The sequence below is a fragment of the Arthrobacter sp. SW1 genome (assembly GCF_001766675.1).
Classification (GTDB): domain Bacteria; phylum Actinomycetota; class Actinomycetes; order Actinomycetales; family Micrococcaceae; genus Arthrobacter.
Window position 1 is genome coordinate 1 of record NZ_MJLT01000056.1, and the last position, 111,761, is coordinate 111,761.

Sequence of the window (111,761 nt, forward strand, 5' to 3'; positions counted from 1 at the left end):
TGTTGCGCTGCTGCTCGATTTCGTTGGAACCGGCCTGCAGCTTGCTGCCGAGGGTCTTGAGCTGCTGTACATCTGCGCCCCAAATAGCCATGGTGTTTCTCCTTGATCATTCACGGACCCGAACTGTTCGGCATCCCGGCGGTCTCCGGTTCGTTCCGGAAGATCCATTACCTAGAAACTATCCCGGCCCGGGAAAGAGTGTCGATGGGGACGCCTCCCCATACAGGAGTCCCCATGCGGTGCAGCCGTCGGTGCCGGGGAGCCTTGAACAGCCCTCCGCGGCGGAGCATCCTTGAACCGGACAGGGCGACCTTGAACGGCGCAGAGGAGAAAAACCATGAGCCACGAACCGCACACTGAAGGAACCGCAGGGGTCCTCGCGGCCCTTGCGTACATCGACAATGTCGGCTTCCACGGCATCGCCACCAACCTCACCGGGCCGGCCCCGAAAATCGACAGGAACTGGGCCGCCCTGATCGGCAACGCACGCATCGCCGTCGCCGCCACACGATGGCCCGAACAGCTGAATCCGCAGGTCGAAGCGTTCCTCGCCGCGGCGGCGAAGCTGATTACTGCCCTTGAGCTGCGGGATACCGAGGCCAGCAAGGGACCCGCCGGCGAACTCCACATCAGCTACCACGCCCTCAGTGACGCAGGCTGGCAGCACCTTGCCGGGTCCGCGGGCATGGAGCCAGGAAACGCCGAAGGGCACGGACACCACCATTAGGATGTCCGTGCCCTTCCGCTCCTACTTCCCGAAGCTGCGCAGCCTCAGCGAATTCGCCACCACCAGTACCGAGCTGGCAGCCATCGCCGCGCCCGCGATCATCGGATTCAGCAGGCCCAGGGCCGCCACCGGAATGCCGATCGCGTTATAGAAGAACGCCCAGAACAGGTTCGTCTTGATCGTGGACAGGGTCTTCCTCGACAGTTCAATCGCCTGCACCAGCTGCCCCAGCTCGCTGCCCATGACCGTCAGGTCCGAGGCCTCGATCGCCACATCCGTGCCCGAACCCATCGCGATGCCCAGGTCCGCCTGCGCCAGCGCCGCCGCGTCATTCACGCCGTCGCCGGCCATGGCTACAGTCGCCCCGCGGGCCTGCAACTGCCGGACCGCGTCCACCTTGCCTTCCGGCAGGACCCCGGCGAACACATCCTCCGGGGCGATCCCGACGGCGTCCGCCACCTGGGCGGCCACCGCGGCGTTGTCGCCGGTCAGCAGCATGGGCCGGATGCCCATCTCCTTGAGCCGCGCGATCGCCGCCGCGGAGCCCTCCTTGATCGTGTCCCGGAGGGTGACGATCCCGGCCGTCGTGCCGTCCACGGCCACCCAGATCGCGGTGGCGCCGCCGGCTTCCGCCTCTGCCAGTGCCTTGCGCTGCGCCTCGTCCGGCCGGATGCCGTTCTCTTCCAGCCAGCCGGAACGGCCGACGACGACGGCGCGTTCGGCGCCGTCCAGCGTCACCGTTCCGCGGACTCCGCCGCCCGCCGCCGAACTGAACGCCGTCACTGCCGGGAGGCCGCCGCCGTCGGGCAGTGCGTCCTTGGCGGCAGCGGCAATCGCGTGCGCGATCGGGTGCTCGGACGCGGCCTCCACCGCGCCCGCCAGGGTGAGGACGTCAGCCTCGCGGTGACCGTTCAGGGCGACAGCGCCGTCCACGGCGAGCTTGCCGCTGGTCACCGTGCCGGTCTTGTCCAGCAGGATGGTGTCCACGGTGCGGGTGTCTTCCAGGACCTGCGGGCCCTTGATGAGGATGCCCAGCTGCGCACCGCGGCCGGTACCCGTCAGCAGGCCCACCGGCGTGGCGAGCCCCAGGGCGCACGGGCACGCGATCACCAGGACCGCGACGGCGGCCGTGAAGGACGCGTTGAGGTCGCCGGTGACGAGGAACCACACCAGGAAGGTGAGCACCGCGATCACCAGCACCACCGGCACGAACACCGCGCTGATGCGGTCCGCGAGCCGGGCGATGGGCGCCTTGCCCGTCTGTGCCTGGCTGACCAGCCGCCCCATCTGGGCCAGCGTGGTCTCCGAACCCACTCGGGTGGCGCGCACCAGCAGCCGGCCCGAGGTGTTGATGGTGGCACCCGTGACCTGGCTGTCCGGGCCGACCTCCACCGGGACGGATTCGCCGGTCAGCAGTGAAGCGTCGACGGCGGACGCGCCCTCGGTGACAACGCCGTCCGTGGCGATCTTTTCGCCCGGGCGGACCACGAAAATGTCGCCCACACGGAGCTGCTCGGCCGGGATCTTGTGCTCAACACCGTCCCGCAGGATGGTGGCGTCCTTCGCGCCAAGGCTCAGCAGGGCCTTGAGGGCATCGCCGGCCTTGGCCTTCGCATTCGCCTCCAAGTAGCGGCCGAGCAGCAGGAACGTGGTGACCACCGCGGCCACCTCGAAGTACAGGCCACCGCCCATGCCTTCCATGGATTCCATGCCCGGGTGCTCCGTCATCAGCGGATTGCTGAACAGCTGCCACGCCGAGTACAGGTAGGCCGCCAGCACGCCGATCGACACCAGCGTGTCCATGGTGGAGGCGAAGTGCCTCGCGTTGATCGCGGCGGCCCTGTGGAACGGCCAGGCCGCCCAGCTCACCACCGGCAACGCCAGAACCGCCGCCACCCAGCCCCAGTGCGCGAACTGGAGCGCCGGGATCATCGAAATCGTGAACACAGGGACCGTGAGGACCGCGGCGACGATCAGGCGCGGGCGGAGCTGTTTCGCTGCGGGGCCGTGACGCATGTGGTCTGCGTGCTCACCGTGCTCGACGGCGGTGTGGTCGCCTGTCGCGACGGCACCGCCGCTGTGGTCATATTCCGTTGCGCCGTGGTCGCCGTGATGCTCGTGGTGTCCGCCGCCGTCGTGCTCGTTTTGCGTGGTTTGGTCCTTGAGCCGGGCCTTGTAGCCCGTGGCGTTGACTGTGTCTACGATCTGCTGGTCCGTGATGCCTGCCGGGACCGTGACGCTGGCGGATTCGAGGGGCAGGTTCACGGAGGCTTCGACGCCGTCCAGCTTGCCGAGTTTACGTTCAACCCGGGCTACGCATGACGCGCAGGTCATGCCCTCGATATCCAGTTCGATGACGCGGGTACCTTGCTTTTCAAATAAGTCCTGGTTCCCCACAGTTCCCCCTACGCGTCGTTGGCCACGACCAGGTAGCCGGCTTCGGCCACGGCTTCGCCGATCTCCGCGGGGGAGAGCTCCTGGGTGGACGTAATGGTCACGGTTGAGATGCCGCCGGCGTTCAGGTCCACCGAAACGGACTTCACGCCGTCGAGCGCTTCAAGTTCTTCACTCACAGAAGAGACACAGTGGCCGCAGGTCATGCCGGAAACGCTGACGTTGGTTTGGATGGTGGCGGTGTTCTGTGCCATGACGTGCTCCTTGGTGGTGAGTTGAATGGTGTGGTGAGAGTTGGCGGTGTTACCGCAGCAGGCGCCCGATGGCATCCGTGGCCTCCTTGACCTTGGCGTTGATGGCTTCCGCACGGGCTTCGGGATCCGGTTCCGAAGCGGCGCCCACCACGCAATGCGTGATGTGCTCCTCCAGCAGGCCAAGGCTGACGGCGTGCAACGCCTTATTCACAGCCGCAACCTGCGTGAGGATGTCGATGCAGTATTTGTCCTCGTCAACCATGCGGGCAATGCCGCGGACCTGTCCTTCGATCCGCTTCAGCCTGCGCAGGTAAGCATCCTTGTTCGAGGCGTAGCCGTGCTGGGCGTGCGGCTGATCTTCGGACGGATCCGAAGCAGGGGCAACGCCGGCCGGGGTGGTGGTGGGATCTACCGTGCTCATGCGAACAATGTATACCCCCTGGGGGTAATACACAAGTACCCCCAGGGGGTATAAACCCGGCTAGGATGGCGCTCGGCCGAACAAGCCCACGGAAAGGACCATCATGCAGGAAGCGGCACACGGCAGCGAGACGCCGGAAAACTTCGCGAACGACGGCAGCGCCGCGGCCTACTTCAAGGCCAAACTCCGCTTCGAGATCGACGTCATGGCGGTGGCCGAAGCCCCGGCCGGCAGCCTGGTGGTGGTGGACACCCGGCGCCGGGCATCCTGGGACCACGGGCACATTCCGGGCGCGGTGCATCTGCCCACCGCGCAGATCCCGGAGCGGGCACCCGGGCTGATTCCGGCGGGCAGCCACGTGGTGGTCTACGGCTGGGGCCCGGGCTGCAACGGCGGAACCTTCGCCGCGCTCGCCTTCGCGGAGCTTGGCTACCGGGTGCAGGAGATGATCGGCGGGATTGAGTACTGGGCGCGGAACGGACTGCCCGTCGAAACCGCCGACGGCGTCACCGTCCGCGAGTTCGACAGCCTCGTCACTGCGCACCAGCCCCAGTAGAGGGCAGCGCCCGCACGCAACGCACCCAAGCGGTCCGCACCAAAGGCGCGGACCGCCGTCGGGCCTCAGCTGCCCGGAAGCCTCAGCTGCCCCACATGGCCGGGTACAGCGGCGTCACCGTCAGGCTCTCGAGCCGGGCCGTTCCTCCTTCCGAGAAGAGCGCGATGCTGTTGGCGCCGGCCGCGGGGAACACCTGGTCCGTGATGGTGGCCAGGCCGTCCTGGGCGAAGAGCTCCACGGAGGCCCGGTCCACGTACAGCCGTAACCGGAGGCGGCCGTCGACCAGTTCCACGCGGGCGTCTTCCACGGAACTGAAGGCCGGGTGGAAGGTTTCGTTGCCGGAGTTGCTCCTGTCGATGGAAAGCCGCTGCGTGGCCGTGGCGTAGCCGATCCGGGTTGATTCGCTGGCGTTTCCGAGCACCTTCAAACCAAAGGAGGACGCCGTTCCAGGGGAGAACTCGGCGTCGATCTGCAACGTGTCCCCGGTGACGGGAAGGGTGGTGGTTCCCGCTTGGATGTCCTGGGCGGGAGCCGTGTACGCGGCCGCAGTGTTCTTCAGCGCGTCCGCCTGGGACACCACCTGCTGCCTCAGCCGCGGGCCGGCCGGCGTCTGGGTGAGGACCACTTCGCGCGGCAACGCCATGGTTCCGCGCCAGGTGGTGGTGGGCGTGTCCTGGCCGTAGTCCCAGTTGTTCATCCAGCCCAGCATGATGCGTTTCCCGCCCGGGGCATTGTTGAAGGACACCGTTGCGTAGTAGTCGCGGCCCCAGTCCAGCCAGTCGTGCGGCTCCAGGCGGGAGGTATCGGACAGCACGAACTCGTCCGCCAGGATGTGCCCCCAGCCGCCGCGGTTGTTGTCCACGATCCTGATGCTTGCCTGGCTGCCCTTGTAGGCGCTGACGTCCCAGGCGGTCCAGGCGAGGTGTTCGGTGTTGGCACCCGTGGCCGTCCGGACGGTCTGGCCGTTGACCACCAGGTTTACGGTGGTTTCGCTGCTGCGGACTTTCGCCGGCTCGGAACCGAGGACCATGTTGTCCAGGGTCAGGTGTCCCCACGGGCCCGTCGCGTTGTCCACGATCCGGATCCGGGCGATTTGCCCGTACCAAGGGGAAACGTCCCAGTTCTGCCAGTTCAGGTCTCCGGAAGTCCGGCCTGTGGCCGTGCGGACGGGCACACCGCCCACCAGCAGTTCCACCTGGAGCTGCCCGTCGTACCGCTCGCCGCCGCCCAGGAGGAAGCCGATGTTCGTGTTGGTCAGGTAGAACTCGGGGGAGGTGATGGTGCCGGTGTTGTTGTCCTGGTACGGGCCGCCTTCGAAGGTGTTGATCCGCTTCCCGATGGCGAATTCACCGCCCGACGCCGACGGGTTCCGTGCCGCCTGGAAGTCGCCGCTGAGCTGCCAGCCGGCGTCGCTGAGCGTTCCGGGGTAGTCGAAGCCGTCGAAGAGGAGGTACCCGGGAGGCGGCTGGTTGCCCGATTGCTGTCCGGGCCCCTGCGGATGCCTGCCGCCGCCCACCAGGAAGTTGAGGTAGTCCTTGTCCACGGTGAAGGGCGCCGACTCCATGGTGCCCACCGGGTTGTCGCCGCCGTGGAAGCTGTTCACCAACCCGGCCCCGACGGCGCCCATCACCTGCTGTTGCCCCGGCAGGCTCCCGGCGGCCGGAGCGTTTCCCCACGGGCCGGCGCTGTTGGACGGATCGTTCCGGACGTTCCATCCGCTGTAGTTTCCGCCGTTGAAGCCCGCGAGGACGTTCCCGGCCGGAAGCTGGTCAGCCGGATCGATGTTGTCGGCGGTAAACGTCGTCCCGTTGAAATCGCCCACGAAGTACTGGCCGCCGCTGCCGCCGCCCACCGCGCCCGGATTGATGTTCACGGCCAGGACCCACTTGATGTTGTTGGGATTGCCGTCCACGGCCAGGGGGAACAGGTCCGGGCATTCCCATTGCCCGCCGAAGGCATTCGCCGGCCCGAAGTCATCCAGGTAGATCCAGTCCTTCAGGTTGCTGCTCTTGTAGAAGAGGACGCGGTGCTCATCGGCCTCGACGGCGGCCATCACCCAGTAATCCGGCCCGGAAGGGTTGTCGTACCAGAAGACCTTGGGGTCCCGGAAGCCGGAGGTGTTCCTGTTGAGGACAGGATTGTTGGCGTACTTGGTCCAGCTCTGGCCATCGTCCAGGCTGTAAGCCAGCGATTGCGCCTGCTTGCCGGCGAGCGTGGGGTGCGCTCCTGTGTAGTTGCTCGTGTACACGGCGACCAGTGGCGGGCTCTGCAGGGTCCCGAATCCGCTGCTGTTCTGGGTGTCCACCACCACGGAGCCGGAGAAAATCTCCTCGATCACCTGGCCGGAACCGTTGAAGCCGCGGGAAATGGCGAGCGGCTGTTCCTGCCAGTGGATGAGGTCCGTGGAGGAAGCATGGCCCCAGCTCATGTCTCCCCAGCGGGTGCCGTTCGGGTTGTACTGGTAATACATGTGGTACTTGCCGTTGTGGTAGACCAGCCCGTTGGGGTCGTTCATCCAGTTCTTTTCCGGCGTGTAGTGCAGGTAAGGGCGGTATTGCTGCGTCGCCGGGGCGGGATCGGTGGCGAGGGCAGCGTTCGGGATGATGGCAAAGGAAGCGGCGGTGAGTGCCGCCACCGTCCCGAGCGAAAGCAATGCTTTGGTGCGTCTTGTCATCGTTGACAGACCTTTCAGGAGTGCTTGCCTTGCGAAGTGCAGTGAACGACGACGGCGGACATCACCTTAAGGCGGCGTCCGCCGTCGTCGTTGGTGTTGGGCCAGCCGGCCCGGCAGATCCTGCGGCGCGGCCCCTAAGGCGTCGCGCGGAAGGAGTAGCTGCTCTGGTACGGCTCGAACTGGGCCTGGGTAGCGCTGTCCAGGACCTTGGTTCCGGTGGTTGCCGAATCGAGCACCACGGCCTTGACGGCGACGGCCGACACCGTGTTGTTGGCCGCGATGTAGTTGTTGTTCCCGGAGGCCACCAGGATGATCGTGGGCGTGGCGCCGGAGGGCCGCACCGAGGCGGCGGGGACGTCGTAGCTGAAGTGGTTGCCCGTCACCGTGTTGCTGCCGCCCTCGATATGCACCAGCCCGAAGAGGTCGTCCAGGCCGTTGTTGTACGGCTTGAGCGGATCGAAGGGCTCCATCTGGCGGAGGAAGTGGTTGGCGCCCACCAGGTTCTCGGTGCAGGCGCCCTCGAAATGCACCATGCCGGGGTAGAACGCGTGGAAGCGGTTGGCCGTGATGGATGAGCGGGTGCAGCCCTTGAAATGGACGCTGCTCTTGCCGCGGGGGAAGACGTTGTTCCCCGAGACCAGGAGCCCCCAGTGGTTCTCGGCGAAGATCGAGAAGCCCACGTATCCGGCGCCGATCAGGTTGTCCGTCACTTTGCTGGCCTGGCCGGAGCCGATCAGTTTCACGCAGGTGCCGTTCTCCGCCAGGAAGTTTCCGCTGACGCTGAGGGCGTCGGCGTCCCTGACTACCACGCCGTGCTCCAGGTACACCATGCCCATGCCCTCCACGCGGCAGGCGTCGTTGGCGGAGTCGAAGAGGATGCCGGTCTTGCCGTTCACGTAGGAGTTCTGGTTGCTGCCGAAGGAGACGCCGTCCAGGCAGAAGTTCTCGAACACCACGCCGCTCAGCCGCGGATCGCCGGTGCGGAAGACCCGGAATGCTTCGCCGTTGCCGTCGGTGTTTTCCACCCGGACGCGGCTGCCGCCGGGGTTGATCTCATGCCAGCCTGAGGTGTTGCCCGCGTTGTAGCGGATGCTCAACGAGGTGAAGCCGTGGCCCGAGCCGCGGATCGTCAGGTAGCTGACGTCCACGTTCACGCGGGTCTTGAGGGAGTAGTCTCCCGGCGGAATGTAGATCACGGCGCCGGGCTTGGACGCCTGGTTGCTCTGCTGGGCCTTGATGTCGGCAATGATGCTGTTGATGATCAGCCCGATGTCGTTGTACGGCGTGGCCGAGGGGTTTCCCGGGACGGACCAGGTGGTGACGTCGTAGACAGTGGTCAAAGCGTGTTCTCCTCACATCGTTGGGGGTGAAAGCTGTGGCTTGGGGTCGCGGTAGGCCGCGGGGTCGCCGGAAGCGTGCCGGGTCGCCGCAACGTTCCGGCGACCCGGCAGTGTTCCGGCGAATTCGGTGCTCTGGGTGCTGGGTGTGCGGGCGCTGCCTGGCTAGAGGACGCCGATCAGGTGCCGGTGTCCTGTGCCCGACTGTCCCGTGCCCGACGGCGCCTGGCCGCTTGCCAGGGCGGCCGGCTGTTCCGGCGGGGCTGCGTGCGCCGGGCTGCTGAATGCCGTGACCGCGACGGCGGTGCCCGCTGCTGCGGCCGTGGCCACGAGGGCCCGCAGCACGTTCCGGCGGCTGACGTCCGGGATGGGCTTCATCTGTTCTCCTTTGAACTCCTGGTATTCGGATGGGTGTGGTGCGGCGTGCCGTTCGGACGGGGGAGCGCCTCGGACGTTGCCCGGCCTTGGTGGTGCTGCCGGATCCCGTGGCCGCTGAATCGATGGTTCCCGCCGAAATCGATGGTGCGCATCATCGAGCCCGAGGGGAACCATCGATTCGGGTGAGGGTCGGGGCCGCGGAACCCCGGCCGGAACCAGCCACGAACCAGCCACGGAACCCGCCACGAAACCGGGCCTCGAAGCATCACGGATCCGTGCCTCAAAGCTGGCCCGGACCCGCTCCGCCAAAATCTGCCAAAACGGTTTTTCGCCGCGCGATGACATTACGGCCGCGCAAACCTTTGCGTCAAGGGTCGAAAACCTTTGCGTCGGCCTCGCAAACATTTTCGAGGTGACCCTTGACACATCGATTTGGCATCCCTACGGTTGTGCCAAGTCGTTTTGGCAAAACGATTCTTCACCCCGATCAATCTCGCCAGTTCCGTTCGAGAGAAAGTGAGTCGACAGCGATGTCCACTCGTAAGACCATCAAGAGCTTCGCCGCAATCGGCGGCATCTGCACCGCCGTCGCGCTTGTGGCAACCGGATGCGGCGCTGGGGGCCCGTCGTCCACGGGTAGCGCCGCCAGCAGCACCGTCAACGTCCTTGTTGAAGCCGGCGGCCACGCCGAACTCAGCGGCGTCGCCGAGCAGTGCAAGAAGGACGCGGGAGTCACCGTGAACTTCGTCGAACTGCCCTACGACGGCATGTTCAACCGCCTTTCCAGCGAGTTCTCCTCCGGCAACGTCTCCTTCGACGTCGCCGCCCTGGACTCGGTCTGGCTTCCCAGCTTCAAGGACGCCGTCCAGCCCATCGATGAACTCTTCACCGACGAGGCCAAGAAGGACATCTTCCCGGCCCTGGTCAAGGAAGCCAGCGTGGACGGCCACTTCATCGGCATGCCGGCCTGGACGAACGCGGAGATCATCCTCTACCGCAAGGACCTCTTCGAGGACGCCAAGAACAAGGCCGATTTCAAGGCCAAGTACGGCTACGAGCTGGCCGCACCCACCACCTGGAAGCAGTACCAGGACATCTCCGCCTTCTTCACCAAGGACGGCATGTACGGCACGGACGTGAAGGGCGCCGTCGAGACCGAATGGCTGGCGCACGTGCTGCAGGCCGGTTCGCCCATGGTCCTGGACGCCGACGGCAAGGTGGTGGTGGACAACGCCGCCCACAAGGAAGCCCTGGACTTCTACGTGAGCCTCGGCAAGTCGGCGCCGTCCGGTGCCGCACAGGTCGACTGGGCCGCCGCGCAGAACCTCTTCAACCAGGGCAAGACGGCGATGACCCGCTTCTGGGCGCACGCCTACCGCCAGATTCCCAAGGACTCCCCGGTGGCCGGCAAGGTGGGCGCCGCGGCGATGATCGGCGGCAGCGCCGGCGTCGCGGGCGTTCCGGGCCCGTGGTACCTGTCCGTACCGAAGGCCACCAAGAACACCGAGGCGGCCAAGAAGTTCGTCAAGTGCGCCTACGACCACAACAGCATGGGCATCGAATCGAACCTCGGCCTGGCCGCCCGCATCTCCGCCTTCGAGAAGTACCAGGACAAGCCGGGCTACGAGAGCTTCAAGCCGCTGATCGAAACCCTCAACGGCAAGGCCACCGCCACCCGCCCCGCAACGGCCAAGTGGCAGCAGATCGTGGACACCGTGCTGGTGCCGACGCTGCAGAAGGCCGTGGCCGGCGGTGACACCGCCGCCCTCCTCGCCGACGCCAAGAAGCAGATCGAGGACCTCCTCAAGTAAGACTCCGCGGCCGGCACCTGCCAAGGCAGGCCCGCCTGGCGGCATCCGCCGCCGAACGGCACCGGTACAGGTGCCGGCCGTGGCTCCAACCAGCGGAAGAGAAAACCGTGCGTATCTCCGATCGCCGCTTCGCATTGTTCCTGATGACCCCAGCGGCGCTGTTCCTGGCAATATTTGTGGCCTACCCCTTGTTCCGCCTGGTGGCGGACAGCTTCTTCAAGATCTCGCCGATCGCCGGCGGCCCGCGCGACTTCGTCGGCTTCGAGAACTACCTCCGGGCCTTCGCGTCCGAGGCCTTCATGGGCGCCGGCTGGCGGACCCTGGCCTACACGGCCGTGGTGGTCACCCTCGAATTCGCCCTGGGCCTCGGCATGGCCTTGCTGTTCACCGCGCTGGGCCGCAGCTCCCAGATCTGGCGGACCGTGTTCATGTACCCGCTCATGATCGCCCCGATCGTGGCCGGCCTGCTGTGGAAGTTCCTGATGATCGACAACTTCGGCCTCATCGGGACCGTCCTGCACCAGCTGGGCATCCTGTCCAACCCCAACCAGATCGGCTGGCTCTCGGACCCGGACATCGTGCTGTTCTCGGTGGCCATCCCGGACATCTGGCTGACCACCTCCTTCATGTGCCTGGTGCTCTTTGCCGGCCTGCAGAACATCCCCGGTGACCTGATCGAGGCGGCGCGGCTGGACGGCGCCACGGCCCCCACGCTGCTGTTCCGGATCATCCTGCCGCTCCTGCGGCCGGTGATCGCCGTGGCCCTGGTGGTGCGCGGCATCGACGCGGCCCGGGCCTTCGACACCATCCTCATCCAGACCAACGGCGGGCCGCAGTCCGCCTCCGAAACCATGAGCCTGCTGATCTACCGCACCATGATCCGCTTCGGCGATCCCGGCCTGGCAAGCGCCATGGGCACCATCTACCTGCTGGCGATGCTCGGCGTCGCGTTCTTCGCGGTGGCCACCATCTGGCGGCCCGGAAAGGACAACTGATGAGCATCGCCGAACGCACCAGGCCCGACGCCGGGAAGGCGGCCGCAGTGACCACCGCACCTTTTGTTCCACCCGCCCCAGCCGCCCGCCGTCGTCGGGGCGTCAACCGGGAAGGCCTGGAGGCCGGCAAGCGCAGTACCCGGACGCTGCTCTGGATCCTGCTCGCCGCCGCGATGGTCCTCTACGGCTTCCCGTTCCTCTACCTGCTGTTCACGTCCTTCAAGACGCCGATCGACACCATCGCGGTGCCGCCCACCATCCTGCCCAAGGAATGGACGCTGGAGAACTACGCCAACGCCCTGGGCCGCAGCGGCGTGCTGGCTTCCTTCATCAACAGCGCCCAGACCGCCGTCATCAGCACCGTGCTCTCCTTGGTGCTGGCGGTCCCGGCGGCGTACGGCATCACCCGGTACAAGACGCCCAGCGGACGCGTTTTCATCATGGCCGCGCTGGTGACCCGCATGGTGCCGCCGGTGGCCATCGGCATTCCGCTGGCCACCATGATGTCCTCGGTGGGCTTGGCGGATACGCCGATCGCCCTCTCGATCGCGCACACCACCATCTCCCTGCCGCTCTCCATCTGGCTCATGTCCAGCTTCTTCGAAGCGGTGCCCAGGGACCTGGAGGAAGCCGCCACGGTGGACGGCTGCTCCCGGCTCGGCGCGCTGTGGCGGGTGGTGATCCCGGTGGTGTCCGGCGGCATCGCGGTGACCGCCATCTTCGCCTTCCTGGCCTCCTGGAACGAGTTCCTGTTCGCGCTCCTGATGACCGCCATCCGCTCGCAGACCACCCCCGTGGTGATCGCGAACTTCCAGACCCAGTTCGGCCTGGACTGGGGATCCATGACGGCGCTCGCCGCGGTCTACTCGATCCCGGTCATCCTGCTCACGCTCCTGCTGCAGCGCAAGATCGTGGCCGGCATGACGCTCGGCGCCGTGAAGGGCTGAGCCGGCGCATGAGCTACAAGAACATCGGCATCAAGGATGTGGCCGCGGCCGCCGGCGTCTCCGTGACCACCGTCTCGCACGTCCTGAACGAGGTGGCCTACGCCCGGATCAGCCCCGAAACGCGGGACAAGGTGCGGGCCGCGGCGGAGCAACTGGGCTACGGCCCCAACCGCCTGGCCCAGGCCCTCCGGACGCGCAGGACCGGCATGCTGGGGCTGGTGAGCGAGGACATCGCCACCACGCCTCACGCGGGCCGGATCATCCTCGGTGCCGATGAGGCCGCGAAAGCCCGCGGCTACAGCCTGATGATCATCAACACCTCCGGTTCGGCCAGCCTCGAATCCCGGCAGGCCGACGTCGAGGCCCTCCTGGAACGCCGGGTGGACGGCATCCTGTACGCCACCATGTACCACCGCACCGTGGAACTGCCGGCCAACCTCGCCAGCGTCCCGTCCGTACTGGTGGACTCGGTGGCGACCGGAGGGAACATCACCGCGGTGATCCCGGACGAGGAGGGCGGGGCGCGTGCCGCCGTCGGCGCCCTCCTCGAAGCAGGCCATACCAAGGTGGGCTTCCTCAACAACACCGACGACGTCCCGGCCACCCGGCTGCGGCTGGCGGCCTTCCGGGCCGTGCTCAACGAAGCAGGGCTCGACGGCGGCGCGGCACCTGTGGAGGCCGAGGTTTCCGAGGTGCATGGCGGCTATGCCGCGGCCCGCCGGATCCTGTCCGGCCCGGACCGGCCCACCGCGTTGTTCTGCTACAACGACCGCATGGCGATGGGAGCCTACCGCGCCGCCGCGGAACTGGGACTGCGGATTCCGGACGATCTTTCGGTGGTGGGCTTCGATGACCAGGAACTGATCGCCGCCAACCTCCAGCCGGGCCTCACCACCGTGGCCCTGGCCCACTACGACATGGGTGCCTGGGCCACCGAGCACCTGATTGACGCCGTCGAGGGGAAGACCGACCTTTCCCTCATGGCACTCCACCCGACCATCCTGGGCTGCCCCCTGGTGCGCCGCGAGTCCATCGCGGCTCCGCGCCTGCAGGCAGCCATCCACTCCTGAAAAGGAACGCCAAGACATGTCCAGCTGCCTTGATGCCACCCGCCCGGAAACCGCGCCGGAGGAAACAAGCGGCGACGGAACTCCCGGGTTCCGGCCCGCCATCCACTACACGGCGCGGGACACCTGGCTGAACGATCCTAACGGCCTGGTCTTCCACGGGGGCCTGTACCACCTCTTCTACCAGAACAACCCGCACGGGAACGTCTGGGGCAACATGTCTTGGGGCCACGCCACCTCCCGCGATCTGCTGCACTGGACCGAACACCTGGTGGCCATTCCCTGCGACGCGACGGAGGATGTGTTCTCCGGCAGCGTGGTGGTGGACCACGGCAACACCTCCGGCTTCGGCACGGCGGAGGCTCCGGCCCTGGTGGCCGTGTACACGAGCTTCTTCAAGGCGGGCACGCATGCTGACACGCAGGCCCAGTCCCTCGCCTACAGCACGGACGCCGGCATGACGTGGCACAAGTACGAAGGGAACCCGGTCCTCACCCGGCATTCGGCGAACTTCCGCGACCCCAAGGTGTTCCGCTACCAGGGCGAACAGGGGGATTACTGGGTAATGGCCGCCGTCGAAGCGCAGGAGCAGAAGGTGCTCTTCTACCGCTCGGAGGACCTGAAATCCTGGGAGTTCCTCAGCGACTTCGGCCCCGCCAACGCTGACGCCGGCGAGTGGGAATGCCCCGACCTTTTCCCGCTGCCGGTGGACGGCGACCCGGACACCATCCACTGGGTGCTGATCGTGAACGTCAACCCGGGCGCGGTGGCCGGCGGTTCCGGGGGACAGTACTTCGTGGGAGAGTTCGACGGCGTCCGTTTCGTTCCGGACGCCGGTTCCCTCGCGGCACCCGGGGGAGTGTCCGCCGTCGCCGATCCCGAAGAAGCAGCCGCCGCCCTGCGGGACTGCCTCTGGCTGGACTGGGGGCGGGACTGCTACGCCTCCGTCTCCTTCAGCGAGGTCCCGGACGGCCGGCGCATCATCGTCGGCTGGATGAACAACTGGGACTACGCCAACCAGCTGCCCACCGCACCGTGGCGCTCCTCGATGACGCTCGCGCGCGAACTGGGCCTGACGACGGCCGGCGGTTCCGTGCGGCTGGTCCAGCGGCCGGTTCTGGGCGAGCTTTCAGGGGACGCTTTTGAACGCCGCGATGTCGAACTGCGGGATTCGAACATCCGCTTGCCGGACGCCGTTCCCGGCAGCGCCCACGTCATCGAGGCGGAAATCCTCCCCGGCGACGCCGGGCGCATCGCGTTCCGGCTCCTCGGAAGCAGCGACGGCGGCGAGGGAACCATCCTCAGTTACGAACCCGCTGGCGGCCTCCTCACCCTCGACCGCCGGCACTCCGGAAACACTGCGTTCAACCCGAAGTTCGCCTCGGCCGAATCAGCCCCGCTCGTCCTGGAGGACGGCGTGCTTAAGCTGCAGATCGTCGTCGACCAGTGCTCGGTGGAGGTTTTCGCCCAAGGCGGCGCGGTGGTCATCAGCGATCTTGTCTTCCCTTCCGGCGGCAGCCAGGAGTTCCTGCTGTCCGTGGAGGGCGGCACGGCAACCATCCGGAAACTCACCGTCTCAACCCTCGCCTGAACGGCACACAAAGGAAGAACCATGTCCAGCAGCAATTACTACGACGTCACCGACTGGCCCATCGGCAACCCCTCCGAGGATGTCGGCGAGGTCATCAACAGCATCATCGCCGACATCAAGAAGCGCCAGGGCGAGGCGGACGTGAACGACGGCGGCAAGCCGGGTGCCGTGATCTACCTGCCGCCGGAGGACTACCGCCTGCGCACCCAGGTGGTGATCGACGTCAGTTTCCTCCGGATCCAGGGTTCGGGGCACGGCTTCACCTCGTCGAGCATCCGCTTCAATGTCCCGCAGGATGAATGGCCCGGGCTTCATGAGTTGTGGCCTGGCGGGAGCCGCATCCTCGTGGACCTGCCGGGCGGCTCAGCGGAGGCGGCCGGTGCCGCGTTCTACGTGGAACGGATGGGCAGCCCGCGGATCAGCTCCGTGGAATTCGCCAATTTCTGCATCGACGGCCTGCATTTCACCGATGACGGCTCGGGACTGCCCGCGGAGAACAGCTACGTCAACGGCAAGACCGGCATCTACGTGGCGAACGCCAACGACTCCTTCCGCGTGACCGGCATGGGCTTCATCTACCTCGAGAACGCCCTGACCATCTACCACGCGGACGCGCTGTCCATCCACGACAACTTCATCGCCGAATGCGGCAGCTGCATCGAACTGCGCGGCTGGGGGCAGGCCTCCAAGGTCACCGACAACCTGATCGGGGCAGGCTTCAAGGGCCACTCCATCTACGCCGAAAACCACGGCGGACTGCTCATCACCGCCAACAACGTGTTCCCCCGCGGTGCCAGCAGCGTGCACCTCAGCGGCGTCACTCGCTCCAGCGTCACCAACAACCGCCTGCACTCCTTCTACCCGGGCATGGTGGTCCTGGCGGACAACAGCTCCGAGAACCTCGTGGCCACCAACCACTTCCTGCGCGACCACGAACCGTGGACACCGTTCCTGGGAGTCGACAACGGCGTGGACGACCCCAGCGGACTGCTCCGGATCAGCGGCAACCACAACACCGTCGTCGGGAACCATTTCTCGGAGGTGGTCGATGCGGAAAGCATCCGCCCGGCGGGCGCGACGCCGGTGATCATCCGGCTGCTCGAAGGGAGCGGGAACTTCGTCTCCAACAACCACGTGGTGGCTTTGGATGTCCGCGCCGCCTCGAGCGATTCCTGCTTCTCCGCCCAGGTGGACGCGCTGCTGACCACGGCGGCGTCGGACGGGCTGGCGGTCACGGCGGTCCTGGTGGATCCCGCGTCCGCCCGGAACACGGTCCTGGATTCCGGGACCGAGGCCCAGGTCATCGCGGACAGGACGGTCAACGCCCTGCGGTACACGCCCGGCATCGGCGCCTAGGCCGCACGCTCCCATCGCGGCATAAACTGCTAGTCACGGCCGGGGCCCGCGCCCCGGCCGGACAGCAGCCATGACGACGTGGGAGAGATGTTGAACAACAAGACAGTGGGCATCAGGGACGTTGCCGCCGCAGCCGGAGTGTCCGTCACCACTGTCTCCCACGTCCTCAACGATGTCTCCTACGCCCGCATCAGCGCCGAAACCCGGGACAAGGTGCGGGAGACGGCGGCCCGGCTGGGCTACGGACCCAACCGCCTGGCCCGCGCCCTGCGGACCCAGCGCTCCGGCATGATCGGCTTCATCAGCGAAGAAATCGCCACCACCCCGCACGCCGGCCGGCTCATCCTCGGCTCAGAGGTGACGGCCAAGGCACGCGGCTACAACATCATGATCATCAACTCCACCAGCACCGGTTCGCCGGAGTCGCGGGAGAACGACGTCGCCGCCCTCCTGGAACGCCAGGTGGACGGCATCCTCTACGCCACCATGTACCACCGCCGCTTCACCATCCCCCGGAACCTCAGCGGGATTCCCGCGGTGCTGGTGGACTCGGAGGACATCGGAGGCTCGATTGCCTCGGTGGTCCCGGACGAGGAAGGCGGCGCCCGCACCGCCGTGCAGGTACTGATCGACGCCGGGCACACCAGGATCGGCATGATCAACAACACCGACGACGTCCCCGCCACCCACGCGCGGCTGCGCGCCTTCGAGGAAACCCTCACCGACGCCGGGCTGACGTTCCACCCCGAACTGGTCCAGTCCGAACACTCCGAAGTGCCCGGCGGCTACACGGCGGCCATGCGCCTGCTGGCCGGCCCGCACCGGCCCACCGGCGTGTTCTGCTACAACGACCGCATGGCCATGGGCCTGTACCGCGCCGCCAACCAGCTCGGCATCAGGATCCCGCAGGATCTGTCCGTGGTGGGCTTCGACAACCAGGAACTCATCGCCGAGAACCTGTACCCGGCCCTGACCACCGTGGCGCTGCCGCACTACGAGATGGGTGCCTGGGCCACCCAGCACCTGATTGACGCGATCGAAGGCAAGATCGAGTTGGCGGAGTCCGCCGGGCAGCCCACCGTGGTGGACTGCCCGCTTGTGGCCCGGGATTCCGTGGCCGCCCCGGCAGGTTAGCGGCCCCGGCGGCTTAGGGGCCGCGGCGGCTTAGCGGATCCGGTGTTCCGTTGAGGAGCGGTACTCCACCGAGGGTTCCATGCGTACGACGGCGGGTTCGGCACCTTTGTCCGCGATCCTGCGGGCGAGCAGCTCGCCGGCTTTGACGCCGATCCCGAACGCGGGCTGGCGGATGGTGGTGAGGCTCGGCTCGAAAAGGTCCGGATGCTCAAAGCCGTCGAAGACAGCCACGGCAAGGTCTTCAGGGATCCGCAGCCCCAGCTCCTTGACGGTCCGCAGGGTAGCTGCCGCGATTACCGTGCTGCACGCGATCAGGGCGGTGGGGCGCTCCGCCTGCTTGCCGCCGTCGAGCGCTTCACGGATCCCGGCAACGAGCGTTGCGGTGTCCTCCGCGGCGACCACCACCTGGTGCTCGGGGACCAGGCCGGCCGCCGGGGCGGTGCGTAGGAACGCGTCGCGGCGCTCGCCGAGGGTGGCCACGCGGGTGTCACCGGCAACGAGCATGATCCGTTCGTGGCCGCGTTCCACCAGGTGGTGCACGATTTCTGTGATGGGGCCTTCGTTCTCGACGCCCACCTGGTCGAAAGGCAACTCCGCGAGCCGGTCCAGGAGGACCAAGGGCGTGCCCTTGCCGCCGAAGTCCGTCAGCAGTCCAGGGTCCGAGCCTGCTACCCGGGCCAGGATGAGCCCATCCACGCGGCGTTCCAGCAGTGCCTGGACCGCCCGCGCCTCGCGTTCCGGGTCCTCGGTGGAGTTGGCCAGGAGCAAGGTCCAGCCTTGCTCGGCCGCGGCCTGTTCAACACCGCGGACCATTTCCGCGAACGCGGGCTCACCGCTGTCCGAGACGATGAGCCCGATGCTGTCCGTCTTCGAACGCCGCAGGGACCGGGCCAGCGCGTCCTGCCGGTAGCCGGTTTCCTTGATGGCATCCAGCACGCGCTGCCGCGTGTCCTCGTTGACCGGGCGGGTTCCGTTGAGCACATGCGACACCGTGGAAATCGAGACGCCCGCCAGTTCGGCCACTTTCACCATCGTCGTCATCGTTGGCCGCCCCTGTTGGAAGTCTTGGTGCTGCGCGAAGCTGCGCATCCGGAAAGTTTACCGAGCATCTCCGCGCGCCCCTCCGGCCCTGAATCGATGGTTCCCTTCGCAATCGATGGTGCGCATCATCGTTTGCGGAGGGAACCATCGATTCCAGTGGTCCGTGCCGCCCGGAAGCTACAGGACCGGAGCCCAGGCCCCCGTGCCCGCGCTGACCGCGTCCTCGGCACCGGCGTCGAAGCGGTCCAGGCGGAAGGACTTCAGCACGGGAGACGGCGTTCCGCTGATGATCTCCTCGGCCAGCAGCTCGCCGAGGATCAGGCCCAGGGTGGCGCCCGAGTGGGTGAACAGCATGTGGAGCCCGGAGATCGCGGGGACGGGACCGACCACCGGTTCGCCGTCGCCCGGAATCGGCTTCAGCCCGGCGCCCACCCGCTGCGCGGTCAGCACCGGGTTCCCGGCGAGGACCTTCGAGGCCTCGCTGAGCAGGCCTTCCACCGATTCCTGCGGCACGGTGAACGAGCCGTCGGCCTCGGTGACCACGGTCTGTTCGGCCCAGTCGGCGTCGAGCACCAGCCGGCCGTCCGGCAAGGGCCGGACAGCGACGCGCGGAGTGTTCAGTACGGTCCGTACGTCAAGGTCCACGGGGTCGGTGAACAGTACGAAGGCTGCGGGCGTGGCATCGGGGACCGTGACGCCGAGCGCCGCGAGCTGCGCCGGAACGTGGCCGCCGGTGGCGAGTACAACCTCGTCGGCGGCGAGGCGTGTTCCGTCGCCAAGGATGACGCCGACGGCGGTGCCTGCCTGTACATCGACCCGCACCTCCCCGGCGTCCTGGATCACCCGGGCACCGTGGGCTTCCGCTTCGGCGGCGAGCACCGGCACGAAGTCGGGCATGTTCACCCAGCCCTCGCCCGCGTTGTAGATGGCACCTTCCTCCGCAACGGCGTCGGGGTTCACGTCAGGAGCCACCCGGGCGACGTCGGCGCGTTCCACCCAGGCGGAGTCATACCCGCCGGCGCGCTCGAACGCGTAGGTTTCGCGGAAGCTTTCGCCGGGGCCGGCCCACTTCATGGCTCCGTCGAAGCGGATGTAGCTGCGGCTTTCGGGGTGGCGGTTGCTCCAGGTGCGGTAGCGGTCGATCGCGAGCATGCGCAGGTAGTGGTAGTCGGCGGACCGGGCGCCGGAGGAGTTCAGCCAGGCGATCGAACGGCCGGAGGCGCCGTCGGCGAGGCTGCCGGCGGTCACGAGCGTCACTTGCGCGCCGCCTTTGGCGAGGTGCGCGGCGGTGGAGGTGCCAAGGATGCCGCCGCCGATCACCGCGACGTGCTTCCTGGGGGAGGTGGAGGACATGGTTCTCCCTTTCTTCGTCAAATCTTCGTCAGTGGAATGGTGGGCGCTACGCGCCGGAGGCCGAGCCTGATGGCTGCCGGGAAGACGCGTGGAGGCCTTCGATGATCCGCAGGACCTCGAGGGATTCGCGCGGGTCGACGGGGAGTGGGCCGGTTCCGCGGATCGCCCGGGCAAGGCCCGCATAGAAGGCGGGGTAGGCGCCGTGCTCGGCCGGAACCGCGGTGTCGCGGCCGCCGGCGCCGAGGACGCCCCACGCCTCTTCCGTTTCGACGCCGTAGGCCGGGTCTGTCGGCAGGATTCCGTCAGCGAGTTGCGGCTCCTGGATGTCCAGGCCCCACTTGGTGTAACCCGCGGCGGATCCGAGCACGTGGAAGCGCGGCCCCGTCCGGGCGGCGACGCCGTTCATCCAGAGCCGGGAGCGGACGCCGGACTCGTGCAGGAGCGACACGAAGGCCTCGCTTTCGCCGCCGTCCGGATTGGGTCCGTGATTGGCCGTTTCGCCGTAGCTTTCGGCGACCGGGCCGAACAACTGGATGGCCTGGTCGATCAGGTGCGCGCCGAGGTCATGCAGCAGGCCGCCGCCTTCGGCAGGGGTGGCGGCGTCGCGCCAGTTGCCGAAGCCTTCCGGGCGCCACCATTCGAAGCGCGACTCAAAGGTGCGGATGTCACCGAGCGCGCCGTCCGCGATCAGCTTGCGGAGGGTGAGGAAGTCGGCGTCCCACCGCCGGTTCTGGAACACGGTGAGCTGCACGCCGGCGTCGGCAGCCAGGCGCAGGAGCTCCTCGCCTTCGGCGGAAGCCGGTACGAACGGCTTGTCCACCACCACATGCAGACCGCGGGCGATCGCCGCGGAGGCGAGGTCAAAATGGCCCGACGGCGGCGTGCCCAGCACCACGAGGTCAAGGTCACCTGCCGCGCCGAACAGGGCGTCCGCCGTCGGGAAGATCTTCGCGGCAGGGTACAGGCGCGCGGCTTCCGCAGCCCGCTCCGGATCCGCCGTGACGATCGCGTCCAGCGAGAAGTCCGGGTCCGCCGCGATCAGCGGGGCGTGGAAGACCTTGCCGGATACCCCGAAGCCGACGACGGCGGTCCGGAGGGGCGCGGACGACGTCGCCATCGCAAGACCGGTCATCACAAAACCTCCGAGAGGAAGCGCTGCAGGCGCTCGCTCCTGGGGTTGTCGAAAAGGTCCGCGGGGGTGCCGGCCTCGACCACTTCGCCTTCATCCATGAAGACCACCTGGTCCGCCACCTTGCGGGCGAAGCCCATCTCGTGGGTGACCACCACCATGGTCATGCCGCGCTTGCCGAGGCCCGCCATGAGGTTCAGGACGCCCTTGACGAGCTCCGGGTCCAGGGCGCTGGTGGCTTCGTCGAAGAGCATGACTTCGGGTTCCATGGCCAGCGCGCGGGCGATCGCGACGCGCTGCTGCTGGCCGCCGGAGAGGTCGCGGGGCCGGTGGTCCGCGCGTTCGGCGAGACCCACTTCGGCCAGGCGGCGCTGGGCGCGTTCCCGGGCTTCGGCCTTGGACATGCCCTTGACGCTCCAGAGTGCCAAGGCCACGTTTTCCAGTGCGGTGTGGTCCGGGAAGAGGTTGAAGTGCTGGAACACCATGCCGATGCGGCGGCGCAGGATGTCCGGCTTCACCTGCAGTGCGCTTTCACCGGCGAGCAGTACGTCCCCGCTCTTGGGTTCGTGGAGGCGGTTGATGCCGCGCAGCAGCGTGGACTTGCCGGAGCCCGAGGGCCCGATGATGCAGGTGGTGGTGCCGGGAGCCACGGTGAGGCTGACATTGCGGAGCACCTCGATGTCTCCGTACGCCATGGTGAGGTTCTTCAGCTCCAGGGAGGAGCCGTGGAAGGTCTCGACTACCGGGCTGCTGGTGCCGGGGCTGTTGTTGGTGCTGCTTGCGAGGCTCATGTGTTGCTCCCGGAGATGAGCGGCGAGGCCGCGTCGAGTTCCTTGACTTCCTTCAGTCCGCTGGTGGGAGCGGACGGACGACGGCGGCCGGTGCGGAACTTATTGTCGAAGTAGTTGACGAGGTGGGTGAGGGGGACGGTGATCACCAGGTAGAAGATGCCGGCGAGGACCAGCGGGGAAAGGTTGCCCGAGAGGACCGCGGCATCCTGGCCCACGCGGAAGAGCTCGCGCTCGCTGACCAGCAGGCCGAGGAAGTACACCAGCGAGGAGTCCTTCACGATCGCGATGAACTGGTTCACAAGCGCGGGCAGCACCCGGCGGATGCCTTGCGGGACAACCACCAGTGCCATGGACTTGGCATAGCCCATGCCGAGTGCGCGGCAGGCTTCGCCCTGGCCCTTGTCCACGCTCTGGATGCCGGCGCGGAAGATCTCGCCGATGTAGGCGCTGGAGATCAAGCTGAGGGCGATGATTCCCAGCGGGTACGGGGACGGCCCGAAAATCGACTGGCTGAAACGGGCGAAGCCCTGGCCGATCAGGAGGATGGTGAGGATAGCGGGCAGGCCGCGGAAAAGGTCCGTGTAGATGCGGGCCGGGATGCGCAGCCACCGGGACTGCGAGATGCCCATGACGGCCACCACCATGCCGAGAACGAGGCCGATGGCGGTGGCGGCGATCGAGATGATCAAGGTGTTGAGGAGCCCCACTCCGAGGAGCTGGGGGAGGACCTCGGCCATTGCGCCGAAGTCGAAGAAGGTTCGGGTGAGGGTATTGAGCCAGTCCATGGTTGCTCTCAGACGTCGTTAGCTTGGGGTGACCGGGCGGGCCGTGGTTGCCGGCCCGCCCGGGCATTCGGCAGCGCCTACTTGCTCGGCGCGGGGGTGGCTGTCTGCTCAGCCTTGGGCAGGTACTGTGCGGGCATCGGGGACCCGGGGAACCACTTCTGGTACAGCTTCTTCCAGGTGCCGTCCTCCATGGCTTCGGCCAGGCCCTTGTCCAGTGCGGCCTTGAGGGCGGTCTTGCCCTTGGCGATCGCGAAGCCCGCGGGTGCGTCGAAGGACGGGATGTCCGCGGCGCTGACCAGGCCGTGCTGCTGGACGTAGGACTTGGCGGCCTCGTAGTCCAGGAAGTGGGCGTCCACGGAGCCGTTGTTCACGGCGGCGATGGCGGTGTTGTTGTCCGGGAAGCGGACAAGGTTGGTGGAGGTGAAGTTCTTCACCGCGTAGGCCTCCTGCAGGGTGCCCTGGACGACGCCGAGCCGCTTGCCGGAAAGGCCGTTGGCGTCCTTGATGCCGGAGTCCTTGGTGGTGATCACGGTGAGGTAGCCCGCCAGGTAGCCGTTGGAGAAGTCCACGGTTTCCTTGCGCTTGTCCGTGATGCCGATGGCGGCCACGCCCACATCGAACTGGCCGTTGGCCACGGCTGCGAGCAGGCCGGAGAAGTCCTGGCCGGTGAAGACCACGTTGTCCACGCCGGCGCGCTTGGCCACGTCCTTGAAGAGTTCGACGTCGAAGCCCGTGAAGTTACCGGACGCGTCGGCGAAGGTGTAGGGCTTGGAGTCGCCGAGGCTGGCGACCCGGATGGTTCCGGGCTGGATGAGTCCGTAGGGGTTGTCCGCCGTCGAGCTTGCGGCGGGGGTGGAGCCGCCGCAGCCGGTGAGGGCCAGGAGGGCTGCGGCGGCTGCCACAACGATCACTCCCGGGCGGAACTTCAGTCGTTTGATCACAGCGTTTTCCAATCATGGGAACGGAGGCGTTGGAAGCCTTTGGGGTGGAGATTCCTTGTTGAGTCCGGTCTCACCCGCTAGGATTGAGACCGGACTCACAGCGGGGTTGATTAGAAATGTAACCTAAGCCACAGTGGCCGTCAAGGCCCTTCCGGAAGGCCAATATGAGCAGCAACAGTCCGCGGCGGCGGGACGTCACAGTCGCCGACGTCGCGAAAGCAGCGCAGGTTTCCAAGGCCCAGGCTGCACGTGCCCTGGGCAATTACGGTGCGGTGAGCGACGACGTCCGGGAGCGCGTCCTCGCCGCGGCGGAGGAACTTTCCTACCGACCCAACGAGCTGGCGCGCAGCATGAACACGGGCAAGTCGCACACCATCGGCGTGGTGGTGGGCGATATCGAAAACCCGCACTTCGGCCTCGCCACCCGCGGCATCACGGACATCGCCAAGAAGGCGGGATTCAACGTCATCCTCATCAACACGGACGAAGACCTGGCTGCCGAGGTCGATGCCGTGCAGGTCCTCCTGGACAAGCGCGTGGACGGCTTCATCGTGGCCCCGGCGTCGTCCCTCAACACCGGGCACCTCCAGCGGATCCAGGAGGCCCGGCGTCCGCTGGTGCTCCTGGACCGCGCGGCGGAAGGCCTGGACGCGCAGGCCTTGGCCGTGGACATGACGGACATGGCTTACGAATCCACCAGGTATCTCCTGGGCGCCGGCCACCGCAGGATCGCGTTCATCTCCACCATCAAAACCGATGGGCCGTACGTTGACGGCATGGTGCTGGACTCCTCCCAGATCACCGAGCGCCTGGAAGGCATGGGCAGGGCGCTGCGCGAAGAAGGCCTGGAGCTTTCCGGCGAGCTGGTGAGGCTGAACGCCGGAGACGCCGCCTCCATCCGGAACATCACGCGCGAGGTTCTCCTCATGCCGGACCCGGCCACCGCCGTCGTCGCGTCCGACAGCCTCATCGCACTCAGCGTGATCGAGGCAATCCAGGAACTCGGGCTGTCCATTCCGGATGACGTCTCGTTCCTGATGTACGACGACTTCGCCTGGACCAGGTTGACCACGCCGCCCCTGACCGTCATCGCACAACCCGTGTACGACATGGGTGCCGCCGCGGCCAACGCCCTGATCCGGCAGATCGAAGGGCGCAAGCCCGCCCCCGCGCCTGAGCTGGCTGCCAGCCTCATCAAGCGTGGTTCGGTCGGTGCGCCGCGGGCAGTGGCTGCGGCGGTTCCGGAGGGCTGAAGCGGTGCTGCGAAACCTGTACCTTGTCACCCACCCGGAGGCGACACACCATGTCGAGAATCTTGTAGGTGGCTGGTATGACTCTTCATTGACCGCTCGTGGCATGGATGATGCCCGACGACTTGCCGCGGAACTGGGCAAACGGGTTTCCGGGTCCAGCTGCCTGCTGGTCTCGTCCGATCTTCGGCGTGCGAAGCAAACGGCCGAACCGATTGCCCGAACCCTGGGCGTGGACGTCGTGTTCGACGGGGATCTCCGGGAGCAATGCTATGGGGAGGCCGAAGGTACCCGGCCCGGTTCAACTCCTTTCAAACCTCCACCCCAAAACGGCGACCGGATGCGGCATCGCGATGGTGTGGAGGGATCGGAATCCCGTTTGGAATTTGGCGGGCGGGCGTACGCGGCCCTCGACCGGATCATTGACCGCGGCTATTCGGAGGCGATCGTGGTCAGCCATGGGGGTACGGTGAACTACCTCATTGCAGCCTGGATCGGACTCCCGCTTGAAAGCGCCGGCTACGTAAAGTTCAAGGTTTCCCCGGGCGGCGTTACCCACCTGCGGGAGGATGACTTCTTCCATGACCGTCAGCTCGTGAGCTTGAACGACATCGACCACCTTCGCTGAGGCCTCCAAATCGATGGTTCCCTTCGCAGTCGATGGTGCGCATCATCGTTTTCGAAGGGAACCATCGATTCCAGCGGCCCCGACCGCCCGGAAGCTACGACGCCGGCCCTGCCGCCCGCCGTCGTCCGCTCGGCTTCCTGCCGTTGGGCGCAGTGCTTTGGCTTGAGCTGGTCCAGCGCAGCGGGACTTCCACCCGCCGGTGCAGCGGGCTGGGTGTGCCGCCGCGGAGCATGTCCAGCAGGGTTTCCATGGCGGTTTCGCCGAGGAGGTCGCCGTCCACCTGCAGGGCGGTGATGTCGAGCTCGGAGAGCGGGCCGATTGCGAGGTCGTCCGCGCTGGCGATGGTGAGCCCGCCCGGGACGGGCACGCCCTGGCGCTGCAGTTCGAAGATCAGTCCCAGCGAGATGGCGCTCGCATAGACGACGACGGCGGTGGCGCCGGAGCCTGAAAGCTGCCGGGCCACTTCCACGCCGGAAGTGAAGAGCGGCGGGAGCGGGCCGATGACGTCCACGTGGCAGTCCTCGCCGGCGGCGGTCCGGACGGCGGCCAGGCGGCGCTGGTCCATCCATGACCCGGCCGGTCCGCTCACGTAGGCGATCCTGCGGTGGCCTTCGGCGACCAGCCGGGACACGAGCTCGAGCAGGGTGGTGGGGGTGTCCGCGATGACGGAGGGGATGCCTTCCACCTGCCGGTCCACGGTGACCACGGGTTTCCGTCCGGACAAGGTGGCCAGGAAATCGGACGGTGCGCGCGGGGACGCGAGGACGAATCCGTCCACCTGTTCGGCAAGGCGCAGCAGGCGTTCCTGTTCGGCGTCGCTTTCGGCGCCGAGCACGTTCACCGTGGCGTGCAGGTCGCCCAACTCCGCGGCGCGCTGTGCGCCTTGGATGATCGGGGTGAAGAAGCTGTTCTCCAGGGTCGGCACCACCAAGGCCACGAGCCCGGTGGACCCCTTCGCCAAGGCGCGGGCGGCGCGGTTTGCGGAAAAGCCCAGCTCGGTGGCGGCCGCGACAACCCGTTCCCGGGTCTCGGGGGCCAGCAACTGGGGCTGGTTCATTGCGCGGGAGGCCGTGGCCTTGGAGACACCCGCCAGCGCGGCTACATCTGCCAGCGTCACCATTCGGTCATACCTTCCGCTTTGGACTTCTTCATGTGTACCCTACTTTAGGGGATGAAACCGGTTGTACAACCGCGTTCATAAATTGCCGCATCGCCTCTCGAAACGGAGAACCTCCGGGTGCTGTCAAAGAAATCTTCGCTCCTGCTCCTTGGGCCGGGGCTGCTCTTCATCGTGCTCGGCTTTTGCCTGCCGGCCGTGATGCTCTTGCTGGCTCCGCCCGGCATCGGCCCCGCCGAGGTCTTCGCTCGGCTGGGCAGGATGCTCCAGGATCCGTACGACCTCACGATCATCGGACGCACCCTGGGCCTGGGCTTGCTGGTCACGGCGCTGTGCCTGGTGATCGGCTTCCCGATCGCCCTCCTGCTGGCCCGCTCCACTTCGCGCTGGTCCGGGCTGCTGCTGGCGCTCGCCATCTTCCCGCTGCTGCTCAGCAACGTGGTGCGCACCTACGGCTGGCTCGTGCTGCTCGGCCAGAACGGCGTGATCGGCCAGGTCATCTCCGCCATCGGCCTGCCGGCCCCGCAGCTCCTCTACACGGAGACGGCGATTGTGCTGGGCCTGCTCCAGCTGTTCCTGCCGCTGGCGATCGTGTCCTGCTATTCCGCTGTGGCCCAGGTTGATGCAGGGCTCGACGACGCCGCCCGCGGCCTGGGTGCCTCACGCACCCGGGTGCTGTGGACGGTCACCCTGCCGCTCTCCATTCCGGGCGTGATCGTGGCCGCCACGCTGGTGTTCGCCGGCGCCACCACGGCCTACACCACGCCGTACCTCCTGGGCGGCAGCAACCAGCGCATGCTCGCCACCCAGCTGTTCAACTACTCCACGGTGAGCATCGACTGGGCGGCCGCGTCCGCCGTCGCGCTCATCATGACCGTGCTGGTGTTCGCGGTCTCGGGAGTGTCCACCGCCCTCGGTTCCCGGAAGGGGAAGACCTCGTGAGCATCCGCCTGGCCATCCCGAAGCCGACCATGCAGAAAACCGGCGGACGCCCCGTGCTCGGCACGCTCGCCGTCATCGGCTATGTGGTGATGATCGTCCCCATCCTGTTCGTGGTTGCGGCAGCCTTTTCCGGCGGCGACAGCCTGCAGTTTCCGCCCGAGAACTTCTCGCTGAAGTGGTTCGGTGCCGCGGTCTCCTACAAGCCGTTCATGTCCGCGCTCGCATCCAGCGCGCAACTGGCGGTGCTGGCCACCCTGCTGGCCCTGGTGATCGGCGTGCCGGCGGCCCTGGCCCTGCAGCGGAGCAACTTCGCGGGCAAGGGCTGGGTGCAGGGGCTGTTCCTTTCGCCGCTTATCGTCCCGGAACTGGTGGTGGGCCTGGCCCTCTACCAGCAGCTGATCGCCGGCCTGGGCACCTCCACCTTCACCGCGCTGCTGGTGGGCCACACCGCCCTGCTGATTCCCTACGCCGTGCGCGTCACCGGGGCAGCGCTGTCCCTGGCCGATCCCTTCGTCGAAGAAGCGGCCCGTGGTCTCGGAGCAGGCCCGTTCAAGGTCTTCACCTCGGTCACCCTTCCCCTGCTGCGCCCGGGCATCGTCTCGGCAGCGCTCCTGAGCTTCGTGACCTCGTTCAACAACGTGCCGCTGTCCCTGCTGCTGCAGGGCCGCAACTTCAGCACGCTGCCCGTTTCGATGCTCGACTACGTCCAGAAATCCTACGACCCGATGATCGCCGCCATGTCCACGCTGATCCTGGCTGCCACCATCGTCTTCGCATTCATCGCTGAGCGCGCCGTCGGCTTCGCCACAATCTTCGGAGGCATCAACAAATGACCATTGCAGCGCAGTTGCGCGACGTCAGCCAGGTCTTCGGCGACTTCACCGCCGTCGACGGCATCAACCTCGACATCGAAAGCAGCAAGCTCACCACCCTGCTCGGCCCCAGCGGCTGCGGCAAGACCACCACGCTGCGGATGCTCGCCGGGTACGCCCAGCCGACGTCGGGCTCCATCCTCATCAACGGCAAGGACGCCACCCGGCTTCCCCCGGAGAAGCGGAACCTCGGCATGGTGTTCCAGAGTTACGCCTTGTTCCCGCACATGACCGTGGCGGACAACGTGGGCTACGGCCTGAAGTTGCGGAAGGTTCCCGCCCCGGAACGCCGCAAGCGCGTAGCCGAAGCCTTGGACATGGTTGGCCTGGGGCATCTGGCGGACCGCCGTCCGAAGGCGCTCTCCGGCGGCCAGCAGCAGCGCGTCGCCCTGGCCCGCGCCATCGCCATCCGCCCGGACATCCTGCTGCTGGACGAGCCGCTGTCCAACCTCGACGCGCGGCTGCGCCTCCAGATGCGCGCCGAAATCCGACGCATCCAGCAGGAGACCGGCCTGACGGTTGTCCTGGTCACCCACGACCAGGAAGAGGCCCTGGAAATGAGCGACGTCATGGTGCTGATGCGCAGCGGACACATCATGCAGCAGGGCACCCCACAGGACGTCTTCGAACGCCCCGCCAACCGTTTCGTGGCCGAGTTCATGGGTTACGAAAACTTCTTCGCCACCTCCGAACACCCGCAGGCCACGGTCCGTCCCGAGAATCTTCAACTCCTGGAACGCGGCGCCACCCTCAACAGCGGGGCCCACAACCTCCCGGCGGTCATCACCCAGATCGCCTACCGGGGCGTGGATGTGATGGTCCGGGCCACCGCCACGGACGCCTCCGGCACCGCCGTCGACCTCCTCGCCGCCGTCCGCGCGGACTCCGGCCTGGCGTCCGGCATCCGGCTTGAACCCGGCAGCGAAATCACCGCGGCCATCCGGCCGGCAGACCTCGTTCCGCTCGCAAACTAACGCATTCACCCAACCCGAAAAGGCAATCATGAACACCAAGCGATCCACGCGCTGGGCCACCGGCGCCGCGCTCCTCACCTCCGCACTCGCCCTCACCGCCTGCGGTGGCGGCGAAGCCCAGGGCGGCGACGACAAGACCCTGGTGCTGAGCACCTTCGCCTTCGGCGTCGATGACTTCAAGAAGTCGGTGGTCGATCCCTTCACCGCCGCCACCGGCATCCAGGTGGAGATCGAAACCGGCTCCAACGCCGACCGCCTGTCCAAGCTGGAGCTCAACAAGAACTCCGGCATCGATGTCATGCTGATCTCGGACTACTACGCCGCCGCGGGCCAGGCGAAGGACCTCTTTGCGAAGGCCGATCCGGCCAAGATCCCGAATATGGCCAAGGTTGCCCCGTTCGCCGTGGATGACAAGCTCAACGGCCCGGCCTACACCTTCCAGCTCAACGGCATGATGTACCGCACGGACGTCATGGACGCCGCCAAGGCCGCCAAGTGGGACACCCTGTCCGAGCCCACCAACGCCAACAAGATCGCCCTCCCGGACCTCGCCGCCACCTCCGGCCAGCTGACCCTGTCCGGTTTCGCTGCCACCTACGGTTCGGGCCCGCTCGACGTCGACAAGGGCCTGGAGAAGATGGGCGCCCTGGCGCCGTCGGTGCTGAAGTTCTACACCGCCTCCACCGAGGTGACCAACCTGATCCAGCAGAAGGAGATCGTGGCCGCGCCCGCCCTGGACGGCTTCGCCCGCAACCTGGTTGCTTCCGGCGCTCCGGTCGCCTGGACCCCCACGGCCACCGGCAAGTACATGACCACCAACCGCGCCATGATCGTCAAGGGAACTGAGCACCAGGCCGCCGCCGAGAAGTTCATCGACTACCTGCTCTCCGCCGAAGCCCAGACCGCTTCCGCCGAGGCCCTGGGCGACAAGCCGGTGAACCCCGCCGCGAAGGTCCCGGCTATCCTCACCAAGGTTTCCGGCCCGGCCGCCAAGGACCCGGTTGCCGCCGGCTTCACCACCCTGGACCTGGAACCCGTCGTGCAGAACCGCTCGGTCTGGGTTGAGCGCTACGCCCGGGAAGTCACCTCCAAGTGACCCTTCCCGTCATCATCAGCTGCGACCCCGGCATCGACGACGCCGTGGCGCTTGCGCTCACGTTCGGCTCCCCGGAGCTGGAGGTGCTGGCGGTCGCAGCGACGGCGGGGAACGTCTCCCTGGAGCAGGCGACGGCGAACGCCGCCGCGCTGCTCGACCTGCTGGGCGTCCCGGCAGACTTCCCGGTGCACGCCGGGGCTGCCGGGCCCCTGGCGGGCGGCGAACGCGTCCCGGACGAGCCCGTCCACGGAGCCGGGGGACTGGGCGGTGTGAAGCTGCCGGTTTCCGTGCGTCCCATCGAAAGCGACGCCGTCGCGCACATGGCCGAACTCATCCTGGCCCGCCCCGGAGAGGTGACACTCCTCGCGCTCGGCCCGCTGACCGACGTCGCGCATTTGTTCGAACGGTTCCCGGACACGATCGCCGCGCTCGGCCGGCTGGTGGTGATGGGCGGCGCCGTGTTCGTGCAGGGCAACGTCACGCTGAGTGCCGAGTTCAACTTCTACGCCGACCCGGAGGCCGCCGCCCTGGTGCTCGAGCGTGGCCGGCGGATCCGGCTGGTGCCGCTGGACGTGACCCGCAAGGCCGTCGTCGACCGTCCGACGGCGGAACGGCTCGCCGCCCTGCCGTCCCCGGCGGGGGAGTTCGGCGCCATGCTGCTGGACATGTGCAACACCATGGTGGCCCGCGGCCGCCCGGACGGCGCGGTGATGCACGATCCGCTGGCCGCCGCCGTCGTGCTGGACGAATCGCTGCTGAGCTGGGAAGCCGTCACCGCCACCGTGGAACTGGACGGCACCCTGACGCGCGGCGCCGTCGTCGCCGATGCCCGCGGTGTGTCCGGGCGCGAACCCAACATCCGTTACGGCCGCGACATCGCCGCGGCCGGCTTCCTGACCACACTGACCGAACGACTCACGGGCCTGGGCGCGTAACGCTGCCCGTCCCGGAGGGGAAACACCACCATGATCGACAGCGCTGCCTACGGCGCCTACCTGGACCGCATGCCCAAGACGGACCTCCACGTCCACCTGACGGGGACCATCCGGGCCACCACTTTCGCCGAACTTGCCGCACGCGAAGGCCTGCAGCTCCCGCAGGAGCCGCTGGAAATCTTCGCCAACATCAACTCGCGGCCGCCGGATCCGGCGCTCTACGTCAACACCCGCGTGCCCGTTCCGCAGGGCCCGTCTGCCGATGAGCCGGAGGTCTCCTACTCGCTCTTCCAGGCGTCGGAGTGGGCCCTGCAGTGCCTGCGCTCCGCCGACGACGTCACGCGGATTGTCTACGAGGCATTCGAGGACGCGCACGCCAGCGCTACCCGCCACCTCGAGCTGTTCTTCGACGAACTGCCGCCGAGCCTGGAGCACCTTGGCTACAACGGCTATGTCGAGGCGATGGCCGCGGGCATCCGCCGGGCTGAAACCGATTTCGGCATGTCCGGCCTCCTGATCGCCGGCATCGACCGCAGCAAGTCCGGCGGGCATGCCCTCGCGCTGGTACAGAACCTCATCGACAACCCGCACCCGGACGTCGTCGGGATCGGCCTCGACAACCTGGAGACCTCCGGCCCGCCGGAGCGCTTCGAAGCCGCCTACCAGCTGGCCGGCCGGCACGGACTGAAGCGCACCGCGCATTCCTCCGAGCACGCGCCGCTCGCCTCGAACACGATCACCTGCCTGGACGTGCTCGGCTGCGACCGCATCGACCACGGCTACTTCGTGTTGGAAGACGACGACGTCGTAGCCCGGGTCCGCGAGGAACAGGTCGCCTTCACCGGCATCTTCACTACCTCGCGGCGCTCCTGGCGCCCGTGGCGCCGGGCCTCGATCAAGGCCATGGCCGATGCCGGGCTGAAGATAGTGATTGCCTCGGACGACCCGGGGATGTTCCCGACGACGCTCGCTGCCGAATACCGGATTGCCGCCTATGAACTCGGTTTCAGTCCTGCGAAGATGCGTGAAATCGCACTCAACGGTGTGGACGCCTGCTGGTTGTCCGAGCCGGCTAAAGCCGAATTGCGTGAACGATTTGTTTCAGAATTGGACGCCCTCGAAGCGGAGCTTTTCGAAGCCGCCCAGTAGTTGTTTCTTGCCCGCGGCGCCGTGCGCGGCAAGGCCCGGAGGATATTCGTGTTCTCCGGGCCTTTTTGCGTTAACCCGTTTAATGACCTGCGGTTTCTTTCGATTTCTAGGCTTTCAATCAATTGACAAGATTTGTCAATATCGTGTTGAGTTGGTGGAGATAGCGTTACGAGGGCCATCGGAGTGGCCGCGGTTGTCGAGCTGGGGGGTGGGGAAATGTCGGCTTCGGATTCGAAGAACGGCCGTCGTGCTGCCCGCCTTGCCCGCTACGCAGCCGCTGTAGGGGGCCTCGGCGCAGCCTGGCTCCTCCTTTCCGCCGGCAGCGCTTCCGCAGCTGAAACGCAAACTCTTTCGTCCGGGCAGGCAGCGGCATCGACCCAACAATCGGGAGTGTCGCTCCTCGGCGAAACCACCGGCGCGCTGACCACCCTGGTTGACCAGGTGGCCCAGCCGGTTCCGCAGTTGGTGCAATCGGCAAGCAAGCTCGTGACCACCACGGTGCGTTCGGTTCCCGTCACCGTCCAGACTGTCCAAACCACCACGTCAACGCTCGTTTCCGGAACTACGTCCGCCGCCGGAAACCTGGTGCGTTCGGTTCCCGATCTCACCTCCCCAGTGCTCTCGCCGGTGCTTGAGCCCGTTGAACCGCTGGTGACCGGAACGACGTCGACCCTTGGCAACACCGTTGAATCCGTTGGCGGCGCCGTGGACACCGCTGTCTCCCAGCTCCCGGTCGCGGACCTGAACAAGCCCGTTACAGCCATCACCACGCCGGTTGCCGATGCCGTGGACAGCACGGTTGATACCGCTGTCGACGCCGTAGACACCACTGTGGACACGGTCGATAACACCGTGGATACAACGGTTCCCGGCATCGTGGACTCCGTCTCCGGCGTTGTTGATCCGGTCATTATTGATCCGGTCGTCGATCCCGCTGTCGATACGCCTTCGCTCGTGGCACCGGCCCCGGACACGGCGCCTGCTGCCGGATCCGTCGCCTCGCGGCCCGCGGGCGTTGCCCATGCCGCGGCACCGCACCGCGCACTCCCTGCTACCCAGCTTCCCGGCCTGGGCGCCGGATATTCGCAGTTCGCTCCCGCCGGCGCTTTGGGCGCCGCGGACGAGATGCGTGCTGCCAACGGCACCGGGGCCTCCCGGGCTGCTCTTCCCGCACCGGGCCAGGACCCTGGCCAGGACATGCGGGGAGCCATGACTTCATCGCTCGTCTTCCGCGGCGGTAACGACGCCCCTGTGGGTATCGCCACCGCAGCAACCGCTCCCGACGGCGGCTCCGCCGTCGCGCTCCAAGCCCCCCTTCAGAGCCTGATCCTGCCGGCCGCGCCGGCTTTCGATCCGGGCTCGACTCCTGACTAACGAGGGATCGCGTCTGCGCTAGGGCAGGCCATCCAGTTCAACGCGATTCGCGTTCCCTCGATTAGTCAGGAGTTTCATTGTGAACAGGTATGTTCGCCGGGCGGTGCTCGGTACCCTCGTTGCCGGTGGCCTTTACGGCATCGGACAGTCCGCGGCAATGGCTGACACTGCAGCCAACACTCCCGCGGCCCAGCCTGAGGAATCGCTCCTTGGGTCCACCCTTTCCATCCTGGACAGCGCTACCAAGACTGTCACCCAGATCACGGCGCCGCCCGTAACGGCTCCGGTTGCGGTTCCCGTGGCCAAGACGGCTCCGGTGGCGGCCACGGCCCCGGTGGCCGAAACAGCCGCATCGGTCAAGGCCACGACGGCAGCGGCCCCGGCGGCGAAGCCGGCCGCTCCGCTGACCAAGCCCGTGGCCCCGGCTGCAGCACCGGTTACCGGTGCCGCGCCGACGCTTGCCCATCCTGTGGCCGCGGACCAGCCGCGGACCATCTCGGCACCGGCCGTACAGGCCGAAGCTCCCGTCGCAGCACCCGCACCCGGCAGGGGCCGCCACCGCGCCGACACCGGAGCCGCTTCCGCCAGCACGGTAACCACCCCGGCCGGCACCGCCACGGCGACTGTCAACGGAGGCAACACATCGTCCAATCCGGGCACCTGCGATTGCACTCCGGATCCATGCAGCGGGCACGGTGGCGACCAGGGCTTGGTCAACCTCAGCCTCAACGTTCCGGATCTCGGCGATTCGGTGCCGGCGCTGCCGCTTCCGGGAAGCCCGACGCCGGTCCCGGGACTTCCGGTTCCTGTTCCGGGCCTGCCCGGTGACGGAGCCCCGGGAACTCCTCAAGTGCCGGGTACTCCTCAAGTGCCGGGCACCGGCCAGCTGCCGGGCTTGCCGGACACCAACGGCCTGCCGATCGATCCGTCCCATCTGGTGAAGGATGTCGTAGCGCCGCTTACGGATTCGGTCCTGGGCGGGGCGCTTTCGGGTGTTCCCGGGCTGCCATCCCTGCCGGGCCTGCCTGGAGATCCGGGCCGTCCGGGCATCCCCGGCGGTGAGTTCCCGGGCGGCCCCGGTGCTCCAAGCGTTCCTGGTCTCCCGCATGTTCCGGGCATCCCGCCGCTGCCGGGTGTGCCGGGTGTTCCCGGTGGTGAGGTCCCGGGTGTTCCTGGGGTTCCGAGCGTTCCTGGTCTGCCGCATGTTCCGGGTATCCCGCCGCTGCCGGGTGTGCCGGGTGTTCCCGGTGGTGAGGTCCCGGGTGTTCCTGGGGTTCCGAGCGTTCCTGGTCTGCCGCATGTTCCGGGTATCCCGCCGCTGCCGGGTGTGCCGGGTCTGCCGGGTGTTCCGGGCGGTACGCCTGGTGGTGATCCGGGTGTTGTGGTTCCGGTTCCTGGCCTGGGTACGGTTCGTGCTGGTCTGACGCCTGAGGGCGTGAGCGTTGGGAAGGATCTGAATGTTGCCGGTGTGAAGGACGTTTGGGATCTGACGGCGGGTCCGGGTGGTGTTTCGACTACTGACCGGATCGGTACGGACGACCTTTTCGTTGACATCAAGGCAGACGTGCCGACCGACGGCAGCGTTCCTTCGGGGTCCTTGACCCTCCCGGGAGTAGGCTCTGTCGAGCTCCCCGGCCTGCCAGGTGGTAACCCCGGCACTCCGGGTACCCCTGGTGCCCCTGGTGCCCCTGGTACTCCGGGCAATCCCGGTGGTGAGCTTCCGGGCCTTCCGTCTCTGCCTGGGCTTCCAGGGGTAGGCGAGTTGCCGGGTCTGCCTTCGCTGCCTGGCCTTCCCGGTACTCCGGGCAACCCCGGTGGTGGCCTTCCTGGTCTCCCGTCTCTGCCTGGCCTGCCAGGTGTAGGTGAGCTGCCTGGCCTGCCGAGTGTTCCGGGTCTACCTGGTGGTAACCCCGGCACTCCGGGTACCCCTGGTGCCCCTGGTACTCCGGGCAATCCCGGTGGTGAGCTTCCGGGCCTTCCGTCTCTGCCCGGGCTTCCAGGGGTAGGCGAGTTGTCGGGTCTGCCTTCGCTGCCTGGCCTTCCCGGTACTCCGGGCAATCCCGGTGGTGGGCTTCCTGGTCTCCCGTCGCTGCCCGTCCTGCCGGGTGTAGGTGAGCTCCCTGATGTTCCAGGCCTGCCGAATGTTCCGGGTTTGCCGAGTCTGCCCTCTCTTCCGGGTGCGCCTGGTGGTGAGCCGGGTGCTGTGGTTCCGGTTCCTGGTGTGGGTACGGTTCGTGCTGGCCTGACGCCTGAGGGTGTGAGTGTCGGCAAGGATCTGAATGTTGCCGGTGTGAAGGACGTTTGGGATCTGACGGCGGGCCCGGGTGGTGTTTCGACCACTGATCGCATCGGGACCGACGCACTTTTTGTTGATGTTGACGCTGCTGTTCCGACAGACGGTCGTTCCTCTCACCTGTACGTGACGTTGCCGGGTGTTCCCGGGGGCGCACTGCCGGGTGTTCCGGGTCTGCCTGGTGGCAACCCTGGCACCCCGGGTGTTCCATCTTTGCCGGGTGTTCCCGGTGTGGGTGGTTTGGTGGATCCCGTTGTGGGTCTTCCGGCTGGTTTGCTGGATTCCCTCGGTGGGGTTGTTCCTAGTGTTCCGGGCCTGCCGGGTGGCACGCCCGGTGCCCCTGGTCTCCCGTCTCTGCCTGGCCTGCCGGGTGTTCCGGGTCTGCCCGGTGGCACCCCTGGCACTCCGGGTGTTCCGTCTTTGCCGGGTGTTCCTGGTGTGGGTGGTTTGGTGGATCCGGTTGTGGGTCTTCCGGCTGGTTTGCTGGATTCCCTGGGTGGTGTGGTTCCGGGCCTTCCTGGCCTGTCTGGCGGTAATCCCGGCACTCCGGGTACCCCTGGTGTTCCGTCTTTGCCTGGGCTTCCGGGTGTAGGTGAGTTGCCGGGTCTGCCGTCGCTGCCTGGCCTGCCGGGTGTTCCGGGCCTGCCTGGGGGCAACCCTGGTACTCCTGATACTCCTGGCACTCCGGGTGTTCCGTCTTTGCCGGGTGTTCCTGGTGTGGGTGGTTTGGTGGATCCGGTTGTGGGTCTTCCGGCTGGTTTGCTGGATTCCCTGGGTGGTGTGGTTCCGGGCCTTCCTGGCCTGTCTGGCGGTAATCCCGGCACTCCGGGTACCCCTGGTGTTCCGTCTTTGCCTGGGCTTCCGGGTGTAGGTGAGTTGCCGGGTCTGCCGTCGCTGCCTGGCCAGCCGAGCGTTCCGGGCCTGCCTGGTGGCAACCCTGGCACCCCTGGAACTCCGGGTGTTCCGTCTTTGCCAGGTGTTCCTGGTGTGGGTGGCTTGGTGGATCCGGTTGTGGGTCTTCCGGCTGGTTTGCTGGATTCCTTGGGTGGTGTGGTTCCGGGTGTCCCGGGCCTGCCGGGTGGCACGCCCGGTGCCCCTGGTCTCCCGTCGCTGCCTGGCCTGCCGAGTGTTCCGGGTCTGCCTGGTGGCAACCCTGGCACCCCTGGCACTCCGGGTGTTCCGTCTTTGCCGGGTGTTCCTGGTGTGGGTGGTTTGGTGGATCCGGTTGTGGGTCTTCCGACTGGTTTGCTGGATTCCCTGGGTGGTGTGGTTCCGGGTGTTCCTGGCCTGCCTGGCGGTAATCCCGGTACTCCGGGTACCCCTGGTGTTCCGTCCTTGCCTGGGCTTCCGGGTGTAGGTGAGCTGCCGGGTCTGCCAAACGTTCCGGGTTTGCCGGGCCTGCCGGGTGGCAACCCTGGCACTCCGGGTGCGCCCGGTGGCGATCCGGGCGTTGTGGTTCCGGTTCCTGGCCTGGGTACGGTTCGTGCTGGTCTGACGCCTGAGGGTGTGAGTGTTGGCAAGGATCTGAATGTTGCCGGTGTGAAGGACGTTTGGGATCTGACGGCGGGTCCGGGTGGTGTTTCGACTACTGACCGGATCGGTACGGACGATCTTTTCGTTGACGTCAAGGCAGATGCTCCGACCGACGGCAGCGTTCCTTCGGGATCGTTGAGCCTTCCGGGCGCGGGCACGGTAGAACTGCCGGTCCTCCCTGGCTTCCCAGGTCTCCCGGCAGATCCGTCCACCGGAGCAGTGGACGGGATTGTCGACACCGTGGCCGGCCTGCCGTCTGGGATCCTGACCGGTGACGGCACCGAGCCCGACGCCGGAGCCCTCGGTGCTGCTGCACCGGTCCTCCTTCCGGTTCTCGAGCTGGTGCCCGATACCGCAAGGAGCATCGCAGACGATCCCACTAACCTGAGTGGCCTCCTCGCCGCCCCGGTCACCGCCCTTGGAACTGCCGTCAACGCGGCGTCGTCCGCTGTCCCTGGCGCAACCGCCCCCGGAGCCACTGTCCCTGGCGGCAGCACTCCTGGCGCGACTGTTCCCGGTGGAACCGCACCCGGTGCAACCACACCCGGCACCACCGTTCCGGGTGGTTCCGGAACGGGCGGCGCCCCCGGCACCGCTCCGGGATCGACTGGCCCCGTCCCCGGCTCGACCGGCACCGTTCCTGGTTCGGGCAGCCTGCCCGGAGCTGGGGGTTCGACCGGCTCCGTTTCCGGAGGGGTCGACGCCGGTCATTGGGCTAACGTCTCCGGCCTCGGACTGCACGGCGTACTTCCGGGCGGTGTTCCCGCCGTCGGAAGCTCCGGCAACACCGGCTGGGGCATGGCCGGCTGGGACGCTTCCAACGGCGTCGGCGGCGCCTTGCCGAATACCGGCAACGAGCTGTTCGGACCGGCCGCGGCCGGCGCAGCGATGCTGCTGGGCGGCGTTCCGCTCCTCGCCTTCGGCAGCCGCCGCAAGGCCTGATGACCTGCCCGGCCCGGTGCACATCACCGGGCCGGGCAGTCACCGGCCCTTCCAATCCTGGACGGCCCGTGAGGCATCGCCATGACCGATTCCGTGGAGAGGAGTCCGCGTCACCGCATTCGCAAGCAAGGCATTGATTCGCAGCGCATGACCAACGCCCGGCCGGAAAGCATTTCCGGGAAGCGCTACTGGCCCGGGCGCCACCGCCACTGCAGCATCCGCAAGGGACAGAGGCACGGATGGCGGTACAGAAACAAAAAACGCGGCGCTACCGGCGCCGCACGGAGTAAAGGTAGAGAACAGTGTCGTCAGCGACCAAACGCCAATATTCTTCCGAAGTAAAGCTGGCAGCAGTCCAGGCCTATCTGGACGGAACCGCCAAGACCCAGGTGCTTGAGCATTTCGGTGTCCGCAGCGTGGTTTCGCTGGAGGAGTGGATCAGGATTTTCCGCAAGCAAGGCGCCGAAGGTCTCCGCACCAAGCGGCGCGGCCGGCCGCGCAAGGTCCAGGACGTCGCGTCCGCACAGCGCATGCCGGGCCTGGCCCACTAGGAAACTCCGACGGCGGCAACGGCCCCGGGCGCCCAGCCCGGGTGCCGTCGTCGCAACGCACCGCCGCCGCAGTTGTTGGCTCCGGCCGCTACTTCGCGGGGCTCACCAATTGGATGAGGTTCCCGCAGGTGTCGTCGAAGACTGCGGTGATCACCGGACCGTACGGGACCGGCGGCTGTGTGAAGGTGACGCCCTGGCCTTCGAGCTCCTTGTGGGCGGACTCCACGTCCTCCACGGCGAACGAGGCAGCAGGGATGCCGTCCGCGACGAGCGCTTTCTTGTACGCCTGTGCCGCCGGGTGCTGGTCCGGTTCAAGCAGGAGCTGGACGCCGTCCGGCTCGCCTGCGCCCACCACGGTCAGCCAGCGGTAGTCACCGGCGGGGACGTCCTCCTTGGGAACAAATCCCAACTTTTCCGTGTAGAACTCGAGGGCCTTGGCTTGGTCGTCGACAAAGACGCTGGTCACATGGATCCTGGCCTGCATTGCGCATCTCCTTGCGGGTTCATTTCTTGCTGGGTTCGCTTCGATTCCGGCTGGTGGTGCCGATCCTACCGGGCGGGTACGACAGGAACTTAGGGGTCCGCGAGCACCCGTTCCAGCATGGCGACGCCTGAATCCCTGAACGCAAAGTCGCCGATGCCGTGTGCCCACACTATGGTCCCGATGGCCTGGTTGAGGTTCTCCAGCCGCCAGATGGTGTCCTCCGCCGGGCCGATGCGCCGCCCATAGCCCTCGTAAAACGCATCCTCCAAGGCAGCGCTGCCAAGGAACTGCTGGTGGGACAGCCGGACAAGGTCGTGCACCCAGGGCCTGGCATCCGCCCGCCCGAAGTCGATGACCTTGATGCGGCCCCCATCCTGCAGCCAGTTCCGCGGCTGGTAGTCGCCGTGTGTGGTCACCAGCTGGACAGGAACGGCGGGGAGCGCGGCGAGTTCCGCACCCGCCCGGGCGAGCATCCCGGCGTCGAGCAGGCCGCGGCCCTTCTTCAGCAACAGCTCCGTGGTGTAGCGGAGCTTCTTCGCGTATTCCGTGGACTCTGCCAGCGGGCGGTGGAGCGCGGCCAGGAGCGCCCCGGCCTGGCGGTACATTTCGGGGGCGTGCTCCGCGGGCGTCCCTTCGACCAGCTTGCCTGGAAGGAACTCCGTGACCAGGATTCCGGCGTCGGGCGAAGCATGCCGCAGCACGGGAAAGCTGCCCTGCGGCCCGGGCATGCCATGGGCGTGGGCCGCGATTTCGCGCCGGATGTGGTGGCTGGTGGCGCTGGCCTTCACGGCGAACTGCCCGGCCGCCGTTGAAACATGCAGAACGGTGGTGTCCTGCAGCGGCCAGGAGTAGTCCGCAATAACGGAATACGGCCCGAGCCATTCTTCCAGCAGTGCGCACTGTTTTTCCGTCATCCCCTGCGGCATGGTCCCAAGCATGCCAGAGGCACCGGGCGGCCGCCCGGTGCAGGGGATAAACGCCCGACGCCGGCCACCCACCAAAGGCGGGGACCGGCGTCGGGCGTTAAAGGCGGTGGAGCGCGAAGTTACGCGGTGACTGCCAGGGCGTCGATCTCGACGAGCATGACCTCGTGCGGCAGGTCGACGAAGACCGTGGTGCGGCTGGGGAGCTGGCCGCTGGGGACGTTCTCGTTGATGAATTCGCCGTAGACCTCGTTCATGGCGGCGAAGTCGTCGCGGGTGGTGAGGTAGACGCGGAACATGATGACGTCCTCAACCGAGGAGCCGCCGGCCTCCAGGATGGCCTTGACGTTCTCCAGGGTGCGGCGGGTCTGGGCGCGGACGTCGCCGTCGCCGATGTACTGGTTGGTGGCCGGATCCATGGGGCCCTGGCCGGACACCTGGAACATGCCGCCCTTCTTCACGCCCTGGGAGAAGGTGTGGGCGGGGGCGGGGGCGTTGTCGGTGCGGACGATCGTCTTGGCGCTCATACTGCGTTCCTTTCGGTTGGGGTCCAGCCGAGATCTTGTGAAATGGCTGCTGTGGTTGACTTGAGATCGGGGAGCAGGCCCATCAGGCCTTCGTAATCGAGCATCACGATCGGCACGGAGCATGAGGCCGCGGCCACCACGGCGCCGCTCGCGTCCCGGATGGGCGCGGCGATGCAGTGCACAAAGGCTTCGTGCTCGGCGTTGTCGTGTGCCCAGCCCTGTTTCCGGACCACGTCCAGTTCGGCCAGCAGGGCTTCGGGGGAGGTGAGGGTGTTTTCGGTGACCTTCACGTAGTCCAGCCCGGCGGCGATCTTTTCCTGCCGGGCGCGCGGCATGTCCGCGAGCAGGATCTTCGCGACGGCGGCCGAGTGCAGCGACGCCGTCAGGCCGATCCGCGAGTACATCCGCACGGGGTGGTGGGATTCGAACTTGTCGATGTAGACCACGGAGCCGCCTTCGAATGCGGCCAGGTGCACGGTGTGCCCGGTGCGGGCGTTGAAGTCGGCAAGGTGCGGCCGGGCGACCTCCCGGATGTCCCGCTGCTCCAGTGCCAGGGAGGACAGCTCGAACAGCTTGGAACCGAGGCGGAACCGCTGATCGTCATCCCGGAATACCAAACGCTTCTCTTCGAGGGCGTGGAGCAGGCGCATCACGGTGGTCTTGTGGACGGCGGCGCTCTTGGACAGTTCGTCCAGGGTGGCGGGCTTCGCCGCGAGTTCGTCCAGCAGGTCGATGGCCCGCATCAGGCTCTGGCTCATGGTGTGGTGCTCTTTTCGGGCAGCTCGAAATGACCGGTGGAAACCCGGATTCCAGCCCATTGTTCATCACTGCAGTCCAGGATCGCGGCGAGCTCGGCGGCCTCGGGCAGCGGGCCCCGGTCCCCGTGCACGGTGAGGGTGCAGGCCGCGGCGGCGTGTCCGCGGCGGAGGCTGGCCTTCTGGCTCAGCCCGAACAGCACGCCGCTGAGGTACCCGGCGGCGAAGGAATCGCCCGCGCCCACCGGTTCCACGACCTCTACGGACAGTGCGGGAACTTCGTCCCGGCTGCCGTCCCGGTGCAGGGCGATGGCGCTGATCGCCTCGTTCTTGATGACGACGACGGCGGGGTCCGGCATGAGCGCGCGGAGCTCGCTTTCGTCCGTGGTGCCGAAGGCGTGTTCGGCTTCATCCTTGCCCACCAGCACGATGTCCGCGAGGTTGGCCAGCTTCCGAAGCACGGATTTGTCCTGCCCTTCCCAGAGGGCGGCGCGCCAGTTGACGTCGAAGGTGATGAGCCGGCCGCTGCGAGGGGCCTTGAGCAGGACTTCCAGCAGCGCGCGGCAGTCGGCAGAGAGCGCGGCGGTGATGCCGCTGAGGTGGACGAGCCCGGCCTTGCCGATCAGCTCCGCGACGGCCGGGTTCGCGAGGGTGGCCGGAGCCATGGCGGAGGCGGCGGAACCCTGCCGGTAGTACAAAACCGAGCTGCCGGCGTCGGGATCGGAGTCCTGCGCGGGGATCTTGACGTACAGGCCGGTGGGACGGCTGGAATCCACTTCGACGCCGGTGACGCCCACGCCGTGGTCCTTGAGGTCCTCGATGATCCGGGTGCCGAAGCCGTCGTGGCCCACGCGGCCAACCCAGTGCGCTTCCAGCCCCATGGCGGCCAGGCCCATGGCGACGTTGGATTCGGCCCCGCCGATGCTGCAGTGCAGTTCTTCGGCGCGGTGCAGGGGGACCCCGTTCATGGGGGTCAGCATGGCCATGGTCTCGCCGATGCAAACAGCTGAAGGCATAAACGCTCCCCTTCTTCAGGTATACCGAGGCCTTGACGCCCAATCCTGGACCATGTTAGACATATCACCAACAGCTTTGCAACCAGCGTTGCAAAATACGCAACGCAGTCCTTGGTGCGCCGGACAACGACCGTCCGGCCCCGTGAAGGGAAAACATGTCCATCTCCGAAGCCGGATCAACAGCCCCAGCAATCGCCGCCGACGCCGTCGAGCGGCTTTCTTCGGTTCCGCTGAGCTGGCGGCACAAGGCCGTGCCCGCTGCCGCGAACGGAATCACCGCCGGCGACTTCATCCAGGCCCGCCACACGCTCGCCGACCTGCAGACGCCGCTGCTCACCCTCGACGGCCGCGCCCTGGAGAACAACGCCGACCGCCTGGCAGCCTGGTGCGCCGAAAAGGGCGTGAAGCTTGCCCCGCACGGCAAAACCACCATGGCCCCGCAGCTCTGGGCCGAGCAGCTGGAACGCGGTGCCTGGGGCATCACCCTGGCCAACTACGCCCAGCTGCGGGTGGCGCACCAGTTCGGTGTGCGCCGGCTGCAGCTGGCCAACAGCCTCACCGATCCGCGCGCCATCGAATGGGTGGCCTCCGTGGTGGGGGCCGAGCAGACCATCCTGTCCTGGGTGGATTCCGTGGACACCGTGGACCTGATCGGCCGCACCCTGGAAGGCGCCGGCGGCAGCACCGTGCTGGACGTCCTCGTGGAGCTTGGTGCCCATGGCGGCCGCACGGGCGCGCGCGGCCTGGACGCCGCGCTCGAGGTGGCCCGTGCCGCTGCGGCATCCCCGCATCTGCGCCTGGTGGGCGTCAGCGGCTACGAAGGCTCGCTCGCCCACACCGCCGACGCCGATGCCCTCGCCGCCGTGCGCGGCTACCTCGGCCAGATGCTCGAACTTCACCGCACGCTGCTCGCTGAGGGGCTGTACGGCTCGGACGAGTTGATCGTCACCGCAGGCGGCAGCGCCTACTTCGACGACGTCGTCGACGTCCTCTCGCCGGCCATCGGCAGCGACGGCGGCACGACCGTGGAGCTGCTCATCCGCAGCGGCGCGTACATCATCCACGACGACGGCTTCTACCGTGTCATCTCGCCGTTCTCCCGCGACGGCGGGCAACCCTTCCGCTCCGCGATGCACGGCTGGGCCCGCGTGGTATCCCAGCCGGAGCCCGGCCTGGCGTTGCTCGACGCCGGCAAGCGCGACCTTCCCGTCGACGAAGGCCTGCCCGTGCCGCAGCTGATCGGCCCGGCGCTCGGCGGAGCCATGGGCCCGCTGGCCGGTGCGGAGATCACCGCGGTCAACGACCAGCACTCCTTCCTGCGCTTCGACCCCGCCACCACCACGGTCCGCACCGGCGACGTGGTGCGGCTGGGCCTTTCCCACCCGTGCACGGCCTTCGACAAATGGACCTTGATCCCGGTGCTGGCTGACACGGATGGTGACCAGACCGTCGTCGACCTCATCCACACCTTTTTCTAGGAGCAGCCGGATGAAGACACTCATCAGCAACGCCGTCCTGATCGACGGCACCGGCGACGCCCGGCGGAACGCCGACGTCCTGGTGGACGGCACCGTGATCGCAAAGATCGCCGACGCCGGCAGCCTCACCGCCGAGTCAGCGGACCGCGTCATCGACGCCACGGGCCTGGTCCTCAGCCCCGGATTCATCGACATGCACGCCCATTCGGACCTGCAGCTCCTGGTCACCCCGGACCACTACGCCAAGCTCAGCCAGGGCGTCACCACCGAACTCCTCGGCCAGGACGGCCTGTCCTACGCGCCCGTGGACGACGCCACGCTGGCCGGCGTGCGCCAGAAGATCGCCGGCTGGAACGACAACCCGGACGATTTCGACTGGAACTGGCGCACCGTGGGCGAGTACCTCGACCGCCTCGATACCGAGAATGACGGCGGCCGGATCGCCACGAACGCCGCCTACCTCGTGCCGCAGGGCACCGTGCGGGCGCTCGTCATGGGCTTCGGCGAAGACGAAGCCACGCCGGAGCAGCTGGAGCAGATGCGCGAGGTGGTCCGGACCGCGATGGCGGAGGGCGCCGTCGGGATGTCCTCCGGCCTGACCTATACGCCCGGCATGTACGCCACCACCGAGGAACTTGGCGCGCTGTGCAGCGCGGTGGGCGAGCTGGACGGCTTCTACGCCCCGCACCACCGCTCCTACGGCAAGGGTGCACTGGAGGCCTACGCCGAAATGATCGGCCTCAGCCGGGACACCGGATGCGCCCTGCACCTGTCCCACGCCACCATGAACTTCGCCGAAAACAAGGGCCGCGCGGGCGAACTGCTGGCCCTGATCGACGAGGCCCTGGACGCCGGCGTGGACATCACCCTGGACACCTACCCGTACCTGCCCGGCGCCACCACGCTCTCGGCCATCCTGCCCAGCTGGGCCTCGGCCGGCGGCACGGACGCCACCCTGGAACGGCTCCGCGACCCCGGAACCAAGGCGAAGATCCGCGAAAACGTGGAGATCTACGGATCCGACGGCTGCCACGGCGTGGTGGCCGAATGGGACACCCTGGAAATCAGCGGGGTGCAGAACCAGGCGCTGGCCGGCTACGTGGGCCGGACCATCGAACAGATCGCGCAGGACGAAGGCCGCGAGCCGTTCGAGGTGTTCACGCAGATCCTGCTGGATGACCGCTGCGGCACCGGCATCCTGCAGCACGTGGGCCACGAGGAAAACGTCCGCGCCATCATGGTGCACCGCACGCACACCGGCGGCAGCGACGGCCTGCTGGTCGGCGGCAAGCCGCACCCGCGCGCGTGGGGCACCTTCCCGCGCTACCTTGGCCACTACAGCCGCGAACTGGGGCTGATGAGCCTGGAAGAAACCGTCCACCACCTCAGCGGCCGGCCCGCCGCGCGGCTCAAGCTGGACCGCCGCGGCCTGGTCCGCGAAGGCTACGCCGCGGACCTGGTCCTGTTCGACCCGGAGACCGTCCGCGACACCGCCACCTTTGAAAACCCCCGCCAGGCAGCCGCCGGCATCGAGTACGTGTTCGTCAACGGCACGGCAGCGATCGACGGCGGGAAGCCCACCGGCGCCCGTGCCGGCCGTGCCCTGCGCCGCCACGCCGACGGCCTCACCAGAACAGGAACAAGCGCATGACTCCCGAAGAATTCGTCCGGCAGCTCGAGACCGACCGCACCCTCGCCGTCGTCCGCGCCTCCGGCATCCCCGACGCCGCCGGGCTCTGCCACGCGCTCGCCTCGGGCGGCATCCGCAGCGTGGAACTGACCTTCACGACGCCGGACGCCCTCACCCACGTGCGCCGCGCCGCGGACACCGCCGCGGAGCACGGCGCCGCGATCGGCATCGGCACCGTCCTCACCGCGGACCAGGCCAAGGCCGCGATCGACGCCGGCGCCCAGTTCCTGGTCACTCCGGGCCTGCGTCCGGAGGTCGCCGAGGTGGCGGTGCGCGCTGGAATTCCGTTCAGCCTGGGCGCCATGACCCCCACAGAGGTGGCCCAGGCCCTGGACCTCGGCTCCGCCGCGGTGAAGATCTTCCCGGCACGCCAGCTGGGACCGGTGTACCTGAAGGACCTCCAGGGCCCGTACCCGGGCATCAAGCTCCTGCCCTCCGGCGGCATCGACGCCTCCAATGCCAAGGGCTACCTCGACGCCGGAGCCGCCGCGGTCTGCTGCGGCACCAGCGTCGTGCCCCCCGCCGCAGTCGCCGCCGGTGACTGGGCAGACATCTCAGCACGGGCCGCCGCCTTCACCGGCGCCCTCACGTAAACCCACCGGAAAGGAACATTCAATGACTGAATTCCTGGACTGGCTGCGGCACGACACCGCGGGCCTGCTACTCCTCGCGGGCGCGGGCATCGCGCTCCTGCTTTTCCTGATCATCAAGGTCAAGGTCGAACCGTTCATCGCCCTTGTCGCCACCAGCGTCCTCGTCGCCCTGGTGGGCGGCGTGACCATCGAAGCGCTGGTGGGTTCACCGGTCAAGAGCGGCGACGCCCTCATTGAAAAGGGCTTCGCCGGCATCCTCGGCCACATCACCCTCATCATCGGCCTCGGCACCGTGCTCGGCGCCATCCTGGAGCGCTCCGGCGGCGCGGAGGTGCTGCTCGGCAAGCTGGTGAAGATCTTCGGCGAAAAGGGCACCCCGCTCGCCATGGGCATCACCGGCTTCGTGCTGGGCATCCCGGTCTTTTTCGACATCGGCATCTTCGTGCTGGCCCCGCTGGTCTACGTCGCGGCGGTCCGCGGCGGCAAGTCCCTGGCCCTGTACGCGCTGCCGCTGCTGGCAGGCCTCTCCGTCACCCACGCCTTCCTGCCCCCGCACCCGGGCCCTGTGGCTGCTGCCGGCCTGTTCCACGTTGAACTCGGCTGGATCATCCTCATGGGCCTCGCCTGCGGCATCCCGGCCTGGTTCGCCTCCGGTATCCTCTGGGGCACCTGGATCGGCAAGCGCGTCAACATCCCCGTCCCCGAAGACCGCGTGATCGCCGAGGCCGAGGAAGCCAAGGGCCACGAACCCTCCATCGGCCTGGTGGCCATGGCCATCGGCCTGCCCATGGTGCTGATCCTCGGCGCCACCTTCGGCAACGTCTTCCTGCCCGCCGGAACCCTCCGCGACGTGCTGATCTTCTTCGGCAACCCGGCCATCGCGCTGACGGTCGCCGTCGCGCTGTCCATGTGGCTGCTCGGCATCCGCCGCGGCATGACCGCCCAGGACCTCTCCGAACTCAGCTCCGCATCCCTGAAGCCCGTGGGCATGATCCTCCTGGTGGTCGGCGCCGGCGCCTTCTTCGGCGCAGTGCTGTCCGCCACCGGCGTGGGCAAGGCCGTGGCCGAAACCCTCTCCGCCGCGGGCCTGCCCGTCATCCTGGCCGCCTACGTGATCGCCTGCGGCATGCGCATCGCCCAGGGTTCGGCCACGGTGGCGATCGTGACCACCGGCGGCATCCTTGCCCCCGAGCTGACCTCCGGCGACTACTCCCAGCCCGAGCTCGCGCTGATCGCCATCGCCATCTCCTCCGGCTCGATCATCGCCAGCCACGTCAACGACGGCGGTTTCTGGATCATCTCCAAGTACTTCAACATGTCCGTCAAGGACACGCTGAAGACGTGGACGGTCCTGGAAACCGTGCTGTCCGTGGTCGGCTTCGGCATGGCCGTGCTGCTGTACCAGTTCGTCTAGCTTTACCGGACACCCCGACGGCGGGTGGCCACCCGGGCGCGATTGCTCCCGGGGCGGCCACCCGCCGTCGTTGTTTAACGGGTTCAGCGGGCGGGGCCGCGGGCGGGGCTGGGGCGTTCCCGGGCCGTCGCGGCGTTCCCTCCCGCTTGCATCTGGATCCTGGGGCTGCGCCCTGCCAACTTCCGCGGATTTCCGGCATCCTGCCGGGCTTGGTTTGGAAGCAAGCGGGAAGGAGCGTCGATTCAACACTGCCGAACCGCGAACACCCGGGGCCAGGGACGCGGCTTAAAACAAAGAGCTCCGGAGTGCGTTATTGGGGGATACGCACTCCGGAGCGGTCTTTGGAGCAGTTGCCTTGCGGTTCCTGCTGACAATTAGCTTACGTGCCGATTTCCGGTATCGCCAGCACCTCGAATAACTACTTTCGCTTTAGTTTCAAGCGGTATGTTTTGGCCCGTTTTTCCTTATATTTCAGGGTTTTTAGGCCTACGCGGAATCCTCGTCGTCTTCGTCCATCTCGTCGCCGGCGCGGTGGGCATGCCGGGCCTGGACGGCCTTGGTCAAGGGCACGATCATGACGGGCCGGCCCTGGTGGTGGCTCAGCCAGGAGGCCACCGATCCGTTCAGTGCCTCCGAGATCCTGTGCCCGATTCCCGGCTCCGGGCTGCCCACGATGATCATGGCCGCATCGATTTCAGCGGCCAGCCGGCCGAGGGCGCGGGCGGGGTCGCCTGCCAGCAGGCGCAGGGTCCATTCCAAGCCGCTGCCTTCGGCGAGCTCGGTGATGCGGGATTTCAGTCCCTGCCGCACGGCGGCGATGTCGGCGTCGTCCTTTTCCGGGTGCAGGGACAAGCGGTGGGTATCCCGGGACGGGTCCCACTCCACCAGGTAGCTGGCCTCGTCCACATACGCGCAGACCAGGGGCGTGTTGAGCCGTTCGGCGAAGTTGCGGGCCGTTCGGAACACCTCGGGATGCTGCTCCGGCAGGATGCCGAGAAGCAACGGGGACCGTCCACTGAAGCCTTCAGACATATTCACATTGTCGCGCTCCGCCTTGCCGATGAACAGGCGTCGGGGCCGGCGGCAGTTAAGGGTGCAGGTAAACGCAAGGGCCCCGCCGGGGGAACCGGCAGGGCCCTTGGTGAAGCCAGGAACGCTTAGGCGTTGCTGTACATGGCGGCCATCGAGACCATGATGATCGTGACGATGATGCCGGCCAGGATGCCCACGTAGCCGATCACGAGGCCGGCAATGGCCAGGCCGCGGCCGCCTTCACCGGTGTTCTTGATCTGGTTCAGGGCGATGTGGCCCAGGATGACGCCGAGGAGGCTGATGAAGAACGAGGAAATCAGCGAGGCGATGGCCAGTGTGTTGGTCTTGGGTGCGGGTGCGGCGTAGTTGGCTGCGTAGTTTGCAGGCTGCTGGTAGTCAGGAGTGCTCATTGTGGTGTGTGATCCCTTCGATCCGGACGTGTGGTCCCCCCGGCCCGCACTATGCGGACGGCAGCAACAAACTATCAATTCACCGGACAAACCGTCACCTCCCAGCCGGAAGGACCTACGGTTCCAGCCCGCGTTTCCACGTCATGGTGACGTTGAAGTTGGACTTGGCGCTCGCTGCGGCAATGAATGCGCCGGCCTCGGCATGCATGTCGATTCCGAACTCGACGCAGACCTCGTCCGGCCGGTGCTCGATGCTCAGGAGCTCGTTGATCACGCCCTGGACGGCCGGGCGGACGTTGCTTAGCGCGCGCTCGAAGCTCTGCTGGGCCCGCGCGAAGACGCCGGTGTGGTCGGCAGCGTGGCCGCCGCCCCGGGTCACGGGAACGGAACCGGCGGAAACTTCGACGACGACCGTGCCGCCGTCGTCGGTGGTGTACTCAATCAACTGGCCCACGCCTGTTCCTTTCCTGCCAAGGGCGCGATACCCATGCCGCAAGCAAGCCGGCCAGCGTCACGGGGAGGAAGTATGCAAGCTGGAACGCGAGCGGCTGCGAACGGATCCATGCCAGCGCCACAGCGAACAGGGCCAGGCCGAGGATCACGCCGGCAGCCCTGCGCGGTGCCGGCTCCCGGAGGCACAGGATTCCCACCGCAGCGGCCGCCAGGCATTGCATCACTGTCAGGAACGTGGCCGTGCCCACCGCCATACGCTCCAGTCCGCCCCATCCCAGCACGAACGACGCCAGCGCCGCCACGATCACCGCCAGGCGGCCTGCGATCTTCCGCGTGGGGAAACCGGCCACAGCCATCGTGCACAGGGCCGCCGGAATCAGCAGGCCCAGCGCCACCGCAAGCGGGATCGCGTCGGAATCCATCTTGTAGACGTACCAGTAGTAATCCGTCACGGCTAACGCGCCGACGATCCCCGCCAGCGCGAGCAGGAGCCCGCCCCCGAAGCCCACCCACGCGGGCCATTGGGGCGCTTCCTTGCGTTCCGCTGCTGCAGGGGCTGCCGGCGGGGGAGCAGCCGCGCGCTCGTCTTTCCCGGGGTCCCGGGCGGTATCGCGCGGTTCCTCGGCGGCCCGGCGCCCTGCTTCTTGCCGCTCCTCCGCCTTGCGCGTCTCCTCCGCCCGCTTCAGCTCGGCGCGTGCCGCCGTCGCGAGTCCTTCCGGATCCGCCGCGCCGGGATCCACCGCGGCGAGCTCGACGGCGACATCCAGGACGGCCTGCCAGTTTCCGCCGTGCGCGTGGTAGCGGAGCTCGCTCTGCAGCTCTGCCACGCGGAGGCGGCGCTCGCAGTCGCGGCGCCTGGCGGAGGCATCCGGATAGTCGGGCTCGTCCTCGAGTTGTGCGTATCCTTCCGCCGCGGCGGCCCAGTCCTCGGCGTCTTCCGCTTCGCGGGCTTCCCAGTAGCGCTCGCTGAGCCCGTGCCGGTGCAGGGCAGCGGTGCGCAGCGCTTCGGCATCCCGGTAGCCGGGCTGGAGGGTCAGAAGATCCTCGAAAAGTTCGGCCGCCTGCTCGAAGTGCCGGGTGCGGAGCTCGGCGCTGGCCTGGACGTAGAGGGCACGCAACTGTGCCTGGCGCGTCCGCTCGTCCTGCGCCCGCGGCTCCTGTTTGGGCGTTGTGCCTGCCGGCGGGGTGCGGGGTGGCTGGGTGGCGGGCGGAAGGATACCGGGCGGCTCGGCACCTGCGGCGGGTGGCTTGGGAACCCCCGCGAGCCTGAACAGCCTGGTGGATCCGCCCCTGACGTACAGGGCGGGGGTCACCCATTCGAGTGTGCCGTCCGGGCTGGCCATGACCGAGATCCGGCCCACCCGGGCTGCTTCGTCGACCGCCCTGCCGTTGGCGATGGCCGCGTAGAAGCCGTGGGCGAAGGCAATCGCCGCCGAATCGCTGATGGCAAACTGCATCGCCGCCACGGCGTTGATCCCGCTCCGCACCAGGGACGCGGCGGTCCCCGCGAAAAGATCGGACTGGCTCATCTCGCCCGAAGAACACGAGTTGAGCACCACCAGGCGGGGGCGGGGCGCCGCAATGCTCAACAGGGCCATGAAGCGGACCGCGCGCACCATCGCGGAGCGCCCGTCCGGGCCTTCCAGGGCGATCCGGCCCTCGTCGCTGCGGTAGTCGTAGTCCCCGTGGCCGATGAAATGCACAATGTGCCACGGCCCGGCCAGCAGCGCGGACTGCACTGAATCCCAGGTACCGTCGGCAGCCCAGGCAAGTTCAACGCGCCCTTCGGAAACCGGGCCGGCCAGGGCCTGCGACAGGTTCCGCTTCTCCGTCTCCACGTCGAGGGCGGGGAGGTCGCGCGGGGCGGCCACGATGCCGAGGATCCGCAGCGGAGGAGTGATCTCCAGTGGATTGACGTGGTAGTCCGGAGCGGGAATGTGGCGCAGCAGCGGTTCCGTCTGGCAAAGGTAGCTTTCAGTCTCCGGGTCGAACAGCGTTTCCCAAGGCAAGGCAGCGAGTTCCGGGGCGGCCAGCCGGAGGACAACCCTCAGCTGTTGGCTGGAGTGTTGGGCCGCGCCCAGGCTCGCCCGGTACGTCCCGTAGACCTCCCGGGTGAACAGGGCCTGGAAGAGTTCCTGCCCGGCGGCCCGCACCGGGAGCTCCATGACGGGAGTAGTGCGGCGCGCTGCCACGCTGGAGGCCAGGATGGTCGCTTCCAGCTCGGAGCGCCGGGTGAGGATGGAGTCGACGTCGAGCGTGAACGAGCCCGACGCGTGGCCGCCGGCGGGAGCCTGCACCACGTGCACTGTGTATTCGCCCAAGGTTGAGCCGGACCCGATTTCCAGCTCGATGTCACAGTCCACCCCGCGTCCCCTTAACCGCGGACCATGTCCCGCCCATGATCTCTAGCTAAAGCGTGGCCCTGCACGGCTCCCCGCGCAAGTGGCCCGGACCGTATATTGAACAGCACCCGTGGCGCGCCTAGCGTTAAGTGCACAGAAAGGGGTGGTCCGCATGGAAATCTTCATGTGGTGGCTGGATCTGGACCTTGAAAGCAAAGAATGGCTGCGGGAAAACCTGCGGGCCACGGAGCTGCCCCTGGGCGTCCTCCAAGGAATCGCGGAAGCCGGCGGCCCGCATCCGGACAGCCTCAGTGGCGGACTGAGCCAGGCCGACTGGGACTTCATCGAAACCCAATCGGAGTTTGTGGACTGACCCTGGCGGATAACGGACCGTAGCCGGCAAAAACCCGTTGCCACCCGCTGCGCCTGGTGGTTGCATGGGGACCATGGCTAACGCAGAGAGTTACATCTTGGCGATCGGGACCAAAAAAGGCTTGTGGCTTGCGCACAGCGAGGACCGCAAGGAATGGTCCCTCACCGGCCCGCATTTCCTCATGAGCGAGATCCCCAGCATCGGGATCGATACCCGCGGGGAATCTCCGCGCATCATGGTTGGCGTGCGGTCCGAACATTGGGGGCCCACCGTGGCGCACTCCGATGACCTTGGCGCCTCGTGGACCGAACCGGAACACGGGGCCATTTCCTTTCCCGAAGATGCCGGGGCTGCATTGGAGCGGGTCTGGCAGATCTATCCCGACGCCGACTCCCGGCCCGGCGTCGTCTGGGCCGGCTGCGAGCCGATTTCCGTCTGGAAATCCACCGACGGCGGCGAGCATTTCGAGCTGAACCGCGGCCTCTGGGACCACCCGCACCGCAGCGAGTGGGGCGCCGGCTACGGCGGCGCGGCGGCGCACTCGATCGTGGTGGATCCCAGCGGCGAGAAGGTGCACATCGCCATGAGCACCGGCGGCGTATACAGATCGCTCGACGGCGGCGCCTCCTGGGAGGCCCGCAACAAGGGGATCTCGGCGTACTTCATGCCGGATCCCAATCCCGAGTTCGGCCAGTGCGTGCACAAGATCGCGGCGGATGCCGCCGTCGACGGCCGCCTGTACGCGCAGAACCACCACGGCGTCTACCGCACGGACGACGGCGGCGAGAACTGGGAGTCGATCGCGGAGGGCCTGCCCGCGGACTTCGGTTTCGTGATGCTCACCCATCCGCGCCGCTCCGGCACCGCCTGGGTGATTCCGTTGAAGGCCGACGGCGAACGCATCCCGCCGGATGCCCGGCTCGCCGTGCACCGGACTGACGACGCCGGGGCCAGTTGGAAGCGACTGGAAACCGGCCTGCCGGAGCGGGAGTACAACGCGGTGCTGCGTGATGCGGCGTCCGTGGATACCGCCGAACCTGTGGGCGTGTATTTCGGGACCAGGGGCGGCGCGGTCTACGCGAGTGCGGATGAGGGGGAGAGTTTCAGCGAGGTGGTGTCGCACCTGCCGGATGTGCTGTGCGTTCGGGCTGCCGTGGTGCGTGGCGCCGCCGCTCCCGTCCCGGCCGACGCCGCGGCTGCGCCGGCCGGGGGCTAGGGGCGGACTTGGCTGAGATCACCGTGGTGCTGCCGGGAGTCCTGCAGCCTCTCGCCGGCGGGCAGTCCGTACTGACTGCGCCCGCCGGCGGGGCCGTGACCGTTGATGCGTTGCTTGACGCTGTGACCGGGGATTACCCGGTACTTGCCCGGCGGATCCGGGACGAGACCGGAGCCCTGCGCCGCTACGTGAATATTTACGTCAACGGTGAAGAGGTCCGGCGCCTGAGGGGCTTGGAAACCGAAGTGGCGGCGGGCCAGGAAGTGGTGATCATCCAGTCCGTGGCCGGCGGTTGAGGGATTGCTGGGGCGGGCCGGTCAGGCCACTCGCCACAGCGTGCATTCGTCCGTATTGATGGCCTTGCGCAGGCCGCTCAGCTGGTCCATGATCCACACGACGCCGATGCCCGGCGCTGTTTCCTGGACGCTGCCCCTGCGGATGACCACGTCATCGTACGCGGGGCCCACGGAGAGGCGGGCTTCGATCTGGTCGCCGCGGTGCAGCTGGTCGATGGCTCGGATTCGGGTGGTTCGGGCTGGTACTTCCTTCAACATGGTGGCCTCCTTGGCTGGAGTCGCCGGCGTTTGCCGGCAAGACCAGTGTGGCGGGCGAATGTTGCAGGGTGGTTTCGCGGCCGTTAGCGTCCCGTAAGTTCCAAAAGTCCTTAAGCGCGAACTGGCAGCAGATGCCCTCTGAATCGAATCTAAGGGGCATCTGCTGCCAGTTCGCGCTGGTTTTGGAAGGTGGCGACGGCGGGTGGTGCGGGTGCTAGCGCAGGCCGAGCTCCGCCGTCGGGGTCTTGAAGGATTCACGCGCGGTGAGCGCGGAAACTGCGGCGATCAGGCAGATGGCGCCGGTGAAGATGCTGATCTGCACCCAGCCGCCGGCCTTGGTGCCGCCGATGGCGGTGACGATCGCCGGGGCGAAGCCGGCCATCAGGAAGCCGAGCTGCGTGCCGATGGCCAAGCCGGAGAAGCGCACGCGGGTGCTGAACATCTCGCCGTAGAAGGACGGCCACACGGCGTTCGCGGCGGCGTACCCGCAGGAGAAGTAGGCGATGGACACCAGGAACATGAGCGGCACCATGCCCGATTCGAGCGTCAGCAGGAACACCGGGGTCATGACGGCGCTGGCCGCGGCTCCGTAGATGAAGACGGGCTTGCGGCCGATCCGGTCGGCGAGGTTTCCGAACAGGGGCTGCGTTCCGAGGGCCACGATGTTCGCCACCACTACGAGCCAGAGGGTGACAGTGCCGTCAACATGCGCCACATCCTTGGCGTACTTGATGGCGAGGGTGCCGAAGACGGTGCTGACCGCGGCGATGAAGGCGCAGCAGACAACGCGCAGCACGTCGCGCCAGTGCAGGCGCAGGAGGTCGGCCACGGGGAGCTTGGCGATCTGGTGGTTCTTCTTGGCTTCGGCGAAGGCGGGCGGTTCGTGCAGGGTGCGGCGGATGAAGAACGCCACCAGGACGACGACGGCGCTCAGCCAGAACGGGATGCGCCAGCCGATGCCGTACTTGATCTCGTCCGGAAGGGCGACGACGGGAATGAAGACGAGCGCTGCGAGGACCTGGCCGCCCTGGGTTCCGGTGAGGGTCCAGGATGTGAAGAAGGAACGGCGGTTGTCCGGGGCGTGTTCGAGCGTCATGGAGGACGCGCCGGCCTGCTCGCCCGCGGCGGAAAGGCCCTGGCAGAGGCGGGCCAGGACCAGCAGCGCCGGTGCCCACCAACCGATGGTCTTGAAGTCCGGCAGGCAGCCGATCACGAAGGTGGCCGCGCCCATGAGGACCAAGGTGAACATCAGCACCCGCTGCCGGCCGATCCGGTCGCCGAAGTGGCCCAGGATCACCGCGCCGACGGGCCGGGCCACGTAGGCGAAGCCGAAGGTGGCGAAGGACATGATGGCCGCGTTCGCATCCGCGCTGGGGAAGAAGACGTGCGGGAAGATCAGCGCCGCGGCCGATCCGAAGATGAAGAAGTCGTAGTACTCGACGGCGCTGCCGAGGAAGCTGGCGAGGGCCGCCTTCTTGGGGGTCCCCGGGGAAGCGGATGTTCCCGGCGCCGTAGACGGGATGGTGTGGCTCATGGTGTTCCTTCGCTGTGACGACGGTGTCGCATCGGGATTCCCCCAAGCTCTCACGATGTGGGAGCTACTTGTGCAATATAGAAATGATGGCTGTGAGCGCGATCACCTGTCAAGAAAGTTACTCACGATCTAGATATAGCTCTCACGATGTGGCAATCTTTCCTCATGAGCGTCAAAGAAGACTCGAAAACGGACATGATCGGCAAAGCCCTGGGCCTCCTGGTGCTCCTGGGCAACGAGCCCCGCGGGGCAAGCGCCTCCGAGCTGTCGCGGCAGGCCGATCTGCCATTCAGTACTACGTACCGCCTTCTTGGCTCGCTGACGCGGGACGGTTTTGTGGATTACGAGCCGGACGGCCGCCGCTACCACCTGGGCCTGCGGGTGTTCCAGCTGGGCCAGCGCGTCTCCAATCACCACGGCTTTGCCGGAACCGCCCGCCCCATCCTGCAGAAGGTCACGGATGCCACGGGCGAGGCCACCATCCTGTCCGTGCGGGACGGCCACCACCACCTCACCGTGAACAAGGTTGACGGTCCGCAGATGTTCCGGGTGACCAGCGATCCCGGCCACCTCGGCATGTTGCACACGACGGCGGTGGGCAAGGCTTTGGTGGCGTTCGCGGCCGACGACGAACGCGGGCAGTTGCTCGAAGAGCTGGAGCTCGAGCCACTCACGGAGCATTCGATCACCGACCGCGAAGCGTTCCGGGCCGAGATTGAGAAGATCCGCCGCCAGGGCTTCGCGCTGATGGATGAGGAAAACGAGGTGGGCATGCGCGCCATCGCGGCGCCCGTCCTTAACGGTCAGGGGGTCGCCTTCGCTTCGCTCGCGACGGCGGCTCCGGTCTTCCGGATGAGCGTGGAGCAGATGCAGGCCGTGGTGCCGCTGCTGAAGGACGCCGCCGCGGAACTTTCGGCCCGCCTGCCCCAGCGGTGATGCGCGAACTGGCAGCAGATGCCCATAAAACGCGATTCAAAGGTCATCTGCTGCCAGTTCGCGCTTATCGAGGAAAGGTAAAAGTTCGCGATAAGAACACTAGTGCAATATATGAACACTGGGTGTAAGCTGGTTCATACCGCAAGGCGCCTGGCCTCCTTGAAGCCGCCGCCGGAGTTGTCAAAGGAGCAATGCGCATGAGTACTCGAGCCGAGTCCTACCTGCTGGGCCTGATCGGTGAAGGCGTCGTGCCATCCCTGTCGCCGGCCATGCATGAACGGGAGGCGGACCGCCAGGGCCTGCGCTGCCTGTACCGCCCCATCGACCTGCTCGAACTCGCCCTGCCGGCCACCGCCGTCGGCGATCTCCTCACCGCCGCCCACCGTATGGGCTTCAACGGCCTCAACATCACGCACCCCTGCAAGCAGCTGGTGCTGCCGTACCTGGACGAGGTCTCCGAGGATGCCCGCCGCCTGGGTGCCGTGAACACGGTGCTGATCGAGGGCGGTCGCTTCATCGGGCACAACACTGATTTCTCCGGCTTCGCCTCCGCGCTCGCGGAGGGCCTGCCGGGCGCTTCGCTGGAGCGCGTGGTGCAGCTGGGCGCCGGCGGCGCCGGGTCCGCCGTCGCGTACGCGCTGCTGTCCGCGGGCGTCCGCGCCCTGGACCTCGTGGACATGGACCCCGCCCGCGCGGCCGAACGCGCCGCCGAACTGTCCGGCTTCTTCCCGGATGCCACCGTCACGGCGCGCTCGACGGCGGAGCTGCCGCAGCTGATGCCGCTGGCCGACGGCCTGGTGCACTGCACCCCGGTGGGCATGGCCGCGCATCCAGGGACCCCGTTGGACATGTCCCTCGTGGAGGCGCGGCACTGGGTGGCGGACATCGTCTACCGGCCGATCGAAACGCAGTTGGTGCGCGAGGCCCGGGACAAGGGCTGCCGCGTGCTCGACGGCGGACGCATGGCCGTGGGCCAGGCCGCCGACGCTTTCCGCATCTTCACCGGCCGCGACGCCGATGCCGCCCGGATGCGCGAGCACTTCCTCGAGCTGATCGCCGCCGAGGAAAAGGTGGCCGCCTGATGCGCACCGGAATCGCCACGGTGTGCCTGTCCGGCACGTTGAAGGAGAAGATGCAGGCCTGTGCCATCGCGGGCTTCGACGGCATCGAGATCTTCGAACAGGACCTGGTCACCTCGCCGCTCAGCCCCGAGGACATCCGGAAAACGGCCGCTGACCTGGGCCTCGGCCTGGACCTGTACCAGCCCTTCCGCGACTTCGACAGCGTCCCGCCGGAACTCCTCAAGGAGAACCTGCGCCGCGCCGCGGCGAAGTTCGAGCTCATGTCCCGGCTGGGCATGGACACCGTCCTGGTGTGCAGCAATGTGGCCACCGCGGAGATCGACGACGACGGCCTGCGGGCCGAGCAGCTCGGCCGCCTTGCGCAGCTGGCCGGGGAGCACGGAGTGAAGGTCGCGTACGAGGCCCTCGCCTGGGGCAAATACGTCAACGACTACGAGCACGCCCATCGCCTGGTGCAGATGGTGGACCACCCTAACCTGGGCACCTGCCTGGACTCCTTCCACATCCTCTCCCGCGACTGGGACACCGCCCCCATCGAGGCCTTCGATGCGGAGAAGATCTTTTTCGTGCAGGTGGCAGACGCCCCCAAGCTCTCCATGGACGTGCTGTCCTGGAGCCGCCACTACCGGGTTTTCCCCGGGGAGGGGCAGTTCGAGCTCGCCAAGTTCATGGGCCACATCGTCCGCGCGGGCTACGCCGGTCCGGTGTCGCTGGAGATCTTCAACGACGTCTTCCGCCAGTCGGACGTGGAGCGCACCGCCATCGACGCGATGCGCTCGCTGATCTGGCTTGAGGAACAGAGCGCCAAGTGGCTGGACGCGAACAGTGCGAACGGGAACGACGGCGCCGGCTCGGCTTCGGCGGGCAGCCCCGCGAAGGCGCCCGGCCGCCGTCGTTATCCGATGGAACTGGCCACGCTGCCCAAGGTGGCGGAGCCCGCCGGCTTCAACTTCGCCGAGGTCAAGGCGGACGACACCGCGGGGCTGGAGAAGCTCCTGAGCCAGCTGGGCTTCGCGTTCGAAGGCCGGCACCGCACCAAGGACGTGCAGCTGTGGTCCATGGGCCAGGCCCGCGTGATCATCAATGAACAGGCGGCCTCGCACGCGGAACCCGCCATTGCGGCGCTGGGGTTCGACGTCGACAATCCCGTGATTGCCTCCGCCCGCGCCCAGCAGCTCAAGGCACCTGTGGTTCCGCGGAAGGTGCAGGCGGACGAGGAAGTCTTCCAGGGCATCGCCGCCCCGGATTCCACCGAGATTTTTCTGTGCCAGGGCAGCCCGGACGGCACGGCGGCGTGGACTCATGAATTCGGTGACGGACTTGCCGCGTCAAGCGGGACCGGCGCCGTCATCGACCACGTGAATCTGGCCCAGCCCTGGCAGCACTTCGACGAAGCCGTGCTCTTCTACACGAGCGCGCTGGCTTTGGAACCGGCGCCGTTCGCGGAGGTGCCGAGCCCCACCGGCCTGGTGCGTTCGCAGGTCATGCAGACCTCGGACCGTGCCGTGCGGCTGGTGCTGAACCTCGCGCCGCTGATCCAGCAGGAGCAGGACGGGCGGGACGCCCACCACAAGAGCTACCAGGAGCACATCGCCTTCGCGGTGGATGACCTGGTGGCCACGGCCCGGGCCGCCAAGGACCGCGGCCTGGACTTCCTGCAGATCCCGGCCAACTACTACGAGGACCTGGCCGCCCGTTTCTACATGGAACCCGGTTTCCTGGCCACCCTGAAGGAACTCAACCTGCTGTATGACCGCGATTCCAGCGGTGAGTTCCTGCACTTCTACACCGCCACCGTGGGCAGCGTGTTCTTCGAAATGGTGGAACGCCGCGGAGGCTACGACGGCTACGGTGCCCCGAACGCCCCGGTACGCCACGCCGTCCAGTACGACTCCCTGCATCCCGACCACGCCCGCCGCTGAGCCGGCACCCAAACCACAGCAACCGAAAGGAGCCGGCCATGACCATCGACGCACATGGCACGCACCGCGCCGAAGGCGCTGCCGAAGCGAAAACCGCCGGGCAGGACACTGACGAGCTCGTCCCCGCCGCCGAGGCACACGCGGCCCACGTGCTGGACGCCGCCGCGGAGTCGCAGGCGGACATCAGCGCCGAAATCGCCGCGATCGGCGAGGCGTACCGCAGGGAACTGAAGGACGGCGCCGCCCCGGAGACCCAGCCCCGCCTGGACTTCGCCCCGTACCGCAGCTCGCTCCTGCGCCACCCCACCAAGAGCCTGCACCACGCGGACCCGGAGACCATCGAGCTGTACTCGCCGGCGTTCGGGCACCAGGACGTGCACGCCCTGGAAGCTGACCTGACCATCCAGCACAACGGCGAGCCGCTCGGCGAGCGGATCATTGTGGCGGGCAAGGTGCTCGACGGCGATGGCCGCCCGGTTGCCGGCCAGCTGGTGGAGATCTGGCAGGCCAACGCCGCCGGCCGCTACGTCCACAAGCGGGATCAGCACCCCGCCCCGCTGGACCCGAACTTCACCGGCGTGGGCCGCTGCATCACGGGCCCGGACGGTTCCTACCGCTTCACCACCATCAAGCCCGGTGCCTACCCGTGGAAGAACCACCTCAACGCCTGGCGCCCGGCCCACATCCACTTCTCCATGTTCGGCACGGACTTCACCCAGCGCATCGTCACCCAGATGTACTTCCCGGGGGACCAGCTGTTCCCGCTGGATCCCATCTACCAGTCGATCGTGGACCAGGACGCCCGGGACCGGCTTGTGGCCAGCTACGACCATGACCTCACCGAACCCGAATGGGCCCTTGGCTACCGCTGGGACATCATCCTCACCGGGTCCAAGCGGACCTGGACCGAGAACGAAGCATTCGGCGACGCCGGCGACGACGAGGAGTAGGAAGCAATGAGCACACTGAGCCCCACCCGTTTGACCCCCACCCCGGGCCAGACCGTCGGCCCGTTCTACGGCTACGCCCTGCCTTTCGCCAAGGACAGCGAACTCCTCGCCCCAGGAAGCCCCGGCAGCATCCGCCTCCAGGGCACCGTGTACGACGGCGCCGGCAACCCCGTGCCGGACGCCATCCTGGAAATCTGGCAGCCGGACGCCGAAGGCAACATCGTCCAGCGCACCGGCTCCCTGGTCCGCGACGGCTACACCTTCACCGGCTGGGGCCGCGGCGCGGTGGGCAACACCGGCATTTTCACCTTCACCACGGTGAACCCCGGCCCCACCTCGGAAGGAGCGGCGCCGTTCATCTCCGTGGCGGTGTTCGCCCGCGGCCTCATGAACCGCCTTTTCACCCGCATCTACCTGCCGGAGAACGAGGAAGCGCTGGCCAAGGATCCGCTGCTGTCCTCGCTGCCGGAGGAGCGCCGCAAGACCCTCATCGCCCGCCGCGACCCCGACGGCGGCCTCACGTGGGACGTGCGCCTGCAGGGCACGGACGAAACCGTGTTCCTCGATTTCCAGGGCAGCTCTACCGAAACAGGCGCGTACCGATGAGCGATTTCGGCCTGCTGAGCCCGGTGACGGCGTCGCCCGCGGTTGCCGCACTGACAGGCGACCGCGCCGTGCTCGCGGCGATCCTCGACGTCGAGACCGCCTGGGCGGCCGTCCTCGAAGAGGCGGGCCTGGTCCGCGAAGGTGCGGGCGCCGTCGTCGCGCAGTCCGCTGACCCGGAGCTCTACGATCCCGCGGCGATCGCCGAACGCTCGCAGGGCGGCGGCAACCCGGTGATCCCGCTGCTCGCCGAGCTGCGCGGACGGGTCCGTTCGGCGGATCCGGGGGCGCTGCCCGCCGTGCACACCTCGCTGACCAGCCAGGACGTGCTGGATTCGGCCCTCATGCTGCTGGCCGACCGCGTCCGTGCCGCCGTGCTCAGCGAGGTCAAGGGGACGACGACGGCGCTCGCGGCCTTGGCGGAACAGCATGCGGACACGCTGTGCGTGGGCAGGAGCCTGACGCAGCATGCGCTGCCGTACACCTTCGGGTTGAAGGCCGCGCAGTGGTTCCAGGGCGTGGCCGCCGCGGCCCGGCGCCTGGAAGCGCTGGAACTGCCGCTGCAGTCCGGCGGTGCGGGCGGCACCCTTGCCTCCTCCACCGTGCTGACCGCCGGAACCGCCGCCGATCCCTTTGGCCTGGCCGATTCCCTCGCCGCGAAGCTTGGCTTGGCCGCTGCCCCGGCGCCGTGGCACACGAACCGGCTCCCCGTCACCGGCCTGGGCGATGCCCTGGCCGCGCTGACGGACGCATTCGGGAAAATTGCCGCGGACCTGGTGTTCCTCAGCCGCCCGGAGGTGGCCGAACTGGGCGAACCGATTGCGGCCGGCCGCGGAGTCTCCTCGGCCATGCCGCAGAAGCAGAACCCCGTGCTGTCCGTGCTGGTCCGCAGCGCGGCGTTTCAGGCTCCCGCGCTCGCCGGGCAGCTGCACCTGGCCGCCGCCACCTTCAACGACGAACGCCCGGACGGTGCCTGGCACAGCGAATGGCCGGCCCTGCGCACCCTGCTCGCGCTCACGCTCGGTGCCGCCATCCAGCTGCGCGAACTCGTTGAAGGGCTGCGCGTCTTCCCCGAGGCGATGCGCCGGAACCTCGAGCTGAGCGGACCGCTGCTGCTCAGCGAAGGGGTCTCGGCCGCCGTCGGGCCGCTGCTGGGCAGCGACGGAAAGCAAAAGCTGCAGGCCGTCGTCGACGCCGTGCTCAAGGTTCCGGCCGCCGAACAGCCTGCCGCGTACGCGCGGCTCCTGCGCGAGGCCGTTCCCGCAGAGTTCCTGCCGGACGAGCGGCTCGCGGAACTCCTGGACCCCGCCAATTACCTGGGCGAGGCCGCGGAGATCAGCCGCCGCATCCTCGCCGCGTATCCGGACTTCGCCGCGACAACGCGGTCGGCAACCGCACCAACAACCACGAAGGGACAAGCCCATGGCTAAGCCGGTCATCAAAGCCGTGCTGCTCTCCCCGCAGCGCCCCTTCGGGGAGAAGCCGCTCCTGGTGGTGGGCCCCTCGCTTGGCACCTCGACCATCCTGTGGAGCGAAACCGCCGCGCTGCTGGGCGACGAATACGACGTGATCGGATGGGACCTCCCCGGCCACGGCATGTCGCCCGCGGCCGCGGAAACCTTCAGCGTGGCGGAGCTGGCCGACGCCGTCGTGGAGCTGGTGGACTCGGTGGCTCCCGCTTCTTCCGGGGGACAGCCTACGCGTTTCCACTATGCCGGGGTCTCCCTGGGCGGCGCCACCGGGCTGCAGCTGGCCATCGCGCATAGCGAGCGGCTCCGCAGCCTCTCCGTACAATGCTCCGGCGCCAAGCTCGGTACCCCGGAAGGCTGGCTGGAACGCGCCGGGACCGTGCGCACCCAGGGCACTCCCGTGATGATCCAAGGCTCGGCGCAGCGCTGGTTCGGCCCCGGCTTCATGGACCGCCAGCCGGAGCTCAGCAGCCGTCTCCTGCACGCCCTGCGCGACGCCGACCGCTTCAGCTACGCCTTCTGCTGCGAGGCGCTCGCCGGCTATGACGTCCGCGCGGAACTCGGCAGCATCACGGTCCCCACGCAGCTCGTGGCGGGCGTCGAGGATTCGGTGGCGCCGCCGTCGACGGCTACCGAGGTAGCAGACGGAATTACCGCCGGCGGCGGCACCGCCGTCGTGGAAACGCTCGACGGCGTGGCGCACCTTGCGCCCGCTGAGGCACCGGCCGCCGTCGCAGATTTGATGCGCGGCTTCATGAAGGAGGTTTCGGCATGAGTACCTTTGACCGGCACGGTGCAGTCCGCCCGGACGCCACTTCGCAGGAAATTTACGACGCCGGCATGGTGGTGCGGCGCGAAGTGCTCGGCGACGCGCATGTGGACCGGGCCAACGCGAACAAGGACGCGTTCACCGAGGACTTCCAGGACATGATCACCCGGATCGCGTGGGGCGGCATCTGGACCCGGCCCGGCCTGCCCCGGCAGATGCGCTCCGCCGTCACCATCACCGCCATGGTGGCGCACGGGCACTGGGAGGAACTGGCCATGCACCTCCGCGCCGCCCTCCGGAACGGGCTGAGCAGGGACGAGATCAAGGAAATCCTGCTGCAGACCGCCATCTACTGCGGGGTTCCCTCCGCCAACACCGCCTTCAAGACAGCACAGACCGTGTTCGCGGAGATCGACTCCGCGGCCGCCGCCCAAGATTCCCCAGGCACCCCCTCCCAAGATTCCCCAGAAAAGGACCCCTCATGAACCAGGCTTATGTGTACGACGCCGTGCGCACGCCCTTCGGAAAATTCGGCTCCGGGCTGGCCGGTGTCCGCCCGGACGACCTCGCCGCCCACATGGTCCGCGAATCCGTGAAGCGGGCGCCGGGCCTCGATCCCGAGCGGATCGACGAAGTGGTGTTCGGCAACGCCAACGGCGCCGGCGAAGAGAACCGCAACGTGGCCCGCATGGCCACCCTCTTGGCAGGTCTTCCGGTGTCCCTCCCCGGCACCACGGTCAACCGCCTGTGCGGTTCCTCGCTGGACGCCGCGATCGTCGCTTCCCGGCAGATCAACGCCGGCGATGCCGATCTGATGCTGGTGGGCGGCGTCGAATCGATGAGCCGGGCGCCTTGGGTACTGCCCAAGACCGCCAAGCCGTACCCCGCCGGCGACATGACCCTCGCCTCCACCACCCTCGGCTGGCGCCTGGTAAACCCGGCTATGAACAAGGACTGGACCATCTCCCTGGGCGAGGCCACCGAGCGCCTGCGCGAAAAGCACGGCATCAGCCGCGAACGCCAGGACGAATTCGCTGCCGCCTCGCACAACCTCGCCGCCGCGGCCTGGGATGCGGGCTTCTACGACAACCTGGTGACGCAGGTTCCGGGCACCGAACTGGTCCGCGACGAAGGCATCCGCCCCGGCTCCACCGCCGAGAAACTGGCCGGCCTGAAGACCGTGTTCCGTCCGGAGTCTTCCGGGCCCGACGGCGGCACTGTCACCGCCGGGAACGCCTCGCCGCTGTCGGACGGCGCCTCCGCTGCCTGGATCGGCTCGGAGGCCGCTTCCGGCCTGCTCGGGCTCGAGCCGCTGGCCCGCATCGCCGGGCGCGGAGCGCACGGCAACGACCCACAGTTCTTCGGCTTCGCCCCCGTGGAAGCGGCGAACAAGGCCCTCGCGAAGGCGGGCATCGGCTGGGAGCAGGTGGGCGCCGTCGAACTTAACGAAGCATTCGCCGCACAGTCGCTGGCCTGCATCGACGCGTGGGGCATCGATCCGTCCATCGTGAACCGCCACGGCGGCGCGATCGCCATGGGCCACCCGCTGGGCGCCTCCGGTCTGCGCATCCTCGGCACCCTGGCGCGCTCGCTGCAGGCCTCCGGGCAGCGGTGGGGCGTCGCGGCGATCTGCATCGGCGTGGGGCAGGGGCTCGCCGTCGTGCTGGAAAACGTAAGCGCCGCTCCGTCGGCAGACCCAGCGAAGGGCTGATCGAGATGCTGAGATTCATTGACACTGTCGGCGAGGCCGTGGCCGGGATCAAGGACGGTTCCACGGTGATGATCGGCGGTTTCGGCAACGCCGGCCAGCCCTTCGAACTGATCGACGCGCTGCTGGACTCCGGCGCCACGGACCTCACCGTGGTGAACAACAACGCCGGCCAGGGCGACCAGGGCCTGGCGCTGCTCATCAAGGAAGGGCGCGTGCGGAAGATGATCTGCTCCTTCCCGCGGCAGTCCGATTCCTGGCACTTTGACGCCAAGTACAAGGCCGGGGAGATCGAGCTCGAGCTCGTCCCGCAGGGCAACCTGGCCGAGCGCATCCGGGCGGCCGGGGCCGGCATCGGCGGTTTCTTCACGCCCACCGGCTACGGCACCATGCTCGCCGAAGGTAAGGAAACCCGCTTCCTGGACGGCAAATGGCAGGTCTTCGAGACCCCCATCCATGCCGACGTCGCGCTCATCAAGGCGCTCGTCGCCGATGGGAAGGGCAATCTGATCTACCGCAAGACGGCCCGGAACTTCGGCCCGATCATGGCGGCCGCGGCGAAGCACAGCATCGTGCAGGTCTCGGAGATCGTGCCGGTGGGTGCGCTGGACCCGGAGAACATCGTGACCCCGGGGATTTACGTCAACAGTGTGGTGCGGGTTTCCTCTTCCGGCACCGCCGGCAATGAAGGACAGGTGGCCTGAGAATGAGCACCCTCGAAACCTCGCTCCAAACGTCCGCCGAACCGCTGGGCCGCAACGAGCTCGCTGCCCTGGTGGCGCGGGACATCGCTCCGGGCTCCTTCGTGAACCTCGGCATCGGGCAGCCCACCCTGGTGTCCAACTACCTCACCGAGGAACAGAACATCACGCTCCACACGGAGAACGGCATGCTCGGCATGGGCCCGGAAGCTGTGGGGGAGGAGATTGACGGCGACCTCATCAACGCCGGCAAGATCCCCGTCACCGAGCTGCCCGGCGCGTCCTACTTCCACCACGCCGATTCCTTCGCGATCATGCGGGGCGGTCACCTGGACATCTGTGTGCTCGGCGCCTTCCAGGTCTCGGCCGGCGGCGACCTGGCGAACTGGCACACCGGCGCACCGGACGCGATTCCCGCCGTCGGGGGTGCCATGGACCTGGCCACGGGCGCGAAGGACGTGTTCGTGATGATGACCCTGCTGACCCGCGACGGCGTGTCCAAGCTTGTGGAGGAATGCACGTACCCGCTGACCGGCGTGGGCTGCGTGACCCGCGTGTACACGGACAAGGCGGTCTTCCTCACCGGGCCCGACGGCGTCCGCGTCCGCGAGACCTTCGGCTGCACCTTCGAGGAACTCCAGGCCCTCGTTCCGCTGCCGCTGACCCCCGCCGCTTCTTAAGCGCGAACGTACACTTGCGGCCCTGTTTTCCGCGATTTAAGGGCCGCAAGTGTACGTTCGCGCCAAGTGGACGCCAATAGGATAGGTAACCATGAGCGACGCAGCATCCGCGGCCCCACAGGCCAGCGACCAGTACGTGCAGTCCCTGGCGCGCGGCCTGGCCGTGATCCGGGCCTTCGACGCCGCCAACCCGCTCATGACCCTCAGCGAAGTGGCCGCCCGCACCGGCCTCACCCGCGCCACGGCCCGCCGCTTCCTGCACACCCTGGTGGAGCTCGGCTACGTCCGCACCGACGGCAAGACGTTCGCGCTCACGGCGCTGGTGCTGCAGTTGGGCTATTCGTATCTCTCGGCACTTTCGCTGCCGCAACTCGCGCAGCCGCACCTGGAGGAGCTGTCCCGCAAACTGGGGGAGTCGACGTCGGCCGCGGTGCTGGACGGTGCCGACATCTTCTACGTCGCCCGGGTGGCGACCCGCCGCATCATGACGGTCGGCATCACGGTGGGCACCCGCTTCCCCGCGTACGCGACGTCGATGGGCCGGGTCCTGCTGGCCGGCTTGCCCGATGCGAAACTGCGGGAGTACCTGGACGCCGTCGAGCTCAAGCCCCTGACTCCGCGCACCATCAGCAGCCGCGAAGCGCTCGCCGCCGAGCTGGACAAGGTCCGTGCGCAGGGCTGGTGCCTGCTGGACCAGGAACTGGAACTGGGCCTCATGTCGGTGGCCGCGCCGGTGCGGAACGCCGCCGGGAAAGTGGTGGCCGCGGTCAACGTCTCGCTGCAGGCCCAGAACGTCGCGGCGCAAGCCGATCCGGCGGCGTACCTCGACTCGGTGCGGGAGGAAATCATCCGTACCGCCGGGCTGATCTCCGCGGACATCTCCGCCAAGCACTGAGCTTTCCCGGCTATTCGCCGAGTTCCGCGAGCCTTAGCTCCAGGATGCGGCGCACCAAGGCGTCCGGAACGGGGTTGTCCGCGCTGAACCTGAGCGTCCCGGGCGACCACGAGAAACCTTCCAAGTCCTCCGCCACATGGGCCAGGACTTTGCCGCTGTACGGGTAGAGCGCCAGGTGCTTCTTGGTTTCGAGAACGCTGAGCAGTCCCTTGCCCTTCAACAGCAGCGCGGGCATCCCGTAGCTGGTGCCTTCCTCGACGCCGGGGGCCAATTCGCGGGCGATCCCGACAATGTGTTCCAAGACTTGCCGCTTGGGCGCCTTGAGGCCGGCGAGGTAGTCGGTGACAGTTCCCATACGGGCCATGATGCGCTTTTCGAGCCCCTCCGTCCACGCGCGAACTGGCAGCAGATGACCTTTGAATGGCGTTTTAGGGGCATCTGCTGCCAGTTCGCGCTCAAGGGAGCGGGGACTAGCGGTTGAGTTTGTCCGAGTCCGGGTGTTCGTCGCCGATGTGGCCGGGGGCGTTGGCTGCGAGCACGCGCTGCACGAAGGCGCTGTACTCCTCCATGTAATGGGTCAGCAGCTCGGCGGTGTGGGGGTCGGTCACCGTGCCGTCTTCGGCGTAGGCGTCAGCGTTGAACTTGATGTAGGCCTCGGGCGCGTTGAGCTGCGGGGCATCGAGGAAGCTGAGGACGCTGCGCATGGAGGACTGCATGACGGCGGTGCCGATGCTGCCCGGGGACGTGCCGATGATGCCCGTGGGTTTCCGGGCGAAGGAGTTGGTGCCCCAGGGGCGCGAACCCCAGTCGATGGCGTTCTTGAGCGCGCCGGGGATGGAGCGGTTGTACTCGGGGGAGATGAACAGGATGCCGTCCGAGGCGGCGATCGCTTCCTTCAGGGCCTTGCCTGCGGGCGGGAATTCGGGGTCGTAGTCCGGGCTGTAGAGCGGGAGGTCCCGGATGGGGATTTCGTGGAATTCCAGTTCCTCCGGCGCCAGCTTGATGAGCGCCTTGGAGAGGGTCCGGTTGATGGAATTGCTGGCCAGGCTGCCCACGAGGTAGCCGATCTTGTACTTCGCCATGTCTGCATTCCTTTCCGACGGCCCGGCCGGAACCGGCTCGTCGACGGTGTGGCGGACTGGATTCCCCCAGCCCACATCGACCCTAACGGGGCAGGCCGCGGAAAGGAACGGCCGGGCCGGCGCGCGAACTGGCAGCAGATGACCTCTGAACGCGAATTAAGGGGCATCTGCTGCCAGTTCGCGCTCATGCGAAGCACCCCCTCCCGCGCGCGCCGCAGCAGGGCTAGGCTCATGCCAACGACCGCACGGGCTTGTGATTGCCGCGGACCAACGGAGGTCTGGACCAACGGAGGCCTGGACCAACGGAGGTCCCGGGAAGGAGCGCGATGAAGCTGGGCATTGCACGGGAACGCCGCGAGGGCGAACGGCGCGTGGCCGCCACGCCGGAAACCGTCAAGCAACTGACAGCAATGGGCCTCGAAGTCCTCATCGAAAGCGGCGCGGGGCTGGAATCGGGCCACCCGGACCAGGCCTACAAAGACGCCGGCGCCGAAACCACGGACACTTTGGACCTCGGCACGCTGGACGCACTCGCCCATGTCCGCCCGCTGGACCCGGACACCGCCGCCCGGCTCAAAAGGAAAGCGGTGACCGTGGGCCTGGCGTCGCCGTCGTCGGAACTTCCCACGGTGCGCGCGCTCGCCGACGCCGGGGTCACCTCCTTCGCGCTGGAGCTGGTGCCGCGCATCTCCCGCGCCCAATCGATGGACGCGCTGACGTCCCAAGCACTGGTGGCCGGGTACCGCTGTGTGCTGGAGGCGGCCACGCGGCTGCCGCGCTTCTTCCCGCTGTACATGACCGCAGCCGGCACCATCCCGCCGGCCCGGGTGCTGGTGCTGGGGGCCGGCGTCGCGGGCTTGCAGGCGATCGGCACGGCCAAGCGGCTGGGCGCGCGCGTCTCCGCGAACGACATCCGCCCCGCCTCCGCGGACGAGGTCGCCTCGATGGGTGGCACCTTCATCAAGCTCGACGTCGAAGCGGCCGAGGCGTCCGGCGGTTACGCCCGCGAACTCAGCGCGGACCGCGGCGCCCTGCAGCGCGAACTGCTCACCCCGCACGTGGCCCAGGCTGATGTCCTCATCACCACGGCGGCCGTCCCCGGCCGGCGCGCCCCGCTCCTGGTGACGCGGGCGATGGTCGAGGGTATGCGGCCCGGATCCGTGGTGGTGGACCTCGCGGCCGAGTCCGGCGGCAATGTGGAGGGCGTAGTGGCCGGAGAGGACGTAGTGATTCCGACGGCAGACGGCCGCGGCACCGTGACCCTGGTGGGCATGAAGGACCCCGCCTCCGCCCTGCCCGCCGACGCCTCCCGCCTCTACGCCAAGAACGTGGCCAACCTCCTGGCGCTGCTGGTCAAGGACGGCGCCTTCGCGCCGGATTGGGAGGACGAGGTGGTGGCCGGCTGCTGCTTGACGCACGACGGCGGCGTGCGGCACGCGCCCACGGCGGAAGCTTTGGCGGCGCTCACCACAGCCGCGGCGCCGGCGCCGCCCGCTGCGCCGGCGGAATCCGGAACCGAGGGGGCGAAGTAATGGATGGAATCAGCCTGCTGACGATCACCGTGCTGGCGGTGTTCGTGGGCTTCGAGGTGGTGTCCAAAGTGTCCAGCACCCTGCATACGCCGCTGATGTCCGGCGCCAACGCCATCCACGGGATCATCCTGGTGGGCGCGATCATCGTGGCCGGGCAGGCGCATGAGCCGCTGGTGCTCGCGGTGGCGCTGCTCGCCGTCGTGCTGGCCACGGCCAACCTGGTGGGCGGCTTCGTGGTGACGGACCGGATGCTGGAGATGTTCCGGGGGCGGAAGCCGGTGGCAAGCAAGAACACGGAGAAGGAGGACACACGATGACCCTCCTCAGCCCTGTCTGGACCGCCCTTCTCTACCTGGCCTCGGCGGTCTGCTTCATCCTGGCCCTCAAGGGCCTGAACTCCCCGCGCACCGCCCGGCAGGGCAATCTGGTGGGAGCATTCGGAGCGGTGATCGCCGTCGTCGCGGTTTTCCTGTCCGTGAAGCTGGACAACATCCCCTGGATCCTGGGCTCCATTGCGGTGGGATCGGCCGTGGCGGCACCGGTGGCGCGGCGCGTGAAGATGACGCAGATGCCGCAGCTCGTGGCCCTCTTCAACGGTGTGGGCGGCGGGGCGGCGGCCCTGGTGGCGCTGCTGGAACTGCCGCACGCCGGCGACGGCTGGGTGCGCCTGGCCGTGGTCTTCACGCTGCTGGTGGGCGCGGTGTCCTTCGCCGGATCGGCCATTACTTTCGCCAAGCTGCAGGAACTCATGACCACCCGGCCCGTGGTGTTCCGCGGGCTGCCGGTTCTCATGGCGCTGGTGCTGCTGGCGGCGGTGGGGACCGGCGCGGCGGTGGTGCTGGGCGGCTCCGGGGCGCTCGCCGTCGTGCTGTTGTTGCTGGGGCTGGTGGCCGGTGTGCTGCTGGTCCTGCCGGTGGGCGGCGCGGACGTACCGATCGTGATTTCGCTGCTGAACGCGTTCACCGGCCTGGCCGTGGCGGCGTCCGGGCTGGTGCTCGGCAATGTGCTGCTGGTGGTGGCGGGCACGCTGGTGGGTGCCTCCGGCACCATCCTCACCCGCGCCATGGCCGCGGCGATGGGCCGCAGCGTGGCCGGCATCCTGTTCGGCGCCTTCCGGGGAGGCTCGACGGCGGGATCCACCGCCGTGAGCGAACGCCCCGTGCGCTCGTCCAGCGCGGAGGACGTGGCGGTGCTGCTCGGTTACGCGCAGCGGGTGATCATCGTTCCCGGCTACGGCCTGGCCGTGGCGCAGGGCCAGCACACCGCGGCCGAGCTGGCGCAGGCCTTGGAAGAGCGCGGCGTGGACGTCGATTTCGCCATCCATCCAGTGGCCGGCCGCATGCCCGGGCACATGAACGTGCTGCTGGCCGAGGCGAATGTGCCCTACGAATCGCTCAAGGAAATGGCGGAGATCAATTCTGAATTCAAGACCGCGGACGTGGCCCTGGTGGTGGGCGCCAACGATGTGGTGAACCCGGCCGCGAAGACCACCGCCGGATCGCCGATCTACGGCATGCCCATCCTGGAAGTGTCCGAGGCCCGGCAGGTGGTGTTCCTCAAGCGCTCGATGCGTCCGGGCTTCGCGGGGATCGAAAACGACCTCATGTACGAACCGCAGACCACCCTGCTGTTCGGTGATGCGAAGGAGTCGCTCACCAAGGTGCTGGGCGCGGTGAAGGGGCTGTAGGGTTCCGCACGGCCTTCCACATGCCGCAGCACCGGCCTAGGCTGGATGGTGCCAGTTACCCGGAAGCCAAAACCAAGCGGGGTTGCGCTGTGACTGTGAAACTCAACAAAAAAGCCTTTGAACACGCCAAGAAACTGATCCGGGACGGCAAGACCGTCAAGGACATCCGCGACGACTGGAGCGAGCACGCCCCGTTTGCCGACGACGAAAACGAATTCCTCGAAAAGAACGGCTACGACGACTTTTCCGAATGGTACTTGGGCGCCGATGACGAGCATCCGGATGACCAGAAGGGCCACTACAAATTCCCCTACGGCGACTTCAAGAAGGTCCACCGCTGCGCCGTGATCTCCGGCGAAAGCCGCGCCGCCCAGTACGACCACGACGAGATCCGCGAAGCCCTGGGGCAGCTGCTGGAACGGATCGACGCCGAATAGCCCCGGCGTGGCCACCCCGGCGCGGCCACCCTTGCGGGAGGCCGCGTAGAGGCGGCCTCCCTTGCGGGAGGCCGCGGGGCCGGAACCCGTTTACCCGTTGAACTCGGCCGGGTGCGGGCCGGTGCGGCCGTCGCGCTCCAGGGCGTCGATCGCGGCCAGTTCTTCCGCGCCCAGCTCGAAGCCGAAGACATCGAAGTTTTCGGCAATGCGCGACGGCGTCACGGACTTGGGGATCACCACGCGCCCCTGCTGGAGGTGCCAGCGCAGGATCACCTGGGCGGGAGTGCGGCCGTGCGCTTCGGCGATGGCCAGCACTGCGGGATCCTTCAGTGCGGCGCCCTGGGCCAGCGGGCTCCAGGCTTCGGTGGCGATGCCGTGCTCCGCGCCGAAGGCCTGGACGGCGCGGTTCTGCAGGGCCGGGTGCAGCTCAACCTGGTTGACCGTGGGCACCACGGTGCCGGCCTCGAGGACCCGCTGCAACTGATCGGGTTCGAAGTTGGAGACGCCGATGGCACGCACGCGGCCGTCCGCGTGCAGCTTCTCAAGGGCCTTCCAGGTGTCGAGGTAGCGGTCGTTGGCCGGTGCCGGCCAGTGGATCAGGTAGAGGTCCAGGTACTCAAGCCCGAGCTTTTCCAGGCTGGCGTCGTAGGCGGCGAGGGTTTCCTCGTAGCCTTGGTCCGAGTTCCAGACCTTGCTGGTGATGAACAGTTCCGCACGGTCGATTCCGGAGTTGGCGAGTGCCTTGCCCACGCCGCGTTCGTTGCCGTAGATCGCCGCGGTGTCGATGCTGCGGTAGCCAGCTTCCAAGGCGGCGGCGACGGCCGCCGTCGTCTCTTCGTCCGGAACCTGGAACACGCCGAAGCCGAGCTGCGGCATCTCGACGCCGTTGTTCAGGGTGATGGTGGGAACGGTGCTCATGGTGGTGTCTTTCGTCGTGCGTGCCGTGGAAATACTTGCGGACGCTGGTTATTGCGTTTGCGCTATAAATAATTGCACACGCAATTATCCCGCGCAAGCAGGAGAGGCATGGGATGCGTCACCCACCCGGGGGGAAGCCCGCCTAAGCTTGGAGGAATGAGCACCGACGCACCGCGCATCCAGCAGGACCAGGCCTACTACGGCGATACCTACCTCTTCGAAACCACCGCCACTGTGGTGGCCGCGGGAACGGACGGGGACGGCGCCTGGGCCGCGGTCAGCCCCAACATCTTCCACCCCAAGGGCGGCGGCCAGCCCTCGGACGAGGGCACGGTGAACGGTATTCCGGTAACCCCTTCACGCAACGACGACGGACTGGTGGTCCTCAGCGGCGGAACGGAAGCGCTGGAGCCGGGCACCGCCGTCGGCTGCTCCATCGACGCGGAACTCCGCAAGCGCCACGCCGCGCTCCACACCGCCGGCCACGTGCTCGGCCACCTGGGCGAGGCGCGCGGTTGGACCAGCACCGGCCACAGCCACTACCCCGGGCAGGCGCGCCTGGACTTCTCGCCCGAAGGCCTGGAAGCGGAGCTTGCCACGCCGGAACTCCGTGAACAGGTCCGCGGCGAACTCCAGGAGGCACTCGACGCCGTCCTGACCCGCGGCGGAGCGGTCAGCGCGGCGACCGACGCGGCCGGGCACCGCACGGTCACCATCGAAGGCGTCAACAGCGAACCCTGCGGCGGAACGCACGTCGCCCGGCTCGAGGACCTGCGGGATGTCCGGGTGCTCGAACTCAAGATCAAGCGCGGCGCGCTCAAGGTGCGCTACGAGGCTGAACACGCCTGAGCCCCCTTACGTCCGAGGCAGGCCCTCCGCCGCCGGCTGCTCCGCCGTCGTGATCCGCGTCCGCGAGGTCGACGGCGGCAGGAGGTGCTGCGCCCGCGGCGTTCCGATCACGTGGGCGAAGGCGGCGTCTTCGACGGCCTGGTCTTCGGCGGTCAGGCGGCCTTCGTGCTGGCGTTCGTGTTCGCGCCAGCTGGGCACGAGGAACTGCTCGAGGAACACTTCCGGCGCCTCGCCCACCCTGTACAGCTCCCAGCGGGTGGCGCCGCTGCGCAGCCGGGAGCGGCGCACCGCCTGCATCGCGGCGAGGAACTGCTGCTCCTGGTCGTCGGCGACGTCGTATTCCACTGAGATGAGGACAGGACCAGCGGCGGGCTCCGGTGCGGCGCCGAGCGCCGGGGTATTCCAGTGCGTCCGCGGCGTGCGGTCCAGCCCTTCGCTTTCCGGCACCCTGAGCGCAATGCCCGCGACGGCGCCCGCCGCGGTCAGTGCCGCGGCCGTCAGGAGCGCCGTGCGCAGCCCAGCCTGGCCGGTCAGCAGGCCCCAGAGCGGCGAGGCGACGGCCTGGGAACCGAGCATCACCATGAGCAGGACCGCCAAGGCCCGGCCCCGTACCCAGCCCGGCAGGAACAGCTGCAGCTCGGACATCACAGTGGAGATGGCCGCACTCCAGCCGAAGCCGCACACCATCAGCATCGGCACCGCGAGCCACACTTCGGTGCTCAGTGCGAGCACGCCGAGGGCCACCGCATAAGAAACGCCCGCGAGCACCAGCACGCCGTTGGAGGACAGGCGCCGCCGCACCAGGCCCAGCCCGAGGGCAGCGGCCACCGCGCCGATGCCCAGTGAAGCGAACAGCAGGCCGTAGCCGTCCGCTCCCAGGCCGAGCTGGTGGTTGGCCACGAGGGGCAGCAGCGCCCACACCGAGCAGGCGGGCAGCATGAAGCAGGCGAAGCGCAGCAGCATCCTGCGGACCACCGGTTCGTGGCGCACGTAGCGTCCGCCGGCGCGCAGCGCGGGAAGGAAACGCTCGCGCTCGCCCACGGCCGCGCGGGGGCGGCGCCAGGCGAGCAGGACCGCCCCCAGCACGGCGGCCGCCACGGCGTTGATGGCGAACACCGGAGGCACGCCCCAGTGCGCGATCACCACACCGGCCACAGCGGGACCGGCGGCGCGCGAGACGTTCACGCTGACCATGTCCAGGCGCGTGGCCGCGACGATGCTCTGCCGCGGAACGAGTTCGGTGATGAGGGACTGCCAGGCGGGTGCGAGCATCGCGATCCCGGCGCCGACCGCAAAAGTGAACGCCAGCAGCAGCGCGGGCGGCATCATGCCCAGCGCCGTCAGCACGGTGAGCAGCGTGGCGACCACCACGGAATAGGCCTGCACGCCGATCATGAGCCAACGGCGGTCGAAGGCATCCGCGAGCACGCCGGCCGGCAGGGCGAGGAGCATCACGGGAAGGGCATTCGCCGTCTGCACCAACGGGACGATGGTCGAGGCATTCGGGTCATGGACGAAGAGCCACTGGGCGCCCACCGTCTGGCCCCACAAACCGATGGTCGCCACCACCATGCCGAGCCAGATCCACAGGAAGGCCCGGCGCCGGAAGGGCGCGAAAGGTGAGGGATCCGCGGGGGCCGTGGCCGGTGCATCGCTGTTCACCGCTCCATCATCGCCGCTTTCCGGCGGCGCGGACGAACACCGCCCGTCCCGTGAGATGCGGCGCAGGCCGGGGGATCCGGCGCAGGCCGGGCGGCGTTCCTGTGCGTGCCGGCTCCCGGAAGGTAGGGTCTGAGGCATGGCAGCATCACACAGCGACCACGATTGGCAGCAGCTCTGGGAACGCGTGAGCGAGGATGCGCCGCCGCCCGGCGGCGTGCTGATGACCGCCCCGCCCGGCGAGGTCAACGATGCGCCCGCGCTCGCGTCCGAGTTCGGCGTGTTTGAGGCTCCCATGGAGGATTACGACGTCGTGGAGCTGGTCCGCTTCGACCGCCCCGTGGCGCGTGGCCGGGTGGCGTTCGGGGACGGTTTCGCGGTGCTGGGACCGGTGCTGCCTGTGGGCGGCGCCCCGGTATCCGGCGAGCACGAGGCCGTGGTGCTGGCCCGGCTCGCGGAAGAAGCCTACGTTGAAGGTGCCGCAGTCATCTACGCGCCGGTGGATCCTGCCGCCGCGGAACGGTACGAGGCCCTGGGCTGGTCCCGGGGAGGGGAGCTCTAAGGAACCATGCAGGCCGCCGTCGTCATCAATCCGTCCAAGTCCGCCGCGCAGGACATCCGCGAAACCATCACACGGCTCAGCGCCGCGCACGGCCTGCCCGAGCCGCTCTGGCTCGAAACCACCGAGGAGGACCCGGGCGCCGGCCAGGCGCGCGAGGCACTCGAAGCGGGGGCCGACGTCGTGATCGCCGCCGGCGGCGACGGCACCGTCCGCTGTGTTGCCGAAGTCCTGGCCGGGACCGGCACGCCGCTCGGCCTGGTGCCGCTGGGCACCGGGAACCTGCTGGCGCGGAACCTCGGCATGGACGTGGCGGACATGGAGGGGGCCGCGAAGGCGGCGCTGCTCGGTGAAGAGCGGAAGATCGACGTCGTCCGTTCCGTGCGCGACGGCGGCTCCGAACAGGTCTTCCTGGTGATGGCCGGGCTCGGCTTCGACGCGAGCATCATGGCGGACACCGACTCAGGCCTCAAGGACAAGGTGGGTTGGCTTGCCTATGTGGACGCCGCTATCCGGAACCTCGCCGGCAAGCCGGTCAAGGCGAGGATCAGCGTGGACGGCAAGCCGGTGGTGAGCCGCCGGGTCCGCAGCGTCATGGTGGGCAACTGCGGCAAGATCCAGGGCGGCGTGGAGATCTTCCCCGGTGCCGCCGTGGACGACGGACTGCTGGACCTGCTGGTGGTGGCGCCCGGGAAACTGGGCTGGCTGGGGGTGCTCGCCGGGGTCATCGGGAAGGGCCGCAGCAAGGACACCTCGGTGGAGTACTTCCAAGGCAAGACCATGGAAGTCAGCCTGGAGCACGCCGATGACTTCCAGCTCGACGGCGACCATGAGGGCAAAGGCTCGACGCTCACGGTGAGCGTGGACCCGGGCGCGCTGCTGGTGCGGGTGTAGGACTAGTTGGCGGCCGGCTGCTAGCCGGCAGCAGCCCCGCGCCCCGTCCGCGGGCCCGGGGCGGCAATGGGGAAAGGCTCGGTACCCAGTTCCCGCGCGAAGACGACCATCGGGCGGCCGGGGCCGTTGTAGTCGTCGACGACGTTCGCGGTGAAACCGAGCTTGCGGTGGAACTCGATGGAACCGGTATTGCCCACTGACGTGATGGCTTTCAGCGTTCGGGCCCCATCACGCTGCGCGGCGCGCGCGAACGCCCGGTAGAGGGAGCGTCCGAGTCCTGTGCCGCGCATGTCATCCCGGATGGCGATCAAGTGTACGTACCCGACACCGGAGGGTGCGACGAATCCGATGATGTACCCTCCGATCCCCTCTTCGGTGCGGGCGAGCAGGCAGGTAGACGGGAACTCGTGTATGAGAGCTGCCAAGTGGAGCGGCCGGAGGTCGCGGTCACCCCAGTACCGGGCATGATCCGCGAGGAGTTCCTGAAGGTCTGCCGGGGTGAGAGCCTCGATCCGGACTTGGGGATCCATTGCTGCCGGGTTCATCGGGTCGGTTCCTTTGTTCGTGTGGAGTAGTGAGCTGATCGAGCCAGGCCAGGACCTGCTGTGCGTGAGTGTCAGGCGGGGAAAAGCGGATAGAAGACATTCTCCCGAGGCAGTCCGCGAACGGGATGGCCGGCCGCGCGTTGATCGAAGCTAAACCTTGCCCCCGGGGTGCGGGCGTGCTGACGAATGCGCATTATTAGCACCAACTTATGCTTGTAATGCTCATTCTGCTGTGCGAGTATGACATGCAACACGTACCGTGAAGGAGAATCCTTGAGTATCCAGATGAAGGCGGCCCGGAAGCTCCGGGTGCATTGGCCCATCAGCGCAGAAACCTTCCACCGGGCTGCAGGCGGAGACCTGGATGCGCTGTCCGGGGACGAAGGAGTGGCGTCGCTCCTGCGGGCCGTGGAACAGTTCCAGGACCTGGGCGACTTCGGAAACTACAAGCACGTCTTTGAATCCACCGTCGGATTCGAAGGCTTCACCTGCGCGCAGGGAGCCACGCCGACCCTTGGCGTGGTGGGGGAGCGCACCATCTCGCCCACGTTCGTGTTCACCACCTACTTTGACGCCAAGCTTCCGGAGCACACCGTGGAGGAATTCATGCAGCAACTGGCGGACATCCACCCGTGGGAGCTGCCGGTCATTGAGCTGACGGGGCCGGTGACCATCGCCGCCCACGTGTACACCGGCGGCCGCGAAGGGGAGGCGGCGTAATGGAAACCACCTCACTCGCAGTGTGGGATGCCCTGAAGGAAGCCCTTGCCGGCCGGACCTTCACGGACCTGACGCACGCTTTCCACCCGGGCCAACCGCATTTCCCGGCTTTCCCGGACGAAACCCGGGAGGCCCTGTTCGACCTCGAACGCGGTGACGGCTTCACCGCGCACCGTTACTCCATCGTCGGCCAGTGGGGCACCCACGTGGATCCGCCGTCGCACTTCATCCGGGGCGGCCGGACGCTGGACCGCATTCCCGTCGAGGAAATGATCCTTCCCCTCGTGGTCCTCGACATCACGGGCGCCGTAGCGGCAAACCCGGACGCCACGCCCACCCTGGAAGACGTCCGGCGTTGGGAGGAGCGCAACGGTGCTGTTCCCGCCGGGGCCTTCGTGGCGCTGCGTACCGGATGGAGCAGCCGTTGGCCGGACGCCGCGGCGATGGCCAACCGCGATTCCGAGGGCATCAGCCATACCCCGGGCTGGTCCCGCGAAGTGCTCGCCTTCCTCATCGAGGAACGGGGCGTGGCCGCCGTCGGGCATGAACAAACGGACACCGACCCCGGCAAGGCGACATCCCGGCAGGACTTCAGCCTGGAAACCTACGTGCTGGCCCAGGACCGCTGGCAGATCGAACTGCTCGCCAACCTGGGGGACCTTCCTGAAGCTGGCGCGGCCATTGTCGCTTCGTGGGCCAAGCCTTTGGAAGGCAGCGGATTCCCGGCGCGGGTGTTCGCTATTTCCTGAACCGGCCCCTGGGCCGGCCCCCTGAGCCGAACCCGTGGGCGGGCGTTCGTCTAAGATCGAGTCCATGTCGAAGACCTCCAGCATGGGCCGTGGAATCATGGCCGTGCTGGCGGCGGCGTCCCGCCAGGCGCAAGGACTGCCCGGCGGGACGGTCGCCGAGATTGCGGCCGACCTGGGTAAAGACCGAAGCCAAGTGTCACGTAGCCTGCGCACGGCCGAGCAGGAAGGGTTCCTGCAGCGCACCCCTTACCGCACCTACGCCCCGGACTGGTCCGTGATGACCGACGCCCTGGCCCTGACCCGGCGCCGCCTCACCACGGATGGTGCCGCCGCGCTCGACGCCTTGTCCAGGGAAACCGATGAGGGCTGCTACCTGGGTGTGCTGAGCGGCGACAGCACCGTGACCATCGCCGAAAGCGTGCCGGACAGCACCAAACTGGTGGGCTCCTGGATCGGCCGGCCGTACCCGGCGTACTGCAGCGACGCGGGCCAGGCCCTGTTGTGGGAGGCTTCCGACGACGAGGTGCGCGCGATCTTTTCCCGCGTGGATTTTGTCCGCCATGGCCCGAACACCCCTGTTGACGTGGATGACTTCCTGGAGCGCCTCGCCGCCGCGCGCACCCGCGGCTACTCGGTGGTGGACGAGGCGGCTGAACCCGGGCTGTACTCCCTGGCCGTTCCGGTGTGGGACTTCAAGGGCGACGTTGTTGCCGCGCTCCAGATCGTGGGGCCGAAATCACGGCTCGAGCCCAAACGGAAGATGTGCGCTGAGGCCTTGGTGGACGCGGGGAACTGGCTGCAGTCCCGCCTGGGCCGCGCTTAGCCTGCCGCCCGGGAAACGCCGCTGAGGCGCGCGGCGCTTTCAGCCAGGGCCCCCGCCACCCGGTCCGCATTGCCCCGCAGCTGCCCCTCCAGGCCGAGGACGCTCAACGCTGCCGTGATGCGGCCCTGTGCATCCCGTACCGGCACGGCGAGCTCATGGATGCCGTGCTCGAATTCTTCGGCCGCGGCCACATAACCCTGCGGCCGGTCCCGGGCCATCAGGTCCCAGGTTTCGGAGATTGAATGGGCCGCCTGCGGGCCTCCCACGCCGATGAAGCTGACGTCCTGCAGGAGTGCGTCAAGCTCCTTGCGCTTGAGGTCCCACAGCAGCGCCCGACCCGCTCCGGTGCACCACACGGGCGTGATCATCCCGGGGTACGCGAAACCCTCGGCCGCCATGTCGTTGCTGGACGCGCGCACCAGGAGCACCCGGAACCCCGCCCGGACTGATACACGGGCCCGGAGGCCCAGCGAAGAGACAAGCTTCTCCAATTCGGCGCCGGCTTCGCGGAACCAGCCGTTGTTGAGGGAGGCCGCCAGCCCGAAGAAGCGGGGACCCGCCCTGAACGGGCCGCGCTCCTCGCGTTCCAGCAGGCCGATGTCGCACAGTTCCTGCGTCAGGCGGGACACCCGGCTCTGGTCCAGCTGCAGTTCGGCGGCAAGCTGCGAAACCCCCAACATCTGCCTGCCGGCCTTCTCGCGTTCCGTCACGAGCCGTACGATCCTCAGTCCTTGCGCCATAGTTGACGCTTCCGGGGAAGTCTCCATTTCCCGCCGCTCCTCCCGCCGTGGCAACCAGCCTATCCTCACACAGTTTCCGGGCCGGAAAGCCATGCACGACGGCGGCCGGCAGCACTCGCTGCCGGCCGCCGCTTCGGTGCGGGGCGGTTCAGGCACCTGGCCGGTTCAGGCACCCGGGCGGCTCAGGCCGCCGTCGCCGTCTTCGCCCGGTACTTGAGGTGGAAGAACACGTAGCAGGCCGCGACGAAGGGGACACCGAAGTACAAGGCGGCCACCTGGTTGGGGTCCAGCGCGATGCCCACGAGCGAGACGAGGCACAGGACGAAGGCGAGGATGGGTACCAGCGGGAAGAGCGGCGCCCGGTAGGGGAGCCCGTTCACGTCCCCGCCGTTCCGCACGAATGCCCGCCGGTGGAAGAAGTGCGATGCGGCAATCGACATCCAGACGCCCACCACGGCGAACCCGGCCACTGAGACAAGCACCAGGTACACCGTCTCGGGCGCCACCACGCTGCTGACCAAGGAGGCGAGCCCGCCCAGCATGCTGACGGACAGGGCGATCAAGGGAATTCCCCGCCGGGTCAGTTTCTTCAAGGCCTGGGGCGCGTGCCCTTCGTCGGCCAGGGAGTACAACATACGGGCGCAGGAGAAGAGGCCGCTGTTGCCCGCGGAGAGCAGGGCGGTGATGATGACGAAGTTCATGATGTCCGCGGCGAACGGGATGCCGATAGAGGAAAAGACCGTGACGAAGGGGCTCTCATCCAGGCCCACCTTGTCGAAGGGGATGGTCGCGGCAATGACGGCGATGGCTCCGACGAAGAAGACCAGGAGCCGGATGACGGTGCTCCGCATGGCTTTCGGGATGCTGGTGGCCGGGTCCTTGGTTTCACCTGCGGCAACACCGATCAGCTCGGAGCCGGAGAACGCGTAAAAGACCGCGAGGGCAGTCACCAGCACGCCGGTGAAACCGTTGGGGAACAGCCCGCCTTCCGTGGCGAAGTTTTCGAAGAGGAACGGGTGGTCGCCGCCCTGGCTCAGCGGATGGAAGCCCAGGAGCGCGGCGCCGCCAAGGACAATGAGCCCGATGATGGCCGCGACCTTCACGATGGCGAACCAGAACTCGGCCTCGCCGAAGAACTTTGCGGAGACGGCGTTCAGGCCGAAGAGCACGGCGGCGAAGACGAGGCACCAGACCCAGACGTCCACGCCGGGGAACCACCGCTGCATCAGCAATCCGGACGCCGTGAATTCCGAACCGATGGCGACCGCCCAGCACAGCCAGTAGAGCCACGCCGTAGTGAACCCGGTGGCGGGGCCGATCGAGCGAGCGGCGTAAATGTGGAAGGCGCCGGACACCGGGTAGGCGATGGCCAGCTCGCCCAGGCATGCCATCACCAGGTACACGACGAATGCGCCCACGAGGTAGGCGATGACTGCGCCGAGCGGTCCGGCCTGCGAGATCGTATAGCCGGAGCTGAGGAACAAGCCGGAGCCGATCACTCCGCCCATGGCGATCATGATCAGGTGCCGGGGCCCCATCGCGCGGCGCAGGCCGGACTCCGCCGCCGCTGTGGGTTCCTGCCGGACTGCTGGCTTAAGCGGGGTTAAAGGTTCCAAGGGTGCCTCCAGTGTCGGGAATGGGTGCGGGGGTGTGCGCGGCGGCTCACGTCATCGTGCGGACGGAGACGGTGTGGCGCGTCAACGTGACGAAAGTAACACGCCTGTCGGGGATTGGTCATCAAAAACATCAGAATTTGCTTATGTTGCACATTCTTTGCCTTCTGTCACTATGTCCCTTCGCTCCTGGCTTGGTCGTTCCGACCATGCATTCGGGCAGTTGGGCATGGCCCGACGGACAGCGGACGGCTGCACGATGGGATCACAGGCCACCTCGACACGAAGGAACACCATGACCACCTATGACATCGCGCTGATCGGCTTCGGCGGCGTCAACAGGACCCTCGCCCAACTGATCCACGACCGTGGAAGCTCACTCGCGGATGAACTCGGCTTTGGCCTGCGGGTCGTCGCAATCACGGACCTGCGCCTGGGGTCGCTGGTCAAGGAAGACGGGATCGACCTCGCGGTAGCCCTCCGGCTTGGAAGCGGCAGCGAGACCTTCGCCGACCACGGCGGATCCGCCACTCCGGACAACGAGCGCGTCATCCGCAACTGCAGCGCCGACATTGTCTGCGAGGCCACGTTCACCAATCCCGACGATGGTGAACCTGCCGTGTCCCACGTGCGGTGGGCCTTGGAATCAGGAAAGAGCGTCTGCACCACGAACAAGGGCCCCGTGGCACTGCGCGGCCCCGAGCTGACTGCCTTGGCCGAACGCAACGGCGTCCACTTCGAATTCGAAGGCGCTGTGATGAGCGGTACGCCTGTCATCCGCCTGGCCCGGAAGATGTTCGAAGGCCTCAAGCTGAACGGCTTCGAGGGCATCCTCAACGGAACCAGCAACTACGTCCTGGGCCGGATGGAAACGGGCATGGAGCTGGGCAAGGCCATCGCCGAGGCACAGGAGCTCGGCTACGCAGAGGCCAACCCAGCGGCGGACATCGAGGGTTTCGACGTCCAGCTCAAGGTCCTGATCCTCGCCAACGAGTTGCTTGGCGCAGGCATCACCCTGGCCGATGTCACGCGCCGCGGGATCTCCGGACTCTCCGTGAAGGAAGTGAAGAACGCGGCGCTGGCGGGCAGGCGTTGGAAGCTGGTGGGTTCGGCCAAACGGAACGCTGATGGAACCGTGACCGCCGGCGTCGAACCCGTTGCCCTGCCGCTGGACCACGGCCTGGCCGGGGTTTCCGGCGCCACCAACGCAGTGTCGTTCTCCACGGACCTGCTCGGCCCCGTCACGGTTTCAGGCCCCGGGGCCGGAAGGGTGGAAACCGCCTACGCCCTGCTCTCGGACATCATCGCCATCCACGCTGCCAAGGCAGGAGCGCCCGTACATGCTTGAGACACTGCAGGATGTCTGCGAAGTCACCAGTCCGTATGACGGCCGCGTGCTCGGCGTGGTGCCGCTGAGCACTCCCGCGGAAGCCACGCGGATCCTTGCCACAGCCCGGGAAGGCGCGGCCGCGGCCCGGAGCCTCTCGCGCCACGAGCGCGGCAGGATCCTGGAGTCCGCGGCGGCAGCGATTGGGGAGAGCCGCGAGGAGTTTGCCCGGACCATCACCGCAGAGGCCGGGAAGACGATCCGTCAGGCCCGCAAGGAAGTGCTGCGCGCGGTCAACACCCTGCGGCTTTCCGCTGCCGAAGCCCGGCGGAATTCGGGAGAGGTCATCCCCTTCGACGCGTTCGAAGGATCCGAAGACCGCCAGGGATGGTTCTCCCGCGAGCCGTTGGGGATCATCGCAGCCATCACCCCCTTCAACGATCCCCTGAACCTGGTGGCACACAAGCTGGGGCCGGCCATTGCGGGCGGCAACGCCGTCATCCTCAAGCCGTCGGCGCTGACGCCCCTTTCGGCACAGCTGCTGGCCGGCGCCCTTGCGGACGCGGGACTGCCGGAAGGCGTACTTACGGTGGTGCATGGCGGGCGGGAGTTCGCGGAGGAGATCATCCGCAGCCGGGACGTCCGGATGGTGTCCTTCACCGGCGGATTCTCCACAGGGGAAAGCATTGCCCGTTCGGCCGGGCTCAAGAGGCTGTCCATGGACCTGGGCGGCAACGCCCCGGTGCTTGTCCTGGATGACGCGGACCTCGACGCCGCTGTGGACGGCTGCGTCTCCGGCGCCTTCTGGGCAGCGGGCCAGAACTGCGTTGGAGTCCAGCGCATCCTGGTGGCGCGTTCCATCTATCCGGAGTTCCGCCGTCGTTTCCTCCTGCGGGCATCCCTGCTGACCGCAGGCGACCCCATGGAGGAAAGCACCGACGTCGGTCCGATGATTTCGGCGAAAGCCGTGGCGGAGGTCAAGGACAAGCTGGACGAGGCGGTCGCCGCGGGGGCCCGCTGCCTTCTGGGCAACGTCCGGGAGGGCAACGTGCTTCATCCCACGGTCCTGGAAAACGTGCCCCACGGTTCCAGGCTGTGGCAGGAGGAAGTGTTCGGCCCGGTGGTGATGCTGCAGCCATTCGACGCCGTGGAGGAAGCCTTCGCCCTGGCCAACGGGATCGATTTCAGCCTGCACGCCGGGATCTTCACCGGGTCCTTGAACGCGGCCCTTGATGCGGCGGACAAGCTCGACGCCGGCGGCGTGATGATCAACGACTCTTCCGACTACCGCTTTGACGGCATGCCGTTCGGCGGCTCGAAGTACGGAAGCATGGGACGGGAAGGCGTCCGGTTCGCCTACGAAGAGATGACCCAACCCAAGGTGGTCTGCATCAAGCGCGGCCCGGCATAAGCCACGGTCAGCGGCTGACGTAGTTGGACAGCGACATGGCAGTGACCGTGTCCTTGACGCCGGGAAGCGCGGCGATCCTCTCCCAGATCTCCTGGATCCGTTCCAGCGAGCGTGCCTCCAGCCGGACGATCAGGTCGAAGTCGCCGCTGACCACGTCGCAAAAGACCACCTCGGGGATCGCCTGCAGCGCTGCGACAACATCGGATCCCCGGACGCGGTCGTTGCGGTAGACCATCAGGTATGCGGCAACGGGAGCCTGCCCGGACGGGCCGGAAACGACGGTATAACCCTGGATTTGGCCATGCCGTTCCATCCGGTCGATCCGCTGGCGCACGGCGTTGCGGGACAGGAGGACCTTGGACGCCAGCTCAGCGTGGCTGATGCGGGCGTTCCTGGTCAGTTCCTCCAGGATCCGCTGGTCAATCTGGTCAAGGCCTGCCCGGTCCATGCGTATCCTTCGGCGTCAAATCATTGCAGTCCGGCGATGGCTGCGCGGGCACCCGGAAGAAGCGCCCAGGATCCGATGATAGTTGCACACACGAACGGCCCGCCCCCAAGCCACAGCAAGAGGGGCGGGCCGTTCGCTCTTCCCGGATGCCCGGCCCCGCACTCTGCATAGTGCGGGGCCAGGCAGGTTCAGTCCGGGCGCCGGCGGCGGGTCTGATGCGCGGTGCCAACCAAGGTGGGCGGATCAGCCAGCCAGCAACCGGCCCCACCTTGGTGCGAGCAAGGGGGCGCCGGCAAGCTTCAGGCAATGCCACAAGGTCACAGCCACGGAGTCCAGCACGGGCACATCCGTGCGGATCTCCACTTCCTCCGTGATGTTGGCACCGTACAGGTTGGTGCAGAGGTAGATCAGGGCATCCGGCTTCAACTCCGCCAGTTCCAGGGAGCCGGGCAGCATCTCCTCATCGGTGACGCGGGCGAAGGACTCGTTGTCGCTCAGGTCCAGGTGCCGGTGGTCCACGGTCTTGATGCCCTCGCGCTCGTAGGACGCCACCACGGCCTCGTTCACATCCGCGGTGTACGGGGTGAGCATGCCGATCTTCTCGGTGCCGAAGGACCGGAACGCCTCAAGGTAGGCCAGGGTGGAGGTGGTGGCGGGGATGCCGGTGGCTTCGGTGATTTCCTTGACGAGTTCTTCGTCGTGCGCGGAGCCGAGCCAGGACCCGGAGGTCCCGTTCCAGGCGATCACGTCGACGTCGGCCGTGGCGAGCAGCTCGGCGGCGGCGCGCATTCCGGCGGCGTCGAACTGCTTGTCCGAGGAATCGTCCAGGGCGATCCGGGTGACGTTGATGCGGGTGAAGTGCAAGGTGACGTCCGTGCGCTCGCCGAGGATCCGGTAGCTTTGCGGCTCCAGGCAGGTGTTGGAGGACGGCACGATCATGCCGATGCGGACGGGGCGGTTTTCGGAAGGCAAAAGAACTCCTAGGCAGAGACGGGGGAGAGCGAATCGCGGTGCGCGCTGAAGCCGTTGCGGGCCACGAAGCGGCCCACGGGGCCGGGATCGTGGAAGCCTTCTTCGTCCAGCACCACGCGTCCGGCGGAAACGACGACGGCGGGCCAGCCGTTCAGCGCCTTCCCCTCGAACGGCGAGAAGTCAGTTCCCATGTGCAGCGCGCCGCCGTCGACCTTGCGTTCTTCGGCGGGGTCGAAGATCACGAGGTCGGCGTCGAAGCCTTCGGCGATGGTGCCCTTGCCGGGAACAGCGTTGATGCGGGCAGGGCCGGCTGCGAAGACTTCCACGAACTCCTCCACGGAGCCGCCGGACTCGGTGACCAGGGCGGTGAAGGTAACGGGCATGCGGGTTTCCACGCCGGGCAGGCCGTGCGGCATGAAGCGGATGTCGTCGGTACGTTCGCGCTTCTGCGAGAGGTCGTAGCAGGAGTGGTCCGAGGAGACGGTGTGGATGGCGCCGGCGGCCAGGCGTTCCTTGAGGGCGGCCACGGTTTCGGGGCAGCGCATGGGCGGGCAGCAGGCGTACCACTCGGGGAAGGTGCTGCCGTACACGGTGTCGTCCAGGGTGAGGTAGTGCGGGCAGGTCTCGGAGTAGGCTTCCTGGCCGGCGGCCCGGGCCTCGGTGACCAGGTCCACGGCGCCGGGGGTGGACTGGTGCACGAAGTACACAGGGGCGCCGGTGTACTTGGCCATGGCCAGGGTTTCCTTGACGGAGATTTCCTCGGCCAGTTCGGGGCGGGTGCGGTGCAGGTGCTCGATCGAAATGAGCCCGTCCGCGGCGTGCTGCTCGGTGCAGTCGGCGATGATGGCGTCGTGTTCGGCGTGGATGTAGGTGAGGCCGTCCAGGCGGACCATCTCGCGCATGACCTTCAGGATGGTGTCCCCGTCCGCCATGGTGGAGCCGCGGTTGGTGGTGTACATCTTCACGGAGCGCACGCCCTCGGCGGCGAGCTGTTCCAGCTGCCACGGCACGGTTTCGTCCCAGCTGATCACGGAGCCGTGGAGGGCCACGTCGCAGCGGGATTCGGCGGCCAGGCGCTTCTTGTTGAGCACGGCATCCAGCGGGGTTTCCTGGGCGTCCCGCGGAATGCCGAAGTCGATGATGGTGGTGGTGCCGCCCCAGAGGGCCGCGGTGGAAGTGATGGCGAAGTCGTCCAGGGTGCGGAAACGGCCGGTCACCTGGGCCACGTGGCAGTGGCCGTCGATGCCGCCGGGGATCACCAGCTTGCCCTGCGCGTCGATGGTGCGGGCCGCGGCCGGTGCGGGCTGGGCGGCGTCGATGAGTTCGGCGATGCGGCCGTCGCGCACCACGATGTGCGCGGCCTGGCGACCGAAGCTGTTGACCACGGTGCCGTTGGTGATGACGAGTTCTGGCATGAGGGACATCGGTGTTCCTCCTAGTTCTTCGAAGGTGCGGAGACGTGGGACTGGGCCGTCGCCAGGGCGGCGTCGAGTGTGTCGGAAAGGCCCTTGCGCTTCTTGAAGGGCGGCGGGGCGAACGCGCCTTGGCGGTGGAAGCCGGACTGGAGCTCCACCACGGCCTCGGTCATGCGGATGCCGGAAGAGATGCCGTCCACCACGGGAACGGGGATCTCGCCGTCGAGTTCGCGGGCAAGCCCGGCGAGCGGCGCACCTGCCAGGATGACGACGTCGGCCCCGTCCTCTTCGACCGCCTGCCGGCTCAGTGCCAGGAGGGTGTCCTTGAAGTCGTGCTGCACGGAGCCGATGCCGTTCAGGCTCTGCTTGATGGAGCGGATGGAGGCGAGGCGGCCGCCGAGGCCGAAGTGCTCCACGCAGTCCCGGTACCAGGCGGTGATGCGGTCAGAGATGGCGATGATCGAGAAGCGCTGGCCCTGCAGGGCTGCGGCGCACAGGGCGGCTTCGGTGATGCCGATGACCGGCACGTCCACGAGTTCCTTCAGAGCCGGCATGCCCGGATCGCCGAACGCCGCTACCACCACACCGTCCACGGTGCTGCCTTCAGGACCGACGTATTCGGCGATCAGCTCGGCGACGGCGCCGGCTGCGATCAGCGATTCAAAGCGGGTTTCGATGTACTCGACGCCGTGCGGCGCGGTGCGCACGATCAGTTCGGTGTCGGGGCCGGCCGAGCGGAGGGCTTCGGCCTCGATCAGTGCTGTGACGTCTTCGCTGATGTTCGGGTTGATGACCAGTAGTTTCATGTTCGTTTCCGTTGCAGGGTCAGTTCAGTGGCAGGGGAGTCTTCGGGGAACTGCTGCCGGTACTTGCCGATGTGCGACGCCGACTGGGCGGCGGCGCGCTCCGGGTCGCCGCTGGCGATGGCGGCGTAGAGCTCACGGTGTTCCTGGATCAGTTCGGGCAGGTCGCTGACGTGGCGGAAGAGCCAGTGCATGCGGCCCTGCAGGGGCTCCAAGGCGGAGCGCAGGAAGTTGTTGTTGGCGATGGCCGTGATGGCGTCGTGGAATTCGCTGTTGGCCCGGTGCGCTTCGAGGATGGAGCCCTTGGCGAGGAAGCGGTCCGCGTCGTCCAGCAACCCGGAGAGGCGCTTGAGGTCCTCCTCGGTGGCGCGGCTGGCGGCCAGCCGGCAGGCGAGCACCTCGAGCGATTCGCGGACGTCGAACAGGTCCTCCACATCCTTGGCGCTCAGGCCCGCCACTTCGGAGCCGCGCGAGGCACGGTCCCGGATGAGGCCTTCCTGGCGCAGCATGCGCAGGGCTTCCCGGATGGGCAGGCGCGAGACGTTGAATTCGGCGGCCAGGTCACGCTCCACCAGGCGGGTGCCCGGGGCGTAATGGCCCTCGAAGATCCGCGTGCGCAGGGTGTCCCGCACAGCCTCCCGGAGGGGACGGTCCGAGGCGGGGGTCTCTTCTGCTGCCAGCATCATTGCTCCATTCGTGGGTTTTTTAGCGACTCTATGTCCTCGGCGTTCATCTGCTGAATGCCGGCGGGGTGAGCCGGCCGAACGCCTTTTCCAGGGCTCCGGCCACGGCGAGCACTTCACGGTCACGGTAGGGGCGTCCCACCACCTGGATGCCCACGGGAAGTCCTTCTTCGGACAGCCCGCACGGCACCACGGCAACGGGGAAGCCCAGGATGCTGATGGCCCGGCAGCAGGAGCCCAGTTCGGTCCACGGGATGTCCTTGCCTTCCACGGTGAAGCTTTGCTGCCGCGGATCCGACGCCGGAACGCAGGCCACGGGAAGGATCAGGATGTTGTGTTCTTCCATGGCGGCCAGCACTTCGGCGCGGATGGCGTCCCGTTCCGCCGCGGCCTTGCGGTATTCGACGACGGACGCCGCTTCACCGAGCAGACCGTGCAGGTGGGTGCCGAGTTGGTCCTCGCGGCCGGCGGCCAGTTCGGCCACCTCCGGCATGCCTTCGGCGGTGCGGACACGGATGAACGCGGCCGCGGCCCGGTCCAGCCCCGCCGGGCGGCCGTGGGTGACCGGAACGCCCAGTCCCGCGAGGGTTTCGGCGGCCGAGCGCAGCACGGACACCAGGTCCGCCCGCACGGGGTGGGTGCCTTCATCCTCGAACCAGGCGGCACTCAGGCCGTCCAGGCTCTCCAAAGGATCGCCCAAGGGGACCGGCACCGCGGAGGGATCCACGCCGTCGGGCCCGGCCAGGATCCCCAGCAGCACACCCAGGTCCTCGGCGCTGCGGGCCAGCCACGCCACGCTGCCCAGGCGGTGCAGCGCGGACATCGAGTTCGGGGCGGGCAGGCTGCCGTCTGCCGGCGGGACGTACGGCAGCAGGCCCGTTTCCGGGATGAGCCCCACCGTGGGGCGCAGGCTGGTGATGCCCGTGCAATGCGCGGGCCAGCGGATGGAGCCGCCGAAGTCCGTGCCCAGGCCGAAGGTGCTCATCCCGGCGGCGACGGCGGCGCTGTCGCCCCCGGTGGACCCGCCCGAGGTGAGCGTGGTGTCCCAGGGGTTCCAGGTTTCGCCGAAGAGTGGGTTGCGGCTGTGCGTTTCCACCGCGAATTCCGAGCAGTTGGTCTTGCCGAGCAACACCGCACCTGCCTCCTGCAGGCGGCGCACCGCCGTCGCCGATTCCGCCGGGATGTAGTCCCCCAGAAGGGGACTTCCCGCCGTCGAGCGCAATCCCTTGACCGCCAGGGTGTCCTTCACGGTGAAGGGGACCCCGTGCAGGGGGCCGAGGAAACGGCCCTCCGCTGCGGCGGCGTCGGCGGCTTCCGCCTCCTCCCGCGCCCGCGGGTTGGGGGTGACGATGGCGTTCAGCCCGGGATTGGCCTCGGCGATCCGTGCCTGGTGCAGTTCCAGGCACTCGACGGCGGTCAGCCGGCGCTCGCGGAGGGCGGCGGCCCACTGGACCATCGACAGTCCGGTCAGCGAAAGCCCGGTCAGCGCTGCGGCCTCGGCGGCCGGACCGCCGTCCACGGAAGGCAGGACGGTGTTGTTCATGGTCAGGACCTTCTAACGCGTGGTGGCAGGAGTCTTGGCGCCGGCGTCGGTCATGGCGATCTTGGACGTCTCCTTGGCGATGTAGACGCAGTAGACCATGAGCAGCAGGGCCGCCGACAGGTAGCCGGCCACCGAGAACCCGGAGGTGGTGAGGGCGATCAACTGGATGGCGATCAGCGGGGCGAAGCCGCCGCCGAACACGCCTGCCAGCTGGAAGCCCACGGCAGCACCGGTGTAACGGACCTTGGTGGGGAAGAGCTCCGGAATGAAGGACGCAACCGGGGCGTACATCGCGGCCACGATCACCAGGCCGATGGCCGGGGCGATCAGCACCAGGAACGGTTCCTTCGAGTTCAGCATGGCGATGAAGACGAAGCTGTAGATGATGCCGGCGATCGCGCCGCCGATCATCACGGGGCGGCGGCCCAGCTTGTCGCAGAGGGCGCCGAACAGCGGGATGGCGATCATCTGGGCGACGGCGGAAATGGTGGACGCTGCCAGGGCCAGGCTCTTGGGGAGGCCCAGGTGCTCGGTGCCGTAGACCAGGACGAACAGGGCGAAGATGTAGAACGCGATGTCGCTGCCGATGCGGGCGCCGACGGCCAGGGCCAGGGCCTTCTTGTAGTGCGCGAAAACGTAGAGGAGCGGAGCCTTGACCTCTTCCTGCTTCTTCGCTTCGGCCTTCTTTTCGGCCTCTTCGAAGACGGGGGATTCGGCCAGTTTCATGCGGATGTAGAGGCCGATTGCCACCAGCAGGAAGCTGATGAGGAACGGGATGCGCCAGCCCCAGGACATGAAGGCGTCCTTGGCCAGGGTGGAGGTGAGGAGCGTGAAGATGCCGGTGGCGAGCAGCAGGCCGGTGGGGGCCGCGCTCTGGACGAGGCTGCCGAAGAAGCCGCGGCGGCCGCTCTTGTCCGATTCGGTGACCATGAGGGCGGCGCCGCCCCATTCGCCGCCGATGCCGATGCCCTGCAGGAAGCGCAGGGCCACCAGCAGGATGGGAGCCCAGATGCCGATGTTCTCGTACGTGGGCAGGAGGCCGACGGCGGCGCTCGCCAGGCCCATGAGCAGGAGGGTGGTGACCAGGACGTTCTTGCGGCCGATCTTGTCGCCGAAGTGGCCGAAGACCGCGGCGCCGAGCGGGCGGACCACGTAGCCCACCGCGTAGGTGGACAATGCCAGGATCAGGCCGATGGCGGGATCCGAGCCGGGGAAGAACAGGACGGGGAAAACGATGGACGCTGCGGTGCTGTAGGCGAAGAAGTCGTAGTACTCAAGCGTGGTGCCTACGAAGCTTGCGGCGACGACCCTCTTCATCGAGTTTTCGCCGCCCTTCTTGGCTGACGTTGACCTCTGGGTGCTTTGGGTCTCGGAGTTGATCGACACGGGCCCTCCTGGGCGATGCGAATGGCTCATCATTGAGCGGGTGGTTGCAAAAGGCTGCGGGCGAAGGCGGTGGCTCTCGAATGCCCTTACATGTGTTCCGGATGAACGGGTCCGGAAGCGTTCGCGGTGAGGAGTTCATCCTCTAAGTGTCTGTTTGGGATCCCAAATATGACGGTAAGTTCTGGCGACCTTGCTGTCAATGGGTTTGGGATCCCAAACGGGTGGTGCTTTGGTATTTCTTTGGTCTTGCGTGGTGGAGCAGCCGGCCTTAGACCGGAAGACGCTTGCTGTAGTCAAGCGTCAGGACCGAGATGCCCATGATCACGGCGGATGCCACGAAGTAGAGCAAGGCCCAGGTGTAGCCGCCGGTGGCGCCCACAATGAAGCCGACGGCGATCGGTGTGACCATGCCGGCGATGTTGCCGCTGAGGTTCATGGCGCCACCCAGGACGCCCGCGTTGGTGCGGCCGCCGAGCGTTGCCGGAACGGCCCAGAAGAGGCCCACCCAGCGGAGGAAGAACAGGACCACGGACAGCAGGATGACTGCGGTGATGGGGTCCGGAACGATGGTGACGCCCACCAGGCCGCCGACGACGACCGCGGCAGAGGTGCCCAGAAGGGTGCGCATGACCTTGTTGGCGGAGGCGCCGGATTCGCGCCACTTGTCCGCGATGGTGCCGCCGAGGATTTCACCCACGAAGCCGGCGCCGAAGATCACGAAGGTGGACCAGCCGATGGTCTTCAGGTCGAAACCCTTGGCCTGGGACAGGTAGAGCGGGCCCCAGGTCAGCAGGCCGTAGAACACACCGTTGAAGCCCAGCCAGCCGAAGCACATGGCCCAGAAGGAGCGGAACTTCATGTACGGGAGCAGGCCGCGGCGCGTGGTGGCACCCTGTGCAGCGGCTGCCTCGTCCTCGGCGCGGTGCGAGGCTTCGATGTAGTCGGCCTCGGCCTGGTTGACGGCTTTGTGTTCGCGGGGGTTGTCGCGGACATACCACCAGACGATGGCACCGAGCAGGACCGTGGCGATGCCGGCGATGATGAAGGCCATCCGCCAGCCGCCTGCTGCTGCGATGAGCCAGGTGATGAGGATGCCGCCCACGCCCGCGCCGAGCGGTGCGCCGGCGTCGAGGATGGTGGCGCCGCGGCCGCGTTCCTTGGAGTGCATCCAGAGCGCGTTGAGCTTGCCGCCGGCCGGCATGACGCCGGCTTCGGTGACGCCGATGGCCATGCGGGCGATGAACATGCTCAGGAAGCCGCCGGCCATGCCGGAAGCGGCCGTTGCGGCGCCCCAGCCGACGCAGGATGCGGTGACCATCTTGCGCGGACCGAACTTGTCGATCAGCCAGCCGACGGGAACCTGCATCAGGGCGTAGGTCCAGAAGAACGCGGAAAGCAACAGGCCCACCATTTCAGGGCCGAGGTTGAATTCCTTCTGGATGATGGGCAGGGCCACGGAGATGGAGCCGCGGTCGATGTAGTTGACCGCCACCAGCACCAGCAGGAGGAGGAACAGTTTCCATCGGACGTTGGAGCGTTTGCCGGCCGGGCCGCTTGACTGCGGGCGGACAGCTTCCGTGGTGGTTTGGGAATCGTGGAGAGACACGGTTCTCCTTTGGGTTTTTGGGGAATGAAATGCGGAGGAGTTCTTGGATTCAGTTTCGGTAGCCGGCGGCTGTTCAGGCCGGCGGCGGTCCGGCCGCGGGCTGCTCTGCCCTGCCGGTAGGGATCCGTCACAAGTGTTCGATTTGGGATCCCGATTTGGGATCCCAAAAACAAACGTAGGTGTGAGCTGTCCCACTGTCAAGAGGTTTTTGTGCGCTGCCTCACGGAACCGAATATGACCGGCGGCGGTTCAGCCTGCCCCGTTGCGGCCATGGGCCAGGATCTCGGCAAGCTCTGCGAGCCGGTGGGCGCGGGCGGATTCGGCGGGAGTGAAGGGCTCGCCCGGGCGCGAAAAGACCAACGGGCCATGCCAGGCGGTGGGGATCTTCAGTGTGGTGCCCGGCGCGGCTTCCTTTCCCGGCGGGACCACCCTGGCGTTCAACAGCTCCGCGACGGCGAGGGCCAGTTCATCCGGATTTCCCGCCACTCGCGCGGCGATGCTTAGCGCCCTGGTCTGGCCATCCGCCATGGCCAGCGCGGTGGTCGGCCAGACGTGCGGATCCCGGCCGCCGCCGTCGGACAATGCCTTAAGCAGGTCCTGCTCGCCGAGGTGCCCCGGCGCGGAGAGGACGAATTCGTCCAGTGCCTCGCCGTCCATGGGGTGGATGTGGATGCTGAGGATGTTCGTGTCCAGGCCGGCCAGCGCGCGGGTGAGCTTTTGCAGGGCGCCGGGCTGGTCGCGCACCACGGTGCTGGCGCGCCAGAGAGCCGGCGCCGCGTCGAGGGTGCGGCGGTGGCGCAGCGCGGGAGCATGCAACCAGCGGCGGAGGACCTTGGCCGCCGAAGGCTCGGCCACCCAGATCACCAGCACTGTGGCGGTGACGGTCAGCAGCAGGACCTTGGCCAGGTAGGGGAGGTGGGTCTGCACCACCACGGCGTGGACCAGCAGTTCGATGGGAAGCATGACCGCGATCTGGGCCGCGGTGACGCGCGCCTTCGGGGGTTCCGGCATCCGGCCGCAGACTTCGCAGGAAAGTTCTGCGGTGGCAGCCGTGCTCTGCGTGGGCTTCATGTCCCCATGGTCCATGGTGGCTGTTTCAGCACTATTGCCGTCCGGTCACGAATGCGGGGCTTAAAAGGCGAAGCCCGGCAGCGCTCCTTGCGGAGGCTGCCGGGCCGTGTTGGTGCTTAGCGGGAGGCGCGGTTGGCCGCTGCCAGCTCGCCGAGGAAGTCGCGGATCTCCACCAGCAGTTCGGTGTCCGTGGGTTCGACCGGGGCTTCCTCGTCGCCCCGGCGGCTCTTGACCATCGCGTTGAACTTGTTCATGGGCGCCACGAAGATGAAGTACACCACTGCGGCGGTGATCAGGAAGGTCACAAAGGCCGTGATGACGGCGCCGATGTTCACGAACGTGGCGGGGTTGTCAGGCCAGATCCGGAAGCCCAGGCCGTTGGCGTTCACGCCGCCCGCTGCCGCGATGACCGGGTTGATGATGTTGGTGGTGAAGGCCGTGACCAGGGCGGTGAAAGCCGTGCCGACGACGACGGCGATGGCCAGCTCGATCACGTTGCCGCGAAGAATGAAGTCTTTGAATCCCTTGAGCATGGTGTTCCCTCCGGTGGTGCAGCGCTCGCAAAGTGCGGCGCAAAGGTGTAGCGCAAAAGATATAAAAATATCATTTATGGCCGGATGGGCGTCCGCCGCCTAGCCTTTAGCTGCGATGAACTGCCGGATCCAGCCGATGGTTTCGGGGTGGTCCAGGTGCAGGCCGTGCCTGGCGCCGGGGACTTTCACCAGGGTGGATCGGCGGATTCCCCGGCGCAGCAGGACGGCGTCTTCCATGGGTGCCAACCCGTCCTCCGTGCCGTGGAGGATAAGCGTCGGCGCCGTGATTTCCGCCAGGGAATCCCAGGCGTCGTGGGCGCGGCTTGCCTGGAAGTGGCGGGCCTTGGCCCAGGCCGAGGCCTTGGTGCCGAAGAAGCTGCGGACGGCGTCCGGGTGGTCCGCCGCCCAGCGTGGGTCGAAGAACAGCGGCGACATAAGTCCAGGGTCTCCGCTCAGGAGCGTTTCGAGCGCCGCCGCATCGGGCCCGACGCCGGGCCGGCGCCCGCCGCTTGTGGCCGCCAGTACCAGCGTGCGCACTCGGTGCGGCCGGTCGATCGCGAGCCACTGGCCGATGCGGCCACCCATCGAGTGCCCGTACACGTGGGCGGTTCCGGCGCCCGCGGCATCGAGCACGGACGCCGCGTCCTCGGCCAGCAGCCGGGTGGTGTATCGCCCGGCTTCGCCCCTGGCGCTGCCGCCCACGCCCCGGTGGTCGTAACGGATCACGCGGAAGTGGCGGGCGAGCTCATCCGCCGTCGGACCCCAACCGGCCATCCCGGTCGCCTGGCCCGCGAGCAGAAGGAGGGGATCGCCGTCGCCCGCTTCGCTCCACAGCAGTTCGGCGCCGTCCGCGGCCAGGGCAATCTCCACCCGGCCACTGTAGCGGCTGCGGGGCGGGGCCCTTGATCCTGGACGCGGGGCCTCCTAGCTGTAACGGATGCCGCTGTGTAAAGGAGCTCTAGGCGGAATTGGATACGCCTAGAAAGGCTGTAGTTACCGTCGTGTGGTCAATCCGGCTGACTTTCCGCGGTTGCAAGGCCCACACAGAATCTGCAGATTCTCGGCGTTGTTGCTTCCTCCCATAGCAAGCGGAATTATGTGGTCAAACTGCAATTCAGTGGTCGAACCGCAGGCCCTGCATCGACCCTCGTCGCGAACCCAAATGTACTGTTTCAAATCGTCTGGAATGGCGCGGCGAGCGGAAGAGTTCCGAGGTGCAGAACCCATTGCGACCGTCGCTTGGGCACGTTCGATTTGCTGCTTCTGTCGCTGTTCCCTGCTTACAAGAAGGGCATGGACTTGAGCCGCTTGCAGCCCGTCGTTCTCCCAGTAGAACTTGTTTCTGAACTGCCAGTATCTTCTTTCGCCGATTCTGGCGAGCAGAATAGGCATGCGCCGTTGGTAGTCATTTCGTTCCTGATATTCGGCTTTGGTCATTTTGCCGCCGACCAGGTAGACGCTTCTTCCGATGGTGAGTTCCGCTGGCCCTTTCCCGGTCCAGAACCCGGGCCGATGGAATAGTGTGACGTTTTCGGCCCTGCGTAGCATCCCCAAATACTCTCTTCTTGCGCAAAGCGGGGCCCATTGAACCATGGGCGCCTCACCAGATTTTAGAAGAGCATACAGTCCGATCCTGCGCAGATGGGGCGTTACGGCCTTACCGAGCCAGTGCGCGAATCCATGCAAACTCCGCATTCTGCGCTTCCACGGTCATAGTGCACTCTGAGTGCACTATGATGCACTCATGGATGAAAGTGTCAGTGAGCTTGCCGCGGCCATCGGCGCCCGTGTGAAGCAGGAACGGCAGGGCCGGGGCTGGACCCTCGACCAACTGGCCGAGTCTGCCGGAGTCAGCCGCCGCATGCTGGTCAACGTGGAGCAGGGAGCCAGCAACCCCAGCGTGGGGACGTTGCTGCGGCTCAGCGATGCGCTGGGTGTCGGGCTGCCCGCGCTGGTCGAAGCCCCGCGGCTGAACCCCGTGAAGCTCACCCGGAACGGCGAAGGCGCCGCGCTCTGGAGCAGCGACGACGGCGGCCGCGCCCTGCTGGTGGCCGGAACCGAGCCGCCGGACGTGGTGGAGCTGTGGGACTGGACGCTGGCCCCCGGGGACCTGCACGCAAGCGAGGGGCACACCTCCGGGACCAAGGAACTCCTGCAGGTCCAGGCCGGCGCCCTCACGGTGACTGTCGAGAATCAGGCCGGGGAGGAACAGCAGTACACGCTCGAGGCGGGCGACGCACTCTCCTTCCCCGGCGACGTCGCGCATTCCTATGCCAACCACGGAGCGGAGGCGGCGCGGTTCACCCTCGCTGTCTTCGAACCGGGCGTCGGTGCCGTGCACGCGGAGAACGGCCATAAGGCGGAGGTGCACGGTGGCTGAGGTCCGTAAAACGGGCGTGCCCCCGTGGAGCATGGCCGTGGCCGCGATGCTGTCCGTGCAACTGTGCTCGGCGTTGTCCGTGGGCATGATCGAGGTGGCCGGCCCCGCCGGAACCGCCTGGCTGCGGCTGAGCGCGGGCGCCCTGATTTTCCTCGCGATCGCGCGCCCGCCCCTGCGTTCCGTGCGCCGCCGCGACGTGCCCGTGCTGTTGGGACTCGGCGTCGCCACCGGACTTATGACGCTCGCCTTCCTCGCCGCGATCGAGCGCATCCCGCTGGGCACCGCTGTCGCCATCGAATTCCTTGGCCCCCTCATGGTCGCCGCGGTCCGCAGCCATAACAAGCGGGCCCTCGTCTGGCCGGTGCTGGCGCTGGCCGGAGTCGTGCTGCTGAGCGAACCGTGGCATGGCGAGGTCGACGCCGTCGGGATCGCCTTCGCGGCCCTCGCCGGCACCGGATGGGGCGCCTATATCCTGCTCACCCAGCGGGTGGGCGACCGCTTCACGGGCGTCGGCGCGCTCTCGCTCACGGTGCCGGTCGCCGCGGTGACGGCCGCCGTCGTCGGGATTCCGCAGGCAGCCGGGCAGCTCAGCTGGGAGCTCCTGGCGGCCGCGCTGGGGCTGGCGGTGCTGATGCCGGTGCTGCCGTTCGTGCTTGAGCTGCTGGCGCTGCGGCGGATGACGTCGACGGCGTTCGGCACCCTGATGGCGTTGGAGCCGGCCATCGGGGTGCTGCTGGGGATGGTGGTGCTGCATCAGCTGCCGTCGCCGGTGCAGTTCGCGGGGATTGCCTTGGTCGTGCTGGCCGGTGCCGCGTCGCAGCGGGGTGGCTTGCAGCCGTTGCCCGCCGAGCCCGAGATCGCCGTCCATGCCCCCGAACCCGCCGCAACGAAGGAGTCCTGATGAAGTTCACCGGCCTCAGCGCCTTTCCCCTCACGCCCCTCGCCGACGACGCCGTGGACGAGGCCGCCTTCGCGCGCCTGGTCGGGCGGCTGGCCGCAGCCGGCGTCGACTCCATCACCGCGCTCGGCTCCACCGGTTCCTACGCGTACCTCAGCCGTGAAGAACGACGCCGGGTGGCTGGGCTCGCGGTGGAACATGCCGCCGGGACGCCCGTGATCGTGGGGGTCGGGGCGCTGCGGACCTCCCAGGTGCTGGCGAACGTGCGGGACGCCGAAGAAGCCGGGGCGTCCGGGCTCCTGCTGGCGCCGGTGAGCTACCAGCCGCTGACGGAAGAAGACGTGTTCGGGCTCTTCCGGGCGGTGTCGGACAGCACGGCGCTGCCCGTCGTCGTCTACGACAACCCGGCCACCACACACTTCAGCTTCACGGTGGAGCTTTATGGCCGCATCACGCAGCTGCCCGGGATTGCGTCCGTGAAGATCCCGCCTCTTCCGGACGACCCGGAGCAGGCACGCACCCGGGTGCAGGCCATCCGGGATGTGGTTCCCGGGCACGTGACCGTCGGCGTATCCGGCGACGCCAAGGCCGCCGCGGGACTCGCTGCCGGGTGCGATGCCTGGTACTCGGTGATCGGCGGGACCTTGCCGGAGCCGGCATTGCGGATCACACGGGCCTCTTTGGAGGGGCGGTTCGAGGAGGCCGCGCGCGAGTCCGCGCGGCTGGCGCCCTTGTGGGAGTTGTTCACGGAATTCGGCGGCAGTCTCCGCGTGGTTGCGGCTATCGCGGAACATTTGGGCCTCGCGCCCAAGGCCTGCCTGCCCTTGCCGATCCGCGGATTGGACGAGGGGCAGCGGGCACGTGTGGCGGCGGTTGTTGATGAGCTCGGCTTCCTTGGCTGAGGCAAGCGGGCAACCACGTCCTTCCTCCCCGCTTACTCCGCGCAACATCGGCACGGACCCGCCAGAACCCAAGGGCGGACCTGCCTTCGGCCGGCCACACGGGAAAGCAAGTGGGAGGGAACGTCGCAGCCGGCCCGGACGAGGGGCCGCCTGGGCCGTGGCCCGCTACGTCTTTGCCGCGACGCTGGTGCGGAGCGCGGACGGGGGTGCCGTCGTCGCCGTCGTGCTGCTGGCGCAGGCGAGTGGAAAGCCGGGTTGGCTGGCCGGTCTCCTGGGCGCGGCGATCACGGCGCCGCATGTGCTGGGGCCCTTCATCGCACCGCGGCTGGACACCGCTGCCGATGGCCGGAAAACCATTGCGCTCTCCGCAGCGCTCCATGGCGTCCTGCTGGGCGCCGCGGCGTTACTGCTGCCCGCAGGCCCGGCCGCCTGGCCCGGGCTGCTGCTCTTCATCTCAGGAATCTTCGGCCCCATGCTCACCGGCGGCATCAGTAGCCGGCTGCCCGCCATCGCCGGGCCTTCGCCCCGGAGCCAGCGCCGGGCACAGGGCTGGGACGTGGCGAGCTATGGCCTGAGCGGCACCCTGGGACCGGCTGCCGTCGCGTGGATCGCTGCAGCCTCCAGCGCGTTGACAGCGGCGCTTGTCCTGGCAGGTGTGGCAATGATTGGCGCGGTTGCAGTCCTTGCCTTGCCTCGCCAAAGCGCCGCCGGCCCGGCCGAAGAGGTCCCGTCCCCGTGGCGCACTCTCGGCCTGATCCGGAAGCACGGGCCGCTGCGCCGAACGCTCGGGCTGACGGTGAGCGTGGCATTCTCCGTAGCGGGGTTGCCGATCTACGCCGTGGCGGCGGCTCCGGCCTGCGGCGGGGCGACGGCTGCCGGGTTGCTTGTGGCTGCCTACGGAGTAGGGAACCTGCTGGGCTCGGCGGGGCTGATGGTCAGGCCGCTGCGCGGCAACGCGGACGGGCTGATGGGCGCTCTTTCGATGCTGGTGGCGGCAAGTCTGCTCCTGGTTCCGGCAATGCCGTCCCTACAGGCGTCGCTGGCGGCCTTCTGCCTGGCCGGCGTCGCCAACGCGCTGTTCTTCGCCGCCACGCTCGCGGCACGCAGCGAATATGCGCCGCTCGAAGCCAGGAGTCAGGTTTTCGTCTGGGTCGGTGCGCTTAAGATCGCCGCAGGCTCGGCCGGAACGGCCGTCGCCGGCCTGGCTGTTTCCGGTGCCGCGTGGACTCCCTTGCTCATCGGGGCCGTATTGACTGCTCTCACCTCGGTGGTGTCCGCCGTCGGGAGGTCCCGTTCCGCGGGCGCGTAGCAGCGCCACCCGTTTCGGACGAATGTGACCGGAGCCGACCGGCGCGGCGGCACGTCCACGCGGTAATTTTGGAGCAGGAGCCATTACCACGAAGGAGCGCAGGCATGTCGGAAATTGTTGTTGTTGGAGTCGACGGAAGCGAAACCGCCCGCAGGGCCGCTGAAACGGCCCGGACCCTCGCCCAGGGCCTTGGCGCCAAGCTGCACATCGTGACCGCTTTCGAAGGCGACCGCGTGTCCCTCCACGGCGCAGGCAGCGAGCGGGCCATCGTCTTCGGCGATCCGGGCCGCGAAGCCAAGGCGACCGCCAGCAAGGTGGCCGCGTCCCTGCCGCAGGAAGGCGTCGAGATCGAGGCGTTCTCCGCCGTCGGCAGCCCCGCGCAGGCGCTGATCGCCCACGCCGAGAACCACAACGCCAGCGTGATCGTGGTGGGCAACCGCCGCATGAAGGGCCTGTCTCGCGTCCTCGGCAGCGTGGCCAACACCGTGGCCCACAACGCCCCGTGCGACGTGTACATCGCGGACACCGTCGAGTAAACACCCGGCCGCACTTCAGCGCGAACGTACAGTTGAGGCCCGAATCCGCGGATTTTGGGGCCTCAACTGTACGTTCGCGCTTGGTGGTTAGACCTATTTCCGGGGCAGGCTGCCTCGCCAGGTGAGGAGAGCTTCCCTTTCATCAGCGCTCAACTTGGCTGCGGCGAAGAACTCTTCCAAGTTGAATCCGTCGAGCGCATCCCGAAACGCGCCCTCCGTTGTGGTTCCGTTTTGCCTGCAGAGCTCTTCAAGCGCAGGCTCGGAATTGTTGCAGTTGCCCTGTGCCGCTCGGGTATCGCCAAGCCGCACCGTTTCCAAGTAGTCGTCGACGATATCCTCGGGTTCGACGCCTGCGGCAACCAGGAGCGCCATAGCTACGAGACCGGTGCGATCCCGACCGCCCATGCAGTGGAAAAGTACCCCGCCCGGTTTCGCGTTGGCTATCGCCGAAAGCGCCGCGCCAAGGCGCTGGGGCATCGCTTGGATATGCGGCAGGAAGTACAGCGCTGTACCGACTAGGCCGTTATCCCAGAAATCGTTCCAGAACGCTTCATTTTCGATCCCGTCCAAGTCGACATGCACCGAGGTAAGCCAAGCGGGGCGTGCCTGCGTGTCGGAGTCGCGTTCCTGCTGTTGTCGGAGATCGACCACGGTACGGATTCCGGCCGCATGAAGTTCATCCCAGCCCGTTTTCCCGACCCAATCGAGGTTCTCACTTCTGTAGAAGACTCCGGTGGGAGTGAGAGCGCGGTCGTTGCGCCGCAACCCGCCGAGGTCTCGGACGTTTACCAACCCTTCTATTCGAAGGGCTCGACCGTTGCTTCCGCTGGTTTCCATCCGACCAGTAAACGGCATTTGCCCGATTTACCTCGCCGCGCTTGGTGGCTAAGCCGTGAACTCGAGTTCTTCCGCCTTCACCCCGAAGCGCAGGGCCTCGCCGCGGGCTGCCCGGTACGCTTCGTCAATGGCGCTCGCAGCCAGGCGTTCCAGTTCCGTGCCGAGGGATCCGGCCAGGTGCGGAGTCAGCAGCACGTTGGGGTTCGTGTAGAAGCCCGAATCCGCCGGGAGCACCCAGGGCGTGGTCACGTCCAGCACCGCGAAAATGTCGCCCTGTTCCAGCCGGCGCAGCAGCGCCTCCTGGTCCACCAGCTCCCCGCGCGAGGTGTTGATGAACGTGGCGCCGGGCCGCAGGCGGGCGACCATTCCGGCGTCGAACATGTTGCGGGTGGCGGGCAGCGACGGCGCGTGGAGGGACACGACGTCGGACGTCGCCACCAGCTCCTCCAGCCCCACAAGCTGCACGCCCAGTGCCGCGGCTTGTTCCGGCGTCACGAAGGGGTCGGCGAGGACCACCTCAAGTTCGTAGGGGGCCAGCAGCCGGATCACATGCCGGCCGATCTTCGACGCGCCGATGATCCCCACGCGCTTGCCGTAGTTGCCCATGTCCGGGAAGAGCCCTTCGGGGTCGACGGCGGCCCGTGCCCCGTGCAGTTCCCGCGCGATCTGCAGCACGCGCTTGTTCGCGAGCAGGATCATGGCCAGGGTGTACTCCGCCACGGGGATGGCGTTGGCATCGGCCGCCGTGCTGACCTGGACCCCCCGCTCCCAGCATTCGGCGCCCACGTGGTGCTTCACCGAACCGCCCGCGTGCAGGATGTAGCGCAGCCGCGGCGCCGCGTCCAGCACCGCGCCGTCGATCATCGGAGAGCCCCAGCCGGTCAGCAGCACGTCCGCCTCCGCCAGCAGGGCGCGGGCCCCAGGCGAGTTGAACTCCGTCAGCGGCTCCGGGCTGAGCAGCCGCAGCGGTTCCGTGATGGTGGCCAGGCGCTGGGGCGGGAAGACTTTCTGCCCGACGTCGGCGGCCATGGCCAGGGCGACGTTCAGCGGGCGGGGGTTGAGCGGGCGGGGGTTCAGCGGGCGGTCAGCCGGTTCAGGGGTGCTCACTTGACGCTCCCCGCGGTGAGGCCGGACTTCCAGAAACGCTGCAGCATGATGAACGCCGCCAGCAACGGAATCACGGAGAGGAAGGACGCGGTGATGACCATGGGGGAGAACTCCGGCTGCGGAATGGAGTAGCCCTGCCAGATGGAGATACCCACGCTGACCGGCAGCAGCTGCTGGTCCTGCAGCATCACCAGGGGCAGCATGAAGTTGTTCCAGATGCCCACGAACTGGAACAGGCCGATGGTGATGAACCCGGGCATCATCATGGGCAGGCCCAGCGAGAAGAAGGAACGGATGGGCCCGGCGCCGTCCACGCGGGCCGCTTCCAGAGTTTCATCCGGAACATACGAAGAACTGTAGACCCGGGCCAGGTACACACCGAAGGGGTTGCACAAAACCGGGATGAGGATGGCCCACACGGTGTTGGTGATGCCGGCTACCGAGGCCAACAGGTACATGGGCAGCACCGTGGCGGTGTTGGGGATCAGCACGCCCAGCAGCACGAACGCGAACCAGGTCTTCTTGCCGCGGAACTGGAATTTGTCGAAGGCGTAGCCGGCCATGACCGAGATGAGCCCGCCGAGCACGGCGCCGAAGGCCGCGTACAGCACGGAGTTGCCCATCCAGCGGAAGAAGATCCCGCCGTCCTGCCCGGCCACCGCGGCGATGTTCTCGAACAGGGCGAAGCGGCCCAGCGAATAGGCGGCAGTGCCGTAGAGATCGGCGGTGTCCTTGGTGGCGGCGAAGAACAACCACAGTACGGGCAGCACCATGTAGGCGCAGCCCAGGATCAGCAGCGCGTTGACGGAGAAGGCGCTCGCGAAGCCTCCCTCGCGGGAGAGGCGGCTGCCGCCGGGGCGCCGGGGGCGCTTGCCGCCGTCGGCGTTCTTTTGATGGACGGCGACGCCGGCACCCGGGCGGGCGGGAGCGTTGACGGTTTTGGTGCTCATGCTTTGTTCATCCTGGAGCTGAGGCGGGTGACGGCCAGGGAAAGCCCGGCGGCCAGGAGGGCGATGATGATCGAGGCAGCGGCGGCCTGGTTGAGGTTGTGCCGGTTGAAGGCGGCGTCATAGGCCCAGAGGTTGGGCACCCAGGTGCTGGTGACCGAGGCCGTGGCCTTGGAGATGATGGCCGGTTCGGTGAAGAGCTGGAGGGTGCCGATCACCGTGAAGAGGATGATGACGCTCAGGGCCGGCAGGATGAGCGGGAATTTGATGCTCAGGGCGGTGCGGATTTCGCTGGCACCGTCCACGCGGGCGGCCTCGAGGATTTCGCGGGGCACGGCCTGCAGCGCGGTGAACAGGATGATCACGTTGTAGCCGGTCCACTCCCACACCGCGATGTTCACGATCGACGGCAGCACCATGTGCACGTCGAGGAAGTTGATCTGGATGCCGCCGCTTTCGAGGGCCTGGACCAGCGGGCTGACGCCCGGGGTGTAGAGGTACGCCCAGATCAGCGCGGCGATGACGCCGGGTACGGCGTGCGGCAGGAAGACGAGCAGCTGGAAGAGTTTGCGGGCCCGCGCCACGGTGGCGTCCAGCAGCAGGGCGAAGACGACGGCGCCGCCCACCATGCAGGGAATGTACAGCAGGCAGTACAGGGCCAGCCGGCCCAGGCCGCCGGTGAACGTTTCGGACTGGAACACCTGGAGGTAGTTCTCCAGGCCGACGAAGGACGTTTTGGCCCCGCCGAAGCCCAGGCCGGATTTTTGCTGGGCGTAGAAGCTCAGCACCAGCGAATAGATCACGGGAGCGATCATGGCCACGGTGAAGACCGTGAAGAACGGGATGAGGAACAGGGCGGCGGTGCGGCCGCCGGTGCCGGACATGGTGCGGGATTTTGTGGCCATGGGATCTCCTGGAGGGTGGCGGCGCCGCGGTGTGTCCGCGGCGCCGCCGTTTTGCTGCTGAAGGACGGCTATTCCTTGACGGACAGGCCGTTCTGCTTGAGGCCGGACAGAGTGGATTCGGCGGAGCTGTCCAAAGCGGTGCTGATCTTCCCGCCGGTGGTCAGGGCGCCGAAGGAGTCCTTGAGGGCGGTGTTGGTGACGTCCCAGTTCGGGCCCCACTGCCAGCCGGGAAGGATGGTGGCGTAGGCCTTGTCGAAGACCGCGTAGATGTCGTTGCCGAAGTAGCTGGCGTCGAAGGCCTTCTGTGCTTCCTTGGTGAGGCCCGGGTAGGCCAGGTAGGCGGAGCCGGTGTTGCCGCGGGCGGCCACGGCTTCGGGGCTGGTGGCCAGGAACTCGATGAACTTGGCCGCGGCGGCAGGGTTCTTGCTGCTCTTGGTGATGTTGAAGCTGGAGCCGCCGTAGAACGCGCCGGCCGGGGTGCCCCAGTTGGGAGCTTCGGCGGCGATCCACTTGCCCTTCTGGCCGTTGGCTTCGGTGCGCTTCTGGATGCCGGTGGCTCCCCAGTTGGCGCCGAGCACGCCGGCCAGGGTGCCGTTGGCCAGGTCCGCGCTCCATTCATCGCTGAAGGCCTGTTCCACCTTGACGATCTTCTGGTCGATCATGCGCTGCCAGAAGGTGGCCACCTTCTTGGTGGCGTCGTCGCGCAGGCCCAGCTTCCAGCTGTCGCCTTCGGTGCTGAACCACTTGGCGCCGGCCTGCCAGGCGAGGGCTGCCGTCAGCGTGGGTTCGTTGGGGTAGAAGCTGGCCAGGTAGGACTTCGGTGCCACGGCCTTGAGCTTCTTGCCGGCGGCTTCGAATTCGTCCCAGGTCTTGGGGACCGCGACGCCGGCCTTGTCCAGCAGGTCCTTGCGGTACCACATGAGCATCGGGGCGGCGTCGTACGGGAGGCCGTAGCTCTTGCCGTCGAACTGCACCAGGCCGCGGATCTGCTCGCTGAGCTTGTCCACGGTGTTGGCCTTGTTGATGAAGCCGTCCAGTTCAACCACCTGGCCGTTGCTGACGAACTGGGGCAGTTGCGCGTATTCGATGGTGGAGACGTCCGGGCCGTTGCCCGCGGTGATGGCCGTGGAGAGCTTGGCGTAGCCGCCGTTGCCGCCGTTGGGGATGGTTTCGAACTTGACCTTGATCTTGTCCTGGCTGGCGTTGAACTTCTCGGCCACCTTGTCCATGCCGGCCATGGAGGACCAGAAGGTGATTTCACCGCTGGCGTCACCGGCGGGTGTGGGCTGCGCGGCGGGTCCGCTGCCGCAGGCGGCCAGCAGCACCGCGCTGCTGAGGAGGCCGGCCGCGCCTGCCAGGAACCGGCGGCGGAGGAGGGGGTGTCGCTTCATTGTGTTCTCCCTTGAAGTCACGAATGCGAAGGAATACGCACCATGAAAGCCACAAAAGTGAACAGCTTCAATGAAGTGAACAGAATTGAACATCCGCGGCGGGCTCGGCAGGTTTAGCTCCTGCTGGACTCCCGTACCACCAGCGCCGGGGACAGGCTGACGCGCCGCAAGGCGCCCGTGCCGCTCCTGCGCCCGCCGATCCTGTTCAGGCACATCTGCAGCGCCTGGTACCCGACGTCGAACTTCGGCGGTGCCACAGCGCTCAGCGGAACGGCCCCCAGGGCGGCGATCTCGTCGTCGTATGCCACGATCGCAAAGTCCTCCGGCACCCGGAGCCGCCGCTCCAGGCAGGCGCTGGTGAACTGCAGCGCGTCTTCGTCGCTGTGGATGATCGCGGCCGTGACGCCGGCCGCGAGGAAGCTGTCCAGGATACGGTCCACCACGCCCGGATGGTCCTCGGGCCCGGTGCGCGGCCGGGTGACGGTGTGCACCAAAGATTCGTCCCGCGGCATGCCCGCGCGCTGCAGCGCCTGGTGGTAACCCGCCGTCACGGGCGGTCCGGTGGGGCTGCCCTCGCGGATGCCCAGCCCCACCTTCCGGTGGCCGAGCTGCAGCAGGTGGTTCACGGCGATCTCCGCCCCGCGCCCGTGGTCGCTGCGCACGGACTCGAGTTCGCCGTCGTCGAGCGCGTCCTCAATGGAACGCTCGACGACGACCACCGGGACGCCCGCGTCCGCCAGCAACGCGAGGGTGTCCGTGCCGGCGAGGGAGACCTCGCTGGGGGTGACCAGGATGCCGTCCACGCCGTTGTCCAGCAGGCGCCGCAGTTGCCGCTGCTCCTCCTGGACCGAGTAGTTCGAGACGCCGAGCACCAGCCTGACGCCCGCTTCCTGCGCCGCCGCTTCGGCGCCGCGGATCACGCCCGGGAAGTAGTACGACGCCGAGGGCACCACCATGCCGATGGTCGCCATGGGCAGGCGGCGGGGGCGCGAGGGGCTGGCCGTGCGCTGCGGCCCGGGGGAGTTTTCCGGTGCGGCCACCGCGCCGCCGTGAACGCGGACCAGCAGCCCCTGGTCCGCGAGGGTGGCGAGGTCCCGGCGGACCGTCATCCCGGAAATACCCGCCTTGGCCGCGAACTCGGCGGCGTTGAGGGAACCGCGCATAGCCAGTTCGCGCAGGATGAGTTCTTTTCGGTCCTCGGGGAGCATGCGTCCGTCCTGTGTTTGCTATTGGGTGTGTTCAGTATTGTTCAACTTGTTCACTATGAACTAGAACCGAGCTAACGTGCGGAGTCAAGATGACTGCACATGAACCCACCGGGCACCACACCGGCCCCTTTGAGCTGCCGGAACCGGACTTCGAAACCAGCCCGATCACCGGCTGGACCCGCGCGCACTGGCTCGCGTTCGCGGACCAGCAGCTCCTGGCCGCGCGCCAGTATTTCAGTCCCGGGAACGCCCTGATCCGCCTGCCCGGCCGGCCGTCCTGGTCCGGGGAACTCTCCGACGGCCTGGAAGGTTTTGCCCGGACCTTCATGCTGGCCGCCTTCCGCGTGGCCGGTGAACAGGGGGCCGATCCGCACGGGCACCTTGGGTTCTACCGGGAGGGGCTGTTGGAGGGGACTCGGCCGGGCAGTGCCGAAGCTTGGCCTGCGGTGGTCACCCGAAGCCAGCCAATCGTGGAAGCGGCCTCCGTGGCGCTGGGCCTGCAGCTCACCAAGCCGTGGCTGTGGGACAGCTTCTCCGAAGCCGAACAACGGCAGGTGGCCGCGTGGCTGCAGGGCTCCAACAGCAGCACGGCCTGGGACAACAACTGGGTGCTCTTCCAAGTGCTGATCGCCGAATTCCTTGCCGGTGTGGGCCTGGAGCACAACGAGGCGCAGATCGAGTACGGGCTTTCCCGGCTGGAGGACTGGTACGCGGGCGGCGGCTGGTACCGCGACGGCGACAACGATGGCACCGGCGACTTCTACGACTACTACTGCGGCTGGGCCTTGCACCTCTACCCGGTGCTGTGGGCGGGGTTCGCGGCGGGGCGGCACCCTTCGGCCCAAGCCTTGGGGGAACGGTACGCCGGACGGCTGGCTGAGTTCCTTCCGGACCATGCGCTGTTCTTTGCGGGTGGTGGTCCGGGTGGCTGTGGTTCGCCCGTGTTCCAGGGGCGCTCGCTCATCTACCGTTATGCCGCCGTCGCGCCCTTGTTCCTGGGGTACCTTGCCGGGGACGCCAGCGCCGCCCAAGGGCGCAGCCCGCTGACTCCCGGCCAGACGCGGCGGATCGCCAGCGGCGCGGCGAAGTTCTTCCTGGAAGGCGGCGCGTACCCGGACGGGCTGCCCGCACTCGGCTGGCTGGAGGCCTTCGGGCCGATGGTGCAGGACTACTCCGGGCCGGCGTCACCGTTCTGGACGTCGAAGGCGTTTGTCGGGCTGTTGCTGCCGGCCACGCACCCCGTCTGGACCGCTGTCGAAGAACCCTCGCCGGTGGAAACCGCAGACCAGCTCCGCCACAGCGCGGCCCCCAACTACCTGCTGCACAGCACGGCATCGGACGGGATCGCGCGTGTCCTCAACCACGGCAGCGACAAGTACTACGCGCCGGGCCCGGACGATCCGCACTACCGCCGGCTCGCCTACTCCAGCCACACCGCGCCGTTGTTCACCGCGGATCCCGTGGACAACCATTTCGCGGTGCTGGACGGATCCGGCACCGCGAGCCGGCGTTCCCGGATCCACCGGCTGGCAGCCTCCCCGTCCACGGCGGCGAGCTGGCACGCGCCGGTGTGGTCCGACGTCGAGGATCCGGCAGACTCGCCGTGGCGGGTGGCAAGCGCGACTACCGCGCACGGCGGCTATGAACTGCGTGTCCACGTGGTGGAGCGCGACGGCGGCACCCCGCCCGGCGCTGTCCGCGACGGCGGCACCCCGCCCGGCGCTGTCCGCGAGGGCGGGTACGCGCTCGCCGGAGATGCGCCTCCGCTTGCCGATGGCGCGGTCCTCAGCGCGGCCGGGCTCCATTCCGCGATCTGGCCCGTGCACGGCTACTCCGGTGCGGACACCTTCAGGGCGGAGGGCGCCTCGCCGCTGGGCCGGCACGCGGCGTGCGGTGTGCTGGCGGGGGAGCTGGCCGGGAGCCGCAGCGTGTTCGCCTCGCTCGTGTACCTGGGCGGCGCGGCCCCGGAGCTGCGGCCCGGCCGCTTCGAACTGCACGACGACGGCACGCGGGTCTCTGCGTCGCTCACCCTGATCGGCCCGGATGGAGAACTGCCGGTTTTGGTGATCGAGCCTGTCGAGATCGCGGTTTCGACGGTTTCGACGGTTTCGACAAGCTCAACCACCGAACCACCTTTGGTGATCGAGCCTGTCGAGATCCCGGTTTCGACGGTTTCGACGGTTTCGACAAGCTCAACCACCGAACCACCGAACCACTTTTGGTGATCGAGCCTGTCGAGATCCCGGTTTCGACGGTTTCGACAAGCTCAACCACCGAACCACCGAACCACCTTTGGTGATCGAGCCTGTCGAGATCCTGGTTTCGACGGTTTCGACGGTTTCGACAAGCTCAACCACCGGCAACCACCGGCAGGAGTGACGATCCTTCCCGGTCACAATCCGCTGCCAGCCACGCCGAGGTGAGCGCGGCTGGCAGCGCGGTTTACTCTCTCGGTGTTACACCCCATCGCACCCTGAAGAGCCACCAATGACGCTTGACTCTGCCTTTTCCCGCGCGGCCCTCTCCGGCTCCGCACCCCGCCGGGAGCGCGGCTTCGCGGGCACGGTGCTCGGGGCGGCCGCGGTGGTGGCCCTGTTCGGTGGGTTCGCGTTGCTGCTCGATGCCCTCGCCGGAATGTCCCCGCGCCTCGGCCCGGTCTCCGAGGGCTGGGCCGCCGCCGTCCCGCACGATGCCCTCGCCGCCGTCCGCTGGTTCTTCGGTGACATGAGCGAGCCGCAATTCTACAAGTCCGAGCTCGCGTCCCTGGCCCTGTTGGCCGGCGCCGCGCTCGCCTGGTGGGCCGGCCGCCGTCGGAAGCGCTGGGCGGGAGCACCGCTCGCGTACGGGACCGGGCTGTGGCCATGGCTCCTTGCCGCGGCCGCCCTCAGCTTGCTGATCTCCAACCTCGCCTTTTCTTGGACGCTCGACGCCGGATGGCAGCCGACGTTCGTACCCTTCGTGTCCGTGGCCCCCGCCGTGGTGCTGGTCTACGGGCCGGGGTGGAAGACGTGCCTGAGCGGTGCCGTGCTGGGTGCGCTGACGACGACGCCGCTCGCCCTGCTGCTGGTCCCTACGGTTGCTGTGCCGCTGGGTTTGCCCTCGGTAGTGGCCTGCGTCCTCGCCATGGCGTTCGCCATGGTCCTGACGTTCGCGATCGCGCGGAAACTGCCGTGGCTGGTCCTCCCGGCTGAGTCGTTCCGCGAGGAACGCGAGGTGGCCGCGGAGGCCGGGCCGCCGTCGTCGGCTTCTGCACGCCGGGCACCCGGCGTCGTCAACGACGCGATCTGGGCGGTCCGCCGGGTCCTCTGCGACTTCAGCGAAGCGCCGTTCTTCGCCAATGAACTCGCGAGCCTCGGCTTGCTGCTGGGCGTCGCCGCGGCGTTCGTCCTCAATCCGGCCCTGCCCGCCTACGGCTCGGGGTTGCTGCCGGAGATCCTGTTCGCGCAGGCGCTGACCTCGGCGATCGGCGTGGTGCTGTGGCGGGGCTGG

At 67.7% G+C, this 111,761-nt stretch carries 111 protein-coding genes and 1 pseudogene (1 of these 112 running past the window's edge); 62 read left to right on the forward strand and 50 right to left on the reverse strand.

Features of this window, described 5'->3' with window-relative positions; genetic code table 11:
• Positions 1-337 precede the first annotated feature (337 nt).
• Positions 338-727 carry a hypothetical protein gene (locus BIU82_RS15995; protein WP_070350457.1) on the forward strand — a complete coding sequence of 130 codons (390 nt, stop codon included), beginning with the start codon at positions 338-340 and terminating at the stop codon, positions 725-727.
• Positions 728-748: 21 nt separating this feature from the next.
• Here the strand turns inward: BIU82_RS15995 and BIU82_RS16000 are convergent, their stop codons facing one another.
• Genes BIU82_RS16000 through BIU82_RS16010 form a run of 3 tightly spaced genes read right to left on the reverse strand, consistent with a single transcriptional unit; the run spans position 749 to position 3,796 of the window.
• Positions 749-3,124, reverse strand: coding sequence for a heavy metal translocating P-type ATPase (locus tag BIU82_RS16000; RefSeq protein ID WP_070350458.1), 2,376 nt, complete (start codon positions 3,122-3,124; stop codon positions 749-751).
• A gap of 8 nt (positions 3,125-3,132) precedes the next feature.
• On the reverse strand, positions 3,133-3,375 hold the full coding sequence (locus BIU82_RS16005) for a heavy-metal-associated domain-containing protein (protein WP_070350459.1): 243 nt from the start codon (positions 3,373-3,375) through the stop codon (positions 3,133-3,135).
• A 49-nt stretch (positions 3,376-3,424) separates the two neighbouring features.
• Positions 3,425-3,796, reverse strand: a complete 372-nt coding sequence (locus tag BIU82_RS16010) for a metal-sensitive transcriptional regulator (protein WP_070350460.1) — start codon at positions 3,794-3,796, stop codon at positions 3,425-3,427.
• Between the two features lie 103 nt (positions 3,797-3,899).
• Between BIU82_RS16010 and BIU82_RS16015 the strand changes: the two genes are divergently transcribed.
• On the forward strand, positions 3,900-4,352 hold the full coding sequence (locus BIU82_RS16015; RefSeq protein WP_070350461.1) for a rhodanese-like domain-containing protein: 453 nt from the start codon (positions 3,900-3,902) through the stop codon (positions 4,350-4,352).
• 82 nt (positions 4,353-4,434) lie between these two features.
• Here BIU82_RS16015 and BIU82_RS16020 read toward each other — a convergent pair whose 3' ends face one another.
• The 3 genes from BIU82_RS16020 to BIU82_RS16030 form a co-directional block, all read right to left on the reverse strand.
• The gene (locus BIU82_RS16020; RefSeq protein WP_070350462.1) at positions 4,435-7,026 is read right to left on the reverse strand and encodes a GH32 C-terminal domain-containing protein; all 2,592 of its coding nucleotides are present in this window, start codon (positions 7,024-7,026) and stop codon (positions 4,435-4,437) included.
• Between the two features lie 134 nt (positions 7,027-7,160).
• Positions 7,161-8,366, reverse strand: a complete 1,206-nt coding sequence (locus tag BIU82_RS16025) for a NosD domain-containing protein (RefSeq protein ID WP_070350463.1) — start codon at positions 8,364-8,366, stop codon at positions 7,161-7,163.
• 162 nt (positions 8,367-8,528) lie between these two features.
• On the reverse strand, positions 8,529-8,741 hold the full coding sequence (locus BIU82_RS16030; RefSeq protein ID WP_070350464.1) for a twin-arginine translocation signal domain-containing protein: 213 nt from the start codon (positions 8,739-8,741) through the stop codon (positions 8,529-8,531).
• A gap of 530 nt (positions 8,742-9,271) precedes the next feature.
• Between BIU82_RS16030 and BIU82_RS16035 the strand changes: the two genes are divergently transcribed.
• From BIU82_RS16035 to BIU82_RS16065, 7 genes are all read left to right on the forward strand, one after another.
• A complete protein-coding gene (locus tag BIU82_RS16035; protein ID WP_070350465.1) occupies positions 9,272-10,552 on the forward strand; it encodes a sugar ABC transporter substrate-binding protein in 1,281 nt (426 codons plus the stop codon).
• 107 nt (positions 10,553-10,659) lie between these two features.
• A complete protein-coding gene (locus BIU82_RS16040; protein WP_070350466.1) occupies positions 10,660-11,547 on the forward strand; it encodes a sugar ABC transporter permease in 888 nt (295 codons plus the stop codon).
• Positions 11,547-12,494 carry a carbohydrate ABC transporter permease gene (locus BIU82_RS16045; protein WP_070350467.1) on the forward strand — a complete coding sequence of 316 codons (948 nt, stop codon included), beginning with the start codon at positions 11,547-11,549 and terminating at the stop codon, positions 12,492-12,494. The genes BIU82_RS16040 and BIU82_RS16045 overlap by 1 nt, the downstream gene beginning before the upstream one ends.
• A gap of 8 nt (positions 12,495-12,502) precedes the next feature.
• Entirely contained in the window at positions 12,503-13,564 is a 1,062-nt protein-coding gene (locus tag BIU82_RS16050; protein ID WP_070350468.1) for a LacI family DNA-binding transcriptional regulator, read from the forward strand.
• Positions 13,565-13,580: 16 nt separating this feature from the next.
• On the forward strand, positions 13,581-15,152 hold the full coding sequence (locus BIU82_RS16055) for a glycoside hydrolase family 32 protein (protein ID WP_083292389.1): 1,572 nt from the start codon (positions 13,581-13,583) through the stop codon (positions 15,150-15,152).
• Between the two features lie 21 nt (positions 15,153-15,173).
• The gene (locus BIU82_RS16060) at positions 15,174-16,508 is read left to right on the forward strand and encodes a NosD domain-containing protein (protein ID WP_070350469.1); all 1,335 of its coding nucleotides are present in this window, start codon (positions 15,174-15,176) and stop codon (positions 16,506-16,508) included.
• Between the two features lie 90 nt (positions 16,509-16,598).
• Positions 16,599-17,642, forward strand: coding sequence for a LacI family DNA-binding transcriptional regulator (locus BIU82_RS16065; protein ID WP_139146667.1), 1,044 nt, complete (start codon positions 16,599-16,601; stop codon positions 17,640-17,642).
• 30 nt (positions 17,643-17,672) lie between these two features.
• Here the strand turns inward: BIU82_RS16065 and BIU82_RS16070 are convergent, their stop codons facing one another.
• From BIU82_RS16070 to BIU82_RS16095, 6 genes and pseudogenes are all read right to left on the reverse strand, one after another.
• On the reverse strand, positions 17,673-18,731 hold the full coding sequence (locus BIU82_RS16070; protein WP_253182812.1) for a LacI family DNA-binding transcriptional regulator: 1,059 nt from the start codon (positions 18,729-18,731) through the stop codon (positions 17,673-17,675).
• A gap of 129 nt (positions 18,732-18,860) precedes the next feature.
• Positions 18,861-20,075 (reverse strand): annotated as a pseudogene (locus BIU82_RS16075) (FAD-binding oxidoreductase); the annotation flags it as partial.
• 7 nt (positions 20,076-20,082) lie between these two features.
• Entirely contained in the window at positions 20,083-21,168 is a 1,086-nt protein-coding gene (locus BIU82_RS16080) for a Gfo/Idh/MocA family oxidoreductase (RefSeq protein ID WP_253182813.1), read from the reverse strand.
• Positions 21,168-21,956, reverse strand: a complete 789-nt coding sequence (locus BIU82_RS16085; protein ID WP_070350473.1) for an amino acid ABC transporter ATP-binding protein — start codon at positions 21,954-21,956, stop codon at positions 21,168-21,170. Before BIU82_RS16085 ends, BIU82_RS16080 begins: the two co-directional genes overlap by 1 nt.
• Positions 21,953-22,741, reverse strand: a complete 789-nt coding sequence (locus BIU82_RS16090; protein WP_070350474.1) for an amino acid ABC transporter permease — start codon at positions 22,739-22,741, stop codon at positions 21,953-21,955. Before BIU82_RS16090 ends, BIU82_RS16085 begins: the two co-directional genes overlap by 4 nt.
• Before the next feature lie 77 nt (positions 22,742-22,818).
• Complete coding sequence (locus BIU82_RS16095) at positions 22,819-23,679, reverse strand: ABC transporter substrate-binding protein (RefSeq protein WP_253182826.1); 861 nt, start codon at positions 23,677-23,679, stop codon at positions 22,819-22,821.
• Positions 23,680-23,846: 167 nt separating this feature from the next.
• Here BIU82_RS16095 and BIU82_RS16100 point away from each other — a divergent pair, with 167 nt between their 5' ends.
• On the forward strand, positions 23,847-24,935 hold the full coding sequence (locus tag BIU82_RS16100) for a LacI family DNA-binding transcriptional regulator (RefSeq protein ID WP_070350476.1): 1,089 nt from the start codon (positions 23,847-23,849) through the stop codon (positions 24,933-24,935).
• A 4-nt stretch (positions 24,936-24,939) separates the two neighbouring features.
• Positions 24,940-25,560: a histidine phosphatase family protein gene (locus BIU82_RS16105; RefSeq protein WP_253182814.1), complete on the forward strand. Its 621-nt coding sequence runs from the start codon at positions 24,940-24,942 to the stop codon at positions 25,558-25,560.
• Between the two features lie 94 nt (positions 25,561-25,654).
• Here BIU82_RS16105 and BIU82_RS16110 read toward each other — a convergent pair whose 3' ends face one another.
• Complete coding sequence (locus BIU82_RS16110) at positions 25,655-26,680, reverse strand: LacI family DNA-binding transcriptional regulator (RefSeq protein ID WP_070350477.1); 1,026 nt, start codon at positions 26,678-26,680, stop codon at positions 25,655-25,657.
• Positions 26,681-26,797: 117 nt separating this feature from the next.
• Between BIU82_RS16110 and BIU82_RS16115 the strand changes: the two genes are divergently transcribed.
• The 7 genes from BIU82_RS16115 (at position 26,798) to BIU82_RS16145 (ending at position 34,019) form a co-directional block, all read left to right on the forward strand.
• Complete coding sequence (locus BIU82_RS16115; protein WP_253182815.1) at positions 26,798-27,619, forward strand: ABC transporter permease; 822 nt, start codon at positions 26,798-26,800, stop codon at positions 27,617-27,619.
• Positions 27,616-28,452 (forward strand): ABC transporter permease, encoded by an 837-nt coding sequence (locus tag BIU82_RS16120; RefSeq protein ID WP_253182816.1) that lies wholly within the window; start codon positions 27,616-27,618, stop codon positions 28,450-28,452. Before BIU82_RS16115 ends, BIU82_RS16120 begins: the two co-directional genes overlap by 4 nt.
• Positions 28,449-29,465: an ABC transporter ATP-binding protein gene (locus tag BIU82_RS16125; protein ID WP_070350478.1), complete on the forward strand. Its 1,017-nt coding sequence runs from the start codon at positions 28,449-28,451 to the stop codon at positions 29,463-29,465. The genes BIU82_RS16120 and BIU82_RS16125 overlap by 4 nt, the downstream gene beginning before the upstream one ends.
• A gap of 28 nt (positions 29,466-29,493) precedes the next feature.
• Positions 29,494-30,561 (forward strand): ABC transporter substrate-binding protein, encoded by a 1,068-nt coding sequence (locus tag BIU82_RS16130; RefSeq protein ID WP_070350479.1) that lies wholly within the window; start codon positions 29,494-29,496, stop codon positions 30,559-30,561.
• Entirely contained in the window at positions 30,558-31,496 is a 939-nt protein-coding gene (locus BIU82_RS16135) for a nucleoside hydrolase (protein WP_070350480.1), read from the forward strand. Before BIU82_RS16130 ends, BIU82_RS16135 begins: the two co-directional genes overlap by 4 nt.
• Before the next feature lie 30 nt (positions 31,497-31,526).
• The gene (locus BIU82_RS16140; RefSeq protein ID WP_253182817.1) at positions 31,527-32,645 is read left to right on the forward strand and encodes a hypothetical protein; all 1,119 of its coding nucleotides are present in this window, start codon (positions 31,527-31,529) and stop codon (positions 32,643-32,645) included.
• Positions 32,646-33,035: 390 nt separating this feature from the next.
• Entirely contained in the window at positions 33,036-34,019 is a 984-nt protein-coding gene (locus tag BIU82_RS16145) for a hypothetical protein (protein WP_070350481.1), read from the forward strand.
• Positions 34,020-34,151: 132 nt separating this feature from the next.
• Here the strand turns inward: BIU82_RS16145 and BIU82_RS16150 are convergent, their stop codons facing one another.
• A complete protein-coding gene (locus tag BIU82_RS16150) occupies positions 34,152-34,658 on the reverse strand; it encodes a hypothetical protein (protein ID WP_139146659.1) in 507 nt (168 codons plus the stop codon).
• 419 nt (positions 34,659-35,077) lie between these two features.
• On the opposite strand from BIU82_RS16150, the gene BIU82_RS16155 reads away from it, so the two are divergent.
• The 5 genes from BIU82_RS16155 to BIU82_RS16180 all read left to right on the forward strand — a co-directional run bounded on the left by BIU82_RS16155 (position 35,078) and on the right by BIU82_RS16180 (position 39,338).
• Positions 35,078-35,443, forward strand: a complete 366-nt coding sequence (locus BIU82_RS16155; RefSeq protein WP_070350483.1) for a hypothetical protein — start codon at positions 35,078-35,080, stop codon at positions 35,441-35,443.
• A gap of 1,050 nt (positions 35,444-36,493) precedes the next feature.
• Positions 36,494-36,904 (forward strand): hypothetical protein, encoded by a 411-nt coding sequence (locus BIU82_RS16160; RefSeq protein WP_139146660.1) that lies wholly within the window; start codon positions 36,494-36,496, stop codon positions 36,902-36,904.
• 336 nt (positions 36,905-37,240) lie between these two features.
• Positions 37,241-37,669, forward strand: a complete 429-nt coding sequence (locus BIU82_RS20265) for a hypothetical protein (protein ID WP_139146661.1) — start codon at positions 37,241-37,243, stop codon at positions 37,667-37,669.
• Positions 37,670-37,851: 182 nt separating this feature from the next.
• The gene (locus BIU82_RS16175; RefSeq protein ID WP_070350487.1) at positions 37,852-38,787 is read left to right on the forward strand and encodes a hypothetical protein; all 936 of its coding nucleotides are present in this window, start codon (positions 37,852-37,854) and stop codon (positions 38,785-38,787) included.
• Positions 38,788-39,089: 302 nt separating this feature from the next.
• Positions 39,090-39,338: a helix-turn-helix domain-containing protein gene (locus tag BIU82_RS16180; RefSeq protein ID WP_070350488.1), complete on the forward strand. Its 249-nt coding sequence runs from the start codon at positions 39,090-39,092 to the stop codon at positions 39,336-39,338.
• 88 nt (positions 39,339-39,426) lie between these two features.
• On the opposite strand, the gene BIU82_RS16185 is transcribed toward BIU82_RS16180, so the two are convergent.
• The 5 genes from BIU82_RS16185 to BIU82_RS16205 all read right to left on the reverse strand — a co-directional run bounded on the left by BIU82_RS16185 (position 39,427) and on the right by BIU82_RS16205 (position 43,043).
• Positions 39,427-39,822, reverse strand: coding sequence for a VOC family protein (locus tag BIU82_RS16185; RefSeq protein ID WP_070350489.1), 396 nt, complete (start codon positions 39,820-39,822; stop codon positions 39,427-39,429).
• 89 nt (positions 39,823-39,911) lie between these two features.
• Positions 39,912-40,736 carry an aminoglycoside phosphotransferase family protein gene (locus tag BIU82_RS16190; RefSeq protein ID WP_171906568.1) on the reverse strand — a complete coding sequence of 275 codons (825 nt, stop codon included), beginning with the start codon at positions 40,734-40,736 and terminating at the stop codon, positions 39,912-39,914.
• 131 nt (positions 40,737-40,867) lie between these two features.
• Positions 40,868-41,272, reverse strand: coding sequence for a Rid family detoxifying hydrolase (locus tag BIU82_RS16195; protein WP_070350491.1), 405 nt, complete (start codon positions 41,270-41,272; stop codon positions 40,868-40,870).
• The gene (locus BIU82_RS16200; RefSeq protein WP_070350492.1) at positions 41,269-42,030 is read right to left on the reverse strand and encodes an IclR family transcriptional regulator; all 762 of its coding nucleotides are present in this window, start codon (positions 42,028-42,030) and stop codon (positions 41,269-41,271) included. The genes BIU82_RS16195 and BIU82_RS16200 overlap by 4 nt, the downstream gene beginning before the upstream one ends.
• Entirely contained in the window at positions 42,027-43,043 is a 1,017-nt protein-coding gene (locus tag BIU82_RS16205; protein ID WP_070350493.1) for a sugar kinase, read from the reverse strand. Before BIU82_RS16205 ends, BIU82_RS16200 begins: the two co-directional genes overlap by 4 nt.
• Positions 43,044-43,198: 155 nt before the next feature.
• Between BIU82_RS16205 and BIU82_RS16210 the strand changes: the two genes are divergently transcribed.
• Genes BIU82_RS16210 through BIU82_RS16225 form a run of 4 tightly spaced genes read left to right on the forward strand, consistent with a single transcriptional unit; the run spans position 43,199 to position 48,218 of the window.
• A complete protein-coding gene (locus tag BIU82_RS16210) occupies positions 43,199-44,521 on the forward strand; it encodes an alanine racemase (protein WP_070350494.1) in 1,323 nt (440 codons plus the stop codon).
• Positions 44,522-44,531: 10 nt separating this feature from the next.
• Positions 44,532-46,172: a D-aminoacylase gene (locus BIU82_RS16215; protein WP_070350495.1), complete on the forward strand. Its 1,641-nt coding sequence runs from the start codon at positions 44,532-44,534 to the stop codon at positions 46,170-46,172.
• Positions 46,169-46,804, forward strand: a complete 636-nt coding sequence (locus BIU82_RS16220; RefSeq protein WP_070350496.1) for a bifunctional 4-hydroxy-2-oxoglutarate aldolase/2-dehydro-3-deoxy-phosphogluconate aldolase — start codon at positions 46,169-46,171, stop codon at positions 46,802-46,804. The genes BIU82_RS16215 and BIU82_RS16220 overlap by 4 nt, the downstream gene beginning before the upstream one ends.
• A 22-nt stretch (positions 46,805-46,826) precedes the next feature.
• Positions 46,827-48,218, forward strand: a complete 1,392-nt coding sequence (locus tag BIU82_RS16225) for a gluconate:H+ symporter (RefSeq protein WP_070350497.1) — start codon at positions 46,827-46,829, stop codon at positions 48,216-48,218.
• 486 nt (positions 48,219-48,704) lie between these two features.
• Here the strand turns inward: BIU82_RS16225 and BIU82_RS16230 are convergent, their stop codons facing one another.
• From BIU82_RS16230 to BIU82_RS16245, 4 genes are all read right to left on the reverse strand, one after another.
• Entirely contained in the window at positions 48,705-49,250 is a 546-nt protein-coding gene (locus tag BIU82_RS16230) for a universal stress protein (protein WP_083292392.1), read from the reverse strand.
• Between the two features lie 125 nt (positions 49,251-49,375).
• On the reverse strand, positions 49,376-49,660 hold the full coding sequence (locus BIU82_RS16235; protein ID WP_070350498.1) for a DUF4190 domain-containing protein: 285 nt from the start codon (positions 49,658-49,660) through the stop codon (positions 49,376-49,378).
• 115 nt (positions 49,661-49,775) lie between these two features.
• The gene (locus BIU82_RS16240; protein ID WP_070350499.1) at positions 49,776-50,114 is read right to left on the reverse strand and encodes a CU044_2847 family protein; all 339 of its coding nucleotides are present in this window, start codon (positions 50,112-50,114) and stop codon (positions 49,776-49,778) included.
• Complete coding sequence (locus BIU82_RS16245; RefSeq protein ID WP_070350500.1) at positions 50,098-52,476, reverse strand: CHAT domain-containing protein; 2,379 nt, start codon at positions 52,474-52,476, stop codon at positions 50,098-50,100. The genes BIU82_RS16240 and BIU82_RS16245 overlap by 17 nt, the downstream gene beginning before the upstream one ends.
• A 151-nt stretch (positions 52,477-52,627) precedes the next feature.
• Here BIU82_RS16245 and BIU82_RS16250 point away from each other — a divergent pair, with 151 nt between their 5' ends.
• The 3 genes from BIU82_RS16250 (at position 52,628) to BIU82_RS16260 (ending at position 54,340) form a co-directional block, all read left to right on the forward strand.
• Positions 52,628-52,828, forward strand: coding sequence for a hypothetical protein (locus BIU82_RS16250; protein ID WP_070350623.1), 201 nt, complete (start codon positions 52,628-52,630; stop codon positions 52,826-52,828).
• Between the two features lie 64 nt (positions 52,829-52,892).
• Positions 52,893-54,044 (forward strand): glycosyl hydrolase, encoded by a 1,152-nt coding sequence (locus tag BIU82_RS16255; RefSeq protein ID WP_070350501.1) that lies wholly within the window; start codon positions 52,893-52,895, stop codon positions 54,042-54,044.
• A gap of 8 nt (positions 54,045-54,052) precedes the next feature.
• Entirely contained in the window at positions 54,053-54,340 is a 288-nt protein-coding gene (locus tag BIU82_RS16260; protein WP_070350502.1) for a MoaD/ThiS family protein, read from the forward strand.
• A 21-nt stretch (positions 54,341-54,361) separates the two neighbouring features.
• Here BIU82_RS16260 and BIU82_RS16265 read toward each other — a convergent pair whose 3' ends face one another.
• Together BIU82_RS16265 and BIU82_RS16270 are read right to left on the reverse strand one after the other, a co-directional pair.
• Entirely contained in the window at positions 54,362-54,598 is a 237-nt protein-coding gene (locus BIU82_RS16265; protein ID WP_070350503.1) for a hypothetical protein, read from the reverse strand.
• Positions 54,599-54,812: 214 nt separating this feature from the next.
• On the reverse strand, positions 54,813-56,132 hold the full coding sequence (locus BIU82_RS16270) for an MFS transporter (protein WP_070350504.1): 1,320 nt from the start codon (positions 56,130-56,132) through the stop codon (positions 54,813-54,815).
• A gap of 165 nt (positions 56,133-56,297) precedes the next feature.
• Here BIU82_RS16270 and BIU82_RS16275 point away from each other — a divergent pair, with 165 nt between their 5' ends.
• From BIU82_RS16275 to BIU82_RS16330, 12 genes are all read left to right on the forward strand, one after another.
• Positions 56,298-57,068 carry an IclR family transcriptional regulator gene (locus tag BIU82_RS16275; protein ID WP_070350624.1) on the forward strand — a complete coding sequence of 257 codons (771 nt, stop codon included), beginning with the start codon at positions 56,298-56,300 and terminating at the stop codon, positions 57,066-57,068.
• Between the two features lie 197 nt (positions 57,069-57,265).
• Positions 57,266-58,150, forward strand: a complete 885-nt coding sequence (locus tag BIU82_RS16280) for a shikimate dehydrogenase (protein WP_070350625.1) — start codon at positions 57,266-57,268, stop codon at positions 58,148-58,150.
• On the forward strand, positions 58,150-60,072 hold the full coding sequence (locus BIU82_RS16285) for a sugar phosphate isomerase/epimerase and 4-hydroxyphenylpyruvate domain-containing protein (RefSeq protein WP_070350505.1): 1,923 nt from the start codon (positions 58,150-58,152) through the stop codon (positions 60,070-60,072). Before BIU82_RS16280 ends, BIU82_RS16285 begins: the two co-directional genes overlap by 1 nt.
• A gap of 38 nt (positions 60,073-60,110) precedes the next feature.
• A complete protein-coding gene (gene pcaH / locus BIU82_RS16290; protein WP_083292393.1) occupies positions 60,111-61,022 on the forward strand; it encodes a protocatechuate 3,4-dioxygenase subunit beta in 912 nt (303 codons plus the stop codon).
• A gap of 6 nt (positions 61,023-61,028) precedes the next feature.
• Positions 61,029-61,628: a protocatechuate 3,4-dioxygenase subunit alpha gene (pcaG, locus tag BIU82_RS16295; protein ID WP_070350506.1), complete on the forward strand. Its 600-nt coding sequence runs from the start codon at positions 61,029-61,031 to the stop codon at positions 61,626-61,628.
• Positions 61,625-63,055, forward strand: coding sequence for a lyase family protein (locus BIU82_RS16300; RefSeq protein ID WP_070350507.1), 1,431 nt, complete (start codon positions 61,625-61,627; stop codon positions 63,053-63,055). The genes pcaG and BIU82_RS16300 overlap by 4 nt, the downstream gene beginning before the upstream one ends.
• Positions 63,048-63,869 carry an alpha/beta fold hydrolase gene (locus BIU82_RS16305; protein WP_070350508.1) on the forward strand — a complete coding sequence of 274 codons (822 nt, stop codon included), beginning with the start codon at positions 63,048-63,050 and terminating at the stop codon, positions 63,867-63,869. Before BIU82_RS16300 ends, BIU82_RS16305 begins: the two co-directional genes overlap by 8 nt.
• Complete coding sequence (pcaC, locus tag BIU82_RS16310) at positions 63,866-64,348, forward strand: 4-carboxymuconolactone decarboxylase (RefSeq protein ID WP_070350509.1); 483 nt, start codon at positions 63,866-63,868, stop codon at positions 64,346-64,348. The genes BIU82_RS16305 and pcaC overlap by 4 nt, the downstream gene beginning before the upstream one ends.
• On the forward strand, positions 64,345-65,574 hold the full coding sequence (locus tag BIU82_RS16315) for a thiolase family protein (protein ID WP_070350510.1): 1,230 nt from the start codon (positions 64,345-64,347) through the stop codon (positions 65,572-65,574). The genes pcaC and BIU82_RS16315 overlap by 4 nt, the downstream gene beginning before the upstream one ends.
• Positions 65,575-65,579: 5 nt before the next feature.
• Entirely contained in the window at positions 65,580-66,275 is a 696-nt protein-coding gene (locus BIU82_RS16320) for a 3-oxoacid CoA-transferase subunit A (protein ID WP_070350511.1), read from the forward strand.
• 2 nt (positions 66,276-66,277) lie between these two features.
• Entirely contained in the window at positions 66,278-66,952 is a 675-nt protein-coding gene (locus BIU82_RS16325; protein ID WP_070350512.1) for a 3-oxoacid CoA-transferase subunit B, read from the forward strand.
• Between the two features lie 91 nt (positions 66,953-67,043).
• Positions 67,044-67,847 (forward strand): IclR family transcriptional regulator C-terminal domain-containing protein, encoded by an 804-nt coding sequence (locus BIU82_RS16330; RefSeq protein ID WP_070350513.1) that lies wholly within the window; start codon positions 67,044-67,046, stop codon positions 67,845-67,847.
• A 10-nt stretch (positions 67,848-67,857) separates the two neighbouring features.
• Here the strand turns inward: BIU82_RS16330 and BIU82_RS16335 are convergent, their stop codons facing one another.
• Positions 67,858-68,202, reverse strand: a complete 345-nt coding sequence (locus BIU82_RS16335; protein WP_070350514.1) for a DUF1801 domain-containing protein — start codon at positions 68,200-68,202, stop codon at positions 67,858-67,860.
• 115 nt (positions 68,203-68,317) lie between these two features.
• A complete protein-coding gene (locus tag BIU82_RS16340; RefSeq protein ID WP_070350515.1) occupies positions 68,318-68,929 on the reverse strand; it encodes an NADPH-dependent FMN reductase in 612 nt (203 codons plus the stop codon).
• A 326-nt stretch (positions 68,930-69,255) separates the two neighbouring features.
• Here BIU82_RS16340 and BIU82_RS16345 point away from each other — a divergent pair, with 326 nt between their 5' ends.
• The 4 genes from BIU82_RS16345 to BIU82_RS16360 all read left to right on the forward strand — a co-directional run bounded on the left by BIU82_RS16345 (position 69,256) and on the right by BIU82_RS16360 (position 72,585).
• Positions 69,256-70,461 carry a Re/Si-specific NAD(P)(+) transhydrogenase subunit alpha gene (locus BIU82_RS16345; RefSeq protein WP_070350516.1) on the forward strand — a complete coding sequence of 402 codons (1,206 nt, stop codon included), beginning with the start codon at positions 69,256-69,258 and terminating at the stop codon, positions 70,459-70,461.
• Entirely contained in the window at positions 70,461-70,778 is a 318-nt protein-coding gene (locus BIU82_RS16350) for an NAD(P) transhydrogenase subunit alpha (RefSeq protein ID WP_070350517.1), read from the forward strand. Before BIU82_RS16345 ends, BIU82_RS16350 begins: the two co-directional genes overlap by 1 nt.
• A complete protein-coding gene (locus tag BIU82_RS16355) occupies positions 70,775-72,148 on the forward strand; it encodes an NAD(P)(+) transhydrogenase (Re/Si-specific) subunit beta (protein WP_070350518.1) in 1,374 nt (457 codons plus the stop codon). Before BIU82_RS16350 ends, BIU82_RS16355 begins: the two co-directional genes overlap by 4 nt.
• Positions 72,149-72,237: 89 nt before the next feature.
• Complete coding sequence (locus BIU82_RS16360; protein ID WP_070350519.1) at positions 72,238-72,585, forward strand: hypothetical protein; 348 nt, start codon at positions 72,238-72,240, stop codon at positions 72,583-72,585.
• Between the two features lie 90 nt (positions 72,586-72,675).
• On the opposite strand, the gene BIU82_RS16365 is transcribed toward BIU82_RS16360, so the two are convergent.
• Positions 72,676-73,503 carry an aldo/keto reductase gene (locus BIU82_RS16365; protein WP_070350520.1) on the reverse strand — a complete coding sequence of 276 codons (828 nt, stop codon included), beginning with the start codon at positions 73,501-73,503 and terminating at the stop codon, positions 72,676-72,678.
• A 156-nt stretch (positions 73,504-73,659) separates the two neighbouring features.
• Here BIU82_RS16365 and BIU82_RS16370 point away from each other — a divergent pair, with 156 nt between their 5' ends.
• Entirely contained in the window at positions 73,660-74,352 is a 693-nt protein-coding gene (locus tag BIU82_RS16370) for a hypothetical protein (RefSeq protein ID WP_070350521.1), read from the forward strand.
• 6 nt (positions 74,353-74,358) lie between these two features.
• Here the strand turns inward: BIU82_RS16370 and BIU82_RS16375 are convergent, their stop codons facing one another.
• Positions 74,359-76,014, reverse strand: a complete 1,656-nt coding sequence (locus tag BIU82_RS16375; RefSeq protein ID WP_070350522.1) for an MFS transporter — start codon at positions 76,012-76,014, stop codon at positions 74,359-74,361.
• A gap of 136 nt (positions 76,015-76,150) precedes the next feature.
• On the opposite strand from BIU82_RS16375, the gene BIU82_RS16380 reads away from it, so the two are divergent.
• Both BIU82_RS16380 and BIU82_RS16385 read left to right on the forward strand, forming a co-directional pair.
• Complete coding sequence (locus BIU82_RS16380; RefSeq protein ID WP_070350523.1) at positions 76,151-76,573, forward strand: hypothetical protein; 423 nt, start codon at positions 76,151-76,153, stop codon at positions 76,571-76,573.
• 6 nt (positions 76,574-76,579) lie between these two features.
• Positions 76,580-77,464 carry a diacylglycerol kinase family protein gene (locus BIU82_RS16385; protein WP_070350524.1) on the forward strand — a complete coding sequence of 295 codons (885 nt, stop codon included), beginning with the start codon at positions 76,580-76,582 and terminating at the stop codon, positions 77,462-77,464.
• A 20-nt stretch (positions 77,465-77,484) separates the two neighbouring features.
• On the opposite strand, the gene BIU82_RS16390 is transcribed toward BIU82_RS16385, so the two are convergent.
• Positions 77,485-78,009, reverse strand: a complete 525-nt coding sequence (locus BIU82_RS16390) for a GNAT family N-acetyltransferase (protein WP_216099035.1) — start codon at positions 78,007-78,009, stop codon at positions 77,485-77,487.
• A 273-nt stretch (positions 78,010-78,282) separates the two neighbouring features.
• Between BIU82_RS16390 and BIU82_RS16395 the strand changes: the two genes are divergently transcribed.
• The 3 genes from BIU82_RS16395 to BIU82_RS16405 all read left to right on the forward strand — a co-directional run bounded on the left by BIU82_RS16395 (position 78,283) and on the right by BIU82_RS16405 (position 80,301).
• Positions 78,283-78,729, forward strand: a complete 447-nt coding sequence (locus tag BIU82_RS16395) for a hypothetical protein (protein WP_070350525.1) — start codon at positions 78,283-78,285, stop codon at positions 78,727-78,729.
• Positions 78,729-79,478 (forward strand): cyclase family protein, encoded by a 750-nt coding sequence (locus tag BIU82_RS16400; protein WP_070350526.1) that lies wholly within the window; start codon positions 78,729-78,731, stop codon positions 79,476-79,478. The genes BIU82_RS16395 and BIU82_RS16400 overlap by 1 nt, the downstream gene beginning before the upstream one ends.
• Before the next feature lie 64 nt (positions 79,479-79,542).
• On the forward strand, positions 79,543-80,301 hold the full coding sequence (locus BIU82_RS16405) for an IclR family transcriptional regulator (RefSeq protein ID WP_070350527.1): 759 nt from the start codon (positions 79,543-79,545) through the stop codon (positions 80,299-80,301).
• Here BIU82_RS16405 and BIU82_RS16410 read toward each other — a convergent pair.
• Positions 80,298-81,068: an IclR family transcriptional regulator C-terminal domain-containing protein gene (locus BIU82_RS16410; RefSeq protein ID WP_070350528.1), complete on the reverse strand. Its 771-nt coding sequence runs from the start codon at positions 81,066-81,068 to the stop codon at positions 80,298-80,300. The two genes, BIU82_RS16405 and BIU82_RS16410, sit on opposite strands and share 4 nt — an antisense overlap.
• A 155-nt stretch (positions 81,069-81,223) precedes the next feature.
• Complete coding sequence (locus tag BIU82_RS16415) at positions 81,224-82,657, reverse strand: amino acid permease (RefSeq protein ID WP_070350529.1); 1,434 nt, start codon at positions 82,655-82,657, stop codon at positions 81,224-81,226.
• Positions 82,658-82,949: 292 nt separating this feature from the next.
• On the opposite strand from BIU82_RS16415, the gene BIU82_RS16420 reads away from it, so the two are divergent.
• Entirely contained in the window at positions 82,950-84,002 is a 1,053-nt protein-coding gene (locus tag BIU82_RS16420) for a homoserine dehydrogenase (RefSeq protein ID WP_070350530.1), read from the forward strand.
• Positions 83,995-85,392, forward strand: a complete 1,398-nt coding sequence (locus tag BIU82_RS16425) for an aldehyde dehydrogenase family protein (RefSeq protein ID WP_070350531.1) — start codon at positions 83,995-83,997, stop codon at positions 85,390-85,392. The genes BIU82_RS16420 and BIU82_RS16425 overlap by 8 nt, the downstream gene beginning before the upstream one ends.
• A gap of 7 nt (positions 85,393-85,399) precedes the next feature.
• On the opposite strand, the gene BIU82_RS16430 is transcribed toward BIU82_RS16425, so the two are convergent.
• From BIU82_RS16430 to BIU82_RS20335, 12 genes are all read right to left on the reverse strand, one after another.
• Positions 85,400-85,840: an Lrp/AsnC family transcriptional regulator gene (locus BIU82_RS16430; protein WP_070350532.1), complete on the reverse strand. Its 441-nt coding sequence runs from the start codon at positions 85,838-85,840 to the stop codon at positions 85,400-85,402.
• A gap of 243 nt (positions 85,841-86,083) precedes the next feature.
• A complete protein-coding gene (locus BIU82_RS16435; protein ID WP_139146662.1) occupies positions 86,084-86,812 on the reverse strand; it encodes an aspartate/glutamate racemase family protein in 729 nt (242 codons plus the stop codon).
• A gap of 8 nt (positions 86,813-86,820) precedes the next feature.
• A complete protein-coding gene (locus tag BIU82_RS16440; RefSeq protein ID WP_070350533.1) occupies positions 86,821-88,236 on the reverse strand; it encodes an amidohydrolase family protein in 1,416 nt (471 codons plus the stop codon).
• A gap of 11 nt (positions 88,237-88,247) precedes the next feature.
• Positions 88,248-89,033 (reverse strand): aspartate/glutamate racemase family protein, encoded by a 786-nt coding sequence (locus BIU82_RS16445; protein ID WP_070350534.1) that lies wholly within the window; start codon positions 89,031-89,033, stop codon positions 88,248-88,250.
• Positions 89,030-89,716 (reverse strand): GntR family transcriptional regulator, encoded by a 687-nt coding sequence (locus BIU82_RS16450; RefSeq protein WP_253182818.1) that lies wholly within the window; start codon positions 89,714-89,716, stop codon positions 89,030-89,032. The genes BIU82_RS16445 and BIU82_RS16450 overlap by 4 nt, the downstream gene beginning before the upstream one ends.
• A gap of 43 nt (positions 89,717-89,759) precedes the next feature.
• The gene (locus BIU82_RS16455; RefSeq protein ID WP_083292395.1) at positions 89,760-91,256 is read right to left on the reverse strand and encodes an amidase; all 1,497 of its coding nucleotides are present in this window, start codon (positions 91,254-91,256) and stop codon (positions 89,760-89,762) included.
• 12 nt (positions 91,257-91,268) lie between these two features.
• Positions 91,269-92,642: an MFS transporter gene (locus BIU82_RS16460; RefSeq protein WP_083292396.1), complete on the reverse strand. Its 1,374-nt coding sequence runs from the start codon at positions 92,640-92,642 to the stop codon at positions 91,269-91,271.
• A 268-nt stretch (positions 92,643-92,910) separates the two neighbouring features.
• Positions 92,911-94,248: an MFS transporter gene (locus BIU82_RS16465; RefSeq protein WP_070350535.1), complete on the reverse strand. Its 1,338-nt coding sequence runs from the start codon at positions 94,246-94,248 to the stop codon at positions 92,911-92,913.
• A gap of 249 nt (positions 94,249-94,497) precedes the next feature.
• Entirely contained in the window at positions 94,498-95,319 is an 822-nt protein-coding gene (locus BIU82_RS16470) for an ACT domain-containing protein (protein WP_070350536.1), read from the reverse strand.
• Positions 95,320-95,435: 116 nt separating this feature from the next.
• Positions 95,436-95,852 (reverse strand): large conductance mechanosensitive channel protein MscL, encoded by a 417-nt coding sequence (gene mscL / locus BIU82_RS16475; protein ID WP_070350537.1) that lies wholly within the window; start codon positions 95,850-95,852, stop codon positions 95,436-95,438.
• Between the two features lie 99 nt (positions 95,853-95,951).
• On the reverse strand, positions 95,952-96,722 hold the full coding sequence (locus BIU82_RS16480; RefSeq protein ID WP_070350538.1) for an alpha/beta fold hydrolase: 771 nt from the start codon (positions 96,720-96,722) through the stop codon (positions 95,952-95,954).
• A gap of 123 nt (positions 96,723-96,845) precedes the next feature.
• The gene (locus BIU82_RS20335) at positions 96,846-97,079 is read right to left on the reverse strand and encodes an HNH endonuclease signature motif containing protein (protein WP_074466462.1); all 234 of its coding nucleotides are present in this window, start codon (positions 97,077-97,079) and stop codon (positions 96,846-96,848) included.
• Positions 97,080-97,091: 12 nt separating this feature from the next.
• On the opposite strand from BIU82_RS20335, the gene BIU82_RS20225 reads away from it, so the two are divergent.
• The 6 genes from BIU82_RS20225 (at position 97,092) to BIU82_RS16505 (ending at position 101,877) form a co-directional block, all read left to right on the forward strand.
• Positions 97,092-97,373 carry a hypothetical protein gene (locus BIU82_RS20225; RefSeq protein ID WP_171906566.1) on the forward strand — a complete coding sequence of 94 codons (282 nt, stop codon included), beginning with the start codon at positions 97,092-97,094 and terminating at the stop codon, positions 97,371-97,373.
• 223 nt (positions 97,374-97,596) lie between these two features.
• Entirely contained in the window at positions 97,597-98,232 is a 636-nt protein-coding gene (locus tag BIU82_RS16485; RefSeq protein WP_070350539.1) for an XRE family transcriptional regulator, read from the forward strand.
• The gene (locus BIU82_RS16490) at positions 98,225-99,133 is read left to right on the forward strand and encodes an EamA family transporter (RefSeq protein ID WP_139146663.1); all 909 of its coding nucleotides are present in this window, start codon (positions 98,225-98,227) and stop codon (positions 99,131-99,133) included. Before BIU82_RS16485 ends, BIU82_RS16490 begins: the two co-directional genes overlap by 8 nt.
• Positions 99,133-100,032 (forward strand): dihydrodipicolinate synthase family protein, encoded by a 900-nt coding sequence (locus BIU82_RS16495; RefSeq protein WP_070350541.1) that lies wholly within the window; start codon positions 99,133-99,135, stop codon positions 100,030-100,032. The genes BIU82_RS16490 and BIU82_RS16495 overlap by 1 nt, the downstream gene beginning before the upstream one ends.
• A 157-nt stretch (positions 100,033-100,189) precedes the next feature.
• On the forward strand, positions 100,190-101,341 hold the full coding sequence (locus BIU82_RS20230; RefSeq protein ID WP_070350542.1) for an MFS transporter: 1,152 nt from the start codon (positions 100,190-100,192) through the stop codon (positions 101,339-101,341).
• Positions 101,342-101,445: 104 nt separating this feature from the next.
• Complete coding sequence (locus tag BIU82_RS16505) at positions 101,446-101,877, forward strand: universal stress protein (RefSeq protein ID WP_070350543.1); 432 nt, start codon at positions 101,446-101,448, stop codon at positions 101,875-101,877.
• Between the two features lie 93 nt (positions 101,878-101,970).
• On the opposite strand, the gene BIU82_RS16510 is transcribed toward BIU82_RS16505, so the two are convergent.
• From BIU82_RS16510 to BIU82_RS16535, 6 genes are all read right to left on the reverse strand, one after another.
• Positions 101,971-102,714: a tyrosine-protein phosphatase gene (locus BIU82_RS16510; RefSeq protein ID WP_070350544.1), complete on the reverse strand. Its 744-nt coding sequence runs from the start codon at positions 102,712-102,714 to the stop codon at positions 101,971-101,973.
• A gap of 48 nt (positions 102,715-102,762) precedes the next feature.
• The gene (locus BIU82_RS16515) at positions 102,763-103,821 is read right to left on the reverse strand and encodes a hydroxyacid dehydrogenase (RefSeq protein WP_253182819.1); all 1,059 of its coding nucleotides are present in this window, start codon (positions 103,819-103,821) and stop codon (positions 102,763-102,765) included.
• Positions 103,818-104,771 (reverse strand): carbohydrate ABC transporter permease, encoded by a 954-nt coding sequence (locus tag BIU82_RS16520; protein ID WP_070350545.1) that lies wholly within the window; start codon positions 104,769-104,771, stop codon positions 103,818-103,820. Before BIU82_RS16520 ends, BIU82_RS16515 begins: the two co-directional genes overlap by 4 nt.
• On the reverse strand, positions 104,768-105,673 hold the full coding sequence (locus tag BIU82_RS16525; RefSeq protein ID WP_070350546.1) for a sugar ABC transporter permease: 906 nt from the start codon (positions 105,671-105,673) through the stop codon (positions 104,768-104,770). Before BIU82_RS16525 ends, BIU82_RS16520 begins: the two co-directional genes overlap by 4 nt.
• A gap of 68 nt (positions 105,674-105,741) precedes the next feature.
• The gene (locus BIU82_RS16530) at positions 105,742-107,064 is read right to left on the reverse strand and encodes a sugar ABC transporter substrate-binding protein (RefSeq protein ID WP_070350547.1); all 1,323 of its coding nucleotides are present in this window, start codon (positions 107,062-107,064) and stop codon (positions 105,742-105,744) included.
• A 113-nt stretch (positions 107,065-107,177) separates the two neighbouring features.
• Positions 107,178-108,272 (reverse strand): substrate-binding domain-containing protein, encoded by a 1,095-nt coding sequence (locus tag BIU82_RS16535; RefSeq protein ID WP_070350548.1) that lies wholly within the window; start codon positions 108,270-108,272, stop codon positions 107,178-107,180.
• Between the two features lie 89 nt (positions 108,273-108,361).
• On the opposite strand from BIU82_RS16535, the gene BIU82_RS16540 reads away from it, so the two are divergent.
• Both BIU82_RS16540 and BIU82_RS16545 read left to right on the forward strand, forming a co-directional pair.
• Positions 108,362-110,497 (forward strand): DUF2264 domain-containing protein, encoded by a 2,136-nt coding sequence (locus tag BIU82_RS16540; RefSeq protein ID WP_070350549.1) that lies wholly within the window; start codon positions 108,362-108,364, stop codon positions 110,495-110,497.
• A 262-nt stretch (positions 110,498-110,759) separates the two neighbouring features.
• A protein-coding gene (locus BIU82_RS16545; RefSeq protein ID WP_216099037.1) for a hypothetical protein crosses the window boundary here: on the forward strand, positions 110,760-111,761 show its 5' portion. Its footprint extends 252 nt past the window's final position; 1,002 of the gene's 1,254 nt are visible here — the first part of the coding sequence; its start codon is at positions 110,760-110,762; its stop codon lies off the right edge, out of view.

Bases quoted from the DNA above. Each gene is read 5' to 3' on its own strand.
- BIU82_RS16045 (WP_070350467.1), top strand. From the start codon at position 11,547: ATGAGCATCGCCGAACGCACCAGGCCCGACGCCGGGAAGGCGGCCGCA.
- BIU82_RS16355 (WP_070350518.1), top strand. From the start codon at position 70,775: ATGACCCTCCTCAGCCCTGTCTGGACCGCCCTTCTCTACCTGGCCTCG.
- BIU82_RS16255 (WP_070350501.1), top strand. From the start codon at position 52,893: ATGGGGACCATGGCTAACGCAGAGAGTTACATCTTGGCGATCGGGACC.
- BIU82_RS16365 (WP_070350520.1), bottom strand. From the start codon at position 73,503: ATGAGCACCGTTCCCACCATCACCCTGAACAACGGCGTCGAGATGCCG.
- BIU82_RS16085 (WP_070350473.1), bottom strand. From the start codon at position 21,956: ATGAGCCTCGCAAGCAGCACCAACAACAGCCCCGGCACCAGCAGCCCG.
- BIU82_RS16385 (WP_070350524.1), top strand. From the start codon at position 76,580: ATGCAGGCCGCCGTCGTCATCAATCCGTCCAAGTCCGCCGCGCAGGAC.
- BIU82_RS20335 (WP_074466462.1), bottom strand. From the start codon at position 97,079: ATGGGTTCTGCACCTCGGAACTCTTCCGCTCGCCGCGCCATTCCAGAC.
- BIU82_RS16060 (WP_070350469.1), top strand. From the start codon at position 15,174: ATGTCCAGCAGCAATTACTACGACGTCACCGACTGGCCCATCGGCAAC.
- BIU82_RS16030 (WP_070350464.1), bottom strand. From the start codon at position 8,741: ATGAAGCCCATCCCGGACGTCAGCCGCCGGAACGTGCTGCGGGCCCTC.
- BIU82_RS16005 (WP_070350459.1), bottom strand. From the start codon at position 3,375: ATGGCACAGAACACCGCCACCATCCAAACCAACGTCAGCGTTTCCGGC.
- BIU82_RS16235 (WP_070350498.1), bottom strand. From the start codon at position 49,660: ATGAGCACTCCTGACTACCAGCAGCCTGCAAACTACGCAGCCAACTAC.
- BIU82_RS16535 (WP_070350548.1), bottom strand. From the start codon at position 108,272: ATGCTCCCCGAGGACCGAAAAGAACTCATCCTGCGCGAACTGGCTATG.
- BIU82_RS16185 (WP_070350489.1), bottom strand. From the start codon at position 39,822: ATGCAGGCCAGGATCCATGTGACCAGCGTCTTTGTCGACGACCAAGCC.
- BIU82_RS16050 (WP_070350468.1), top strand. From the start codon at position 12,503: ATGAGCTACAAGAACATCGGCATCAAGGATGTGGCCGCGGCCGCCGGC.
- BIU82_RS16190 (WP_171906568.1), bottom strand. From the start codon at position 40,736: ATGACGGAAAAACAGTGCGCACTGCTGGAAGAATGGCTCGGGCCGTAT.
- BIU82_RS16335 (WP_070350514.1), bottom strand. From the start codon at position 68,202: ATGGGAACTGTCACCGACTACCTCGCCGGCCTCAAGGCGCCCAAGCGG.
- BIU82_RS16300 (WP_070350507.1), top strand. From the start codon at position 61,625: ATGAGCGATTTCGGCCTGCTGAGCCCGGTGACGGCGTCGCCCGCGGTT.
- BIU82_RS16505 (WP_070350543.1), top strand. From the start codon at position 101,446: ATGTCGGAAATTGTTGTTGTTGGAGTCGACGGAAGCGAAACCGCCCGC.
- BIU82_RS16530 (WP_070350547.1), bottom strand. From the start codon at position 107,064: ATGAAGCGACACCCCCTCCTCCGCCGCCGGTTCCTGGCAGGCGCGGCC.
- BIU82_RS16485 (WP_070350539.1), top strand. From the start codon at position 97,597: ATGGATGAAAGTGTCAGTGAGCTTGCCGCGGCCATCGGCGCCCGTGTG.
- BIU82_RS16445 (WP_070350534.1), bottom strand. From the start codon at position 89,033: ATGAAACTACTGGTCATCAACCCGAACATCAGCGAAGACGTCACAGCA.
- pcaG (WP_070350506.1), top strand. From the start codon at position 61,029: ATGAGCACACTGAGCCCCACCCGTTTGACCCCCACCCCGGGCCAGACC.
- BIU82_RS16020 (WP_070350462.1), bottom strand. From the start codon at position 7,026: ATGACAAGACGCACCAAAGCATTGCTTTCGCTCGGGACGGTGGCGGCA.
- BIU82_RS16330 (WP_070350513.1), top strand. From the start codon at position 67,044: ATGAGCGACGCAGCATCCGCGGCCCCACAGGCCAGCGACCAGTACGTG.
- BIU82_RS16015 (WP_070350461.1), top strand. From the start codon at position 3,900: ATGCAGGAAGCGGCACACGGCAGCGAGACGCCGGAAAACTTCGCGAAC.
- BIU82_RS16320 (WP_070350511.1), top strand. From the start codon at position 65,580: ATGCTGAGATTCATTGACACTGTCGGCGAGGCCGTGGCCGGGATCAAG.
- BIU82_RS16325 (WP_070350512.1), top strand. From the start codon at position 66,278: ATGAGCACCCTCGAAACCTCGCTCCAAACGTCCGCCGAACCGCTGGGC.
- mscL (WP_070350537.1), bottom strand. From the start codon at position 95,852: ATGCTCAAGGGATTCAAAGACTTCATTCTTCGCGGCAACGTGATCGAG.
- BIU82_RS16130 (WP_070350479.1), top strand. From the start codon at position 29,494: ATGAACACCAAGCGATCCACGCGCTGGGCCACCGGCGCCGCGCTCCTC.
- BIU82_RS16315 (WP_070350510.1), top strand. From the start codon at position 64,345: ATGAACCAGGCTTATGTGTACGACGCCGTGCGCACGCCCTTCGGAAAA.
- BIU82_RS16400 (WP_070350526.1), top strand. From the start codon at position 78,729: ATGGAAACCACCTCACTCGCAGTGTGGGATGCCCTGAAGGAAGCCCTT.
- BIU82_RS16380 (WP_070350523.1), top strand. From the start codon at position 76,151: ATGGCAGCATCACACAGCGACCACGATTGGCAGCAGCTCTGGGAACGC.
- BIU82_RS16100 (WP_070350476.1), top strand. From the start codon at position 23,847: ATGAGCAGCAACAGTCCGCGGCGGCGGGACGTCACAGTCGCCGACGTC.
- BIU82_RS16270 (WP_070350504.1), bottom strand. From the start codon at position 56,132: ATGAGCCACACCATCCCGTCTACGGCGCCGGGAACATCCGCTTCCCCG.
- BIU82_RS16350 (WP_070350517.1), top strand. From the start codon at position 70,461: ATGGATGGAATCAGCCTGCTGACGATCACCGTGCTGGCGGTGTTCGTG.
- BIU82_RS16110 (WP_070350477.1), bottom strand. From the start codon at position 26,680: ATGGTGACGCTGGCAGATGTAGCCGCGCTGGCGGGTGTCTCCAAGGCC.
- BIU82_RS16035 (WP_070350465.1), top strand. From the start codon at position 9,272: ATGTCCACTCGTAAGACCATCAAGAGCTTCGCCGCAATCGGCGGCATC.
- BIU82_RS16225 (WP_070350497.1), top strand. From the start codon at position 46,827: ATGACTGAATTCCTGGACTGGCTGCGGCACGACACCGCGGGCCTGCTA.
- BIU82_RS16010 (WP_070350460.1), bottom strand. From the start codon at position 3,796: ATGAGCACGGTAGATCCCACCACCACCCCGGCCGGCGTTGCCCCTGCT.
- BIU82_RS16390 (WP_216099035.1), bottom strand. From the start codon at position 78,009: ATGAACCCGGCAGCAATGGATCCCCAAGTCCGGATCGAGGCTCTCACC.
- BIU82_RS16455 (WP_083292395.1), bottom strand. From the start codon at position 91,256: ATGAACAACACCGTCCTGCCTTCCGTGGACGGCGGTCCGGCCGCCGAG.
- BIU82_RS16195 (WP_070350491.1), bottom strand. From the start codon at position 41,272: ATGAGCGCCAAGACGATCGTCCGCACCGACAACGCCCCCGCCCCCGCC.
- BIU82_RS16520 (WP_070350545.1), bottom strand. From the start codon at position 104,771: ATGAGCACCAAAACCGTCAACGCTCCCGCCCGCCCGGGTGCCGGCGTC.
- BIU82_RS16525 (WP_070350546.1), bottom strand. From the start codon at position 105,673: ATGGCCACAAAATCCCGCACCATGTCCGGCACCGGCGGCCGCACCGCC.
- BIU82_RS16405 (WP_070350527.1), top strand. From the start codon at position 79,543: ATGTCGAAGACCTCCAGCATGGGCCGTGGAATCATGGCCGTGCTGGCG.
- BIU82_RS16305 (WP_070350508.1), top strand. From the start codon at position 63,048: ATGGCTAAGCCGGTCATCAAAGCCGTGCTGCTCTCCCCGCAGCGCCCC.
- BIU82_RS16340 (WP_070350515.1), bottom strand. From the start codon at position 68,929: ATGGCGAAGTACAAGATCGGCTACCTCGTGGGCAGCCTGGCCAGCAAT.
- BIU82_RS16430 (WP_070350532.1), bottom strand. From the start codon at position 85,840: ATGGACCGGGCAGGCCTTGACCAGATTGACCAGCGGATCCTGGAGGAA.
- BIU82_RS15995 (WP_070350457.1), top strand. From the start codon at position 338: ATGAGCCACGAACCGCACACTGAAGGAACCGCAGGGGTCCTCGCGGCC.
- BIU82_RS16345 (WP_070350516.1), top strand. From the start codon at position 69,256: ATGAAGCTGGGCATTGCACGGGAACGCCGCGAGGGCGAACGGCGCGTG.
- BIU82_RS16540 (WP_070350549.1), top strand. From the start codon at position 108,362: ATGACTGCACATGAACCCACCGGGCACCACACCGGCCCCTTTGAGCTG.
- BIU82_RS16285 (WP_070350505.1), top strand. From the start codon at position 58,150: ATGCGCACCGGAATCGCCACGGTGTGCCTGTCCGGCACGTTGAAGGAG.
- BIU82_RS16495 (WP_070350541.1), top strand. From the start codon at position 99,133: ATGAAGTTCACCGGCCTCAGCGCCTTTCCCCTCACGCCCCTCGCCGAC.
- BIU82_RS16420 (WP_070350530.1), top strand. From the start codon at position 82,950: ATGACCACCTATGACATCGCGCTGATCGGCTTCGGCGGCGTCAACAGG.
- BIU82_RS16200 (WP_070350492.1), bottom strand. From the start codon at position 42,030: ATGAGCCAGAGCCTGATGCGGGCCATCGACCTGCTGGACGAACTCGCG.
- pcaH (WP_083292393.1), top strand. From the start codon at position 60,111: ATGACCATCGACGCACATGGCACGCACCGCGCCGAAGGCGCTGCCGAA.
- BIU82_RS16510 (WP_070350544.1), bottom strand. From the start codon at position 102,714: ATGGAAACCAGCGGAAGCAACGGTCGAGCCCTTCGAATAGAAGGGTTG.
- BIU82_RS16080 (WP_253182813.1), bottom strand. From the start codon at position 21,168: ATGACCGGTCTTGCGATGGCGACGTCGTCCGCGCCCCTCCGGACCGCC.
- BIU82_RS16205 (WP_070350493.1), bottom strand. From the start codon at position 43,043: ATGCCTTCAGCTGTTTGCATCGGCGAGACCATGGCCATGCTGACCCCC.
- BIU82_RS16140 (WP_253182817.1), top strand. From the start codon at position 31,527: ATGATCGACAGCGCTGCCTACGGCGCCTACCTGGACCGCATGCCCAAG.
- BIU82_RS16440 (WP_070350533.1), bottom strand. From the start codon at position 88,236: ATGTCCCTCATGCCAGAACTCGTCATCACCAACGGCACCGTGGTCAAC.
- BIU82_RS16275 (WP_070350624.1), top strand. From the start codon at position 56,298: ATGAGCGTCAAAGAAGACTCGAAAACGGACATGATCGGCAAAGCCCTG.
- BIU82_RS16220 (WP_070350496.1), top strand. From the start codon at position 46,169: ATGACTCCCGAAGAATTCGTCCGGCAGCTCGAGACCGACCGCACCCTC.
- BIU82_RS16265 (WP_070350503.1), bottom strand. From the start codon at position 54,598: ATGTTGAAGGAAGTACCAGCCCGAACCACCCGAATCCGAGCCATCGAC.
- BIU82_RS16070 (WP_253182812.1), bottom strand. From the start codon at position 18,731: ATGCGCAGCTTCGCGCAGCACCAAGACTTCCAACAGGGGCGGCCAACG.
- pcaC (WP_070350509.1), top strand. From the start codon at position 63,866: ATGAGTACCTTTGACCGGCACGGTGCAGTCCGCCCGGACGCCACTTCG.
- BIU82_RS16125 (WP_070350478.1), top strand. From the start codon at position 28,449: ATGACCATTGCAGCGCAGTTGCGCGACGTCAGCCAGGTCTTCGGCGAC.
- BIU82_RS16450 (WP_253182818.1), bottom strand. From the start codon at position 89,716: ATGATGCTGGCAGCAGAAGAGACCCCCGCCTCGGACCGTCCCCTCCGG.
- BIU82_RS16280 (WP_070350625.1), top strand. From the start codon at position 57,266: ATGAGTACTCGAGCCGAGTCCTACCTGCTGGGCCTGATCGGTGAAGGC.
- BIU82_RS16250 (WP_070350623.1), top strand. From the start codon at position 52,628: ATGGAAATCTTCATGTGGTGGCTGGATCTGGACCTTGAAAGCAAAGAA.
- BIU82_RS16370 (WP_070350521.1), top strand. From the start codon at position 73,660: ATGAGCACCGACGCACCGCGCATCCAGCAGGACCAGGCCTACTACGGC.
- BIU82_RS16210 (WP_070350494.1), top strand. From the start codon at position 43,199: ATGTCCATCTCCGAAGCCGGATCAACAGCCCCAGCAATCGCCGCCGAC.
- BIU82_RS16230 (WP_083292392.1), bottom strand. From the start codon at position 49,250: ATGTCTGAAGGCTTCAGTGGACGGTCCCCGTTGCTTCTCGGCATCCTG.
- BIU82_RS16470 (WP_070350536.1), bottom strand. From the start codon at position 95,319: ATGAAGCCCACGCAGAGCACGGCTGCCACCGCAGAACTTTCCTGCGAA.
- BIU82_RS16055 (WP_083292389.1), top strand. From the start codon at position 13,581: ATGTCCAGCTGCCTTGATGCCACCCGCCCGGAAACCGCGCCGGAGGAA.
- BIU82_RS16215 (WP_070350495.1), top strand. From the start codon at position 44,532: ATGAAGACACTCATCAGCAACGCCGTCCTGATCGACGGCACCGGCGAC.
- BIU82_RS16090 (WP_070350474.1), bottom strand. From the start codon at position 22,741: ATGGACTGGCTCAATACCCTCACCCGAACCTTCTTCGACTTCGGCGCA.
- BIU82_RS16425 (WP_070350531.1), top strand. From the start codon at position 83,995: ATGCTTGAGACACTGCAGGATGTCTGCGAAGTCACCAGTCCGTATGAC.
- BIU82_RS16410 (WP_070350528.1), bottom strand. From the start codon at position 81,068: ATGGAGACTTCCCCGGAAGCGTCAACTATGGCGCAAGGACTGAGGATC.